Below are 115,343 nucleotides of genomic sequence, written 5' to 3'. Positions count from 1 at the left end.
TCGGCTTCTAAACAAATTGGAATGACATCAAAATTTACTGCTGCATTTTTTGAAAATGTTTGCAATGGATAAAAAACACCTTTTGGGTTTTTATTGTCTAAATCAATCATATCAATACTTCCCGAAGTATGAACAACTAATTTGTTTTCAACTTTTAATTGATGTGAAACTTCTGCAATAGCATTATCGGAAACCGAAATAATATACAAATCAGCATCAATTAAAGCATTCAAATCGGTTGCGATTTTTGAAGAATCAATAAGATTTGTTAGGTTTTCTTTGTTGCGAGAAAAAGCTTGTACTATTTCGATAATACTACTTTTAGCGAAAGCTTTTATTAAATGTTGCGCAACATTTCCCGAACCTATTATTACTACTCGAATCATTTGGCTAAAATAAATAAAAATTACTAATTTTTTGAAATTTATAAATTTGGTAAACCAATCATAATTTATGCTTAAATTATGTCTGTTTCTTTATTTGAAACAAACATTTTTGAGTATTTTTGTTGCACTTAAAAAATACGACTCCAAATTTATTATGGAAAAATTAAAATCGATACTCTTTTCAACAAGATTAATGGCAATATTGTTCGTTGGTTTTGCAATTGTAATGGCTACAGGAACATTCATAGAAAGTAAATACAACACAACAACCTCAAGGATTTTGGTATATAATGCTTGGTGGTTTGAAGGAATTATGGTGTTTTTTATGATCAATTTTATTGGAAACATAAAACGTTATCAGTTATTTAAAAAAGAAAAATGGGCAACACTAATGCTGCATTTGGCATTTGTTTTAATACTTCTGGGAGCATTTGTAACCCGATATATTAGCTACGAAGGCATGATGCCAATTCGTGAGGGTGCTTCAGAAAATCATTTTTATTCGGACAAAACATTTTTAACTGTAAATGTCGATGGACAATACAAAGGCGAAATGAAACGTCGAACTTTCGAGCAAGCTGTTTTGTTTTCGCAAGCTACAAATAATGATTTCTCGTTACATAAATCTTTCGATAAAACACCATTTACAATCGAATTGAAACAATTTATTATGGGAGCCAAAGAAACCATAATAGAAAACAAAAACGGAATCGATTTCCTAAAAATGGTCGAATCTGGCGGAGGAACAAGACATGAACATTTCCTAAAATCGGGCGAAGTAGTCAATATTCATAATGTTTTGTTTTCGTTAAATAAATTTACAAAAGGCGCAATCAATATCAATACAACTTTGGGAGCTTACACGATAAGTACTCCGTTTGAAGGTGAGTTTATGCGAATGGCAGACAAACTGAAAGGAAAAGTAAATAAAGATGCGACCGAACCACTCATGATGCGTTCATTATATAATGTTGCTGGTGCGCAATTTGTGTTCCCAGAACCTGCAAAAAAAGGAGCAATAGGCTATAAATCTAGTAATGATTATAAAGCAAAAGATGAGGAAGATGCACTTGTTTTAACAATAAAATCGGAAGGTCAAGAACGTGAAGTAACGCTTGTGGGTTCTAAAGGTAAAATGGGAGAACCAAAAACGGTAAAAATTGGGAATCTAGATTATACCTTGTCATTTGGAAGTAAATCATACGAATTGCCATTCAAAATAAAATTAAATGATTTTGTCGCTCAGAAATATCCAGGAACCGAAAAAAGTTATTCTTCTTATGAAAGTAAAGTAACCGTTGAAGACAAACCAAATTTTGATTATAAAATTTTTATGAATCACGTTTTAGATTACAAGGGTTATCGCTTTTTCCAGTCTTCATTCGATCCAGATGAGAAAGGAACTGTACTCTCGGTAAGTCATGATTTTTGGGGAACTTGGATAACTTATATTGGGTATTTTATGTTGTTTTTTGCTATGATGGCAATTATGTTTACCAAACATTCTCGTTTTGCCGACATCAAACGAAAATTAGAAGTTGTAAAAATTAAAAAAGCCAATCTTACGATTCTAATCTTATTATTTGCATTTACTGGTTTTGCACAAAATCATCATGAGAAAAAAGCCACACTAAAACAAATAGATTCCGTTCTAGACAAACGAAAAATTAGCGAAAAACATGCAGAGAAATTCGGACGTTTAATCGTTCAAGATTTGGGTGGAAGAATGAAGCCTATAAATACTTTTTCGTCAGAATTGTTACGAAAAGTGAGTCATTCCGATACCTATCAGAACATGAATTCAGACCAAGTATTCGTTTCTATGACGCAATATCCAACGGTTTGGTATGAAGTGCCACTTATTTATATAAAACCAGGAAATGATAGTATTCGTAGTATTATTGGTATTGATAAAAATCAAAAATTAGCAAAATTTATCGACTTTTTTGATGAAATTGGAAATTATAAATTATCAAAATATCTAGACGCTGCTTACAAAGCAGCAAATCCAAATAGTTTTGAAAAAGGTTTTGTAGAAACAGATAAGAAGATAAACTTAATGAATTCGGCATTGTCGGGAAGTATTCTAAAAATATTCCCAATTCCTAATGATGCAAACAACAAATGGGCATCGTTTGCCGAGCTTAATCATGCTGGTTTAAAAGGAATGGATTCTACTTTTACAAAGCAAATTCTTCCTATATATTTAATGTCGTTAGAAAATGCGGCCGCAAACAATAACTACAAAGAACCTGACTTTTATCTTGACGGAATTGTAAAATTTCAGAAAAAACACGGAAGCAAAGTGATGCCAAGTGAAGAGAAAATCACTTCGGAAGTACTATATAACAAATATAATATCCTAAAAAAGTTGTTTAATTACTATGCTTGTGCGAGTATTTTGATGTTAATTTTTACCTTGTTGAGTATCTTCTTTGATAAAAAATGGCTAAGAATTACGGTAAATTCTTTTCACGTATTTATTGGTTTCTTGTTTGGTATGCACACATTAGCACTCGTAGCAAGATGGTATATTTCGGGTCATGCTCCTTGGAGCAACGCTTATGAAGCTATTATTTATGTGGCTTGGGCGACTATGTTTTTTGGTTTGGCTTTCGACAAAAAATCTAAATTAACGGTAGCTTCGGCGGCATTTGTAACTGCCATGATTTTTATGCAAGCTAATGCCAATTGGATAGATCCAGAAATTGCAAACCTCCAACCCGTGCTTAATTCGTATTGGCTTATGATTCACGTGGCGGTTATTGTAGGTAGTTACGGACCATTTGCATTGGGTATGATTTTAGGTTTTGTGGCATTGGTACTTATATTTTTTACGAATGAAAAGAACAAAGCTAAAATGGAGTTAAACATAAAAGAGATAACTTATATCAACGAAATGGCGTTAACCATCGGATTAATTATGCTTACCATAGGAAATTTCCTTGGAGGACAATGGGCAAACGAATCTTGGGGACGCTACTGGGGTTGGGATCCAAAAGAGACATGGGCGCTTATTAGTATTATGGTTTATGCTTTTGTAATTCATGCCCGTTTTGTCCCTTCATTACGAGGGAAATGGTTTTTCAATTTGATGAGTATGTTCGCTTTTATATCTATTTTATTCACTTATTATGGAGTCAATTTTCATTTGGTTGGCTTGCATTCTTACGCTAGTGGCGAAGCAAAATCATTAGATTGGATATATTATTCGTTAGGAACAATCTCATTAATCGGTTTAATCACGTATCCTAAATACAGGAAATATTATAAAAAATAAAACTATGAAACAATTACTTTGGATATTTTCGTTAATGATGTTAATGACTTGTAAGAGTCAAGAAGCAAATATTATAAATCAACTTTCAAAAGAACAAAAAACAAATAATATGGCACAAGAATCTATTTATCAGTTTAAAGTAAAAGACATTGAAGGAAAAGAATTCGATTTTTCTTCATTGAAAGGGAAAAAAGTAATGGTTGTAAACACCGCTTCAGAATGTGGGTTAACACCACAATATGAGCAATTGCAAGAGTTATACACCGAGTTTAAAGACAAGAATTTTGTAATTATAGGATTTCCTGCAAATAATTTTGGAGCTCAAGAACCAGGAACTAATGCTACAATAGCTACTTTTTGTTCTAGAAATTATGGAGTAACTTTTCCTATGATGGAAAAAATATCGGTAAAAGGTGATGATATGCACTTGTTATATCAATTTCTAACTCAAAAATCTAAAAACGGATTAGAAGACAACGAGGTAAAATGGAATTTCCAGAAATATCTAATTGATACTGAAGGTCATTTATCCAAAGTAATTGCACCCACTACTTTGCCAATAGATGATGAAATCGTGAGTTGGATTAAATCCTAAGTTGTGCGAGATTACCAAAATTGCGAACAAACAATACTATGATAAAAAAACTCTTCAATAATAGAATCTTTGGAATAGTATTACTAATAGTTGTTAGTTTTGATTTGATAGCCTCAATAATGAGTCTAACAAAAACTTATTCCGTAATTTCTATTTTAGTTTTACAATACTTTAACCTGTTGTTATGTTTAACTGCCTTAATTTTCTTTTTTCTAGCAAATAAATATTCCATATCTATCTTGAAACTTTATATTGTTTTCAAGTTAATAATGTTTCCTTCTTACGTAATATTAAGAGATTTAAAAGATTTACTGATTTATACAGCAAGTAGAATGACGGTGGAAGATTATATTAGTTATTCTTTCTCACTTCTTTTTGGAATTACTATATACTATTTCTTTAGAAAATATAAAATTGAAAATTAAGCCGAGAAACGTTATACTTGAATAAAAATAAATGCGCTATTGGTATAGTGCATTTATTTTTTGCCATAATACATTATCAAAATCTGATAAAGCAAGATTTGAGGTATCTGCAGCATCTCCCATTCTAATAACTACCATTTTTTTGCTAGGAATAACATATATTTTTTGGTCGTTTTTACCCAAAGCCATAAACATATCATTAGCTCCGTTAGGTATAATACTTCCAGAAAATTGCAATTGACTTTGTGGCAAATGAAAACTAGATTTCCCGTTTAGCCACCACAAATAACCATAACTTTGATTTATAGTTTGTGAGGTATTCGTAGCTTCATTAAAATAATTTTCGTTTACAATTTGATCAGAATTCCACTTTCCTTTATTTAAAGCCAAAAGACCAAAACGCGCCATACTTCTTGTTGTGCTCCAATAAACCGAATTGTTTCCGCTTTGAATCCAAGTACCGTCCATACCAATTTTATCTCTTAATTTGGTATTAAAATAACTACTCCAAGTTTGTCCAGAAGCACTTGCTACAACATCTTGCAGTTTTACATAGACATTATGATAAGCCCATCTTGTGCCAGCATCGGCAGTATAAGTAAGACTTGCGGGATCTACAGCATCGGTACTATCATCTAAACCAGAATTCATAGATAATAAATTTTTGCAAGTAATTAGGTTTTCTTGTGCCAAAGTTTCGCTTGTCCAACCAGTTCCTATATATTGTGAAACTTTGTTATTTATGTTTAATAAACCTTCTTGTTGTGCAATTCCAGTTACTGTAGAAGTTAATGTTTTTCCGGCGCTTGCCCAATACCAATTTGCTGTGGCATTGTGACTGTTAAAATAATTTTCCATGACAATTCTTCCATTTACAAGGATGATAAATGATTTAGAATTTTTTAAAGCTAAATAATCCAATAAAGGTTGCACTGCCGATTGATTCCAACCTAAAGTTTGAATGCTTTTTGTTTCCCAAATGCCACTTCCAATAGTTGGATAATACATAGCTTCTTCAACAGGAATTGGAGTAGGAGTGGGAATTGGTGTTGGCAAAACAGTTTCGGTACTACAACTTGTCAAAAATAAAATGCTGGATAATGCAAGTAAAATAGCTTTCATAATAATTGGGTTTAGTTTCAAATTTAGACATTAATTTTTCAAAAAGGTTTAATGTATTATTACTATTTTTACAGAATGAAAAAGATTTTAATTTTAGTATTTCTACTATCAATTTGTTTTGGATGTTCCCAAAAGGTTGATATTTCGAAAATTGATGACATAAATGGCTATTGGCAAATTACCAAAGCTGTAAATACAGATGGCGATAAGAAAGATTATCCTATAAATGAAGTGTATGATTATTATGAAATAAAAAATGAAACTGGTTTTCATAAAAAAGTGACTTGGCAACCTGACGGGACTTTTTTAGTAAATGATTTGTCGGAAACGGTAAAAATATCGGATAATTCGGAAGGTGTTTTTATCGAGTTTACATCAAAATTCGGAAAACATACCGAAAGAATCGAATCTGTTTCGGAAAAAGAATTGGTTTTAGAAACATCAGATAAAGCAAAATTATATTTTAGTAAAGTCATTTTAAATACCGAAAAATAAAATGGCAAAACGAATTAATAATCAAAGTGTAGTTGGCGATATTTTAAATCAAATTATTAAAACCAACAAACTTGAATCAGGACTAGATCAAGTTTCTGTTATTGATGCTTGGAAGAACTTGATGGGAAATGGCGTAAATAATTATACTCGAAGTGTGGCTTTGCGAAATAATATTTTATATGTCGAACTCACTTCGTCGGTTTTGCGTGAGGAATTAAGTTATGGCAAAGATAAAATTATCAAAATGATAAACGAAGAATTGGGGAAAGACGTTGTAAAAGATGTTGTTCTTAGATAAGTTTGCTCATAAAAAAAATCCCATTTCATAGAAATGGGATTTTTTATTTTATTCTATTTCTAATATTAGAATTGTTCTCTTCCAGCAAAGTGAAAAGCACCTTCAATAGCAGCATTTTCGTCGCTATCTGAACCGTGAACAGCATTTTCTCCAATAGAAGTAGCGTATTTTTTACGGATAGTTCCTTCGGCAGCATCAGCAGGATTTGTAGCACCAATTAATGTTCTAAAATCTTCGATTGCATTTTCTTTTTCTAAAATAGCAGCAACAATTGGACCTCTTGACATAAATTCAACTAATTCACCATAAAATGGTCTAGCAGCGTGTACTGCATAAAATTTTTGAGCATCAGCTATAGTCAATTGAGTCAATTTCATTGATACAATTTTGAAACCAGCTTCAGTTATCATGTTTACTATTCCTCCGATGTGTCCGTTTTCAACACCATCAGGCTTAATCATTGTGAATGTTCTATTCGTTGCCATTTTTATTTTTTTAAATTTGGTGCAAAAGTAGTCTTTTTTTGTAAAATTTGTAGGCTACTTTGTATAATATATTTTAGTTTGCGGTTCTCGCCAATCTAAATCCGTAAAATTCATAAGTTCTGTTCGGTGTTGTACTAATTCTATTACTAGTTCTCAAGTAACTTTCTTTACTATCCCAAGAACCACCACGAACCGATTTTTTTTCACCTCTTATTGGTCCAGTTGGGTTGTTTCCATCTTCACTTTTGTAATAATCTTTGTTGTACCAGTCATAGCACCATTCCCAAACGTTTCCGCTCATGTCATAAATCCCCAATTCATTAGCTAGTTTTGTTCCTACAGCATGTGGTTTTTTATCGCTATTGTTTTGTTGCCATGCAATATCATTAGAAATATTAGAACCAGAAAAGATGTTGTTCTTAGATTTTTTTCCGCCTTTTGCAGCATATTCCCATTCCGCTTCAGTCGGTAGTCTGTATCCGTTTGCGGTAAAATCACATATAATATTAGGACCTACAACAGTATAGGCAGGTTTGTATCCGTCTTGTTTACTCAACCAGTTACAATAAGCAATAGCTTCGTTCCAAGTAATATTTGTAATAGGATAATTGTCATTTATTCCCCAAACTTGTTTGGCTGGCATTTTCTTTTTTGTTTTTTTACAATATTGTTTCCATTCCCAAACAGAAACTTCTAGTTTATTTATTTCAAAATTCCCTACAGTAACTTCGTGCTGTTTTTGCTCATCGTTTTCGGCAATTTTATTTTCGTCTGGAGAACCCATTAGAAATTTTCCACCTTCCACTTTAACCATTTGAATAACTAGGTTTTTAGATTGTCCGTAAGAAGTAAGAAAAATGGTTAAAATTGATATTCCTGTAAGTAAGTATTTTTTGCTCATAAATTATTAAATTATTATTAAATTGTAAATTCGGAGTGCAAAAATAGAGTTATTTTCAGTAAAAACAATCTTTTTCCGTTAATATGACATTAAAATCGACGAAACTCAGATTTTAACCGTTGAAAAGCATTCTGAAAGCGGTTTTAGTTCTTTTATTAGCTCTGCGATGAGAGAATTTCCCGTTTCTAAATAAAACTCTGAGAAATTAGATTTTCGTTCTTGTAAACTTTCATTGGGAAACAATTCGTTTTGTAGTTGAACGATTCTTTCTAATTGTGAAGTGTGTGCTTTTTTTTCCGCTTTTAGCAATCTTTTTTCAAGATTTTCTAAACCTTTTATTTGTTTTTTCTCTTGAGCATTTACAGCACCAGAAAATGATTTGTCGGTTTTTAATGCGATTTTGTGTAAAGCTTCAAATTGTTTTTTGAGATGTGCTTTTTGCTCAGAAAAATTAATGTTAATTTCAGAAAACTGTTTTGTTTTGGTATCAACTAATGTTTGTTGTTTCAAGAATAATTCTTCCCAACTAATATCAAGTTTAGCTCTTTTTGTTTCTTGCTTTTCATTAATTAAAACCACCGAATTTCGAACCAATAATATTGGGAAAGTTACCTTATGAAAATCGAACATCGCTTTTAGCTCTAACCAATAAGCAATCTCGCCACCGCCACCAATATAAGCTAAATTAGGCAAAATAACTTCCTGATATAAAGGACGTAAAATAACGTTTGGGCTAAATTTTTCTGGATTTGTTTCTACTAAATTTAATATTTCGATTTCAGAAAATTCAATAGTTGTATTATTTACTTTAAAGTTTCCATTTTCATGAATAATACGTTCCCTGAGATTATCTTCGATATAAAAAAGATTTATTTCTCTAGGATTTACCTGAATCGAATAATCTTTAAGTTTAGCAATGCTCTCCAGAACTTTTTTGTTCGAATTTTGATATAATAATTCGTCTTTTACATAAGGTGTAAATTGTTTTTTTAATGCTGCCGAATCTCCATCTAAAATCACCAAACCATATTCTCCAAACAATTCGTTGGCTAAAAACCTGGTTGCATCAGCTAAATTTGAATGTTGCAAATAACTATAAGAAAATAGTTTTTTTAGATATTCAGCATTGTTACTAGAACCCAATTCGGTTTTAAAAACATCAAAGAAAGTCGTTAAATCTTCAATAGATAATCTTCCAACAGGACCTTTAGATTCCTTATTCCATCTGAATTTTTTATCTTTAAAATTAAAGTGGTTTATTTCTTCAAAATCATGATCTTCAGTCGCCATCCAATAAATAGGGACAAAATTATATTTTGGGTAGTTAATTTTTAATTCCTTACATAAATTGATGGTGGAAATAATTTTATATAAAAAATACAGCGGACCAGTAAACAAATTGAGCTGATGACCAGTAGTGATTGTAAAGGTTTTAGTGTCTTTTAGAAGAGTAATATTTTGTTTTGTTAATTCTGAAATCTCAATTTTTGAGTATTGATTTTCTAAGATATCAACTAAAACTTCTCTTTTTTCATTGCTATTGAAATTTTTTCCTTTTTCTTCAACTTGATTTTCAAAATTTTCAATAGTAGGAAAATGATTGTACAACTGCTCTAATTCTGGTTTTTTATCTAAATAATCTGTGATTAATTTAGAAAAATATCCCGATTTTTGATAGCTAATACAGTCAGTTGGCATAATTTATTTTTTTGTAAAAATACTCAAATTTCAGTTTCCAATAAATAAAAATTACCTTTACAAAAATATTTCTTTTGAAAGACCTTCTTCTCATCACACCGCCTTTTACACAACTGAATACACCGTATCCAGCAACGGCATATATAAAAGGTTTTTTGAACACCAAAAACATTTCGGCTTTTCAGATGGATTTGGGAATCGAAGTCATTCTCGAATTGTTTTCTAAAAAAGGATTAGAAGATTTGTTTGCTAAAAGTAGCCAGTCAGATTCTCCAAATATTCAACGAATATTTGCCTTGAAAGACGAATATATAAAAACCATCGATTCTGTTATTGCATTTTTGCAAGGAAATAATCCAACCTTAGCAAGGCAAATTTGTTCAGGAGATTTCTTGCCAGAAGCCTTTAGGTTTGAGCAATTAGACGATATGGAATGGGCTTTTGGGTCGATGGGAATGCAAGACAAAGCCAAGCATTTGGCGACATTATATCTTGAGGATTTATCAGATTTTATTGTCGAATGTATCGATGAGAATTTCGGATTCAGTCGTTATGCCGAACGTTTGGGGCGAAGCGCAAATTCTTTCGATGATTTGTACTCGCATTTGCAAAAGGAACCAACTTATATCGATGCGATTACTTTAAAAATATTAAAAGAAAAAATTGAAGTTGTACAACCCAAATTAGTTTGTATTTCAGTTCCATTTCCAGGAAATTTGTACAGTGCTTTTCGTTGTGCACAGTTTATTAAAAGTCATTTTCCAGAGATAAAAATATCGATGGGTGGCGGTTTCCCAAATACTGAATTACGTTCTTTGACAGATGTTCGAGTATTTGAATTCTTCGATTTTATAACACTTGATGACGGAGAATTACCTATTCAATTGATAGTTGATAATTTACACACGAGCAATAGCGAACTGGCGAAGCAATTAACAATTTCAAACGAATTTAAACGAACATTTTTATTAGAAAACAATCAAGTTGCGTACAAAAATAATACGCTTCAAAAAGACTACAAACAAAGCGAAGTTGGTACACCAGATTATTCGGATTTATTGCTAGATAAATACATTTCGGTTATAGAAATTGCCAATCCGATGCATAGTTTGTGGAGCGACGGCCGATGGAATAAACTCACCATGGCGCACGGCTGTTACTGGGGAAAATGTACTTTTTGCGATATTTCTTTAGATTATATAAAAGTTTACGAGCCCATTCTTGCTAAAACATTAGTAGACAGAATGGAAGAACTCATAGCACAAACTGGTGAAAATGGTTTTCATTTTGTAGATGAGGCCGCACCGCCAGCCTTAATGCGTGAATTAGCCTTAGAAATCATTAAAAGAAAACTCGTTGTTACTTGGTGGACAAACATTCGCTTTGAGAAAAGTTTCTCCCAAGATTTATGTGTTTTACTAAAAGCATCAGGTTGTATCGCCGTTTCTGGCGGGCTAGAAGTCGCTTCCGATAGGTTGTTAGAACTCATAAAAAAAGGGGTAACTGTCGAGCAAGTAGCTCAAGTAACTCGCAACTTTACCGAAGCGGGAGTTATGGTGCACGCTTACCTCATGTATGGTTATCCTACGCAAACTATTCAGGAAACGGTAGATAGTCTAGAAATGGTTCGTCAGTTGTTCGAATTGGGTGTTTTGCAATCGGGTTTTTGGCATCAATTTGCTATGACAGCACATTCTCCAGTAGGAATGTTTCCTGACGAATTTGGTGTAATTCCACAAACGAATGAAATCACTTTTGCTAATAACGACATTCAGTTTGCCGACAAAACAGGAATAAATCATGACCAGTTTAGTTTCGGGTTAAAGAAATCTTTGTTCAATTATATGCATGGAATTTGTTTCGATTATACTTTGCAGGATTGGTTCGATTTTAAGATTCCGAAAACAACTGTAAAACCAGATTTTATATACAATTCACTTCAAAAAGAAGAAAGTTTTAATATAAAACCATCGGCAAAAATAGTTTGGATAGGAGGAAAGCCATTTACAGAAGTTTTTACCAAATCTAAAAAAGGAAACTCTTGGGAAATGATAAAAATGATTTTTCATGACAAAAAAGAAACTTTCGAAATTGATATTGAAAAAGAAAAAGGAGATTGGTTGCTTAAAACTTTAGAAACCATTTCGGTACATAATGATAAAACAAATATTTTTTCAGTATTAAAAACCGATTTCGAAAATAATTTTGACGATTTCGAATTATTTTGGTACTCGAAACCCATAAACACATTAAGAAATTTCGGGCTTTTAGTCCTTTCTTAAAATAAAGTGAATTCTGTAAGTGATTGTTTTATTTTTCAATAAATTAATTTAATAAATGTTAATTTATTACTTTTTTTGATTAAATTTATACTGTTTATTTCCCCAAACTGTATTCTTTGTATGACAAAATTCAATAATATTTCTACTTATAAAAAAATTGTATGGTCTAATGTTATATATAGTATAGCTTTTTCACTTTTGTTTTTTTCTTTATATTATTATACTTTACAACAAGAAAAGCAAATTTATAAATCATCGAAAGAGCAGTTTGAGAATGAGGTAAACTCCTTATTGATTCTTAATTCCGAATCTAATATATCTACCATAACCGATATTACTTATTGGGACGAACTGGTAAATTTTATTCAAACGAAAGACGAAAAATGGTTCGAATCATCAATAGCAGCATCGCTTAGCGTTTATAAGGTCGATTATCTTGTGGCGTATGATTTGCAGACCAATCCTGTTATGAAAGCTTCTACAGATAAAGTAAAATTAGATAATTTTATACCTAAAGAAGTTTTTCCAAAATTATATAAAGACAAATTATTAAAATTTTATATTAAGCTACCTCAAGGAATGGTCGAAGTTTATGGGGCTACAATTCACCCATCAAACGATCCGTTAAAAAACAAAACAAAACCTTCGGGATATTTTTTTATGGTTCGGGTTTTAGACGATGTCTATTTTAATAAACTAGAAAAAATAAGCAGTTCAGAAATTAGTTTTTTAGCTGTAAATGATACTGTTATCGATAATAATTCGATAATAAAAACCACTAATTTATTAGATTGGAAGGGGAATGCTATCGGAAAACTAAGTTTCAAACGAAATTTAAAAGTCGATTTCGGGTCTACAAAAAATATACTTTATATCATTTTTGTAGCCTTTTTAATAGGTATGTTTTTGCGCTTTTATTTTACAAAAAAATGGATTCATGAACCACTAAAATTAATTACTCGAGTTCTAGAAACAGGAAACAAAAAAGCAGTTAAATTATTAAAAAGTAGCTCGACCGAATTTGGACATATAGGAAATATGTTTGAAGAAAATATAAAACAAAAACAACAGCTCGAATTTTCTAAGCAAAAAGCAGAGGAAAGTGATAACTTAAAATCGGCATTTTTAACCAACTTGTCGCACGAAATAAGAACACCAATGAATGCCATTGTTGGGTTTTCGGATTTGCTAAATAATAAAAATCTAAGCGATCAAGAACGACTAGAATACTTAGGAGTAATTACACAAAGTGGTAGTAATCTGGTTTCTATAATAGATGATTTGGTCGAAATGTCTAAGATTGATGCCAAACAGATTACGCCAAATTATACCAGTATAAATCTAGAATCTTGTTTGAACGAATTGTATAATCAAATAAAAATTACAATTCCTAAAGGAAAAACAATCGATTTTGAGTTAATTAAAGCTGAAAACCCAATTGCAAATAGAATATTAACAGATGAAATTAAACTAAAACAAATTATAATAAACTTAATTACAAATGCAATCAAATTTACCGAAGAAGGATTTGTTACTTTTGGATATGAAGCAAACATCGAAAATTCGACAATCTCATTTACAATAAATGATACAGGATTAGGAATTGATGATGCACATCAGGAAATAATTTTTGATCGATTTAGAAGAATCGATGGTGATTATGCAATAAAAGTGGGTGGTCTGGGATTAGGGTTGGCAATTTCTAAAGCCTATATCGAAATGTTAGGAGGAACAATTTCACTTCAATCTAAAGTTGGTGTAGGATCTAGATTTTTATTTACAATACCACTTGTTTTCGACAAAAAAGAATCAAATATTCCATTGCCAATAATCCAACAATTTGTCGAAGAAACAAACGGAAACGAAACAATTTTAGTAGCTGAAGATGATAATATTAATTTTTTATTACTCGAAAAAATCATGCAACTAAAAAACTACAAAATAATAAGGGCAAAAAACGGGCAAGAAGCAGTATCTATTTGTAGGGATAATAAAAATATCGATTTAGTTCTGATGGATATAAAAATGCCTATTTTAAGTGGTTACGAAGCTTTAGCCAAAATAAAAGTATTTAGCCCAGAGCTTCCAATCATTGCGCAAACCGCTTATTCTTCTTCTGAAGATCAAGAAAAAATGAAACAAGCTGGTTTTGTAAACTATATTACTAAACCAATAAACAAAGAAAAATTATTTCAAATTATTGCAGAAACATTAGCGTAAATTAATTTAAAAGTCAAAAATGTAAATGACAAAAAAAATATTTTTTATAGCTAATTTACTATTATTTTCATTCGATTGTTTTTCGCAAGAAAGTAATGTTGTATTGGATACTATTTTGCAAGAAAAAGAACAAAAATGGGATGCATCGTTAGAGGTTGTAAGTCGTTACATTTGGCGAGGACAATCTTACGGCGGAAATAATATAACTGTTCAGCCGGCAATAAATTATGAAATAACTAAAAGACTGACTTTTGGTTTTTGGGCAAGTACAAATTTTCAAAAAGAGTATTATTTTCCAGATGGGTCAATTACAAATAGTTATCAGGAAATAGATTTAAGCCTGACTTACGAGATAAATAAATACCTAAAAATTCAGGTTTACGATTATTATTGGCCAACTGTCAGGAAAGTTGATGGCGTAAGCAATAATTACTTTAACTACGGAAATGATGGTGTGCAAAGTGTTGATGCCAATTTACTTTTCGATTTTTCAGACATATGGAAACCAGTCAAAGCGACAATTAGTACTCTTCTTGTAGGAAATGATTTTAAGTATGATAGTTACGGAAACAATCCAAAACAAAATTTCACAACCTATATTGAAGTGGGTTATTCTTTCGAAAATATTTTTGAAAAAGTATCTAAAAAAACATTTCAAAATATCAATATAGAACCAGCAATAGGAGCAGTGCTAAACAATCAGGCGCAATATTATTCTGCAGGCGATTACAACAAACCTTCATTTATAAATTTAGGAATAAAAGCGACTCACGAATTAGAATTAAATGAGCATTTTTTATTTCCCATTTCCCTGAATTATATTTATAATGCTTCAATAGAGAATACAGAGCAATTTGGCAGAAATTTTATTGCTTTAGGAATAAAACTTAATTATCAATAAAATTTATCATTTATCATGTTAAATATCTAACTGAATTTAGTTATATTTATGATTATTAGTTAATTATGATAGTAAAATTTAACAACAAACGACGACTTGTAACAACTTATTCTAAAGTTGTATTCGTTCTATTTATTGTAACCATTGGGTTTTCGATACTTTTTTTCTCACTTTATTATTACACATTAAGACAGGAAAAACAAATTTATAACAATTTTGTTGCACAGTATAGAAACGAAATGAAGTCACTAAATGACCTAAATGCGGAATCATACATATCCGTAATTAGCGATATTACTTATTGGGACGAGTTTGTAAATTTTACAAAAACAAGAGATTTAAGTTGGTTTAATCGTTCGGTAGCAAATATTTTAGACACTCACAAAATAGATTATCTTTCTGTTTATAATGACAAAGGAGTTTTTATTACTAGCGTTTCGGACACTAAAATTAAGTCTAAAGACATAATCCCAAAAGAAGTTCTCACTAAGCTGTATGAGAAAAAAATAGATAAATTTTACATGAAAATTCCTGAAGGAATTGCCGAAGTTTATGGTGCTACGGTACAACCATCTGATGATCCGTTTAAAAATAAGTATCCACCAGCAGGTTATTTTTTTATGATTAGATTGTTAGATGATAACTATTTTGTGAATCTAGAAAAAATAAGCAGTTCTAATATTAATTTTCATGATGATAAAGACAAAATAGAAGACAAACTAGTTTATAGCTTAATCGAACTAAAAGATTATAATGGAAAAACTGTAGCAAAATTATTGTTTAATAGGATTTATAAAGTCGATTTTAGGATTACAAAAAACATCTTATTAATTTTTGTTTTCGCTTTTTTAATATCACTTTTTATATTTCACTATTACGCTGTAAAATGGGCAAAAAAACCTATAAAATTAATAAAAAAAGTACTGGAAAATGGAGATGAAGGCGCTATAAATTCGCTTAAAAATATTAAAGGAGAATTCAGATATATAGGAAAACTTTTTGAAGAGAATCAGAATCAAAAACGACAACTTCAAAAATCTAAACAAAAAGCAGAAGAAAGTGATAAGCTAAAAACAGCTTTTTTAACCAATCTTTCTCACGAAATAAGAACACCAATGAATGCCATTTTGGGCTTTTCGGATTTGTTAGATAGTGAAGATATTTCGAAAGCTGAAGAAATCGAATACAGAAAAATAATTAATAAAAGCGGAAAAAATTTAGTTTCAATCATTGATGATTTGGTAGAAATGTCAAAAATTGATGCCAATCAGATAGAAACGAGATATACCGATTTCGATTTAGACGAGTGCGTGCAAAATGTAGTAAATGAAATTAAAAAAACCATTCCCAAAAACCAACAATTGGAAATTAAAATAGAAAAATCTAAAAACGGATTGTCTAAAAAAATAATAACCGACAAACCAAAATTAGTACAAATACTAACAAATTTGCTGTCTAATGCTGTAAAATTTACCGATAAAGGAAGTATAGTTTTATTTTACGATATAGATTCTCAATCATCAATGATTAGCTTTTATGTTATCGATTCGGGAATAGGAATAGAGAAAGATAGTTACGAAAAAATATTTAAAAGATTTATAAAAATCGAAAATGACCACTCTATAAGAGGTGGAGGATTAGGGTTGGGACTTACATTAACAAAAGCGTATATAGAATCATTGGGCGGACAAATTTCGTTAGAATCGGAGTTTGGAGTAAGCTCGACATTTAAATTCTCGATTCCATTAATATTAGATAAAAATGATGCGCCACAAAACGAAAATGTTTTTGATGAATATTTACCAAAAAATGAATCAGTAACAACCATTTTAGTTGCCGAGGATGATAATTTTAATTTTTTACTAATTGAAAAAATTTTAAAAACAAAAAACTACAAAATAATTCGTGCCGAAGATGGTGAAAAAGCGGTCGAAATCATATCAAACAATAACGATATCGATTTGATATTGATGGATATAAAGATGCCAAAGCTTTCTGGTCATCAAGCTTTTGAAATCATAAAAAAAATGAGACCCAAGTTGCCTGTTATTGCCCAAACTGCTTTTACGTCGAGCGATGAAGTAGAAAAGATTTTCAAAAGTGGATTTTCAGGATATATATCTAAACCTATAAAAAAAGACTTGCTTTATCAGATGATAGAAAAATTATCATTTCCGTTATAACATAATTTCTAATTTAGGTAAGTTATTTCACGAAGATGCGCAAAGGTTTCACAAAGACACACAAAAATAATTTAAAAGAAAATATAATGAAAAAGACTTTGTGAATGAATCTCTGTGGAACAGAAAAATAGAGTCTTCAATATTTTAAAATTCTACTACACTAAATCGAAACCCGATTCCGTGTAAGTTTTCGATAGAAATCCCGTTTTCATTTACCAATATTTTTCGCAAACGAGAAATAAAAACATCAAGACTTCGTCCCATAAAATAATCATCGTCGCCCCAAAGGGATTTTAGGATTTCTTCCCGTTTTAAAACCACATTCTTATTGTCTAAAAATAGTTTTAGAAGTTCAGATTCTCTTTCTGTTAGTTTTATTTTTTCATTTTCATTAAAAATCACATAGTTTTTAGAGTCAAACTGGTATTTGCCAACAGTGTAAAAGCTTTTTTCTTCGAAATTATTTTTTTGAGAACGTTTTAAGAAAATTTCAATTTTTAGTAATAATTCTTCAATACTAAACGGTTTTACCAGATAATCATCGGCTCCTAATTTTAATCCTTTTATACGATCTTCCTTCAGCGTTTTTGCCGAAAGAAATATAATGGGAATATCAGAATTAGATTTTCTAATGGCTGTTGCCAACTCAAATCCATCAATTTTTGGCATCATAATATCTAAGATACAAATGTCGAAAGTATTGTTCTTGAAGGTTTCTAAAGCGATTTGCCCGTCATTACAATGCGTGATTGTATAGTCGTTTTGTTCCAAATTATCTTTGGTCAAAAAAGCTAAAGTTTCGTCGTCTTCGGTATAAAGTATTTTAAAATTAGCCATTATACGGGTTGCATTTGTACTGAAATTGTGATTCCTTTTTCAGTATTGTTTTTTATAAACACCTTCCACTCGTGCAAAGTACAAACTTTTTTTACATAATATAATCCTAGACCAAAACCGTTTATTTCATGACTTTTTTTGCTCGGAATTCGATAAAATTTATCAAAAACAAAAGGTATGTTTTTTTCTGAAATTCCAGTTCCATTATCAATAAATTGTAATAGTAAATGGGTTTTTGTCATAGAAATTTGTACAGTAATTTCAGGTTTGTCATCAGAATATTTTATTGCATTTTCAATAATATTATAAACTAAATTAGAGAAATGAAACTCATCAGCATAAATAAAAACAGATGGTAAAATTGTTTTTATTTTAATATCAGCAGTTTCATATTTTAGTTTTATATTTTCAATAACTTCATTAATAATTGGTATAAGTTCTAGTTTTTGTTTTTCTAACGTCATAGGAATATTGTCCCATTTTGCGATATTCAAAATTTTCCCGATATGATTATTTAGTTTATTACTTTGGTTAATGATAATTTGAGTATATTTTTCTAGTTTTTCATCGGTTTTAATGTTCTCTTGTTGCTTCAAATAATTGGAAGCAATCAGTATAGACGATAATGGCGTTTTAAACTCGTGTGTCATATTATTGATGAAATCACGTTGCAATTCAGAATATTTTTTTTGCTGAATAATTGTGTAAATAGAATAAACATAAACCAACAAAACTACGATTAATGCTATCGATAATATGAACCAAAATCGCAAAGAATTAAATAGATAAGATGTTTCACTTGGAAAACGAATCGAAAAATAGTAAATCAGATTTTTGTGTTTTGGGAAATAAATAGAAACATTTTTTGGGGTTTTATTAGTTGCCGAAACATAATTTCCATACACCATTTCGTCACTTTGGCAATTGTACATCGCATATTCGAAATCGGTGTTGAGGTTTGCTTTTTTAAATTCAGATTTCAGGTAAAACTCTAAAATTTCTGCCTGAAAATCATTATCAACATTTACAACATAATAATCATTTGCTATTTTTTTGATGGGATTTTCAACAGGTAATTCATGATTTGTGCCTTCATACAAGTGCTTTACAACTTCTAGCAAAGCGATATGTACTTTTTGCGAAAATTTCTTTTCTTCGAGCGTAAATGCTTGTTTTGTCCACAACAATTGCGCTATAAGAATTCCAATAGTAGCAATAAGTCCAAGAACTATAACGGTATTTAATTTGTTTGTTTTCAATTGTGGGTTGCATTTTTATCTTTTCAAATTTACTTAAAAAATAGATTCAAAATTACTGTTAACAAGTCATTAACAAACATTTGAAATTGGTTAACAAGAGGTAAGCTTTTCTTGGGCTACTTTTGGATTATCAAATTTGACAAACCAATTTATTAATCAATTAAATTTTAAAATTATGAACACTATTAAAACTTCATTTTTGGCATTAACATTAGGATTAATGTCATTTGCAACCGTTTCTGCAATTACTTGGAAAAGCGAAAGTATTGATGTTGGTGAAATTCCACAAGGCAAACCAAAAGCTATTATTTTCGAATTTAAAAACACAGGAAAAACCGATGTGATTATTACAAATGTACAAGGTTCTTGTGGCTGTACTGCTACCGAATATACAAAAGAAGCTATAAAAGCAGGTAAATCAGGTGTTGTAACAGCAACTTATAATGCAGCAAATGTTGGTCCGTTTACAAAAACGGTAACTGTAACCACAAATGCAGATGCAAGCCCAAAAGTTTTAACGTTGAAAGGAACTGTAAAAACTGCTGCAATTCAGGGTTAAATTCTAAATTTAGGTGATAAAAAAACTCCGAAACATAATGTGTTTTCGGAGTTTTCTATATCTAAAATTTGAATTCTAAAATGTTTACGCTGGTTCGCCATATAAATCGAACTCAGTAGCTTCAATGATTTTTATATTTACAAATTCGCCAGTTTTTACATAATGTTTTGTAGCATCTATAAGTACTTCGTTATCTACATCAGGACTGTCAAACTCGGTTCTTCCTACGAAATGTCCACCTTCTTTTCTGTCAATAATACAACGGAAAGTTTGTCCTAGTTTTTCTTGGTTCAAATCCCAAGAAATTTGCGATTGTAAATCCATAATTTCTAACGAACGCGCTTGTTTTACTTCGTCCGGAACATCATCAACTAATTCGTAAGCACTTGTATTTTCCTCGTGAGAATAAGCAAAACAACCCATTCGGTCAAATTTCATTTCCTGAACAAATTCTTTCAGAATCTCGAAATCTTCTTCTGTTTCGCCAGGATAACCAACTATCAGTGTAGTTCGTATTGCCATTCCGGGAACAGCAGCACGGAAATCTTTTAATAATTTTGTCGTTTTTTCTCTTGTAGTTCCACGTTTCATCGATTTCAAAATAGAATCAGAAATGTGTTGCAACGGAATATCGATATAATTACAAATCTTTGGTTCACGTTTCATAATTTCAAGAACATCCATCGGGAAACCAGTAGGGAAGGCGTAGTGCAAACGAATCCATTCGATGCCTTCTACCTTAACCAACGCTTCTAGCAATTCGCCTAACGCACGTTTTTTGTATAAATCTAAACCATAATAAGTCAAATCTTGAGCAATAAGAATCAATTCTTTTACTCCATTTTTTGCCAAACCTTCGGCTTCTTTTACTAGTTTTTCGATAGTTTGCGACACATTTTTTCCACGCATAAGCGGAATAGCACAAAAGCTACAAGGTCTGTCGCAGCCCTCAGAAATCTTTAAGTAAGCATAGTTTTTAGGAGTAGTAGTCAATCTTTCTCCTAATAATTCATGTCTGTAATCAGCACCCAAAGCCTTCAATAAAGCAGGCAACTCGGTAGTACCAAAATATTGGTCTACATTCGGGATTTCTTTCTCTAAATCAGGTCTGTAACGTTCAGATAAACATCCGGTTACGAATACTTTATCAACTAATCCACGTTCTTTTTTGTCAGCATATTCCAAAATTGTATTCACAGATTCTGCTTTGGCATTATCTATAAATCCACAAGTATTTATCACCACAATATTTCCTTCTTCTTCGTGCACCACGTCTTTTCCGCTCGCTTTGAGTTGCCCCATAAGCACTTCGCTGTCATACACGTTTTTAGAACACCCAAGAGTGATTACATTGATTTTATTTTTCTTTAACGATTTGGTTCTCATATACTTAAATTTTGGAGTGCAAAATTACGCTTTTATTTCTTGTATTGCTACGTTTTTTTATTTTTAGGAGCTATTTCCTGCTATCCGTTGCAATCTTGTCTCGTTTAAAAAAAAAACGAGACAAGGATTTCCACTTCTATCAGGGCTAAAAAAAAATAAACCGTCTCGTTTTTAGGACAAGACGGTTTTATCAAATTTGTTTTTTAAAAATTTACAATTCAAAAGCCAATGTTAATGTTAGATTATTCCTTGCAGTATTTATTCTTGCAGCATCAGTCAAACCTTGAGAGAAAAACTGTTGGTTAGCATCTCTTTTCGAAGTTGAATACGCTAAATCTAGTTTTGTATTTCCAAAATTATAACCAATTCCACCAGAATAACCAGTTAAATCGCCAATGGTAGTTCCGTTTTTGTACGGACTTTCTTCAAAATGATAACCACCGCGAAGGCTAAACTGATTTATTTTGTATTCACCACCAATTCTATATTCAGAAGTTGTTCCTTTAGTACTTGAAGCTATATCATTATTTAATGACTGAAAATATTCGTCTTTTTTAGGACTAAATTCTAAATTGCCATAGTTCCTTAAACTATAATCAAAACTAAGTAATCCTCTTTTTCCAAAAACATAAGCAAAACTACCAGTAAGTTTACTAGGCGTTTGTAATTTATAAGCTGGATAAATAACTGTAACATTAGGATCAGCAACGTCATCTGGTAAATTACCAGTAGTGTTTCCGCTCACTGCAGAAAGACTTTGCTGAAGTTCATCATTTAACTTATACCAAGTAGGGGATTGGTATGCTAAACCAAGTCTAAGTTCTTTTATAGGTTTCAGTATAGCGCCTAATTGTAGAGAAAATCCCGAACCATACGTGTACAAATCATTATTGAAAGCAATTTTGTTTACATAATCATTAACTGCTGAAGTGTTATTGTTATTGCTTTCGGTAAATCGATTAGAACGTTTGTAATCTATAAAATGAGTATTTAGATTTATACCTAACATTAATATATCTTTATATTGTGTTGCGCCATTAAAAGTTACTTTGCCATTATAGCCAGTAGCTTCTGTAGTATTTGTTTGGTGATAATTTCCGCCAGGAGCAACTAACGAAGCATAAGCAGTGTTGTTTGGGTTTAGTGGATCAACAGGGTCAATAATATAAGCTGTATATCCTAAATACGCCTGTTGCTCCTGAAAAGTTAGCTCGCTATAATCATATTCAGACCCGTCAACAATGCTTAGTTTTAATCCATTAGCATTATTTAAAAAATAATTGTCAATAGAGTTATTGCTTGTTCCTGCAGAGAATGATGAGTTGTCAAAATTATTTGCGTTTTCGTAATTTATTGCAATAGAGAATTTTCTCCAATCATTATTTTCGCGATTATTTTCAAAAACAAAAACCGCTCCCGCTTGGTTTAAATCGAGTGAATTGTTGCTCTCGTAAGTTTGTTTTCCAAAATAATTAGACTTGTTTTTTGTATTAAGATTACTTGCTGTAACGCTTATTTGATTGTTAGCAAAAACTACCGAACCAGCAGGGTTTACATTTATCGCAGACAAATCGCCACCCAATGCGCCAAAAGCACCACTCATTGCTCTAAAACGAGCCGTTCCGTTAATGTTATCTTGAGCGTATCTGTAAGCATCGGAAACCTCTTGCGCTTGCATTGTAGAAAAACAAAGTGTGATTGCAAAAAGAGAAATATACTTTTTCATGTATTTTATTTTTAATGTCAATAAAAAACCAATGCATTTATAAATAGATACATTGGTTGTGTAAATCGTTTTTACCTTCTTCCGCCTGAGCGTCCACCACCAGAAGAACTTCCGCTACTTCCTGATGAGGAAGAAGAACGAGGTGAATCGTAGCTTCTTGGGCTTTCACTTCTTGGAGATTGGTAAGTTCTTGGATTTTCGCTTCTTGGACTAACATTGTTATTACTTCTAGGAGACGATTCGTTTCTAGGAGATTCAGTTCTTGGTCTAGGCGTATTATTATTTGTTCTAGGTTCGTTGTAATTTCCAGAATGGTTCCCAGTTCTCGGCTCTCTTCTAGGTTGAGAAATATTTGTTCTAGGATTATCTATTCCTCCGCTATTACGAGGAGAAACTGATGTGCTATTTCTTCTGTTTGAGGTGTAGTTTCGTCCGCCATTGTTTCCATATCTGTCTGTGTATAAACTCCCTCTTCTTCCGTTACTGTAGGTATAATTGTTTCCGTAATAATTATAATTGTTGTAGCCATAGTAGTTATTGTAACCATAATATCCGCCATAATACGGATTATTCCAGCCCCAACTAGAACCATAATAGCCCCAGTAAGGATTGTACCAACCAGAATTCCATGAGTTCCAACCTAGATAAATACCGCTTCTCCATGGGCTATATCCCCAGTAGTTATTCCAATATCCGTAATTGTTATTTCCCCAATAATTATCGTACACATTTATAGTAATATGATCATTACTATTTTCCCAACTAGAATAACTTTCGGAATTAGAACTTTCATTGTTATTATCGCTCGAATAATTTTCTACATCGGTAAGAACTTCAGTTTGCTCGGTACTATAATTATTAGCATTCGAGCCAAAATAATCTTTGTATTTGTTTACTTCAACCGTTTTAGGCGCTTGTTCTGTGCTTTCTGTAGTTGGTTTTTGTTTTTCTCCACCATATATTCCATCATTGTCATAATATGATTTATTTTGGTAGGAACCACAAGATATAGCGGTCAGACTTAATAATCCAACAATGGATTTAAGGAATGAATTTTTTGTTATAAAATAATAAGTTTTCATAATCTATCAGGTTTTTTATTGTTGGACATAACAAAAATAGTTAGTTTTGTCGAACTATTTTATTTTTTAACATAGGTACAACATTTGTGCCAAACTATTCAAAATGAGCAAGAACTTAACTACAAGAGCAGAAGATTATTCAAAATGGTATAACGAACTGGTTGTAAAGGCTGATTTAGCTGAAAATTCAGGAGTTAGAGGTTGTATGGTTATCAAGCCATATGGTTATGCAATTTGGGAAAAAATGCAAGCAGAATTAGACAGAATGTTTAAAGAAACAGGACACAGTAATGCTTATTTTCCGCTTTTTGTGCCAAAGAGTATGTTTGAAGCTGAAGAAAAAAATGCAGAAGGATTTGCAAAAGAATGTGCCATTGTTACACATTACAGATTAAAAAATGATCCTGACAAACCGGGAAAGCTAATGGTCGATCCTAATGCAAAATTAGAAGAAGAATTGATTGTTCGTCCTACTTCTGAAGCGATTATTTGGAGCACTTACAAAGGTTGGATTCAATCCTATAGAGATTTACCGTTATTAATAAACCAATGGGCAAACGTAGTGCGTTGGGAAATGCGTACCAGATTATTTCTTCGTACTGCCGAATTTCTTTGGCAAGAAGGGCATACTGCTCATGCAACCAGAGAAGAAGCTATTGAAGAATCTGAAAAAATGATGCAAGTTTATGCCGATTTTGCTCAAAACTTTATGGCAATACCAGTTATTAAAGGTCTAAAAACCGAAACAGAACGTTTTGCTGGAGCCGAAGAAACGTATTGTATTGAAGCTTTAATGCAAGATGGGAAAGCTTTACAAGCGGGAACTTCCCACTTTTTAGGTCAAAATTTTGCTAAGGCTTTTGATGTAAAATTCGCAAATGCCGAAGGAAAACAAGAATATGTTTGGGGAACTTCTTGGGGAGTTTCTACACGTTTGATGGGTGCATTAGTCATGACACATTCTGACGATAACGGATTGGTTTTGCCTCCAAATTTAGCGCCAATTCAAGTGGTAATTGTGCCAATTTTTAAAACTGATGAAGAGTTCGAAAAGATTTCGGCTGTTGCCAATGATTTAGTTGCACAATTCAAAAAACTAAATATTTCAGTTAAATTTGATAACAGAACCACTCAAAAACCAGGATTCAAATTTGCAGAATGGGAATTGAAAGGAGTTCCTGTTAGAATTGCTATTGGTCCAAAAGATTTAGAGAATGGAACTTTCGAGATTGCTCGTCGTGATACTTTAACAAAAGAAGTAAAATCGGCTGATGGCATAGCAAGATACATAAGTGACTTGTTAGAGCAAATTCAAAGTGATTTATTCAACAAAGCATTAAATTATAGAGATACACATATTACTGAAGTTTCTGATTTTGAAGAATTTAAAGCAATTCTTGAGAATAAAGGTGGATTTATTTCAGCTCATTGGGACGGAACACCAGAAACAGAAGAGAAAATAAAAGAACTAACAAAAGCAACAATTCGTTGTATCGCATTGGATAGAAAAGAGGAATCGGGAAGCTGTATGTTTACTGGAAAACCTTCTACTGGAAGAGTACTTTTTGCAAAAGCTTATTAAAATAAAATAAAATATTGCAAAAAATGTTATTTGACTATTGCGAGAATAAAAAATAGTTGTATTTTTGCACTCGCATTACAAAATAATGCAATGGCCCGTTCGTCTATCGGTTAGGACGCATGGTTTTCATCCATGTAAGAGGGGTTCGATTCCCCTACGGGCTACATAAATTATTGAGGTTACAAAAGTCTAAGGCCCGTTCGTCTATCGGTTAGGACGCATGGTTTTCATCCATGTAAGAGGGGTTCGATTCCCCTACGGGCTACAATTAGTTGTAAATAAGTTTTGTAAAATTCAAACTTGGTGTCTCGAGTTTTTATTTTATTAGTTAAAACCAAAGTGGTCGTTTAAATGATTGTGGGAGGTTTTTCTTTTTTAACTGATAGTTTATAAATAATTATTACAATTAAAAAAATCAAAGAAAATGGCAAATCATAAGTCAGCTTTAAAAAGAATTAGAAGCAACGAAAAGAAAAGAGTGTTAAACAGATACCAACACAAAACAACTCGTAATGCAATCAAAGCATTAAGATTGTCAACTGTGAAGGCTGATGCTTCTGCAAAATTATCAAACGTAATCTCTATGATTGATAAATTAGCTAAGAAAAACATTATACACGATAACAAAGCATCAAACTTAAAATCTAAATTAACTAGATTCGTTTCATCTTTGTAATACTATCTGTGTTCAAATTTTAAAAAAAAGCCCCTTTTTTAGGGGCTTTTTTTATGATTTTAATTTTCGGTTAATGTAAGTAAAACGTTAACTTATCCACTTCAAAATTAAAGAGATAAAAGAATACTATGATTTATGTATTTTTTTATGTACTTTTGCACCCACAAAAAAACACAGATGGAATCTATTAGAAACATTGCAATTATTGCTCACGTCGATCACGGTAAAACTACTTTGGTTGATAAAATCATGTATCACTGTCAACTATTTCGTGATAACGAAAACACAGGTGATTTAATTCTAGACAACAACGACTTAGAGCGTGAAAGAGGAATTACAATTACATCTAAAAACGTTTCTGTTATTTACAAAGGAACAAAAATTAATATTATCGATACTCCTGGTCACGCCGATTTTGGTGGAGAAGTAGAAAGAGTATTGAATATGGCTGACGGAGTTTGTCTGCTTGTAGATGCTTTTGAAGGACCAATGCCACAAACACGTTTTGTATTGCAAAAAGCTTTAGATTTAGGTCTAAAACCTTGCGTAGTTATCAATAAAGTAGATAAAGAAAACTGTACTCCTGAAGAAGTTCACGAAAAAGTTTTCGACTTAATGTTCGAATTAGGTGCTGAAGAATGGCAGTTGGATTTTCCAGCAGTTTATGGTTCGGCTAAAAACAACTGGATGTCTGATCATTGGGAAAACGTAACGGATAATGTAGAAGCATTATTAGATATGGTTATCGAAAATGTACCAGCTCCTAAAGTTTCTGAAGGAACACCGCAAATGTTGATTACCTCTTTAGATTTCTCAGCCTTTACAGGTCGTATCGCGATTGGACGTTTAGAAAGAGGTGTTTTGAAAGAAGGTATGCCAATTTCATTAGTAAAAAGAGATGGTACTGTATCTAAATCTAAAATTAAAGAATTACACACTTTTGAAGGTCTTGGACGTAAAAAAGTAGAACAAGTTATTGCTGGAGACATTTGTGCAATTGTTGGTGTTGAAGGTTTTGAAATTGGTGACACTATTGCTGATTTTGAAAATCCAGAAGGATTAGCTTCTATTGCTATCGATGAGCCAACAATGAGCATGTTGTTTACAATTAATGATTCTCCTTTCTTTGGTAAAGAGGGTAAATTTGTAACTTCTCGTCATATTAGAGATCGTTTGACAAAAGAATTAGAGAAAAACTTAGCAATGAAATTGGGTGAAACTGATTCTGCTGATAAGTTTATGGTTTTTGGTCGTGGTGTACTTCACTTGTCTGTTCTTATTGAAACCATGAGAAGAGAAGGGTATGAGTTACAAATCGGTCAGCCACAAGTTATTATCAAAGAAATTGATGGTAAAAAATGTGAGCCTATTGAAGAGCTAACAATCGATTTACCAGAAACTCTTTCAGGTAGAGCGGTAGAGTTTGTTACTTTACGTAAAGGAGAAATGCTTTCTATGGAAACCAAAGGTGAGCGTATGATTATCAAATTTAATATTCCATCACGTGGAATTATTGGATTGCGTAACCAATTACTTACTGCTACAGCTGGTGAGGCTATTATGGCACACCGTTTTATAGGATATGAGCCTTACAAAGGAGAAATTTCTGGACGTAACAAAGGTTCATTAATTTCTATGGAAAAAGGAAAAGCTATTCCTTATTCTATCGATAAATTACAAGATCGTGGTAAATTCTTCGTTGAGCCAAATGCTGAGATCTATGAAGGTCAGGTAATTGGAGAAAACTCTCGTGGTGATGATATGTGTGTAAACGTAACTAAAGAGAAAAAACAATCTAACGTTCGTTCATCTGGAAATGATGAAAAAGCAAGAATCATTCCACCAATTATTTTCTCTTTGGAAGAAGCTTTAGAATACATTCAAAAAGATGAATATGTTGAGTGTACACCAAAATCTATTCGTTTGAGAAAAATCCATTTGACAGAAACTGATAGAAAAAGATTTAAAATCTAATTGATTTTATTTATATAAATAAAAAAGCCATTCTTTACGAATGGCTTTTTTTATGGAGTTTGGTTTACGTTGTCAGTCTGAGCGAAGACATATTTATAAATCAATTATTTTTTAAATGAATTTTTTATTCGATTTCTAATTTTATGAAATTTTTTATGATTTTGATTTGGATATTGTCGGTTTGAAGTGATATTGTTGAAAATTAAAGCAACAACAAATAAAATTAATACACCACTCAAAACAGGTGAAAGAACATACCAAAAGTCAAGATTTTTAATTTCTGCAGAACCAGTTACTGCTATCAAAGCAGTTGCTCCGCCCGGTGGATGCAATGTTTTAGTCACTTGCATCAAAACGATAGAAAGCGAAACAGCAAGTGGCGCAGTTATCCAAATAATATCAGGTACAAATTGCTGAACCGTAACTCCAATAATCGCCGAAACAAGATGACCACCAATAAGGTTTCTAGGCTGTGCCAAAGGACTTTGAATAACTCCATAAACCAATACGCTCGATGCTCCGAAAGAACCAATCAAATACACTACATCTGAATGTGGTAAGGTTTGAGATTGTAAATAAGCAATAATTCCAATGCCCACAAACGAACCAAAAAATGCCCAAAAATGCTCTTTATAATCTACTAAAGTTTCTTTATATAGAATATATTTTGCTTTTCGGTAGTTGCGTTTTATTTTTTGAACTGGCATTTTTTTAATTATTTAGTAGCCGCAGCATAAGTGTAAACGGTATGTGGATATATCATTTTTGCCGTATATTTTGCGACGATGCAAACGATAAAAATCGGTATAAATAGCGAATAATCATTAATAAGACCACAGGTTAGAAAGATTGCAGTAAAAGGAGCGTGAATACTAGCACTCAGCATAGCCCCCATTCCTAAAATCATAAAGTTTAGAGGAATTACATTGGCACCAAAAAAAGTATTTAAACAGATTGCTAATAAAAGCCCGATAAATCCGCCTATAAATATGCTCGGCGCAAAAACACCTCCGTCGCCGCCAGCAGCCAAAGTTGCTGAGGTTGCGATAGGTTTAAAGATTATAATTGCAATAAAAGAGATAGCTAATGATACGGTTAACGTCAAATCATTTGAAAGCAAAATATTTTCCTTAATCTCATGATATCCTTCGCCATACAATTGCGGAAGTAACAATAACGAACTACTCAGAATAATAGAACCAATTATGATTCGGTTCCTGTGTTTCTTAATTTTAGAAAAATGCCTTTTGAATAAAAGAACACATTTGGTAAGATAAACAGAATTCATTCCAGCAATAATTCCCAACAAAATAAAATAGGGAATTGCATGCAAATGCCAACCAGTAATTTTTACTGCAAAAAGAGGTTTTTCGTCTAAAAGATAAATAAAACCCAATGATATTGCCACGGCGATGGTACAAGAAAAAAGAAATGTTTTGGTGATTTTTTTCGAAATAACTTCCCAAGCAAATAATATTCCTGCAAACGGACTAAAAAAAAGTGCTGTAATTCCAGCAGCAACACCCGCGCAAATGAGATCTGTTTTGTGTCTGTTGAATAAATTATCCTTCTCTTGTGCGACCGATCCTATTGTTGCCGAAGCAATTACAGTAGAAACTTCTATTCCTGTCGAACCTCCAAAAACGACTGTAATTAATCCGTTGATAAAGTGAGATGGAATTTTATAAATAGGCAAACTATTTTTGCGTTGTGCTGTAGTATCAAAAATTTCTTTGATGCCTTTATTCTCTTTTTTCTGAAATAAATAATGTCTTAAAAAATAAATTACCGATAATCCAAAGACAGGAAAAACAATCATTAAAAACCAGTTAATTGAAGCCTTGTGGAAGAAAATTTCTTCATAATGTTCCGTTAGTCGTTTTAAAGAAATAGCAAGAAAAGCACTTAAAAAACCAATTAAGAGAGAAACAACGGCAAGTTTTCGGTACTTTATTAAATGATAATTTTTCTTAATTCGAGCAGTTTTGTTCATCTGAGAAATGTTTACTTTTATCCGTGTATTACAAACTTAAAGAAAGAAACTCAAACTTGAATGGAAACTAGATGTAATAATAAAGTTTTATGATTCCTTTAAGAATAATGCAATTATTAGCGATTGAAAAGCTTTATTTTTCGTAAAATTCAATAGGAGAATGATCTGGATCGGTAATGAAAGTAAATTTTTTATTCGTTATTTCATCAATTCGGATAGATTCGAAAGAGATATTTTTAGAAGATAAAAATTGAATAGTTTGTTCTAAACTATCCACTTCAAAAGCCAAATGACGTAATCCAGTAGCTTCGGGTCTTGATAGACGTTGTGGCGGATTTGGAAAAGAAAAAAGTTCAATGGTATAAAATCCATTCAAAGCCAAATCGAGTTTGTAAGACTGTCTTTCCTTGCGGTAAATTTCCTGAATAATTGTCATTCCTAAAATTTCTGTATAAAAAACTTTCGATTTTTCATAATCAGAACAAATGATAGCAATATGATGTACTTTGTTTAGGCGAAGCATGTTATTCTAAATATTAGGTTCAATTCTAAAAAAAAACAACAACTCTATTTTGTGAGTTGTTGTTTTTTAAATATGGTTTTTAGACCATTATAAAGTCGCTGGCTTCTCAGCAGAAGAACATGCTTTTTTTGCAGCACAACATCCAGCTTTTTTCTCGGTAACAACTGGAGCTGCCATTTCAGCATTAGCTTCTAAATTTGCTTTTTTAGATTTTCTAACTTTTTTAGGTTTCTCTTGAGTTGGATTTTCTTGATACAACATAGCTTTATCTGCAGATGATTTTACGTTCGAAACTTTATACGTTTTACCATCGGCAACAGCCTCTACAGTTTCAACTAATTTTTCTGGAGTTTGTATCGTTGCATCGTATTGTATTGTCGCCGTTTTTTTATCAAAATCGACTGATGCTTTTTGCACACCATCAAGATTTGTCAATTTATTTTCGATTGTTTTTGCACAACCCATAGCGCAAGTCATTCCTTCAACATTAAAACTTGTCGTTTCTGCTTTTGCAATTGCTGGAGAAACCGAAGCTGTTTCAGTTTTGTTTTCGGTAGTTTCTTTTTTACAACTCACAAATATTGAAGCAGTTGCAATTAATATTCCTAATGTTATTTTAATGTTTTTCATAGTGCAAAAATTAGTTGTTAAAATTATGATTAACAAAAATATGCAAAAAACGATTTGATATTCATAAAAATAACAGAATTTTGGGAATTCAAAATCAAACTATGCTGACTAAAGATAATAAATGGGTTTTACTAATAATGCTTTCGCTTATTTGGGGAAGTTCATTTATATTGATAAAAAGAGGTTTGGTTGCTCTGAATCCTTATCAGTTAGGTTCGTTGCGGATTATTTTTGCGGCAACTTTTTTACTTATTATCGGTTTTAAAAGTCTAGCCAAAATCCCGATCGACAAATGGAGGTTTATAATTTTAACCGCTTTTTTAGGTACATTTTTCCCTGTTTTCCTATTTGCTTATGCGCAAACAGGTATAAAAAGTTCTGTTAGCGGAATTTTAAATTCTTTAACACCATTATACACGATGCTTTTAGGTGCGTTGGCTTTTGGTTTTTCTTTTAGAAGAAATCAAATAATAGGTGTTGTTTTGGGACTTAGCGGCTGTTTGTTATTAGTTGTTAATGGAAATTCGGCACATGGTCAGAGCAATTATTTTTGTACAACTTTGGTTGTTATTGCTACGATTTGTTATGCTTTGAACGTAAATTTAATAAAGAAATATTTATCCGATGTTAGTCCGCTAAGCATTACTACTGGGAATTTTGCAGTATTATTAATTCCTGCGATTATTATCTTGTTTGGTTCTGGATTTACAAGTGTAATGACGCAAACAAGTGTGCAACATTCGGTTTTATTTATTATGATACTTGGCGTACTTGGTACTGGAGTTGCTAATATTTTATATTTTCAATTGGTGCAAATCACATCACCGCTAACGGCTTCGTCAGTAACTTATTTTATCCCTATTGTGGCTATGAGTTGGGGAATTCTTGACGGAGAAATGCTTAATGCGTTGCAGTTTTTGGGTGCTTTTGTAATTTTAGTAGGCGTTTATATGGCTACTAAAAAGTAGAATAAAAATTATTTTTTACAATAATGGTTAGAATTTTCGACAGGATATTTCTTGTCTAAATCGATATTATTGAAGCTTTGATTGTTTCCCCAAGAAAAATATTTTTCATAAAAAGGCAGAAATTTATTGGTTTTTATTTTCTCTAAAAAGTAAATTTCATGCTCCTTTTCTTTAATTCCCATTTCGTAAAGCATCTCATCATAAGCGTTAATTCCTAGCGAATTAAAAAATTGCTTCATTCTGAAATATTCACAAACATTACCACTTTCTAATCTTCCAGCGAAATAAAATGGCATAAACCAGCCTATAATATGACAACTTGCAGAGATTACTTTGCCAATGATATAAAATTTGAACTCGTAATATTTTGAAACAGGAATATTAAAATCATTCATGATTTGCAAAACTTCCTTACGGTGAATCCATTCGTCGATTTCTATTTGACGAATTTCTTTTTTCTCTGTTTCATCTTTTACTGAAGCGGCATGACCTTGATAGGCAAATGCAGCAGCTTTCTCGGCAGAGTATGCTTTTTTTAATAAATCGACTAATTTAGGATGATTTAATGTCATTACTCGATCGATTTTACAACTTGTTTCTCAGCTTCTTTTCTGGTTCCGTCGAAACCGTCAATTCCTGAAACGGTGGTGTATTTTAGCACATGTTTTTTTCCTGGATTCATACGTTGGTAAACGCTTTGAACCATAAGTGTGGCTTCATGAAAACCACAAAGAATAAGTTTTAATTTTCCGGGATAAGTATTTACGTCGCCAATGGCATAAATTCCGTCAATATTGGTTTGATAATCTAAAGCGTTATTTACTTTGATGGCATTTTTCTCAATCTCTAATCCCCAGTTTGCAATTGCTCCTAATTTTGGTGTAAGTCCAAAAAGCGGAATAAAATAATCGGTTTTTATGTTTCGGTGCGCTCCATTTTCATCAATATCTATCGATTCTAAATGTTCCGATCCATTAAGACCAACAACTTCTGCGGGTGTTATCAGGTGAATTTTCCCAGCATGTTTGAGTTCTTGTACTTTTTCGACAGAATCTAATGCGCCACGAAATTCGTTTCTTCTGTGTATTAATGTTACTTCGGAAGCAACATTAGACAAGAAAACACTCCAATCTAAAGCTGAATCTCCTCCGCCAGCAATGACGATTTTTTTGTCACGAAAAAGTTCAGGATTTTTTACAAAATATTCAACTCCTTTGTCTTCGTAAAATTCGATGTCCTCAATAAGCGGTTTTCTTGGTTCGAAACTTCCTAATCCTCCAGCAATAGCGATTGAATTAGCATGGTGTTGCGTTCCTTTGTCGGTTGTTACGATAAAGGTTCCGTCTTCGAGTTTTTGTATGGTATCGGCTTTTTCGTTTAGGGTAAATCCGGGTTGAAATTGCTTGATTTGTTCCATCAGATTATCGACTAAATCACCTGCCAAAACGGATGGATAACCTGGAATATCAAAAATTGGTTTTTTAGGATATAATTCGGTTAGTTGTCCTCCAGGTTGAGGCAAACCATCGATGATGTGACATTTTAGTTTGAGAAGTCCTGCTTCAAATACTGTAAAAAGTCCTGTTGGACCTGCTCCGATGATGAGTATATCTGTTTTAATCATTTTCTTGAAAGGTTCAAAGTTTCAAAGATTCAAAGATTTTGAAACTTTGAAAAAAAAGCTTATTATATATAATGAATGTTGGTTTGCGTGAGGGATTGCAGTGGAAATCCTTTTTTAAATTGTCATCCTGAGCGGAGTCGAAGGGCAATTTAAAAAAGATTGCAACGGAAAGCCCGACCCAGTTTTTTCGCTGGGTCACGCCCCGATTTTATGCTACATTGACCACAGTTTCTATTTGTGGTGCGTATTTTTTGATTGTGGTTTCTACACCAGCTCGCATGGTCATTTGGCTTACGCTACATGATGTACAAGCGCCTTGCAAACGTACTTTTACGTGTTTAGAGTCTTCGATTGATACCAATGCAATGTCTCCGCCGTCAGAATTCAAAAAAGGTCTGATTTCTTCTAGTGCTTTTTCTACGTTTAATGTTAATTCTTCTGGTGTCATAATCTATTTTTTATTTACTGCTGAACAACCAGCCATTGTAGTAATTTTTATTGCTTCGGTAGCGGGTAAGTTTTCGTTTCTTGCTACGGTTTCTCTGACTACATTTCTTGTTACTTCTTCGAAAATAGTTTCAATTATTGATGCAGTTTGCAATGCTGCTGGACGACCATAATCTCCTGCTTCTCGAATGCTTTGTACTAATGGAATTTCTCCCAAAAATGGTACTTGTAAATCTTCTGCCAAATTTTTTGCTCCACCGTTTCCGAAGATATAATATTTATTATTAGGTAATTCTTCTGGTGTGAAATAAGCCATGTTTTCGATAATTCCTAAAACTGGAACATTGATACTGTCTGACAAAAACATAGAAACTCCTTTTTTAGCATCTGCTAAAGCTACTGCTTGTGGTGTGCTTACAACAACTGCGCCTGTTATTGGTAAGGATTGCATGATAGACAAGTGAATGTCTCCTGTTCCTGGTGGTAAATCGATTAACATAAAATCGAGTTCGCCCCAAGCAGCATCGAAAATCATTTGGTTTAATGCTTTTGCAGCCATTGGTCCACGCCAAATAACGGCTTGACTTGGTGCTGTAAAAAAACCTATAGATAGTATTTTAACTTCAAAACTTTCGACAGGTTTCATTTTAGATTTTCCGTCGACTTCGATAGAAATAGGTTTTTCGTTTTCTACATCGAACATGATTGGCATACTTGGCCCGTAAATATCAGCATCTAAAACTCCAACTTTGAAGCCCATTCTTGCCAATGTAACAGCTAAATTTGCAGTAACAGTCGATTTTCCTACGCCTCCTTTTCCAGAAGCTACGGCAATAATATTTTTGATTCCAGGAATGGCTTTTCCTTTTATTTCATTTGCTTTTTCAGCGGTTTCAACCTTGATATTTACTTTTACTTTGGCTGTAGCCAAAAAAGTATCTTGTATGAGTTTACGAATATCGTCTTCTGCACGTTTCTTAATATGCATGGCTGGTGTAGATAGTACTAAATCGACCACAACTTCGTCTCCAAAAGTGATTACGTTAGTTACTGCGCCACTTTCGACCATATTTTTCCCTTCGCCTGCAATAGAAATGGTTTCTAAAGCTTTGAGTATTTCTTTTCTATCTAATTTCATATAGTATCTCTTGTCTTTATTAAGACTGATTTTAGATTGCAAATATAGTGAAGAAGTTGCAATATGACAAAGTAATAGAGTTGTAAAGTTTTGATAATTATTATTGGAAATATAGAAATAAAAAAACCGCCTCATTGCAATAATGAGACGGTTTTAATTAATCTTTAATTTCTTTTCCTTGGTTGTCATTAAAATGATATTCAAGGTACGTGTAAGAATCACGTGGAATGATTTTTATCCATTTTTTATATTCAAAAAACCATTTTGAACGTATTGATGGAAAACCTTTTACAAGGTAAGCAGCTATAAATGGGTGTACGTTAAGTACTACTTTTTTATGCAACTTTATAATTCTTTCTAAATCGGAAGCAATTCTGTCTATAATTAAAATAGGCGCTTCAATGTCACTATTTTCATTATTATTAGGATTCTCTTCACGAGTTTCAATATTTACCTCTGGTCTAACTCTTTGTCTAGTAATTTGTACTATCCCGAATTTGCTAGGAGGCAATATTTTGTGTTTTGCTTTGTCGTCACTCATTTCTTCTCTTAAGAAATCGAACAGTACTTTACGATTGTCTGGATTAGACATATCTATAAAATCGACGCATATAATACCACCCATATCTCGCAAACGCAATTGTCTTGCTACCTCGGCAGCTGCAATCATGTTTACTTCGAGAGCTGTATCTTCCTGATTGGTCGCTTTGTTCGAGCGGTTTCCGCTGTTTACATCGATAACGTGCATGGCTTCGGTGTGCTCGATAATAAGGTAAGCACCTTTGCTCATGGATACGGATTTACCAAACGAGGTTTTTATTTGTCTTTCGATACTGTATTTCTCAAAAATTGGAGTGTCTTTCGACTGATAAAGCTTAACCATTGATTCTTTACTAGGAGCAATTTGTTGAATGTACTCTTTCGTTTCGTTAAACAGCTCTTCGTCATCTATAATAATTCCGCTAAAAGTATCATTAAAAACATCTCGTAATATTGATGATGCTCTGTTGAGTTCTCCTAACACTTTTGATGGATGCTGTGCTGTTGGAATTTTTTTGCACATTGATGTCCATTTGTCCATCAAGTTTTGCAAATCTTTGTCTATTTCTGCAACTTTTTTGCCTTCTGCTACTGTGCGAACAATAACACCGAATCCTTTTGGTTTGATAGATTGTACAAGACGTTTTAGCCTGTCTTTTTCTTCTTTAGAATCTATTTTTTGAGAAATAGAAACTCGGTCAGAAAATGGTACTAAAACAATAAATCTTCCGGCAAGAGAAAGCTCAGAGCTTATCCTTGGTCCTTTAGTAGATATTGGTTCTTTGACTACTTGTACAAGAATTGATTGATTAACGGCAATTACATCAGTAATTGTACCATCTTTATCAATTTCTTTTTCAAATTGGAAACTTTTTAAGGAGAAATCTTTTATTTTACCTGTTGTTACAAGTTTTATGAATTTCAGTTGTGAAGCTAGATTAGGTCCTAAATCATGATAATGCAAAAAGGCATCTTTTTCGAAGCCTACATTTACAAAAGCAGCATTAAGACCAGCAACTGGTTTTCTTATTTTGGCAATAAAAATATCGCCTACTTGAAAATTGCTTGTTTCTTCTTCTTTGTGTAATTCAATTAGTTTTCCATCTTTTAATAAGGCAAAATCTACAGCGTCAGAACTAGATCTAATAATCAATTCTTTATTCATGTGTAAATTTTTATCTGTATTTAAGGCAAAAGGCAAAAGGCAAAAGGCAATAAGCTAAAAGCTCAAAAACCCAATAACCAAAGCCCAAAACCGGACATTACAGATGGATTAAACATTACAGGTATTTACCCGGTGAAATTTTAGATTCAAAGATTCCGATAGTAAGATTTTATAAAAAATCTGAAATCTGAAGTCTGAAATCTAAATTTCTTTTTCAATGAACGTTTAAAAAGAAAAAAGTAGTTTAAAACTACTTTTTCTTTTTGTGACGGTTAGCTCTTGCACGTTTTTTACGTTTGTGCGTTGCTACCTTATGTCTTTTTCTTTTTTTACCACTTGGCATAATGTGTAGTTTTATTGATTAATAATTTATTTTGTTGTTGTTTCATTATTTGTTTTAACTCCTTCTACGAATACTTTAGCAGGCTTAAATGCTGGAATATTGTGAGCTGGAATTTTAATCGTTGTGTTTTTAGAAATATTTCTTCCTGTTTTTTCAGCTCTAGTTTTTACAATAAAACTTCCGAAACCTCTTAAGTAAACATTATCACCAGTTTCTAATGAATTTTTCACTTCTTCCATAAAAGTTTCTACTGTAGCCTGTACATCTCCTTTTTCTAGTCCCAATTTCTCTGAAATTTTCGCTACGATATCTGCTTTTGTCATATTAATACGTAATTAAGTTTATGTAATTTTTTGAGGTTGCAAATATATAAATTAAATAAACAATATTTCAAGCTAATTGATTAAAATTTAATCACATAAAATTTTATTTTTGCTAACCAAATAATTTCAATGAATTTTAGCAAAACATTAACCACGTGGTATCTAGAAAATAAACGCGATTTACCATGGCGAAAAACGACCAATCCTTACTGTATTTGGCTGTCAGAAATCATGCTGCAACAAACACGAGTAGCGCAAGGATTGCCTTATTATAGGGCTTTTACGACGGAATTCCCAACAGTTTTCGATTTGGCAAATGCCAGCGAAGAACAGGTTTTGAAACTTTGGCAAGGTTTGGGATATTATTCTCGCGCTCGAAATTTGCATGCTACCGCGAAACATATTACTTATGATTTGAACGGAATTTTTCCGTCAGATTATAAAAATTTACTCAAATTGAAGGGTGTTGGAGAATATACCGCCGCCGCAATTGCTTCTTTTTCTTACAATGAAGTCGTTCCTGTTGTAGACGGAAACGTTTTTCGGGTGCTTTCACGTTATTATAATGTAACAACTGACATCGCTTCGGCGAAAGCCAAAAAAGAATTCACACTTTTAGCTCAAGAAGTAATGAGCAAAGACAATCCTGCTTTGTTTAACCAAGCAATTATGGAGTTTGGTGCTTTACAATGTGTTCCTAAAAATCCTAATTGCACTATTTGTCCTCTTAATGCTAGTTGTGCTGCGCTTTCGCTGAAAAAAGTTGACGAATTACCTGTAAAAATAAAGACATTGAAAGTAAAAAATCGATTCTTGAACTACATATACATATTAGACAATAAAAATAAAACGACAATTAATCAACGGACGGCTAAAGGAATTTGGCATAATTTATATGAATTCCCTTTGGTAGAAACCGAAATATTAGAATCTGATGAAGTAGTTTTAGAATTAATTCACAATAAATTTGATGATATTTCCGAAATAATTCTAATGGAAACCGAAACGATAAAGCACAAACTATCGCACCAACATTTACACATTAAATTTTGGAAAATTAGAAGAAAAACCACTTTAGAAAACGGTCTTGATTTTGAAAGTTTAAATAAATTTCCTTTTCCTATTGTGCTTCACAATTTTATCGAGAATAATAAGTTTTAATTAAAATGCCTTATCTTTGGTATTCTCAAATGAAATTACAATGAATGGAACGTTAAATAAAGTTATGCTAATAGGTCATCTCGGAGAAGATGTGAAAATGCATTATTTTGAAGGAGGCAATTGCATCGGGAGATTTCCGTTGGCAACAAATGAGATTTATATTAACAAATCGACTAACGAAAAAATAACTTCGACCGAGTGGCATAATGTTGTGGTACGCAATAAAGCTGCCGAAATTTGTGAAAAATATTTATCTAAAGGTGATAAAATATATGTGGAAGGCAGAATAAAATCCCGCCAATGGCAAGCTGAAGACGGAACAACAAAATACACAACCGAAATACAAGTCACTGAATTTACATTTTTGAATACTAAAAAAGATTCTGAAAATGTAAAAACATCATCTGAAGCGCCAAAAACAACAAGTTTCGATTCGACTATCGAAAATGATTTGCCTTTTTAAAACCCAAACAATGCTTAATAAATATTTTACTTTTCTTTCTTTTATTGCAGTTACTACTTCTATTATTGGTTGTAAAGACGATGTTTTACCAAAACCGAAAGCTTATTTGAGTTTAGATTATCCGAAACCCAATTATTCGAATTTCGATAAAACATGTGGTTATACTTTTCAATACAATACGTTAGGAAAGGTTGTAGATAAAGGAAATTGCAATTTTGATATTGATTATCCTAAACTAAAAGCAACAGTTTATTTAAATTACAAACCAGTAAATAACAATCTAAAAGAACTGTTAAGAGACGCTCAAAAATTAACTTATGAACACGTTATAAAAGCTGACGGAATTAGCGAGCAACCTTATGCCAACAAAGAAAGAAAAGCATACGGAATGTTTTATGAAGTGGGCGGAAATGCAGCTTCTCAATCGCAATTTTATTTAACCGATAGCACCAAACATTTTCTTGTAGGATCCGTTTATTTTTATGCAAAACCCAATTATGATTCCATATTACCAGCAGCGGATTATATAAAAAATGATTTACGAATTTTGATGGAAAGCTTAAAATGGAAATAAAAAAAGGCTCACAATATTGTGAGCCTTTTTTTATTTTTATTCTAGATGTAAATTGAAATTATTATCGTTTCAAAGCAAAATTACCTTTTACATTTTTCCCGTTTTCAAACTCAACAGTATACCAATAATCGGTTGCAGGTAATGCCGTTCCGTTATATGTTCCGTCCCAACCTTTGTCTAAAGGAGAAATTTGTTTGATTAGTTTTCCGAAACGATCGAAAATATAAACTATTGTTTTTGCATTAAATGTTGCAGTTACACCACCTACATTCCAATAATCGTGAATTCCGTCACCGTTTGGTGTAAAATATTTAGGAACTCCTAATACATTTATTTCTTGCGGAACAGTACCACAACCATTTAGGTCTTTAACATAAATTGTATGTATTCCAGCCGAAACATTAGTAAAAACATTACTGTCTTGGAATGGTCCAAATTCTTCATCAATACTATAAACATAATCGCCAGAACCAGTAACATTTACAGTAACAGTATTGTTATCTGCTAAATCGATAATTGTTGGAGATAAAAGTGTAGCACTGTTTGAAGCTACAACTGTTATGGTTCTTGTACTTGGGCAACCTTCTGGTATAGTTCTTACAACAACAGTATAAATTCCTGCTTGGTTTATTCCTCTAGGATCATTATCAGTTAGTGTATAATGAGATTCTCCAATAATTTTTACGTTGTCTTTAAACCATTCGTAAGTATAATTTGCAGGAGAGGTTCCGTCATTGATACCAGCATCTAAAGTAATATATAATGTAGATAAATTGGCACAAATAACTCCAGTGTCAACTAAATTGATATTTGGAATTTTATTGACTTTAAATTCAATATCAATTGTTGCTGCAGGACAAGAGGTTCCTGCAATTGTGCTTGTTACAACTGCTTTAATCGTTCTCGATGTTGTTTTGAATGTACTAGGAAACGGACTTACAATTGGGTTTCCTAAAATATCTAACAAAGGATTTCCCAGACTATTAAAATAGGTAATTACAACATTTGTTTGCGAACCTTTTATCTCGTTTTCTAGATTTGGAGTTATAAAATTGAAAATTCCATCTTGTGGTGTAGGACTAACTTCGTCATCACATACCGTTCTAATATCTGTAGTTGGAAGTGTTGCTGTTGGTAGCTTATCGACTGTAAATACAATAAGTCTTTCGTCGTAACATTTCTGAGTTGTGTTATTTGTTACTACTGCTTTTATTGTTTTTGATGTTGTTGCAAAAGCACTTGGAAACGGACTCGTAATTAAAATGCCATTAGAATCTCTTAATGGTGTATTAGTTGCATTGTCAAAATAAGTTACAGTTACGGGGAATGTTTGATTATTTCCTAATAATGTAGTTTCTAACGAAGCGGTATTGATGAAAGTAAATATTCCATCTAATTTATCAGCATCAGTGTCACATTGTCTAAATTCTGGAACTAGATTGGCAAATGGTAATTTCTCTACAGAAAGTTTTATAAATGGACCAAAACCACTACAAGCTCCGAGAGTATTTATAACTCTTACCCAAATGTCTTGGGTATTTGCAATATCATTTCTGAAGTTACTATATTCTGAGGGTAATATAGCTAGCGAATTGCCATTTGTGTCAATTTGAGCAAGTCCATCAGCTTGGCTTCTATAATATTTTATGTCATAAGTTCCAGCAGGTAATTGCGCTCTAATTCCAATAAGAGGCGCATTTTCTGCAGCACTAAAATCAAAAGCAGTTATACCATCTCTTTTGTTTGTTTCGATATTTCCTGAAACTGTTCCATCTATGGCTAAAGTATCATCGCAAACAGGAGGAACAATATAGGTATAGGTTTGTGGTATGTTTGAAGCAGAGGCAATCAATGTTATCTTGGCTACACTAAAACAACCTTTTGAATTGGTTACTCTTGCCCAAACATTCATAGGAGATGATGTATTATTAAAGGCGGAATAATTTGTTATTAATCCCGCAGTTCCACCTGCACTCGCACTCGCTGGGGAAGTGTAATATGTAAAAATCTCTGAGGTAATTGTAGTAGGACTTAAAATTGAAGGATTTTGTAACTCTAAATTAAAAGTAGTTAGTAAATCTAAATCAGTATCACATTCAATCATGGTTACATCATTTACAACTGGCAAAGGATAAACGGTAAGTGTCGCATCTGCCGAAAGTAATCCACAGGAATTTCCTACTTTGTTTAGTTGCACTCTGTATTTATAATTATTTAGAGTAGTGGGAACTGATGTAATAGTCAGTGTGTTTGTTGTTGCTCCAGAATATGGCACTGCGTTGGCTACATTAGTCCAAGTTACACCATTAGTAGAAACTTGCCACTGGTAAGTGTTTCCGCCATTATCTGCAAGTGTGATTGTCACATTTTGTAGGTTACAAGTAGGAGTAATGCTTGGTTGTGTTGTAATTAGAATGGGGGCATAGGTTATGTAATTTGTTGTAGGTGTTGTGTATCCAACTCCGCTTGTTACTTGACCATTTGAGTTTACGGTTGGTGGCGCAATTGCTCCTAATAATCCGTCGCCATTAGCATCTGGAGTTCCTGAAAAACCAGCTTCTATAACATCGTTACACAAGTCATTGTCTGAATCTAGTTCACGATAATTTTTTATTCCGTCGGCATCAGTATCAGCGATTAGCTCATCGGAATCTCTAATACCGTCATTATCTGAATCTAAATCTAAATAATCTAAAACACCATCTAAATCAGTATCTATAGGAGTAAATCCAGTTTCGAAAGCATTATCAAGTCCGTTACCATTTGTATCGGTATTTGATATCGCTACTGAAGCATTTACTTGAGCTTCTAAGTTGTCTAAAATACCATCATTATCACTATCAGTATCTAATTGATCTGGAGTTCCATCACTATCAGTATCTTTATATACACAAGTTGCAACTAGTTTGAATGTCGATTTGTTTCCAGCAGAATCCGTAAGGTTTTTGTGAGTAATTTTGAAGTTACTTGTCTGAAAAGATTGGAGACTAAAAGTTCCCGTTCCCGCCGCTAGAGGTATTGTTCCGTTTAATCTAAATCTAATTTCGAAAGAAGAATATTGTGTTACGCCACTTTCGTAAATTCCGTCATAATTGGTGTCAATTAATAACTGATTTGTTGGATTTAAAACCGTCACCGTTTTATTTGTATCAGAATTTACAACATATTCAGCATTTGCATTTAATAAATCTGATGCATTTGCTGTGGTTGGATATTCTAATTTAATATTTGTAGGTTGCGAAAAAGCTAGATTGTATATTACATTATTTGTTTTCCCAGCTAAAACCTCTGTAATAAAACTACCATCGACATTTCCTAAAAATGGAGTGGGAGCTGCGGGAATTGTATTGGTTACTGTTCCAGCATAAGTAATTGTACTTTGCGGAATTGTACCACTTGGAACTAATGTATTTATAATTTGATTTCCAAATGATTCGGTACAATTCGTGATTCCATCATTATCTAAATCAATATCAATATTGTCATTAGCTAAATCATTATCGCCATTTGTAGGACAAGAACTAACAGGAGTTTTGTCGGAAATTAATGGAGGAGACGGACATGTAGATATTGATGCTTGTACATTATAATAACCAGGTTGTGTTGGTAAATATTGATTTGTAGTTGCACTAGGAATAGCAACATCATTAAAATACCATTGAAAAACATCGAATGCTGTAATACTACTTACGGTTAAATTTGCATTTGGAATACAGTTTAACTGACCAGCTACCAGAATTTGTTGTGTTACTTCTGGTTTGAAAGTAAATCCTGAATAAAAACCGCCGTAGGTTGCTGCTCCACTAGTTCCGAAGTAAGAAAGATATATTGATTTTGATGAAAAAACAGAAACATTTCCTGAAAAACCTTCAAAAGTATACGTTTCGTAAGCAGTATTTCCAGTCACAGCAAACGGGCCATTTACAGTTATTCCTGCACCAGGTAATGTCGCTAATGAATAAGAAGTTCCGTTTATTATAAAGGTTAATGTTGCGGCAGTTTCAGTAACAATACACACTGTTCCCGAAAAATTATTGTTATTACCTACTTGGTCTATAAATGGAATATTGTTGATAACTTTTGGTGTTTCACAAGTTAAAGGTGGTAAAAAGTGCATGTTTTGATTTGCTTGACTTCCAGTTCCGCCAATTCCTTGATAAGCAAAGGCAGGTTTTGAAGTGTGTACAAATAAATTTCCTGCAGCATTAAAATCGGTTCCAGATAAGGCAACATACTCGCCTGCATTTTTTGTATAAGCAGGCGTTGCACTGCCGTTTAAAAATATCTGTGTATTGTTTTCATGACAAACAATTAGAGGTTTTTCAACTAAATCTCCTCCGTTTCCTCGAATAAAAATATAGTCAGAATATTCTGCACCGGGCAACCCGCCAGATTTTAATCTTTCAGCCGATACAATTTGATCAAAACCAATATCAGAACTATTACCTGCATCTCCATTTGTACCTCCAAAAGAACCACAGTTTACAGCTACAGGTTTTGTAGATGAGATAAGAGCACCAATAAGTCCATCTGCATTTTCTGGATCTGGACCTTCAACTGCCATAATAAAACTTTCTCCACTATTTAGTGTGATACTTGCAGGAGTATTTCCGGCTCCAGCATTGTTTATTAAAGATACTCCGGGTTTTAAGTCGCTGAAAGAAACAACGGTATTGTTTTCGGTTGCTAATATAGAGGCAAAAGTATAATGTCTGGCATCGGTAGCTACTCCTGTATTTGTAAAAGCTCCAATTCTGAATTGTGTTCCCAATGCAGCCAGCCCTTTAGAAACTAAACCTCCGGCATGGTTACCTCCAGCAGCAGTAAGTCTTACAGTTACATAAACTAAATCTTGGGCTTCAACAATATAACCCTTGTTGTTTAGTACAGTGTTTACTTTTACATCGTTAGCAAGAATTTGAGTATCATCTCCATTTCCTATAAGAATCGTTTGTGGATTATCTCTACGAACAGTTCCTGTAGTTGTTGCACCACCAATAGCAGTGATTCTATAAGTTATATCGGTTATACTCGGACAAGAAATATATAAATATTGGTCTAATGTTTCGTATGCTTGAGTATTTGATAATGGCGGAATATAATGTGTTTTACTAAATTGAGAAAAACCATTAAAACTTAAAAATAATGCTAATAATAAAAATTTTGCTTTCATAGGGATTTTACAGAAATTCCCCAAAAGTAGTTAATTATCTCTTAAGTGCGAAGTGACTTTTTATGGTTTTGTTATTAAAAAGTGTTAAAACGAACCAATAATCGGCGGCGGGTAATTTTTCTCCGTTATAAGTTCCGTTCCAACCAGCAGAATTTGAGTCTATTTGTTTTAGTAATTTTCCAAATCTATCATATATGTTTATGGTAGAATTTGGCTTGGTTTTAATGTTTTTTATCACCCAAGTGTCATTTATTCCGTCGCCATTTGGAGTAAAAAATTTAGGATAATCTAACACAAAAAATATTTTAGACGGTGTTGGCAAACAGCCATTTTTATCTCTAACCGAAATAATGTATTCGCCAGCCAATACATTATGAAACTGCGGGCTGTCTTGATACACTTGACCATCTATCGAAAACTCATAATCGCCACCATTATCAGTATAAGTAATTAATATAGAATTATTATCTGAAAATTCATCTACTACAGCATCAATATTTGTGGCTGGTGCCGAAGGGTTTACAATAAATTTTTTAGTGGCTTTACATCCATTTGCATCTGTAACTTCTACTGAATAATTTCCAGCAGTAAATAGTTCAGTTTCAAAATCAGCATCACCATTATTCCATGCGTAATTTAAAAAAATTGGATCAACACTTAAAAAAACAGATGATCCTGGACACAAACCAATAGTTTTGTCTTCAAAATTATCTGGTTTTAAAAAATTAACTTTTAAATTAACTTCAATAATTCCGTTACAATCAGGACCATTAACAATTCGGGCAAAAATGGTTTCATTGTTAGGAATTATATTCGGATAATTATTTAGTAACGGACTGTTTTGGGTTATAGCATTGGTTCTGGTAGCATAATATTCTACTACTAATCCTGGAGCAATATTAGGAGTGATTTCAGTATTTAGATTAAAAATAGTTATTCCGTCTTTGTCTCCTACTTCATCACATTTTTCAAGTGAATAAGGCAAATATACTGTATTGTTAATTTGTAATGTCACTTGCGCAACGCTTTTACAATTATTAGAATTAGAAACTTCGGCAAAAATGATTTTGGGAATACTAGTGTGGCTTGAGGGATTCGCAATAGCTGTACCTCCAATAGTTTCGTAATAAGTTACGGCGCTTAATGTAGTGTCATTTGGATTTTTGATCAAATTATCCAACTTGGTAAGGTTAAAAATGGTGCTTCCATCATTATTGTCGTCACATTGTACTAATGTTTGATTGCTAAGTGCAGGTAACGGACTATACTCGATAGTTACTTCTCCTTTTGCAAGGCATGATGTTCCGCCAAGGCTAACTTCTACACTGTAAATACCAGCGGTTGAAACTTGGTATGTTGGGTTTGTTTCTCCAAAAATTTCAGTTCCGTTTTTAAACCATTTGTAGGTATTTGTACCAGATTCGGTAGCATCTAACACGTATATTTGGCCTTGACAAAGAGGGTTTTTAGTAGCAATAAGTTTGTTTTCGCCAAGATCTGTTCCTACCTGAAAAGTTCCTCCGCCAAGAAAAATAGCAGAATCATATTGTGGATTTGTTTCGTCGGCAATAACTAATTTTATATGATATTTTGTGCCAGGAATAACGGTTGCTTTTGCTGTCATAACAACAGTTTGTCCGTTAAAATTTATTGGAGCATTTATACCATTATAACTATCAAAATAGGTTTCATTTATAGCTGAACAAGCGCCAGGAATATCAGGGTGAACTGAAGTTACTTTTACAGGTGTATTTGTGTTGGGGACTAAAGCTAAATTTTGGTAAGGAGCTGAGCTTCCGACAACTTTAAGCAAAAAGCCAAATCCGTCGGAATATCTGCAAGGTGCAGTATCATGATATTCTTCGGAAGCAAACAAATAATCGAAACTAATTTTGCTTGCAAGTGGGATGAAATCAAATTCTAATATGGTTGCGTTTGATGTGTTTGAAATGCTTAAAGCTTGTTCTAAATCAGTATCGCCAAACCAATCATTAGCATTTTCGCTTAACAAATTATCGTTTGGTCCTTCAGTTGAAACTGCTCTACTTGTACTAAGAACTACTCCTTTAGCAAAAGGGAAACCACTCGTTCCAGCCACAAAAGAGCCATAACTTTGTTGTCCAGTAAAACTTCCGCCTGTCGCCGAAAAATTTGACACAAGGGCACAAGAACTATTTATTAGTGTATTTTGTACTAAATCTTGCGCAGTAACATTATCTGTAACCTGAATATACTGTGCAAACATGCTTCCTGAAAAGAATAAGGTAGCACTAAAAACAAGGATTTGGAGTCTTAATTTCATAGACCGCAAAGATACTACAAATCTCGTTTTTTAAGAATTTTATAAGACATTAACATAAATATAACAGTCCAAACTAAAACAATGGTAATTGTAGAAAAATGAACACTATAATCCTTAATATCATTTACTCCAATTTGTGTACCAATGGTTTTTACAACAGATAATCGCGTTATTGGTTCTACTATTAAATTGGACATGGCTTCTAATGGAAGTAATTTTGCTAGTGTTTCAGGAATTCCTATCAAATAGATTAATATAATTTCAAATATCCACCAAACCAATAAAAAACCAAGTGCAAATGCGGAACGTTTTACTAAAATACCAACAAACAAGCAGAAAGAAAAGAATCCAATTAACTTTATGAAATAAGCTAATAGATATTCTAAATCAGAAAAAACAATTGAAAATTCATTATATGATGAGAAACTATATCCTAGAATTAAGCTTAATATAAAAATAAAAACTGTTGATATTGTAGCAAATAGCATAACAGTAAGAAATTTAGATAAAATAAATTCTTTTTTATTCATTCCGTCAATAAGATTTTGTTTTAAAGTCCCGTAACTGTATTCATTTGCCATCATGGAGACAATAATAATAGCAAGAAATAATTTAAGCCAACTTGCTATCCAAGTATTAAAATGCCAGATGTACGGAAAATTAAAAATCCCTTCATCGGCTATTCTAAAATGTATTGGTCCAATATCAAATTTGATAGATGCTATTAATGCAATAAAAGAAAGCAAAACAAAATATGTAATTGTCAAGGTGCGGCTTGCTTTGTTTTTCCAGATTTTTTGTAATTCTATAGATAATAATCTTCTCATTTTTGCTATTGATTTTTGAAATTGTTATTGGTTAGCTGTTAATTCTAAAAACTGCTCTTCTAAACTAACTTTTCGTTTCACAAGATGTTCTAAACTAATATTATTGTCAAACAAATATTTGTTTAAATCTGCAGGTTCTAGATTTTCTTTCAAGTAAACCAAGACTTTTCCTTCTTCTTCAACTATTTTTTCGACAGCTAGATGATTTGCTAAAACGGATTTTAAAGTTTGATGATTTTCAGATTTCAATTCAAAAAAACCTTCGTTGCTGGTCATACCGTCTACCGTTCCGGAATATAGCATTTCGCCTTTTCGTAAAACCAAAACGTGAGTACATACTTTTTCGACTTCATCAAGCAAATGCGAAGCCAATAAAATGGTCGTTCCTTGCGAAGCAATTTGTCTAATAATATCACGAATTTGATGTATTCCTTGCGGATCTAAACCATTAGTAGGTTCGTCTAGAATTAGAATTTCCGGATCGTTAAGTAGGGCAGAAGCAATGGCCAAACGTTGTTTCATTCCCAACGAAAAAGTGCTAAACTTGCTATCTTTTCTCTCCATTAATCCTACTAATTCGAGCTTTTCTTGAACTTTAGTATAATTAATATTCTTAATTTTGCAAACCAATTCTAGATTTTCTTTCGCAGTCATATAAGGGTAAAAGTTAGGTCGCTCGATAATGGCTCCTACTTTTTTTAGCGCTTCGTGTGTTTCTGTTTTTCCGCCAAACCAGCTATAAGTTCCCGAAGTTTTGTTTACCACATTTAAAACGATCCCTAAAGTGGTCGATTTTCCCGAACCGTTTGGTCCTAGAATTCCGTAAACATTGCCTTTGTGAATTTCTAACGAAAGGTTTTTTACGGCATGAACATATTTATTATAAACTTTGTTGAGGTTGGTAATTGTAAGAATAGTTCCCAAAACTGTTTGTTTTTTGATTGATTATAGTAAGACGAAAAAGTTAGTATTTTGTTACAAAGAAAAATCCTCAATAAAAATTGAGGATGGTATTTATACTAAACTTGAAGTTTTCTCTGTAATTAGTATCGTTATTATAATTCGGAGTATGCCTGTATTCAAAATTAGATTTGTGATTACTGATGTTATTCTTTTATTATCATTGTATTTACTATTTTAGATTTTGTATGTAATTTTAAAATATAGTTACCTGTTTTAAATTCACTCAAGTCTACTTTATTATCATTGATATAAATTGACTTTAAAATTCTACCATAGATGTCAATGACTTCTATTTTAACAACATCTTCGTTACCCTTGCAAAACATATAATCTTTAACAGGATTTGGTGATAAGATAAAATCGTTTGTATGAGTATTATCGTTTATTGATAATGAATTATTTGAATTTATTTGAATTATTGTTGGTCCATTGTTGTTTATACAAGCTGTTGAATTTGTAGCAATGGTAAACATACCATTCTGTTCAATTGTTTTATATGGAAGGTTATCGGTTGTAAAGAGGTAATTTATTATTTTACCATTTAAACCGAAATCTTGTTTTAAAGTGCCGTCATCATTCAGTTTTAGTAAAAATATTTTATTGAAACTATAATTATCCCATTGATATGTAGATCCAGTTAATGTTACTTCATTTAACGATTTTTTTATTGAATAAATTCTTGGAATGCTATTACCACTTTCAATTTTTGTTAGAAACATTCCCTGATTACCAAATGTAGCATCTAGTTGTTGGGTATTATTGTATTTACTTGTAAACATGTAATAATCTAAAGTTGATACATTATAATTATACGAACCTGAAACATAAATATTCTCATTGTCATCTAGGCAAAATACATCGGGACTGATGTAATAGCTACTGTTGTTTATATTGTCAATAAATAGTTTTCCATTATCACCAAAGTTAGTATCAATACTATTGTTGTTCAGATTAAATTTAGTTATATAATGCTGATTTCTACTGCTTTTTTTCTTAAAAAGGGAGTAAACAGCATTGTGATTTGAATCAAATACTGAAAAATAGGTATCGTATTCTAAATAATCGTAATTAAATTTTAATATTCCATTATTTCCAAAAGTGGTGATTAAATTTCCATTTAAATCCAATTTTATAATAATGATATACTTATTTGGATTATTTGAAGGATAAGATTCATTGCTTCCAATTAGTACGATTTCATCATTTATTATTTCTACAGAATGGAAATCAATTTTATCTGATAAAAATGAATTATTTACATAACCATTTACACCAAAACTATTTATTAAATTACCATTTATATCAGTTTTTGCCATGAAATTGCTTGGAGAAACTGAACCATAATTGTCAACAACCATTAGGAATTCATTATTCGGAGTTTTTCTTATAAAAGAATTGGTATTGTCATGCAATTCCCCACCACCAGAATATAAATTTAGTGTACGAATACCATTTGTGCCAAATGAAGATACGATGTCACCATTAGTATCAAATTTAACTATGCTATAACCCGAAAAACTGGTAAAAGCATAAAAATCATCATTTACAGTTATTAAATCTCCAAAAACATACGAACCAATAGGTTGACTTACGCAGGTGTATCCGTTCGTACCAAAATTAGTATTAATAAATTGGGACTGACTATTGATGGTTTGTGCAAAAAAAGTAGAAAGTATTACTGCTAAATGTTTAAATTTCATTTTTATTATCTAAAAAAATTGTAGGTAAATATCGACAAATATAAAAAAATCCCCAACTAATTTACTAATTGAGGATTTATATTTTGTATTCTAAATTCTAGCTTTTGTTTTCTTTATTAAAGTAAACCAAATAATAATACATTTGTTTTTCTTCGTCCCAGCCTTTTTCTACAAATTTTTCGGCACTTTCAGGATTTATAAAATCTAGTTTTATTTGAATATTTGTATCCAAATTAATTACGTTTTTCATCGTTCTTCTTGCGTCCGAAACAGCAGCATTTGCAATAGGAAAGCTCGTTAAATCTTCAATACTATATTTTTCGCCTTTGTCTACTTTATAACTTTTAAACTCCGAAATTAAATCTGGATTATCGATAACTTCGTTTAGAAATAATGATTCTTCGAACTGGTCATTTTTCGCAAAATGGTTTACTGCTCGATTCATAAACATAACTTCTTCTTTCTTGTCTTCGGCAGGAAAAACAACTTCTTTCGCAAAATCTTGACAGAATTTTAAATATTTTTTAGTTTTAAAATTTTCGTCCTGAAAAGCATCTACCGAAAGGAAATGCTCTAACCAATAACGTGCATCATAACGGTTGCTGTCTACAGTAAGAATCTTGTAACCTTCTTCTTTTTTGTAATTAAAAATCAAACAACCTTTGTCAAGCTTATTCAAATTAATTCCTTGTTGCAAAATCATTTCTAGCGTTGTCCCTTTTTCTTCAAACTGAAGAAAATCGGCTTTAAGCTCACTTTTAAAAATTCCAATAGCATCAACCACATTATTATCGATAGAAATATTGGTTAGGTGCGTTACATAAACTTCCCCGTTTTTTATATGTGGATGATTTGATTGCTCGAAAAGATGTTTGGTGATTTTTTTTGAAATGTCATGAGTTTTGTTTGGATTTTCAAAAATTTCGGTAGCAAATTTAAACATTTCATTATATTCTAAATCTACTTCGTGAGCAAACTGAAAATAGTTTTCTTCCTTATCACGAAACGCTTTCAAGAAATATTCTTTTAGTAACGGCATGATTTCGTCGTTTAAGCCATAAGGATTTTCAGATAAAAACATTTCTTCGTTACGACTTACGTTTCCTACACGATGTATAGACAAACTTTCGATGTGAGTATTAAATAAATTGATCATTTTTTTATTTTTTAGAATAAAGAACCAAGATTAAAGACGGAACGAATGTCTCAAATCTTGGTTTTATATTATTAATCTTGCTTTAATTTGTAATTTTTGTATTAATTCCAATTCTCCTCGAATCCGTAATCTTCAAAACTATCATCACCGCTAAACATGTCTAAATCATCTTCATCTAAATCATCTTCAAACTCGTTATAGTTTTCTTCATCTTCATCAGCAAGAAAGTTTTTTTCTCCAGAATCATCGGGCATTTCTCCGTGAGAAAAAATTGTTTCAGGATAAGTTGCGCCAGCGGTTATTTCTTCGATAGCAGCTAGTTCTACTAAGAATGTCCACATGTTTATAAAATCGTAAACGTAAATTATTTTTCTATTTTCTTTGTCTAAAATATCAGAAAGTAAGTAATCGCTCATGATTTTCATCTCGCCAAGAACATCGCCAGAGTCAAAAAGAGAAATTTCATCTTCCTGATTCCAAGTGTCATCGCAAGTATAAAAAGAACCAACTTCCATTCCGTCGAAACCAAATGAATTGAAAATTGCGTTGTGTAAATCTTCTAAAGTATCTTCTGCAAGTATTGCAATATCTCTAAAAACATCATCTTCATTGTCAAGAATTACTCTAAATTTGTAAACCATAATCGTATTTTTATTAAAGCATCAAAGGTAAAATATAAATTACGAATTACGAATTACAAATCGCTATTTGTTGATAAGATTTTTTTGTATGAATAGGAGCTGTAAATAATCCAAAATAAAATACTTCCTTCAATAATTCTTTGAATTAATCCTTTGTAAGGAGAATCTAAATTAGCATTAAGAATCATCACAAATAGAAAACTTAATATGAAAACCAGATAACTTATGGTTGATAATTGACCACCATTTTTCCATTTTCGAGAAGCAATGCCAATGAGTAGAATTGAAAACGGAACAATCAGATAAGTTACGAATCCCATCGAATTATGAATAAACTGGGACAAACTTGGATTTATAAATTTAGGATTACAACCAGCATCACAGTTAAAAATGCTACATATAATGGTGCCAAAACCGTAACCAAAACCTACTCCTATAAAACCTATTGTACTAATGACAGATTTTGGCAATACTCTTATTGAAAATAATGAAAAAAGAATATATAAAATGCCACTTGGAATGTACCCAAAAAACCGAAGCAAATCTGCTTTTGGCGCATCTATAGCATAAGACTCGCTTATAAATTGAGAAATATGACTGTAATTTGGATACAAAAATCCGCCAATAACGGTTGTTAAAACAAAAATGACAACGCTGAGAATTCCTGACCAAAATAGTAATGATGTTTTCATGTTTTTTTCTAAAATAATTTTAAAAATACAAATTTATTATAACGGTTCAGCTCTAAATTTCTACAATTCAGTCAATATAAATTTTAAATTTGGAAGGTATGATGCAATTTTGCTTCATCAAAACAAACATTATGAAACCAATTCTAACTTTTGTCATCATATTATTATCAATTTCAGTTTTTTCTCAAACTACTATTTCTGGTAAAATTGTCGATAAAAAAAACCTTCCTATTTCAGGAGTTAACATTTTTATTGAAGGCACTTACGACGGAGCAACATCGACAGAAAAAGGAGATTTTAGTTTCGAAACTTCAGCAACAGGAAATCAAGTTTTGGTGGTTAGTTTTATGGCTTTTGAAACTTCAAAAATTGATATTGATGTGGCTAATTATCAAAATCAAACGATTGTTCTTAAACAAAGTATCAATACACTCGATGCGGTTGTGATATCGGCAGGGACTTTTAGAGCTGGCGATAATTCTAAAATTACAGCACTCAAAGCGATGGATATTTATACCACGGCTGGTTCTAATGCTAATATAGTTGCTGCAATGCAAACTCTGCCAGGAACGCAAAAAGTAGGAGAGGACGGCCGTCTTTTTGTTCGTGGTGGAGAAGCCGATGAAACCCAAACTTATGTAGATGGAATTCGAGTATCGCAACCTTACGACGCTTCGGTGAGTAATTTGCCAACTCGAAATAGGTTTTCGCCTAATTTGTTTAGCGGTATGTCGTTTTCTACAGGAGGTTATTCAGCGGAATATGGCTCAGCTTTATCCAGCGTTTTGCTTATGAATTCTATAAACGAACCAGCAGAAGAGATTACTAATATTTCGATTATGACCTTGGGTTTAGGCTTAGGAAAAACATCAAAATTCAAGAAAAGTTCGTTGAGTTTCGATGCTAATTATATTAATCTGGCGCCATATCAATTAATTGTTCCTCAAAAAATAGATTGGAACAAACCTGTGCAATCTATTTCTGGGCAAAGTGTTTATCGCTATAAATTTAATAAAGGATTGTTTAAATTATATGCGACTTACGACCATACTTCGTTAGATTTGAATCAGAAAGATATTAATTATACGGATAAAATTAGGTTCGATTTAAATAATGATAATCTTTACATTAATTCGTCTTATAAAGGTGAAGTAGGTGATAAATTGCAAATTCAAACTGGTTTTAGTTTTGGTTATAACAAAAATAAAATAGGGATTGTTTCGGATAAATTAAATAATACTGAAACCGCTTTTCATTATAAATTAAAATTTAGAGAATCTTTTTCTAATTATTTTAAATTGAATTTTGGAGCTGAAATTTTTAATACCAATTTCGATGAAAGTTATACACCAACGTCTTATTCAACTATTAATTATGGATATAAAAATACACAAACAGCACTTTTTAGCGAAGGCGAAATTATGTTTAGCGAAAAAGTAGCTTTAAATCTCGGAATTCGAGGTTCGAATGCTTCAGTAGTTGATAAATTTGTGGTAGAACCAAGGATTTCTTTTGGATATAAGATTGCTAAAAATAGTCAATTTTCTGTAGCTTACGGTACATTTAATCAAACGGCAAAACAAGATTATTTAAAATTTGATTCTCATTTAAACTACGAAAAAGCATCTCATTATATTTTGAATTATATGTACAACGTTAATGGAAAAATGCTTCGTGTAGAAACCTATTTTAAAGACTATTCTGATTTGATAAAATACGATACCAATACTGCAACTTACAATAGCAATTACAATAATAACGGTTTTGGTTATGCTAAAGGATTAGATGTTTTTTGGAAAGATAACAAAACCGTTAAAAATTTGGAATATGCCATATCGTATTCTTATATAGATTCGAAAAGAGATTACAAAAATCACACACAACAAGTTACACCTAGTTTTGTAGCTAGCAATAGTGTTTCGGTAGTGACTAAATATTGGATTGATAGTTTAAAATCGCAATTAGGATTAACTTATTCTTATAGTTCAGGACGACCTTACAACGACCCAAATACTGCAAGTTTTATGGCAGAAAAAACGAAATCATTTACTGACTTGTCATTGGGTTGGGCTTATATTTTGCGACCACAAAAAATTATTTACATTAGTGTTTCGAACTTATTGGGCGCCAATAATATTTATGGTTATCAATATGCAAACAACAAAAATGCGAACAATATTTATGCAAATCAAGCCATTGTGCCACCAGCAAAACGATTCTTTTTTGTAGGTTTCTTTTGGACAATAAGTGACAATAAAAAAACCAATCAGTTGAATAATTTGTAAAAGAATAAGAATTTTACAATTCAGCATCAAAAAATGACAGTTCAGTCAGAATCAATTTTAAAACAAGAACAATCAACATAAATTTACATCAGAATTAAAATCAACATCAAATAAAAACAATCTAAAAATTAGAAATTATGACAAAAGTTATCATCGCAATCGCATTTTTCGTAACCAGTTTAGTAAGTGCGCAAACACAATTTGAACAAGGAATGGGCAAAGCATTCGGATTATGGAAAGAAGGAAAAAATACCGAATCATCTGATATGTTTGATCGAATTGCATCGGCAGAAAAAAACAATTGGTTGCCTAATTATTATGTTGCATTGGTAAATACCACATCAGCATTTGGAACACAGGACAAAGAAAAAATAAATAATTTGTTAACCAAAGCACAAACAGCATTGAGTGTGGAAATGATTAAAAATCCAAATAATGCTGAACTTTTAGTAATGCAAGCTATGATTCACACCGCTTGGATAGTGGCTGACCCCATGACAAACGGAATGAAATTATCTGGTCCCGTAATGGAATTATATGCAAAAGCACAAGCGATTGCACCCGAAAATCCTAGAGTTGTTTTTTGCAAAGCAGAATTCGAAATAAATGGAGCAAAATATTTTGGTGGTGATACAAAACCAATGTGTGCACAAATTGAAAAATCTATCGGACTTTTTGCTACTTTTAAACCAGAAAGTCAATTTCATCCAAAATGGGGATTAGATAGAGCAACAGAAGCATTGAAAGGTTGTAAATAGACAAGAAAAGGCTAAAATAGAATATAAAAAATGGAAAATCAAAGAATAAAAACATTTACAGAAGTTAGAAAAGGAGCTATTGCTTGTCTCAAAATTGCTGTGATATTTACCTTAATTTTTACAGTTATAATCAATCAGGATTTTAATCTAAAAAATATTGGATTCTCTTTCCTAATAAGTTCATTGTATTCTTTTGGTCTCGGCTTTGGTAATGGTCTGATAAATAATTTGTTAGACAGAAAATGGGATTGGTTGGAACAAACAAATCTTAGGGTTTATTTTGGGATTATAACCACAGTTTTGTACACTATTCCAGTAGTTTTAGGTATAAATTATGTCACTTTTGTGATTTTAAATAAATTGCCGTCAAGTGATTTTTTTAATCCAAATATGGTTTTAATGCATCTTTTCTATATCATTTTGTCGCTTGGTGTTTCTGTTTTTATGCATGCAAGAAGTTTTATGATCAATTGGAAAAATGTAAGCAAAAAAGAAGTTACCGAACAGAAAATTATTGCAGGAACAGCAAGTGCTAAGTTCGAAAGTCTGAAAAATCAAATTGACCCACATTTTTTGTTTAATAGTCTAAATGTTTTAAGCTCTTTGATAGAAGAAAATCCCGAAAATGCACAACGATTTACGACTTCATTATCAAAAATTTATCGTTATGTTCTCGAACAAAAAGACAAAGAATTGGTTTCGGTCGAAGAAGAATTATCGTTTGCAAAAACTTATATGAATTTGTTAAAAATGCGTTTCGAGAATAGTTTAACATACGAATTGCCAACTGAAAATAGCATTACAGAAGCAAAAGTTGTTCCGCTATCCTTACAGCTTTTATTAGAAAACACGGTAAAACACAATGTGGTTTCAGAGCAAAAACCATTGCATATTAAGATTTTTATCGATGGTGATTATTTAGTCATTCAAAATAATTTTCAGAAGAAAGAAGTTTTGCAAGATAGACAGGGAGTTGGTTTGCAAAACATCATCAATCGTTACGGAATTATTTCTAACAGAAAAGTATTAATCGAACAAAATGAAAATACATTTAGTGTCAAAATTCCAATACTAACAAAACAAATCGCCTTTATGGAAACTAAAAATATAATAAACGAGAATATGGCTTATGTTAGAGCTAAAGAAAGAGTTGGGAAAATTAAAGGATTTTACGGAAACCTGATTTCCTATTGCACGGTAATTCCAATTTTAGTTATTATAAACCTAAATACCAGTTCTGGTTTTCAGTGGTTTTGGTTTCCAATGTTGGGCTGGGGAATGGGAATTGCATTTCACGCAATAGAAACTTTTGGATATGGGAAAAATTGGGAAGAACGTAAAATACAAGAATTTTTGAATAAGGATAAAACCAAAAAATGGAACTAATGGAAACAAATCAAAATAACATCGAAAAATACCTTGCGGCAAAAAAGAAAGTGGAAGATATAAAAGGTTTTTACGGAAATCTCATGTCTTATATTCTAGTAAATTTATTTTTAATATTTATAAACTTAAAATATTCACCAGAACATATTTGGTTCTTTTGGCCCATGATAGGCTGGGGAATTGGAGTTGTTTTTCACGGAATGAAAGCTTTTAATTATATGCCATTTCTTGGGAAAGACTGGGAAGAACGAAAAATTGCTCAATATATGAAAGAAGAAGAATATAACAATAATTTAAAAAAATAGTTGAAATGGAAACGAATTCAAACGACGAAATAAAGTATCAGGAAGTTGTGAAGCGAGTTAAAAAACTAAAAGGATTTTATTCCCATTTAGCTGTTTATATCGTAGTAAATATCATGATTGTCATTCTAAATATTCAAGATTTAGAACCTGGTGAAAGTTATTTTAGGAAAGAAAACTTTTTTACAGCATTTTTCTGGGGATTAGGATTACTTGCCCATGCGCTTTCTACTTTTGTACCAACATGGTTTTTAGGGAATAACTGGGAAGAAAGAAAAATTCAGGAATTGATGGAAAAAGATAAGAACGAGAAATGGGAGTAGGTTCAAAGGTTCAGAGGTTTAAAGTTGCAAAGGCAAAACCTCAGAAGCTTTGTTCCTTTGTAACTTTGTACCTCAAAACCTAAAATATGCTAACAATAATTATTGAAGACGAAAAACCAGCAGCAAGATTGTTGCAGCGCAAACTCGAAAAACTGAATATAAGAGTCGATGTGATGTTGCATTCTGTAGAAGAATCGATAGCTTGGTTTTCTAATAATGCGCACCCAGATTTGATATTTTTAGACATTCAATTATCTGATGGATTGTCGTTTGAGATTTTTGAAAAAATAGACATAAAATCGGCAATAATTTTTACAACGGCTTACGACGAATATGCGTTAAAAGCTTTCAAATTAAATTCGATAGATTATCTTCTCAAACCAATTGATGAAGACGAATTGGAAGTGGCCGTTACAAAATTTAAATCCAATTTTCCTAAACCAGAAACAAACTTGCAGTTGGATTTTGAACAGATAAAAAAGATGTTCCAAAACCCGTTTGATAAAAATCATAAAACCAGATTTACGGTCAAAATTGGACAACAACTAAAAGTAATTTTGATAGAAGAAATCGAATGCTTTTTTAGTGAAAATAAAGGAACTTATATTCATACTCTCGATAACAGAAATTACCTTATCGACTCGACTCTCGAAGTTTTAGAACAAGATTTAGATCCTAAAAACTTCTTTCGCATAAGCCGAAAATTTATTGTTCCTTTAAAATCTATCAAAGAAATTTTGTTGTATTCTAACTCACGATTGAAGATTATTTTACCAACTTATAAAGAAGAAGAAGTAGTGGTTTCTCGAGAAAAAGTGCAAGAATTTAAAACTTGGATAGGATAATTTCAATATAAACTTTTAAATTAATTGAATTAATTTAAAAAACTGATTTACAATAAATTAAATATTTAATATAGATTTTATCGATAGTGGTTTTTAGCCTTAAAAATGATTAAACATTCTCTTTTCTACTTTCTAAAACCAAATAAAACTGAACCCCAAAAAGTAAAGAAGCAATGACTAAATGTATAGGTTGCGACGTGTAAGGAAAATCAAAATAATACATCGCCATTCCAGATAAAATTTCGATCGAAATTAAAATCATAACCCAATTTATTTTATCATAACCCAATTGTAGTTTTCTATTTCTTAAGAATAAAAACACATTCAGTCCCAATATTAAAACTGAAAAAGTACGATGAATATAGAACGTAATAGTTGGATTTTCTAACACCAATTGCATCTGATTGTAACCTAAAATTTTCACTTGTTCATCTACATATTGCCTTACTTGAGTGCCAAGAATTATTTGAATTAATGTTAAAAGCAGCGTAGCAAATAGTATTATTTTAAATTTTTTATCGACTTTAAAATCAGATGTTTTTCCACTTGCGTTTCTAATGATGTAAACCAAAACGGCTACGATTAGTAAAGCTACAATCATATGAATTGTAATTTTCACAGGATTTAAAACCGAATAAACAACTCTTGCGCCAAGCCAACCCTGAAAACCCATTAAGAAAACTGAAAGCCATGAGAGAAGCGTAATTTTTTTGTTTTGTTTCCAAAATCCAAAGGAGAAAACGGCCATAGCAAAAACGGCAATTCCTGCCAAAGCACCTGCTAATCTATTCAAATATTCAATCCATGTTTCAACAGCATTAAAGATGGCATAATCATGTTTTGTGTACAAACGCCATTGCTTCGGGTCGAAAGTGGTTCCTGTTGTAAAATGGGAGGTTGCAACCAATAGTTTTTCATCTTTAATAACAACTTGACCTTCGTCGAAAACACGATTGGGTGCCCAAGTAAGTTCCTTAATATCGGTTGGTGGAATGTAATATCCGAAACATTTTGGCCAATCAGGGCAACCCATTCCAGAGCCAGTCATTCTGACTAATGCTCCTGCAATGATTACTAAATAAACGAGTATTAATGCTGTTTTTGCCGATTTTAGAAAATACTTATTCATAAAGAATTTGTGTTTAATTTTTTTTCAAACCTAATTTTTCAGCTCTTTTCAAAACAAATTCGAAAGCAGCTTGATATTCATTCGGAATTTCACCTTCTAAAATAGCTTCTTTAACCGCTTCTTTCAAAATTCCAATTTCACGTCCAGGTTTTATATTAAAGATTTCCATAATTTGTTCACCCGTAATTGGTGGTTGAAAGTTTCGGACAGAATCACGTTCTTCGACTTCAATGATTTTCTGACGTACAATTTCGAAATTTTTATGGTATTTTTTGAACTTGTTTGGGTTTTTGGTTGTAATATCTGCCTCGCACAAAGTCATTAGATTTTCTACATCTTCGCCAGCATCAAAAACCAAACGACGCACTGCCGAATCGGTTACCATATCTTCCGACAAAACAATAGGACGAGAACTCATCATGACCATTTTTTGTACAAATTTCATTTTGTGATTTAATGGCATGTGTAAACGTTCGAATATCTTTTTAGCCATTTTTCCACCCAAAAACTCATGTCCATGAAATGTCCAACCTTGTTTTTTGTTGAAACGTTTGGTTGGTGCTTTGCCAATATCGTGTAATAATGCTGACCAACGCAACCAAACATCATCAGTATTTGGACAAATATTGTCTACAACTTCTAAGGTGTGGTAAAAGTTGTTTTTATGCGTATGACCTTCTATTTCTTCGACTTGATTTAAAGCAGTCAATTCGGGAAGAATGATGTCTAATAATCCAGTTTTGAAAAGTAATAAAAATCCTATTGAAGGTTTGTCTGATGAAAGAATTTTGTTTAATTCATCGACAATTCTTTCGCCCGAAATAATATTAATCCGGTCAGCATTTTTAGTAATTGAGTTTAAAGAGTTTTCTTCAATCGTAAAACCCAATTGTGCTGCAAATCGAATACCACGAAGCATTCGCAAAGGATCATCGGAATATGTAATGTCAGGATCTAAAGGTGTTTTTATGATTTTATTTTCTAAATCGGTCAAACCATCAAAAGGGTCTAATAATTCCCCGTAATTGTTTTTATTTAAGGAAATTGCCAAAGCATTTATCGTAAAGTCACGACGATTTTGGTCATCTTCAAGCGTTCCGTTTTCGACAACTGGATTGCGACTTTCGAGATTATAAGATTCTTTTCTTGCACCAACAAACTCAATTTCGGTATCTTCAAAACGAAGCATTGCTGTTCCGTAGGTTTTAAAAACTTGTACTTTTGGTTTGTTTGGTAACAATTCTGAAACTTTCAATGCCAATTCAATTCCTGAACCAACTGCAACAATATCGATGTCTTTTTTGAATTCTCGTTTTAAAATTAAATCACGTACAAAACCGCCAATTACATAACTATCTACGTTAAGTTCTTGGGAGGCTTTTGAAATAATTTCAAAAATTTTATTTGTTAATGATGTTTTGTAGTTCATTTGTTGTTTCTGTATTTTGTCATTTCGACGAAGGAGAAATCTCATAGTTTTAATAAATGAGATTTCTCCTTCGTCGAAATGACAAACTGTAATGTAAACTTTACTTGCGAATAACCTTCACTTGAGAATCACTTGTCAATTTTATAATTGTCGATGGTTTTCCTGCAATTTTTTCGCGATGCAAATTTACAACATAGTCGACACCTTTTAAAATTTCTGGACTAATATCTTTAAAGGCAATTGGTGTGGGTTGTCCTGAAATATTTGCCGAGGTTGAAACTAAAGGTTTTTTCATTCGCTCTAATAATTTAAAGCAAAACGGTTCTTTTACGATTCTGATTCCTAGGGTTTTATCTGGGGCGATAAGATTTGGTGCTACATTTCTTGGATTGTCAAGAATTATTGTAGTTGGTTTTTCGGATATATCCATGATTTGCCAAGCTACTTCTGGAATATCTTTAAAAACGTTGTACATCATTTTTTCGCCATTCATCAGGCAAATCATGCTTTTGGTTTCTTCTCGTTGTTTAAGCTTGTATATTTTGGCAACAGCATCAGGATTTGTAGCATCGCAACCTATTCCCCAAACGGTATCGGTTGGATAAAGAATGATTCCTCCATTTTTGATGACTTCGAAAGCATTGTGTATTTCAGTGTTGATGTCTTGACTCATAGTTAAAATTTAAGTGGAGCTAATTCTTTTTTTATAATTGCTGGAACTCCAGCGACCATACAATTATCAGGAATATCTTTCGTTACTACTGCGCCAGCAGCAACAATAACGTTGGAACCTATAGTGATTTTAGGAAGAATAGTAGCATTTGTCCCAATATTTGTATAAGAGCCTACAACACAATTTCCTGAAACATGAACCCCAGGAGATAATTCGACAAATTCACTTATTTTTGAATCGTGTCCAATAGTACAATTTAAATTTATAAGAACTCCCTTTTCTATATGGACATCATTTGTTATAACAGTTCCTGTCATAATATTGCATCCTTCTTCTATGATGTTTCCAAAATTTCCAATAGATGATTTAGGACTTATAGTAGAAGTAAAATTTCCGCCAAGTGCGATAAATTTAGCACTAAGTTTTTTTCTTAAAATTGGATTTCCAATGCCAATAGTGAAGTCTTTTGAAATGGTGTTAAAATAATTTTCTACTTCCTCTATTGATTTTAATATTGGGAATTGATTGTATAATTTACCAAAGACATCATCATTTACATCATCAAAAAAAGCAATATTTTGAATGTTATTATTTTGAAATAATATTTCCAAAACTTCTTTTGCAAAACCTTTGGCACCAATTATTAACATATTACTTTGTTTATTATTGAAACTATTTTTTCTAAATCAGGAGTTGAAAGACCAACATAAAGGGGTAAGCAAAGTATTCTTGAAGCTATAGATTCTGAAATTGGCATGCTCTCACCATTTACATAATTTATGGTATTTAAAGAAGGGTAGAAATAACGTCTTGGAATGATCTCTTCTTTGAGTAATTCGCTTTGAACTTTAAGTAGAATTTCTTCGGAATTAAAAATCACGGGATAATAACTGTAATTCCATTCTGTATTTTTTCGAATTTTTAGTGATTTTAAGTTTGAAAAATTTAGCTTTTCATTATAAAAATCAACTACTTTTTTGCGTTCAGCAAAGATAGAAGAAATGTTGTCAAAAACCGCTAATCCCATAGCAGATTGCAGCTCAGATATTTTGGCATTAATGCCCAATCCATGAAAATCTAATGGGCCATTATGTCCAAAATTATGACTGTAAAATAATTTATGATGTACCTCTTTGTCGTTGCAAAACATAGCACCTCCTTCTCCAGTATGGAAAATTTTAGTGGCATGAAAACTACAAGTACTTACGTCACCATAATTAAAAACAGACTGATTGTTGTAATTTACACCAAAGCAATGTGCTGCATCGTAAATAACTTTTAAATTGTGTTTTTTGGCAATCGATTCAATTTTAGTTACATGGCAGGGATTTCCAAAAACGTGTGTCGCTAATATTGCTGTTGTTTTTGGTGTGATTGCTGCTTCAATTTTAGTTTCATCAATTGTTAAATATTCGGGATGAATATCAACAAAAATCGGTTTACAATTTTCCCATATGATGGCTGCCGAAGTAGCAACATAAGAAAAAGGAGTGGTAATAATTTCTCCGTTATTACCAAATAATTTTAAAGCGATTTGCAATGGAATCGTCCCATTATTTGTTATAATAATATGAGGAAGATTGAGATGTTTTTTTAATTTTTCTTCTAATTCTAGAGTAAGTTCACCACGATTGGTAAGCCAAGATTTATCCCAAGCGCGTTTCAGATATATATTATATTCTTCAATTTTTGGTAAAAAAGTTTTGGTTACCGGAATCATTATGAGATTACTTTTGAATCAATAAATCCATTTTTCTTAACAAATACTAATTCAACTAACCATAATACTTTTGGTTGAAATGGTCTGTTTAAATCAGTTATTTCAAATAATCGATATCCGTTTTCGTCCATAAAATTGATCAGTTTAAGAAAACTATTATTGAAAAGTTTATTTACAACTCCAGCTTCGACCATAAATATTTCAGTTTTTCCTAAGAAATTTGAAGCTCCTTTTAAAACTTCAATATCCAACCCTTCTGCATCAATTTTAATAATATCTGGAGCAGGCAATTCACTTTCAGATAATAACTCATTTAATGTAACAACTGGAATTTCTATTTGTTCGAATCCATTTTCTTTAGCCTCTTCTTCAGTATATCTGAATGAGCAGCTATCGTCTCTGTCAACAATGGTAAATTTGAATGAGCCTTTTTTCTCGCCAGCCCCAAAAGGGTGAAATTTTACTTTATCGTTTTGTTCTAAAATATCTGACATAGAGTTTTTTAGCCAGTGTTGAGGTTCTAATAGGGTGTAATGAGCATTTGGAAAATGTTTTAATGCTTCTCTGGTCCATGTGCCATGATTAGCACCAATATCGACTATGTGTTTTGGATTAAAATCGAATTCTTTTAAAGTATCGTAAAAATTAAGCAATAAATAATCTTTGTCGCTTTCCCTTACGCTTGATAATTTGTTTTTTGAAATTCTTTTGCTTCGGGTGTATCCTAACTTTAAAAAAAGGGATTCAATTATTTTCATATCTGTGTGGTAAATATCTTTGATTGATTTTAAATTATCTAATCAAGTTTTTCGTTTATGTTTCCTGCAAAAATAGTATTAATATATTTTATAATTTTAAAATATCTTTGATAAAAATTAAGCTATTAATTTTTATTTTTTTAATAAGCGTCTTTTTTTTATAAGTGCCATTTGTTTTTTGGATCTGATCCTGAAGGTAAATATTAACTTTATAATTAAAATTTGGTTTTATTTTTTCTAAAAATTCAATCCAAATTCTAGTTCTTTCTTCTTGCTTTTTAGATGACCAATATGAAGTGTCATGAACCCTATAATTTGCCATTACTTCTTCTATACAATATATTTTTCCATAACGAGCATTTAACATGTGTAAAAAATAATCGCCAACTGGAGCATTTGCAAAATATTCTGGAAATTTATCGAATAGATTATTTCTGAATACAACTGAACAAGTATGCATATAATTTCCCTTAGCTAAATCCTTTATTGTTGTAACTTGTTTTGTTCTCTTAGTAATGTCATCATCAAGAATAACGTCATTATTGTCAATTTTTACTTTATGAAAACAGATTGAAAAGTCTTTGTTTTTTTCTAAAAAATCAATTTGTTTTTGTAATTTATATTCATCGGTCCAATAATCATCTCCTTCACAAAGTGCAATATATTTGCCCGAACAATTTTTAAAAGCATTAATAAAATTTGGCATCATGCCTAAATTAATTTTATTATTTAAATACTTAATTTTATGACCATTTGGATGTGATTTTATATATGTTTGAATAATTTCATCAGTATTGTCTGGGGAATTATCATTAGCTATAACTAATTCATAATCAAAATCAGTTTTTTGCATCAGCACACCATCAATAGCTTGTTTTAGATAGTCTTTGTGATTATAGGTAATCATGCAAATGCTTAGTGTCATTTTTTTTTGTTTAGAAATTAGTCATTATAAGTTTTGTGAAAATTATAAGAATACTAAAGTGATTTTTATTTAACCGTTTTTTAGTTGTCTTTTGTTTAAAAATTTATCACTTATTCTTAGTACTGCAAAATGTTTTGGATAGTTTTTTTTCATTTGCTTTCTACCATTGTCAAAAAGCTTTTCAATTTCTAATAAATTTTCTTCAAACACCTTTTTTTGTATGGATGCTTTTTCTTTCAAATTATTATTTTTTTTATAAGCTTCGCATAATTTTCGTAATTGTCTCTTGATGCCTAATAGTGATAAATCATTATCGTAAAGATTAAAGATATCGGTTAACATCTTTCTTTGCTTATCGGTTTTATCATAAAATACACCACCAACTTGTTGTTTGTCGTGTATTCTATAGTAAAAATATTTTTTGTTAAGCAACTCAAAATTATTTTTACTAGAGGATATTATAGCAATCCATTCATCGTGATGAAAACCTTTGATGATTGGAAATGGAATTATATCATTAATAATATCTTTTTTAAACGCCATCGATGCACCCGTCGCTAAGTTAGCAACTCGAGTAATTAAATGATAATAATTTATTGACTGGTTTTTCTCTCTCAAAAACTGTGGGACATCCCAAATAGCATGTTTATCTATAACGGTACTATTATCATCTATGCAAAACCCGTTAGAAGCAATTGTGTTTATATTTGGGTGATTGTTAAAATAGTCAATGTAATCTGCCACTTTATTATTTACCCATATATCATCCTGATCAGAAAGGAATATTATGTCACCAGTACAAAGGGATATTGCTTTTTCGAAATTTTTTACACTTCTTAAATTTTTTTCATTTACATAAATTTTGAATAGACCAGGATTTAAAGAGGAATATTCTTCTAGAATTTCGATGGTTCTATCTTTAGATCGATCATCACAAACTATTATTTCGTCAACTGGTAAAGATTGATTCAAAATAGAATCAATTTGCTCTTTAATAAATTGTTCACCGTTATATGTGCATACTGCTACGGATATTTTCATTTGTTTAAATTAAAAATTTTATTCACCCAATTATCTAAGGTGTAAATGTAATAAATTTCATCAGATAGTGGTTCGTAATTAGTATCAAAAAAAGCTTTGTCGAAAACATAATTTTCGTTTTCTAAAACTAAAATATTATTGGGATTATAAAAATTATAATGTACAATATTTTTGTTATTTGTAATTAGTTTTTTCTGAAAAGCCATCGCTTCAAAAACTCTAAAACTAAGTCCAGATTGGTTGTCTCTAACTAAATCGAGTATGGCTTGCGTTTTAGAATAAAGCAATTTTAAATCATTTTGTTCGATACGATTTCTTCTTAATTCAATTTCTGATATAGTTGTAGAGAAAATATTTTTCAGTTTAAATAAACTAGTTTTTTTTCCTACTATTATAAATTTATAACTGACTTTTATTTTCTCGAAAGCTTGTTTTAGCAACATGACTTTTTCTAATCGATTATCAAAAGAGGCAATATATAAAACCTGATTTTTAATCGAAATTGCATCGGTCATTGGTTGTTTTTCGAGATAATTATAATTGGTAGTTTCTTTAAAACCATATTTTGCTACATCACCTTTATCGAACGAATATATTTCATCAAAAACACCATGCAACAAGTGCTCGACAGGGCATCTCTCTACGCTGTCATACAAATATGCAATGTATTTTTGAGTAAATTTTTTTATTTTCAGATGGTATTCTAAACTTATAACTTCAGGATTTATCACGAGAATCTGGTCTTGGGAACCTTTTTTCTCTAGCATTTCGATAATATGTTCCTGACGTTTCTGTATTTTAGGATTCTTACCAAGAAATATTTTACTAAATGTGTTTAAAATTCTTGTTCCAATATTTTTGTGTTTAAAACCACCAATTTTTATGTGAAAAGCATCAATTCCTTTCTCATTTAGTTTATCAACAATGTGTTTATCATAGTTCCAATGATCAAAACTAATAATGCAAATTTTTTGAGACATTTTCAAATTTTATAACTTAACAAAGATATTAATATTTTTATTCAATTATTTTTTTGAAATCAGAATATTAAAAATTTAAATTTAACCTATTTTTGTTATTCAAAATATATTTATGGATAAAGCATTGCTCGATATTATTAACAACTTCGATTCTTTAGGGAGCGATTTTGTAGTTGGTAAACGAAACAAAATAAAAATTATACCATATAATAATATACTTTTAAATATAAAACGGTTTAAAACTCCAATTTTTTTAAACGGAATCATCTATAAATTCTTCAGAAAATCGAAGGCGGAACGTTCATATGATTTTGCCAAAATATTAAAAGAAAAAGGTATAGGAACACCTAATCCTATTGATTTTTATGAAAATAAATCTCCCCTTAGATTATTAGATAGTTATTACATTTGCGAACATTTGCAACCTGATTTTGTTTTCAAAGAATTGTTTAATGTTCACATCGAAGATTTGGATAATATATTGAAACAATTTGCTCATTTTTGTTTTAAAATGCACGAAAACGGTATCGAATTTCTAGATCATTCACCAGGAAATACACTCATAAAAAAGATTGATAATGATAAATACGAGTTTTATTTAGTAGATTTAAATAGAATGAAATTTCACAAAAAAATGGATTTTAACACTCGAATGAAAAATTTGGATCGCATAACGCCAAGCGAAGCAATGATAAAAACGATAAGTTTCGAGTACGCAAAATTATACGGTAAGTCGGAAGAAGAAACCTTTGCATTAATGTGGAAATATACTTCTGAGTTTCAAGAAAAATCAAACAAAAAGAGCGAATTAAAGAAGAAATTCGGACTTAAATAAATCAATTTCTGTGAACAAATTTTTTAAACATCCTTTTTTTACCAATAAAAAATATGTTTTAACAATATGGCTTGTTATTACAATTATTTCTGCTGTAAAACAGTTTCTTATTGGAAATTATAATAATTATAAAATTTTTAAAGGTGTATATTTTCACACCATAAATAAACTGTCTTTATATGCAGAATATCCTTCAGAATATTTTGATCATAATCATTACGGACCAGTTTTTAGTCTTATAATTGCTCCGTTTGCGATACTTCCAGATTATATAGGAATGGTTTTGTGGGGAGTTTTTAATGCTGTAATTTTAGTATGGGCAATCACACAATTACCACTAAAACAGATTCAAATTACAGCAATTTTATGGATTTGTCTTCATGAGTTTCTAACTGCATTATTAGGTTTACAGTTCAATCCGTTAATGACTGCAATTATCATATTATCATTTGTTTATATTGACAAAGAGAAAGTATTTTGGGCAGCTATGTTTATAGTTTTAGGCATTTTTGTTAAATTATATGGCATTGTTGGACTAGCATTTTTCTTTTTTACCAAAGATAAAATTAAGTTTATAGCATCATTAGTTTTCTGGAGCGTTGTACTTTTTGCGCTTCCAATGCTTATTTCTTCGCCGGAATATATAATTCAAACTTATATCGAATGGTTTGATCGTTTGGTTGTTAAAAACACCGAAAACACAGGACTAAATTCATATCAAGATATTTGTTTAATGGGAATGGTAAGAAGAATTATGCAAGATAGTACTATCTCAAACTTACCATTTTTACTTAGCGGAATTGTATTATTTGGTCTGCAATATTTGAGAATAAAGCAATATAAAGAAAAAGGATTTAGATTAATGATGCTAGCTTCGGTATTAATATTTACCGTTATTTTTAGTACGGGATCAGAATCGCCAACTTATATTATTGCATTTGTTGGTGTTGCCATTTGGTTTGTTATTCAACCAAAACCAATATCAAAATTTTATATTTTCTTATTTATTTTTGCAATAATTCTGACTAGTTTATCTCCATCGGATTTAATGCCTAAATTTCTAAGAGAAAATTATATTCGTCCATTTGCATTAAAGGCATTACCTTGTGTGCTTATTTGGATAGCAATTATCTATGAAATGCTTACAAAAAAGTTTAATAATTACAATACTTTATCTGATTGATGGTAAATAATTTAAAGAAAATATCCATTGTAATTCCTTCTTTTAATGAGGAAACAAATATCGAAGTAATGGTAAATGCTTTGCATGAAGTAATGCAAAAATTACCTTATGATTACCGTCTTGTCTTTGTTGATGATGGAAGTAACGATAATAGTTTGCAAAAATTAGAAGCATTATCCAAAAATGATAATAGATTGTTTTTTGCAGCTTTGTCTAGAAATTTCGGGCATCAAAACGCACTAAAAGCTGGAGTAGATTTAGTAAAAGATTATTCAGATGCAGTCATAACAATGGACGGTGATATGCAACATCCGCCAGCATTAATTCCTGAACTCATTAAGAAATGGGAGGAAGGTTACGATGTAGTTTATACTATTCGTGATGAAGAGAAAGCACTTTCTTATTTTAAAAAGAAGACTTCAAAATGGTTTTATACTATTATGAATAAATTATCTGAGGTAGAATTTGAACCAGGAACTGCTGATTTCAGATTGATGGACAAAAAAGTGGTTGCTGTTTTTTCTGATTTTTCTGAAAATGAATTGTTTATACGAGGCATTATTAGTTGGATAGGTTTTAATCAATATGCTATAAACTACAAGCCACACGAAAGATTTTCGGGTAAAAGTAAATACACAATAACAAAAATGGTGCGATTTGCGCTACAAGGAATTACATCATTTAGTACAAGACCATTACATATCGCAATTTTTTTAGGAATAGGATTAACAATGTTAGCTTTTCTTTTTTTTACGATTTATGTAGTTTATAGTTTGTATTTTGGACATGTTATTTCTGGTTGGGCATCACTTTTGTGTGCAGTTGTATTTTTTGGGGGATTAAACCTAGTTGTTCTTGGAATAATTGGAGTTTATATCGGAAAATTATTCATGCAATCTAAAGGTCGTCCTAATTATTTAATCAAAGAAACAAATTTTAATTAATGGTTTTATTAAGTTTTGATATCGAAGAATTTGATATGCCTTTTGAATATGGTAAAACAATATCTTTTGAAGAACAAATAGCGATTTCTATTCAAGGAACAACTGCAATTTTAGATTTATTACAAAAACACAATGCCAAAGCTACTTTTTTTAGCACAGTAACTTTTGCAATAAATGCGCCCGATATCATAAAAAGAATTATTGCCGAAGGTCACGAAATGGCTTCGCATAGCTATTATCACAGTGATTTTAAAGTTGAACATTTGTTAGAATCGAGATTGAAATTGGAAGAAATAACCAATACGAAAGTTATAGGTTACCGCATGCCAAGAATGTATCCTGTCGATGAAAAAGAGATTTACAAAGCGGGATATTTGTATAATTCATCAATAAATCCGACCTATTTACCAGGAAGATACAATCATTTAGATAAACCAAGAACTTATTTTAAGCAAGAAGGAGTATGGCAAATTCCAGCATCGGTCAGTCCAATAATTCGATTTCCTTTGTTCTGGTTGTCTTTTCATAATTTGCCTTTGGGATTGTATCAATTTTTAGTAAAATGGACCATTAAGAAAGATAATTATCTGAATATTTATTTTCATCCTTGGGAATTTACCAATTTAAAACAACCCGAAAAGTTTGGTTTTCCTGGTTATGTTTCAAAAAATAGCGGGAAACAAATGATAGCAAGATTTGATAAAATGTTATTTTGGATGAATGAAAAGAATTATAAATTTGGAACTTTCAAAGATTTTTTAGCTACAATATAATTATGGAAAACATTTCAGTATTTATTATTGCTTACAACGAAGAAAAAATAATTGCACAATGTCTTGAAAAACTTTCTTGGGCAAACGAAATCATTGTTATCGATTCTGGAAGTTCTGATAAAACGGTTGAAATTTGCGAAAAATATAAAGCCAAAGTGATTTACAATAAGTTCGAAAATTTTGGAAAACAAAAGCAATTCGCACTAAACCAAACGACTAATAATTGGGTTTTATCACTTGATGCTGACGAAGTTTTGTCGGACGAATTAATTTCTGAAATTAAAAATATCGATTTTTCTAAAGATTATAATGGTTACTTAATTCCAAGAACACACGTTTTTTTGCATAAAGTTTTCAAGTTTGGAAGCGAAAACAAGAAACCAATTCTTCGATTTTTTAATAAACAACACGGAAAATTTATCGAAAATAAAGTACACGAAGTGATAGACGTTTCAGGAAAAATTGGCATTCTGAAAAATGAAATGTTACATTATACGGTTTTTGATATTTCGACAGCGATTCAAAAACAAGTTAAATATTCACTGTTAAGCGGAGAGTTTTTGTTCGAAAAAGGGAAAAAAGCTTCGTTGATTAAAGTAATTATCAAATTTCCTTTCGATTTTATTCGGTTTTATTTCCTTCAACGTAATTTCTTAAACGGTTATCAAGGTTTTATTTGGAGTATGTTATCGGCCTTTGGAAGCTTTGTAAAGTATGCGAAATTATATGATTTGCATCAAAATAAAGACTTGTAACATTGCATGATTTCTGATGCAATTACTTCATCATTAAATTTCTGAACAAACTCGAAACCTTTACTTGCAATCTCGTTTCTTAAGGATTCGTTACCTAAAAGCTTTTCGATTTGAACTTTCAAATCCTCAACATTATCAGGATTTACATAAACAGAATTTGGTCCGCCAGCTTCTGGAAAAACGCCAGAATTTGTAGTAATAACAGGCGTTTTAGAAAATAAAGCTTCAATAATGGGAATCCCAAAACCTTCAAAAATAGATGGATAAACAAAAACTGTCGCTAATTGATAAGTAATTGCCAATTCTTTGCTCGACAAACCCTGTAAGAAAATCACTTTTTCTTCCAGATTATTTTCTTTGATATATGTTTTTATTTTATCAGAATAGTCAGTTTGTTTTCCTATTAAAACTAATTTGGTATCAATATTTTTTATAGCTTTTACAATGGTTAACGCATTTTTTCGTTCTTCAATTGTGCCAACATTTAATATGAATTCTTGGGGTAAATTGTATTTTAAAGCGACTTCCTTCTTTTCTTCAAGCGAATAATTTTGCTTAAAAACGTCTTGACAACCTTGATAAACAACTTTTATTTTATCGGCGGAAATTTTAAGATAAGTAATAATATCAGCTTTGGTTTGTTCGCTAATTGCAATAACTAAATCCGTTTGTTTTGCCGATTTCTTGAACTTGTAAAAGTGTATTTTTCTGTCAAAAAAAGAATATAAGTGTGGATAACGCATGAATATTAAATCATGAATGGTAACCACACTTTTTATGTTTTTATTTTTTAATCCAGTGGGAATTTCACCTGATAATCCATGAAAAACATCAATTTTATCAGTTTTTAAATCATTGATAATTCCTTTTTGTCTCCACAAATTATAGAATTTTTTATGAAATGGGGTAGAAGGTAGTTTTTCGAAAACATTATCTAAATTAGTATTAAAAAGAGTTTCCTTATTTTTTTTAGGATTGTAAAGGAAATAGTGATTTTCTGGATAATAAGTAGCCAAAATTCTCACCAAATCTCGGCTATAATTGCCCAAACCAGTTTTGTTATGAAAAACCCTTTTTGCTTCGTATCCTATGTTCATTTATTCAATATCAATGTCAATGACAATTTCAAAAATCAATTTTAAAAATGTATCAATTATAATGTCAATTTTATTTTTTTAAATCTAAAATCTGCAATCTAAAATCTGCAATCCATAATTATACCGCTACATCATATTCACGAAGTGCATCATTCAATGATGTTTTTAAATCCGTAGAAGGTTTTCTAGTTCCGATGATTAAAGCGCAAGGAACTTGAAACTCTCCAGCAGCAAATTTCTTAGTATAACTTCCAGGAATTACTACTGATCTTGCAGGAACATATCCTTTTCTTTCGATAGGAGTTTCGCCCGTAACATCGATAATTTTTGTTGAAGCAGTTAGACAAACATTAGCACCAAGAACTGCTTCCTTCCCTACATGCACACCTTCAACCACGATGCAACGAGAACCAATGAAAGCGCCATCTTCAATAATAACTGGAGCGGCTTGCAATGGTTCTAAAACACCACCAATTCCTACGCCACCAGATAAATGCACATTTTTACCAATTTGAGCACAACTTCCTACGGTTGCCCAAGTATCGACCATCGTGCTTTCATCTACGTAAGCGCCAATGTTTACATAACTTGGCATCAAAATCACACCTCTAGAAATATAAGCGCCATGACGAGCAACAGCATGAGGAACCACACGAATTCCTTTTTCGGCATAACCACGTTTCAACGGAATTTTATCATGATATTCGAAAATACCAACTTCAAAAGTTTCCATTTTTTGGATTGGAAAATACATTACTACGGCTTTCTTAACCCATTCGTTTACTTGCCAAGCATCACCTTTTGGTTCTGCCACACGCAAAGTTCCAGCATCAAGTAAATCGATAACTTCTCTAATCGCGTTTGTAGTGGTTTCTTCTTGTAATAAAGCACGGTTTTCCCAAGCTTGTTCTATTAAGGTTTGTAAGTTTGTCATTTTTTATAAATTTTTTAAAGGATTCCCTTTTAGTTTAAGATATTTTTCGCCCATTAATTTAGCGCCACTTATATTTAAATGGCTAATATCTTTATAGACGATATTGTTATTTATAGTAATTTCGCATTTTCCATCTTTGCACATCACATCATTTAAATCGATTATCAGTACTGAAGGAAATTTTCTTTTTATCTCATAAACTATATAATCGTATGGTCTAGGAGTGCATTGAATTGAAAAATCTGTTTCAGAAAAAAAAACTGATTTTCCTGTTTTTAATAATTTTGCTTTGTGCAAATTCATCTCAGACATAGGCCTCAAGCAATCAAGTAGTACAATTTTTTTATCTAATTTAACTAAATTTCCTATAGTATTTACTATTGATTGATGGTTTTTACTTTTTGGATTTGTTACCAATTCCCAATTGGCTGCAATATAAATAGTTTTAAATTTTTTAGCATATTCAAGTCTTCTTTGCGCATATTCTGGCGGAAAAAATGGTGAGCCGTCGTCATTTAAAGTGTTTAGAAGGGGATTTGCAGGCGCAGTACTATCATGAATATATAATCCAGCATCTTTTGCCAGTACATCGAGAAAAGCAACCGAATGATTTGCGAATGAATCCCCAATAAATAATCCGTCTAGTGTATCTTTTTCTATTCCTAAAAAACACTCTTTACAATTTCCTACTTTATAGGTATAGTAACATTCTGATCTAACTTTATTTGCAAAATTTGTTTTAGGATTAAATTCTGATAATTCAGGAAAACGTTCAGGAAAACCATCTTTAGTATCAATAATACCATAAATTCCTGTTATTAATAATAAAGAAGGTAAAAATCCATACAACATTGTTTTCTTAAAATCATATTTGAAATTTATTCTAAAAGGTTGTTCAATACATCGCCAAGAAAAATAAGACAATCCAAATATTATGATTAATGAAACAATTCTTACAACTCCCTCTAAATTGATACCCAAATATTTAATAAATATAAATAAAGGCCAGTGCCACAAATACAAGGAATATGAAAGTAAACCAATTAATACTAAAAACTTGTTTTGCAAAAATGTGTTTATAATACCTTTAGTATCTACATTTTTCCCTGTAAAAATAAGCATTGCTGTTCCCAAACAAGGCCAAAAAGCATTCATTCCGGGAAATATACTCGATTTGTCTAACAAATATGCGGGAACTAAAATCAAGAACAAACCTACAATCGAAATCAAATGATTTTTTCCTTTAGAAAATTCGGGTAATTTATCCCAAAACATAGCCAAACAACCACCAATAGCCAATTCGAAAATACGAGCAGGTAATAAGAAATAAGCCATATTTGGATTAGTATCAGTTAGATAAACCGACAGGATAATTCCGAAAATTAAAAACAGAAAGACAAAAATTAGCCTATTTTGTAAGGTTAGTTTTTTATGTAAAAAAAGTAAGGAGATAGGCCACAAAAAATAAAATTGTTCTTCGACCGAAAGTGACCAAGTGTGCAAAAACGGAATCAAATCAGCATTTTCAGCAAAGTATTCTCCTTGGTTTATCCATAAATAAAAATTATTTGTAGATAACATGGTCTGAATTAATGTTCTGCCGTAGGATTCGAAATTGTCTGCAAATAAAAATAAATAGGCAGGAATAGTCGTAACGAGCATTATAAAAACTAAAACAGGAATAATTCGACGAATACGTCGCAAGTAAAATTGCTTAAAAGAAAATGTATTTTCGCTCATTTCCTTATCGATAGTCAACGTAATCAAGAAACCAGAAAGCACAAAAAATACGTCAACGCCTATATAACCGCCAGTAACAAAAGGAAAACCAGCATGAAAAAAGATGACTAGCAAAACCGCAATGGCTCGCAAACCGTCTATATCAGGGCGATAAGAAAAATTAAACTTCATTTTTTATAATTTTTTCAAAGGGTTTCCTTTTAGTTGAATGTATTTTTTTGCTATCAATTCGGCTCCACTTGTATTCAAATGATTGAAGTTTCGGTAAACGATGGTATTGTCTATTTCTAAACTACATTTTCCGTCTTTGCACATGGCATCATTCAAATCGATGACTAAAATCGATGGAAACTGACGTTTCATTTCGTACACAATATAGCTATTTGGTCTTGGTTTGAGTGGAATTGAAAAATCTCGCTGCGAGAAATATACTTTTCTACCAGTTTTAAGCAATTTGAGTTTATGCAAATTCGTTTCGGTTGTGGCTCGAAGACAATCAAAAATAACTACTTTTTTTCCTAATTTTCCTAATTCGCCTACCGTTTTTACTATAGATTGATAGTTTTTACTGTCTGGCGTAGATTGTTCGTCCCAGTTTGCGGCAATAAAAATAGTTTTAAATTTTTTAGCATATTCGAGCCTTTCTGTGGCGTATTCGGTCGAATTTGTTGGAGAACCATCTTCATTCAAATTATTCAAGACAGGATAACCACCAGCGGCACTATCGTGTAAATACAAACCAGCATCTTTAGCCAAAACATCAAGAAAAGCTGCAGTGTGATTCCCAAAAGAATCACCAATTAGAACGCCATCTAACGTGTCTTTTTTAATTCCCAAATGACATTCCTCACAATTCCCGACTTTAAATTTATCGAAACATTCCTTTCTAACTTTATTGGGATAATTTGTTTTTGGATTAAATTCTGAAAGCTCAGGAAAACGTTCAGGAAAACCATCTTTAGCATCAATAATACCGTAAATTCCTGCTATTAATAATAAAGAAGGCAAAAATCCGTACAACATTGTTTTCTTAAAGTCATATTTGAAATTTATTCTAAAAGGTTGTTCGATAAATCGCCAAGAAAAATAAGACAATCCAAATATTGCAACTAACGAAATGATTCTTACAACTCCTTCTAAATTGACACCCAAATATTTAATAAATATAAACAAAGGCCAGTGCCACAAATACATAGAATAAGAAAGTAAACCAGTTAGAACTAAAAACTTGTTTTGTAAAAAAGTGTTTACAATACCTTTAGTATCTCTATTTTTTCCTGTAAAAATAAGCATCGCAGTTCCCAAACAAGGCCAAAAAGCATTCATTCCGGGAAAGACACTCGATTTGTCTAACAAATAAGCAGGAACTAAAATTAATACCAAACCCACAATCGAAATTAAATGATTTTTTCCTTTGGAAAATTCTGGTAATTTATCCCAAAACATAGCCAAAGCGGCACCAATCGCCAATTCGAAAAGACGAGCAGGCAACAAAAAATAAGCCATTCCTGGATTGTTATGAGCCAAATAAACGGATAGAATAATTCCAAAAACTAAAGACAAAAAGACAAAAACCAACCTTTTTTGTAAGTTAAAATATTTATGTAAAAAAACTAATGATATTGGCCACAAAAAATAAAATTGTTCTTCGACGGATAACGACCAAGTGTGCAAAAACGGAATCAAATCAGAGTTTTCTGCAAAATAATCTCTTTGAGTAATCCACAAATGAAAATTATTTGTCGATAACATCGTATGTAGCAAAGTTCTCGAGTAAGATTCGAAATTATCTGCAAACAAAAATAAATAAGCAGGAATAGTTGTAACGAGCATTACAAAAACCAAAACAGGAATAATTCGACGAATTCGACGCAGATAAAACTGCTTAAAAGAAAATTTATTTGCACTCATTTCCTTATCAATCGTCAAAGTAATTAGGAAACCAGAAAGTACAAAAAATACGTCAACACCTATATAACCACCCGCAACAAAAGAAAAATTAGCGTGAAAAAAGATAACCAGCAAAACCGCAATCGATCGCAAACCGTCTATATCAGGGCGATAAGAAAAATTCAACTTCATTAATAGGATATTTCCAACAAAGATAACTTTTTTTGGCAATTTCAAAAGTCAAAAAATAAGGATAGAAAGCTAAGTGATTTTGTTTTTTTTAATAAGATATCGAAATTTTATAAAAAAAAATAAGATTTCAATTAAACCTTTTTTTATAACTTTTGTCTAACTTTAAGTCTCTCCTTAAATTCATAAATATGAAAAATTTTAAACTGGCTTTTATTATTACATTTCTTTTTGCTTTAAACTCAAATAAAGCTGTTGCTCAGGACAATAATAAAAAAGAGGAAATGATTGAACAAATGAAAATTGCAAAAGAACGTTTGTCACTTTCTGAACAACAAGAATTTACTTTTCGAGAAATAACTAAGAGGCATGCAACAAAACTAAAAGAAATAAAAAATAGTGATGATAGTAAGAGAGATAAGTTTAAAAAACTGAAAGAAATTAAGGAAACAAAAGATACTGAAATGAAATCATTTCTTTCGGTAGAACAATATAATATATATCTTCAGATGCAAGAGGAGCGCAAAGCCCAAATAAAAGATAAAAAAAGAGATTAGTTTTTTGTTAAATAAAATGTAGTTTTATAGAAAATTAATCCTTTATTAATGAAACCTGATGTCAATAAAATAAACGCTTCCGAATTCGATTATTTATATACAAATCCTTCCCAAATTCCAGATTCAGGAACTGGATTGTTTACTGCTATAACTATTTATAAAGACGAAATAATAGCTATTTATAAAGGGAAAATTTTAACTGAAAGTGAAGCCAAAATCAAAGCCGAAAAAGGAAAAGATAAATATTTTATAAATCTTCTTAACGGATCTATTTTAGATTCGATGCCTATAAAATGCTTTGCAAAATATGCAAATGATGCAACTGGTTTTTCTAAATCCGATTTCAAAAATAATGCTAAAATTGGTTTAGATGAAAACGAAAATGTTTCCCTAATTGCCACTAAGAAAATAAAAGAAGGAGAGGAAGTATTTTGCAGCTATGGTAAACGCTATTGGAACAAGCACAAATGAGTATTAAAAATTTAAAATTTAGAACTCAATCTTTGTAACTTTGTGACTTTGCAACTCATAACAAATGAATTTCCAAGTACAATCCGATTATAAGCCCAAAGGTGACCAACCACAAGCAATTGAAAAATTGACTCAAGGAATCATTGATGCCGAAAAATACCAAACGTTACTAGGTGTTACAGGTTCTGGAAAAACATTTACGGTTGCCAATGTGATTCAAGAAGTGCAAAGACCAACCTTAGTTTTGGCTCATAACAAAACGCTTGCAGCACAATTATATTCGGAATTCAAACAGTTTTTTCCCAATAATGCGGTCGAATATTTCGTATCTTATTACGATTATTACCAGCCTGAAGCATTTATGCCAGTCACGGGCGTTTTTATCGAAAAAGATTTGTCTATCAATGAAGAATTAGAGAAAATGCGAATGTCAACCGTTTCGTCTTTACTTTCTGGTCGACGCGATATTATTGTAATTTCTTCTGTTTCATGTCTTTACGGAATTGGAAATCCCGTAGAATTTCAAAAAAATGTTATTCCAATAGAAAAAGGACAAATTATTTCTAGAACCAAATTGTTGCATCAACTCGTGCAAAGTTTGTATTCCCGAACCGAAATGGATTTTACGCCCGGAAATTTTCGTATAAAAGGCGATACTGTCGATGTTTATCCGAGTTATGCTGATGATGCTTTTAGAATTCATTTTTTTGGTGATGAAATCGAAGAAATTGAAAGTTTTGATGTAAAAACAGCTCAAGTCATCGAAAAATTCGAGAAATTGACCATTTATCCTGCCAATATGTTTGTGACTTCGCCCGATGTTTTGCAAAATGCCATTTGGGAAATTCAGCAAGATTTGGTTAAACAAGTTGATTATTTTAAAGAAATAGGCAAACATCTCGAAGCAAAAAGATTAGAAGAACGTACTAATTTTGATTTAGAAATGATTCGAGAATTGGGATATTGCTCAGGAATTGAAAATTATTCAAGATATTTAGATGGAAGAAGTACGGGAACGCGTCCGTTTTGCTTGTTAGATTATTTTCCAAAAGATTATCTGATGGTTGTCGACGAAAGTCATGTCACGCTTTCCCAAGTGCATGCCATGTATGGTGGCGATCGTTCTCGCAAAGAAAATTTGGTCGAATATGGTTTCCGTTTGCCAGCTGCTATGGACAATCGTCCGTTGAAATTTGACGAATTTGAAAGTATGCAAAATCAAGTAATTTATGTATCGGCAACCCCAGCTGATTACGAATTGCAAAAAACTGATGGTGTTGTCATTGAACAAGTTATTCGTCCCACAGGATTATTGGATCCAATTATCGAAATTCGTCCGAGTTTAAACCAAATTGATGATTTAATTGAAGAAATTCAGGTTCGAGCTGAGATTGACGAACGTGTTTTGGTCACTACTTTAACCAAAAGAATGGCCGAAGAATTGGCGAAATATTTAGCAAAAGTAAATATTCGTTGTCGCTATATTCATTCAGAAGTAGATACTTTAGAAAGAATAGAAATTATGCAAGATTTGCGAAAAGGAATTTTCGATGTATTAATTGGTGTCAACTTGCTTCGTGAAGGATTAGATTTACCCGAGGTTTCATTAGTTGCTATTCTCGATGCTGACAAAGAAGGTTTCCTAAGAAGTCATCGTTCATTAACGCAAACCATTGGTCGTGCTGCAAGAAATCTGAACGGAAAAGCGATAATGTATGCCGATAAAATTACGGCAAGCATGCAAAAAACCATCGATGAAACGAATTACCGTCGAGAGAAACAAATCAATTTTAATACCGCAAATAATATTGTTCCTCAAGCTTTAAATAAAAAAATAGAATCTGCTTTTACTAAAAATCCTTTGGTCGATTTCGAATTGGGTTATACTTCAGTGAATATGGCTGCCGAGCCAGAAACCGAATACCTAAGTAAACCCGAAATAGAAAAACGCATTCGTGACAAGCGAAAAGCGATGGAAAAAGCAGCCAAAGATTTAGACTTCATGCAAGCGGCAAAGTTACGAGATGAGATTAAAGCTTTGCAAGAGAAGATTTAACAATCAATATAAAAACTATTATAACCTAAAAATGGTACAATAGTTTTATATTAAATTATTGCTCCAAACATAATTAATGAGTTCTACAGAAGTTTTAGAGTTTGTTTTTTGTCTCAAATTGCGTTTGTGATTCTCTATGGTGTGATATGATAAAAACAGTTTCTCAGCTATTTGAGGGCTATTTAACCCTTTTGCCATTAATTTTAATATTTCTTGTTCTCTTTTTGTGATGTTTGGCAAATCAACATTTACTAATTTCATTTCATCGGGAGCAATATTGAAATAAACGTTTTGATTTGCAATTTTGTCAGTAAGTGTCATCAAAACAGGTTTTTCCTTGAAACTTAAATGAGATAAATCAGTAATCATGATTATTCCACAGGTTGTTCTGTCAATACCTATATATAAACCTGGCATCTGAATAAGAACCCAACGATATTCGTTTAGCGCATTTAGCATTCTAGCATAAATATTTACTCGGACATTTGCTTGTCGTTCAACTGGTAGTTCTTCTATTTTTTGAACGGCAAGATTAAGTGCCGACAGCACATAAAAACTATCATCGGGGTGAAGATTTTCGACTAAAAAAAGTGCGGTACCATTTGTCCATCGCTCATGGCTAAAAGGTGTAAGTTCATTAATATTTTGACTTGCTGCTACAATTTTCATTTCGTGGTTGTTTCCTATAAACCAAAAATAAGGACCAACAGCATAATTAGAGGCTTCATCTATTTGTTTCTGAAAAAACACTTCATAATTACCAATATTTAAAGGATTGTCATTTTTAGCAATTTCATTAAAATCTTCAACGGATAAAGGATTCAATATATTCATTTTGTGTCTTTTTGGTAAATAGTAACTTCTATTCTGTTAAATAAAAGCTTAAATATACTAAAAATGACAGATATCTGCTATTTTTTGAAATTTTAATAATACACACCTTTACCTATAATTTTTAACAAACAAACAAACTTTAAAACTCAAAAAAATGAAAACAAATTTTAAAAAAATAAGTACACTTTTAGTTGTGTTATTTTCAATAGGAACACAGCAAGTCAATGCTCAAAATAAAAAAGGCGGGTATGTAAGTGTAAACACAGGTTACAGTATGGGAACAGGTCAGCCAAATACAATTGCTGCTTATCTTTTGCAAATTATTAATGCAACTGAACCAAGTGCAACAACATCAACACAAGAAATTGCTAAAATTAATCTTGGACAAGGATTTAATGCAGGTGCGACTTTTGGTTATATGTTTAACAAAAATATTGGTTTAGAACTTGGTGCGAACTATTTGATGAGTAGCAAAACTAATACTACTAACACTAGTTATTCAGGAGATTATAAAAACAACGAAATTTCTGCAAAAATGATACAAATAAAACCAACTATTGTTTTTAGAGGTGGTTACGACAAAATAAATCCGTATGCAAAATTAGGAATGGTTATTGGCTCAGGAAAAATGATTATTGATGCTGACTACAAAGATGGTGCAGATACATTTAGCACAACTCTAGAGCTTAACGAAGGAATGCCAGTAGGTTTTCAAGGAAGTTTAGGAACACTTTATAAAATAAACGAGAAGTTTTCGCTGTTTGCTGAATTAGATTTGATAAGTCTTTCGTATGCACCAAAAAAAGGAGAATACACTAAATTTGTCGCAAACGGTGCCGATGTTTTATCATCAATGTCTGTGGAAAACAAAGAAATAGAATTTGTAGATTCGTTTACTAATACAGGTGTTTCGTCTCCTTCAACACAACCAAGTAAATCACCAGTTATTCCTTTTTCATTTAGCAGTATTGGTTTAAATATTGGCTTGCAATATCATTTTTAATTAAAATTAATTATGAAAAATTTACAAAAAACATCAAAAAGGCTATTTCTAGGAATTATAATTTTATCACTTGCAATAACAAGTTCATGTTCTCCAGAAGATGGAAAAGATGGAAAAGATGGAATAAACGGAACAAATGCATCAATTGCAAATACAGGATTTCATGTTATACCACCTGAAACATTTGACCAAAGTATACCAAATATAACTTATACCAAAGTACAATTTGGAGTCGAAACAACCGATGATATGAATGCCTTCAATACAGCAACAAGTGAATTAACAATTCCTCAGAACGGGTTTTATCATCTTTCAGTAACTTTAAAATTCTTTACCGCATTGCCAGACAACTCTCCAGTTGTAGTTCAATTACGAAAAAATGGATGGCAGTTTAAATCTTTTAGCCAACGATTAGGCGCAGTACCCAGTATAAATATTAATGGCGATTTTAGTCTAAATGCAGGTGACGTGATAACTGTGTTTATTTTTCAAAATACAGGAGCTGCACAAAGTTTAGATAGAGTAGCAAACAATACTTATTTTACGGGATACAGAGTTTATTAATATGTAAAACGAAAACAATTAAAAAAATAATAATTATGAAAACATTAAAAAACATATTCACAATTTTAATCATAGCACTTTTTACTATTTCTTGTTCTAACGACGATGAATCAACTCCTGAACCAGCTCCAGCTCCAGTTCCCGGAAGCAATCAACATTATTCGATGGTAACTTCTGGATATTATCACTCATTAGCCATAAGAACCGATGGAACATTATGGTCATGGGGAAATAATAGCGCTGGACAATTGGGCTATGCAACAGCGACAACAATGGGTGTAAAATCTCCTAATCAAATAGGAACAAATACATGGACAACCATAGCAACAGGAGGAAGTTTTAATCTAGCTATAAAAAACGATGGTACACTTTGGGGTTGGGGAATTAACGATTTTGGAAATCTAAATGATGTAACAATAGGTTATAAAACACTTCCATTTCAAATGGGAACAGCAACGAACTGGAGAGCTATCGCTGCTGGTTTATCACACACTCTAGCGGTAAAAACCGATGGAACTTTATGGGCTTGTGGATTAAATAATGTGTATCAATTAGGAGACGGAACTACTACAACTAGAAGAACATTAACACAAATAGGAACAGCAAACAACTGGAAAGAAGTGGTCGCAGGAAACAGTTTTAGTATTGCAATAAAAACAGACGGCACTTTATGGAAGTGGGGAACTCTACAAGGCATTACAATGGCTCCCACTCAAATTGGAACAGCAACCAACTGGAAGTATATTTCGGCTGGAGACAATCAAGCTTTAGCTATAAAAACAGACAATACATTATGGGTTTGGGGAAACAACACTGGCGGACAATTAGGCGATGGAACTACAAATCCCAGAATAGATCCAATTCAGTTAGGGACAGCTACTTGGAAAACAGCTTCAAGCGGAAGAGGAACGACTCTTGCTGTAAAATCTGATGGTACTTTATGGTCATGGGGAAATGGAACTTACGGACAATTAGGAGATGGCACAAATGCAAATAATATGACGCCACACCAAGTAGGAACAGAAACCAACTGGAATACAGTGTACACAACTCTGCAACATTCGTTGGGAACAAAAACGGACAACACACTATATGGTTGGGGAAATAACACAAATAGTCAATTAGGAGATGGGTCAACAGGTCCTTCTTATAGTCCAAAAAGAATTTAAATCTAAAATATGGGAACATTAAAATCAAAAATAGTATTTCTTCTTACTTTATCATTTTTATTTTCAGGTTATGCGCAAGAGGCACAATTTGTTAGTGGAAAAAAGATACTTTTTGAAGAAAAATTCAGTAAAGATATTATGGGAGATTTTCCAGTAAACTGGTTTACAAATAGTAGTGGTGAAATTGCAAATATCAGTTCAAGCAAATGGTTGCAATTATCAGATAAAGGAAGTTTTTATCCGATGAGTATTTTGAAATTACCCGAAAATTTTACTTTTGAATTTGATGTAACAACGACCGATAATTTTAATTTTTATTCAACTCCTTTAAATGTTGTTTTTACAGAAAAAACAACTAAAGCGGACAATGTTTGGAATACCACTCTAAAACGAAAAGAAGCCGTTATTTTTAATGTGCATCCAGCAAACTCTTTATCTGGAACTGGTAGAAGTGAAATTTTCGTGATTTCTGAAAAAAAAGAAATTATGAAAAATAAAGTTGACATTCCCGTTTTTAACAAAAATAAAAATACCGTAAGAGTTCAAATTTGGAGACAAAAAAACAGATTTCGAATGTTTATTGACGGCAAAAAGTTTTGGGATTTGCCAACCGCTTTTCAAGAAGCAAATTACAACCAAATTATCTTTTTTATTGGAACTTATAAAAACACAACCGATAAATTTTTTATATCTAATATAAAACTAGCCGAAGCTGGTTCAGATACGCGTCATAAACTTATAGAAACAGGAACTTTTACCACCAACGAAATTTTATTTGACACCAATAAATTTTCTATAAAACCATCAAGTAAAACGATTTTAGACGACTTAGGAAAAGTACTTTCAGAAAATCAAAATATCAAAATTAGTATTGCTGGTCACACCGATTCTGACGGAAATGATAATGAAAACCTAAAATTATCTGAAAAAAGAGCACAAAGTATCTCCAGTTATTTTATTGCAAATTTTGGTATTCAGAAATCGAGAATGACAACTTTAGGAAAAGGAGAATTAGAACCTATAGCTGATAACAAACTAGAAGAAGGAAAAAAACAAAACCGAAGAGTCGAATTTAATATCATTAAATAATCCCAATTTATTTAAAAAACACTTAAAAAAAACCTACTATATATGGCACAAGTTTAGAAAAAATTTCCTTCTAAAAACTTTATATTAATGCGAATAATTTAGAAAAATGAGATTATGAACTCAATATTGTTTATAAAAATAAACTGATTACAAAAATAAATTTCAATAAAATAAACTTTAACACAAATCATTATGAAAACAACAATTTTAAAATCAATATTAGCCTTATTTCTAGTAACAACAAGTTTAGTGTCGTGTAACGATAATGATGATGTAAGTCCACCGCCACCACCTCCAGGGTTACCCGAGTTTTTATATGCCGAAGGCGGTGCTCCTAGTATGTCGACCGTGACAACACCATATGCAAATGCTTCGTCGGGTAGTATTTTTGGAGTAAATACGGGAACAACAGTTATTGAAATAGATTTACCATCTTTAGTAATTGGCGTATATCCAATAAATGCGACTAATACATTTACCTATTTTAAACCTGGAACTGCTATTACTTGGACTGGATTTACAGGAAATGTAACCATAACCAGAAATGATGATAACAAATTATCTGGAACTTTTGATATTAATTCTGGTAATGGAAGTCCTATGATTAATGAGGTTCATGGTTCTTTTACAAATCTTGTAATTAATCCTTAAAATAAGTTAGTTATTTTTAATTGAGTTGCTCCTGAAAAGCACATATTAATTTTTCGGGAGCAATCATTTGACTTGGAGAATTTTCCATTAGTTTTAGAATTCGTTTCATAGCAAAAGGGTTTAATCCCATAGTAATTCCCATTTCGTGAATAGCCCTTTTTTCTCTTTTGTGCAAAACTCCGTCGCAATGCATAAGCAATGCCAATCTATAAAAATGAATAATTCTGCTAAACTCATCTTTAATAATTAGATACTCATTTCGCTTATTAAATAACTCTAAAAAGGTTTCTTTTCCAATTTCCAATTCTTCAGAAATCATTAGCAAAAAATCGTATTCTCTATCATGTAATTCGCCATCAATAACAGCAAAGGCAATCATTTCGGATAATAAACTTATTTTTTCTTGATGAGAATTCATAATTAAATACGAGCTAAAAATTCTTGAAAATATGATACTGGTTTCAAATCTATTAATTCGTTTCTATGTTTATCAAAAAAAGCGTAATCTAAATCATCAATTGTAGTAATAGAGTTGAAAACTTCTGGTAATTTTTCTTGTTGTTTTTTATACACAAATCCCAATCCGTGGTCTGTGTTTAAAACAAAAGCTGATAATTCAGGATGATTTTTTCTAATGTAAACGATGGTTTTCCAAACATCACCATTCCAAATGTTTTTCCAATCTTTATGATTTTGTAAATCTTTACGAGCATCATCGATAGAATTTGCTGGATAAGCCGCCAATTCGTCAAGTGGATTACAGTCATGTAAAACAATAATTCCTTTTTCGTCAAGATATTTTAAAGTATTTAAAGTGTCTTGCAACGATTGTTTGTAAGTATGAAGACCGTCGATAAAAGTTAAATCGAGTTTGTTTTCTGATAAAAGACTTTGATTGTTAGCAAAAAAATCATCGCTGGTAACTTCAAAATATTGATTTTTGAAATTAGCCGAATTTTTAATTCCTGCTTTTACTTTTTTCCATAAATTAAAATTAAAAAAAGGATCTACAGCAAATCTATTTTTAGGACCAACAATATTAAAAAGGCATTTACCTCTGTTTACACCTATTTCTAAGTAATTTGCAACATTTTTCTTTTTAATTATAGCATTCAAAACTTCAATTCGTGTCATCTTTTGGTCTTATTTTAATTTTTTTATAAAAGTAATGCAAATATAAACAAATCCAAATATTCCTTTTCTTGTCTTTACATTTGAATTTAGTCCAATATAATAATTACCTTTGAAAAATAAATAGATGAACATGACAAATAACGATATTTTCAAAAAATTACGTGTCGCGCTAATGTTGCGTGATGACCAAATAGTAGAAATCCTAGAATTAGTAGATTTTAGAATTTCAAAATCAGAAATTGGTGCTTTTTTTCGTGACGAAAAGCACGAAAACTATGTAGAATGTGGCGATCAGATTTTGCGTAATTTCCTAAACGGATTGGTTATACACTTGCGTGGAACCAAAGAAAACCCTAAAAACCCTAATGATGTTTTAGCAAAACATAGAGCCGAAATTCCTAAAAAAACTTCAGAAAAACCTAAAACGGAATTTAAACCTAAAACCGATTTTAAGAAAAAACCTGCTTCAAATAATAAAAAAGCAGAACCAAAAGTTCAAGTTGTCGAAAAAGTAAGGTTTAATAATGGTAAGGCTAAAAAATAATTTTTTTTGATATAAAAGCAAAAAAATCCCGTCTCATTCTTAAAACGAGACGGGATTTTTATTTATAATCAATTACTCAGGTTTAAATTTTACAATAAAAGTATATTCTTTACCTGGTGTCATAGTTTCTCTTGCAATTTTTTTGTAGTTCAACTGCTCGGTAATGTGTTTTTTGAAAGCTGCATTGTCTGTTCCAACTTGCAAAACAATCAACTCATTATCTGAATTTACCATTGCAGTAAATTTAATTCTCACAGCTCTTTCGAATTCTTCGTTGATATTCAAAGGACCTAATAACTTAGAAATTTCTTTTAATGCTTTCGGATAATCATCGACCGGATTTACCTCTTTTGCCGAAACAAATGTTACATTCATAATTACAACAACAAATAACAAGACTAACTTTTTCATGATTTTTTCTTTTTAGATTACATGTCAAAATTAAGAAATGAATGCTGTTAAAAAAGTGTTTGTCAATTACTTAACCTATATTTAAAGTGAGGAAAAAACTATATTTTTTCATTGTTAAGAGAAGTTCGATTAAAGGTAAAGCCTAAATGATAAACAACTGAAAATCACTAAAATTCGTAAATTACTTTTATTAAGGTGGGTTTTAATTTTAGAAACATTAATTTAAAACATCTTAATAAAAGCTTAAAAATTTACATTGCAGTAACAAAAAAACCTCAGCATTTGCTGAGGTTTTTGATATAATAAAGATAAAAAATCTACTTTTATTAGCTTAATGCAGCTTTAACTTGATCTGCAGCTTCTTGAAATTGTACTGCTGATAAAATTGGCATACCAGAATTGTCTATTAATTCTTTAGCAATTTCAGCATTTGTACCTTGCAAACGAACAATAATTGGCACTTTTATAGCATCACCCATATTTTTGTAAGCATCTACAACACCTTGAGCAACACGATCGCAACGAACGATTCCTCCAAAAATGTTAATCAAAATTGCTTTTACATTTTCATCTTTCAAGATAATACGGAAAGCAGTTTCAACACGTTTAGCATCGGCAGTTCCTCCTACGTCAAGGAAGTTCGCTGGTTCGAAACCTGCATATTTAATCAAATCCATAGTTGCCATAGCAAGACCTGCGCCATTTACCATACAACCTACAGTTCCATCAAGATCTACATAGTTTAAACCTACTTCTTTAGCTTCTACTTCGATAGGATTTTCTTCGCGAATATCACGCATATCAGCATATTTCGGCTGACGGTATAATGCGTTGTCATCTATATTTACTTTGGCATCAACTGCCATAATTTTGTTATCTGAAGTTTTCAAAACTGGATTAATTTCGAACATCGAAGCATCAGAACCAATGTAAGCATTGTATAAAGAATCGATAAATTTCACCATTTCTTTGAATGCATTTCCAGAAAGTCCTAAGTTAAAAGCAATTCTTCTTGCTTGAAAAGCTTGTAAACCAACTGCTGGATCTATTTCTTCATTATGGATTAAATGTGGTGTGTGTTCTGCAACTTCTTCAATATCCATCCCACCTTCGGTAGAATAAACAATCATATTACGACCAGTTGATCTGTTTAACAAAACTGATACATAAAACTCTGAAGTTTCACTTTCTCCAGGATAATATACATCTTCAGCAACTAAAATTTTGTGTACTTTTTTACCTTCAGCAGAAGTTTGAGGTGTAATTAATTGCATTCCGATAATTTCGCTTGCAATTCCTTCTACTTTGTCAATTCCTTTGGCAAGTTTAACTCCACCACCTTTACCACGACCACCTGCGTGAACTTGGGCTTTTATAACATACCAACTTGTTCCAGTTTCGGCAGTTAATTGTTTTGCAGCAGCAACAGCTTCTACAGGACTATTAGCAACAATTCCGCGTTGTATGCGTACACCGTAACTTGCTAAAATTTCTTTTCCTTGATATTCGTGTATATTCATAATGAAGTTTTTGACTTTTTGAGTGGCACAAAAATAATAAATTTCAAACTAATATTCTAACTGATTTTGTTTTTATTTGAGTTGTTTTTTATTAGTTTCTGTTTATATTTTACTATTAGAATAAAAATAACGGCTTAAATAGTTTTCTATTTCTGCTTCTAAAAAGAAATCGGACAAATAAGCTATGTAATTATCTGGTCTAACTAATACAAAAAGTTCCTTATTTACACCTAATTTCTTCCAACTTTCGGTTAGAGGATATTCGATGATTTTTATAGGAAATGGGAATGTTTCTTTTATATTTTCATTCATTTCAGGTTTTAATAACTCATTTGAAAGATGCAAAAGATGGAAAGTTGGTTCGGTAAATAATTCGTAAAAAGGAGCTGTTAGGTGAGCATCAGAAATATAAGGCAACCGATCTCCTGCATAAAAAAGTAGTTTTTGTTTACTTGATGAAAAAGACAATGATTTTCCATTATAATGATACCAAATCTGAGAAACTCTTCTAAAAAGAATAGGTCGAATTTTTTCGAAAGTAAAAACTTTTCCAACCAAATTAACGACTACATATTTTCTAAATTTCGCAGCAAACCAATTATCGTTGGTCATTATATTAAACATTCTATCGGTAAATCTCATGAGCCATTGTGCAAATGGCAATCGTTCTTCGTTATAGGTATTTAGTAAATCGGTTTTAGCTTGTTTATTTAATACAAATGCTAGTTTCCATGCAATATTATAAGCATCTTGTAAACCTGTATTCATGCCTTGTCCTCCAGCTGGACTGTGAATATGAGCGCTGTCTCCAGCTAAATGAACTCTTCCCGAACTAAAATTATCTACACAACGATGGTGTAAATTGTAAATGGAAAACCAATTCATTTTCTCAAAATCAATCGGAATTCCAATGGTTTTAATGACTTCTTTTTCGATGTCTTTAAAATTGATGTTTTTTTTATTAAAATAAGCTCTTGGCAAAGTTCCCAAAACCCGAAAATAACGATCTCCTTTTAACGGAAAAAATCCAACAAAATTTGTGTCTGATGGAGCAATTACCAAATTGTTGTGAGGCAATTTCCAGTTCATAATTACATCGGCCACAAAAAACTTGTTTTCGTAGGTTCCGCCATGAAAATTAAAATTCAATTGATGTCGAATAAGACTTTTTGCACCATCACAACCTATTAGATATTCGGCTTTTATTTCAAAAATTTCGTTGTTCTTTTTTGCTAAAACTATTATTCCAGTTTCATCTTCTTTTAGTGAAACAAATTCTGTTTTCCATTGAACGTTTTTTCTATCCTTTTTTAAATTTTCGTAAAGTAGCGATTCATTATCACTTTGCTCATAAGCTAATAAATAAGGAAAATCGGTCATTCCTTTTCCAATTTCACCAATTTTAATTTCAGCTTTTGGATGTCCTTCGGAAAACAGATTGAAGGAATTCATTTTGATTCCGTTTTCAACTACCGTTTTCGAAAGACCTAATTGTTGGTATATTTCTAAACTTCTGGCTGTAACCGCAATGGCTCTCGACTCGACTGTTGGACCTGATTTTGAATCTATAATGATAAAATCAATTCCAAAACGATTCAATTGATTTGCCGCCATCAATCCTGTTGGTCCAGCACCAACTATTAGTACTTGAGTTGTCATAATACAGTTTTGATATTAAGTCGTTGAATTATAAATATAAACCAACTAATTTACTAAATTTTAGATGTATCTAAAAGGAAATATTATAAAATTCAAGATATTCATCTTGATTATATAATTGATGTTTTGCTTTTAAATTTTTCATAACAAAAACAATAAAAACCGAATAAATTTTATTAAATTACTAGTTAATCTTTGGTTAAATCATTTTTCTGCAATATTTTTGTGTAAAATTTTTAATAATGGAATCTAATCAATTACTTTCAGTAGCGCAAGAATTTGGCAGTCCGCTTTATGTGTATGACGCCGAAAAAATTCTATCACAGTACCAACGTTTAACAAATGCATTTTCTAAGGTAGAAAAATTACGCATTAATTATGCTGTCAAGGCATTGTCGAACATATCTGTTTTAAAGCTACTGAAACAGGTAGATTCCGGACTTGACACCGTTTCGATTCAAGAAGTAAAACTTGGATTACACGCTGGTTTTTCTCCAGATAAAATTATTTATACGCCCAATGGTGTTTCTATAGATGAAATTGAAGCTGTTGCAGCATTAGGTGTTCAAATTAATATCGATAATTTATCTATTTTAGAACAATTTGGAACAAAACACCCGCAAATACCTGTTTGTATTCGTATAAATCCGCACGTAATGGCTGGAGGGAATTCAAACATTTCGGTAGGACATATTGATAGTAAATTTGGAATCTCGATACATCAATTACCACATATTCTACGAATTGTAGAAAATACAAAAATGCATATTAACGGTATTCACATGCATACTGGTTCGGATATTTTAGATATTGAAGTGTTTTTGTATGCTTCAGAAATATTATTTGATACAGCAAAACATTTTAAAACATTAGATTTTATCGATTTTGGAAGTGGATTTAAAGTGCCTTACAAAAAAGGAGATATCGAAACTGATGTAGAAGAATTAGGCAGAAAATTATCGAAAAAATTCAATGCTTTCGAAAAAGAATACGGTAGATCGTTGACTTTAACTTTCGAACCTGGAAAATTTTTGGTAAGTGAGGCTGGTTATTTTTTAGCCAAAGTAAATGTTGTAAAACAAACAACATCAACGGTTTTTGCGGGAATAGATTCGGGTTTTAATCACCTGATTCGTCCTATGTTATATGGTTCGGAACATTATATCGAGAATATTTCGCATCCAAAAGGAAAAGAGCGTTTTTACTCGGTTGTGGGATATATTTGCGAAACGGATACTTTTGCTACAAACAGAAGAATTTCGGAAATAAAAGAAGGCGATATTTTAAGCTTTAGAAACGCTGGAGCCTATTGTTTTTCGATGGCTTCCAACTATAATTCGCGTTACAAACCCGCTGAAGTATTATATAAAGATGGTAAAGCACATCTTATTCGCGAGCGAGAAACTTTTGATGATTTGTTGAAAAATCAGATTATGATTGAGATGTAAAAAGCAAAAATCGGTCTTGTAAAATTTACGAGACCGATTTTTTTATTTTTTATTTCAAAATTTCTAACAGTACATTACTTTCGGTTCCGTTAGGAAATGGGATTTTAATTTTTTGTGCAATTGTTGGAGCAATTTGAGTAATTTCTTTTTTCTCGTATGACTCTCCCTTTTTTATATTCCAACCATAAAAAATACAAGGCACGTGCGTATCGTAACTGTAAGGTGTTCCGTGGGTTGTTCCTGTAATTCCAAAATCAATATTTCCAGTTCCGTACAATACGACTATATCTCCATTTTGCTTGGAATCATATCCTTTGAAAATAAAATTTAAATAATAGTCATTTCCTGTCGAATTTAAGATTTCTTCTTCAGTATAAACTCTTTTTACCTCTTTATATGTCATTAAATAGTCTTTGAAACTTTGCTTTATTTTACTTAATTCTAGAGCTTTTTCTTTTATTATTGCTTTATCAAAAAACAAATTAGCGTTAGAGAAATCTAAAATTACATTCACACCAAAAGTTTCTTCGGAGAATTTTTTTAAATCGGTTGTAAAAGTATTTTCATTAATATTTTTCACATCATATTTATGATCTCTCAAATAACTAGCATTTTCGGCTCCAGCATGGTCTGCTGTTAGGAATAATAGATAATTTCCTTTTCCAACGGTTGCATCTAAACTTGCAATAAAATCGGCAATGGTTTTGTCTAATCGCAAATAAGTGTCTTGCAACTCGATAGAATGTGCTCCAAAAGTATGACCAACATAATCTGTAGATGAGAAACTTACCGTTAGAAAGTCGGTAATATTATCTTTTCCTAAGGCTTCTTTTTCGATAGTTTTAATCGCAAAATCGGCTAAAATATCGTTACCGTAAGGTGTGCTTTTTAGTATTTCGGCTCCTTTTGTGTCGTATATTTTTTTTAAATCATAAGGAAAAACTGGATCTTTTGTTTTGTCAATTTTTCCTTCGTAAGGGTTATTGTCAGATAGACTTTCGTTGTAAGTAGCAATCGGATTTAATAAATCCCAACCTTTATTTATATAAGTCATGTATTTTTTTTCTTGGTTGAATTGCGTTACCCAATCTGGTAATTTTTCGCCATAAAAAGTACTTGATATAAATGAACCTGTTTTACTAAACCAAAATGCCCAATTAGCAAAATGTCCAGCTGGCAAAATAGCGCCACGATCTTTGATGCTTAAACCAATTACTTTTCCTTTGAAGTTAGTTGTCATTCGTAACTCATCAGTAATAGTAGTGCTTTGCATATTTTTTGGTGACATTTCTCCTTCTTTAGCAACGCCATCACCAAGCATTATAACCGATGCGTCATCCGTGCAATACATATTCTTGCCGGTTGTTCTATTAAACCATTCGTTACCTACAATTCCGTGTACAGCAGGAGTTGTTCCTGTATATATCGAGGCGTGACCTGGAGCAGTGTAAGTTGGCATATAATTGTAATGCATGTTATGAAAAGTATAACCATCACCTAATAGTTTTTTGAAACCATTTTGCGAAAAATCATCGGAAAAACGGTATAAATATTCCATTTTCATTTGGTCTACAACAATTCCGACAACTAATTTGGGTCTTTGTTGTTGTATTTTTTGTTGTGCTTGGGTTATTGATGTTGTGATAATTATCAAAAGCAATAGTAACTTTTTCATATACTTTAATTTATTAATACAAAAATAGAGTTTAGATTTTATATTGTTATTAAAAATGTGATAAGAAAAAAACGCTGATTTTATAAATGAGCAACTTCTTGTTTTGCTATTTCAAACTCAGTCATCATATCTTCAATAATGTTTGCGGCAGGTTTTATATCATGAATAAGTCCTGCGATTTGTCCTATTTCTAGTTCACCATCTATTAAATCGCCTTCAAACATACCACGTTTGGCACGAGCACGGCCTAAAAGTGTTTTTAAATCTTCTGGAGTTGGGCATTTTGCATACAATTCCTGAACATCGTTATAGAATTTGTTTTTAATCAATCGAACAGGCGCTAATTCTTTCAACGTAAGTTGTGTGCCGCCTTCTTCCACTTCAATAATTGTTTTTTTGAAATTATCGTGAGAAGAACTTTCGGTAGAAGCCGCAAAACGTGAACCTACTTGTACACCATCGGCGCCAAGAACCATCACTGCCAGCATTCCTCGACCTGTTGCTATGCCGCCCGCAGCAATAAGTGGAATCGAAATTTGTTCTTTAACCATTGGTATTAATGTTAAAGTTGTAGTTTCTTCTCGTCCGTTATGACCTCCAGCTTCAAAACCTTCGGCAACGACCGCATCGACACCAGCTTCTTGAGCTTTTAATGCAAATTTTGAGCTACTCACTACATGAATTACTGTAATTCCTTTTTCTTTTAGAAAACTCGTCCAAGTTTTAGGATTTCCTGCCGATGTGAATACAATTTTCACACCTTCATCTATAATAATATTGATGATTTCTTCAATATTTGGATACAACATCGGGACATTGACACCGAAAGGTTTGTCGGTTGCTTTTTTGCATTTCTGAATGTGTTCTCGCAAAACTTCTGGATACATAGATCCTGCGCCAATTAGTCCTAAACCACCGGCATTACTTACGGCACTCGCTAATTTGTAACCAGAATTCCAAATCATTCCACCTTGAATAATTGGGTATTTTATATTGAAAAGTGATGTTATTTTGTTCATTGAAATTATTTAATCGAAATCAGAATTTATTTTTTAATTAATTTTCCATACAAAGTTTTTTCAGCGGAAGTGATATTGTAATAATAAATACCACTATTTAGCGATTGTAAAGAAATTTTTTGAGTTTGTGTATTAATATTTTTTTCTAAAACCAATTGTCCTAAATTATTATAAAATTTGATAGTCGAACCCATCATATTATCTGGACTTGTAATTTCTACCTCATTATTCGCAGGATTTGGATATATTTTAAAACTATTCGTCGAAAATTCTGGTGTAGAAAGTGCTGCGTTTAAAGCAGCTTGAAAATCTGGAATTCCATAACCGTAATTGTTGTTTTGTGTCACAATTGAAGTTGCATATCTGTCGGCAGAAGCTTTTACTAATTGTACAATTTCTGCATTGGTTTTATTTGGAAATGCCGACCAAAACGAAGTAATTGCACCAGCCAAAATTGGACTAGAAAAAGAAGTTCCGTTTGCTGTAGTAATGGTTCCTCCTGTGTTTGAAATAACTGAAGCGGTACCCATTGCCATTAAATCTGGTTTCATTCTTCCGTCTCCTGTTGGGCCAATTGAACTAAATCCAGATTTAACTTCGGCAGAAGTTACTGAACCTACTGTTACTGCAAAAGTTGCATCCGCTGGAGTTCCTACATGTGGTTCAGCATTTGCGCCTTCGTTTCCTGCCGAAATCACACATATCATTCCTTTAGCAAAAGCTATATCTACAGCTCTTGATGCTACTGATGTTTGTCCGTTCATTTTAGCATAAGTATAACTATGAGCTGGATTATCAAAACCAAAATAACCTAAAGACGAATTAATAACATCTACACCTAGTCTATCAGCTTCTTCGGCACCTTCAACCCAATTAGACAATTCTAATACCGTTTCTGGAACCGCATCCTCTGTTATGAAAAGATAATAACCCGCATCTGGAGCTGTACCAACTAAATTAGTAGCATTTGCTCCCATTGTTGATAAAACATTTGTTCCGTGATTGTTTCCTGTGTAAAAATTAGTCGAATTATTTACAAAATCGTAACCACCTAATATTAGTCCTCTATTACGTAAACTTAAAAAAGGAGCTGCTGTATTTACACCTGGAAAACCAGCATCTAAAATGGCTACTATTTTACCAGTTCCAGTATAATTTTGTTGATGCAAAATATGACAATTTAGCATTTGTACTTGATTGGCTGAATTACCATAATTGTAGGTAATCTGAGTTTCGTTAGTTTCTTGCCATTTATTTACTTTAACTATTTTATCTGAAGACTGAGCAATTCTTCCTCCTGGATTTAAAGAATGATTAGCATATTGGATATGATCTACAAACGACAAACCTAATAACGCAGCAATATCTGTTTGTAATCCTCTAACATGAACCATATTTAACCATTTTGATTTGGCTAAAACGGTAATTCCAGTAGCAACTGTAATTTGATCAACGTAAGGCTGGTGTATTGGTGCATCTTTGATGTCTAATGCAATTCCTTGTGTAGTTCTTCTATCAAGAGAACGCTGAGTTAGTTCAGATAAAGGATTGCTGTAAAAAACGGATGCGTTAGGTTTGTCATTAAAATAAACCCAAGCATCTTCTTGCGAAAAAGCGTTTGTTGATACTGTAAGAATTAAAAAAAGTAGTAGTTTTTTCATGGTTATGTAAATTTTGGAAGTTCAAATATACACAAAGAAATTATACTTTTAAAGCATTAGGAAATAACGCCCGAACCAACTAATTCATCATCAATATGCCAAGAAACAAATTGTCCTTGTGTAATGGCCGATTGTGGACTTTCAAATTCAACATACATTCCATTTTCAAATTGATGCAAAGTCGCTTTTTGCAATTCCTGACGGTAGCGAATACGCGCCATAACTTGCATCGTTTGTCCGTTGGTTAAAGCCAAATCTGGACGAATCCAATGTATTTCATCTTTAGCAACAAACAATGCTTTTTTGAATAATCCAGGATGATTGTGTCCTTGTCCTGTATAAATTGTATTGGTTTCTACATTTGTCGAAATGATAAATAAAGCTTCTTTAGTTCCGCCTACATTCAATCCTTTTCGTTGCCCAATGGTAAAATAATGAGCGCCTTGGTGTTTGCCAACAACTTTAGCAACTTCTGGAGTATATTCGATATTTTTTGCCTCAAAAGCTAATTTTTCTTCTATTGAATCAAAATTAATTTCCTTTTGATTATATATTTCGTTGGTTGCATCAACTTCAAAAATCAAACCATCTTTAGGTTTTAATTGTTGTTGCAAAAATTCTGGTAAACGTACTTTTCCTATGAAACACAAACCTTGAGAATCTTTCTTTTCAGCAGTGATTAATTCCATTTTAGTAGCAATTTCACGTACTTGAGGTTTTGTGAGTTCGCCAATTGGAAATAATGATTTTGCTAATTGCTCTTGCGATAATTGACATAAAAAATACGATTGATCCTTATTATCATCGACACCAGCTAATAATTGATAAACAGGTTTACCATCGACTTCAATTTCTCCTTTTCGGCAATAATGACCCGTGGCAACATAATCGGCACCAAGTGACAGCGCGATTTTCATAAAAACATCGAATTTTATTTCGCGATTGCAAAGTACATCAGGATTTGGTGTGCGTCCTTTTTTGTATTCACTAAACATATAATCGACAATTTTTTCTTGATATTGTTCGCTTAAATCGACGGTTTGAAAAGGAATTCCGAGTTTTTCGGCAACTAATAATGCATCGTTGCTGTCTTCTAACCAAGGGCATTCGTTAGAAATGGTAACAGAATCATCGTGCCAGTTTTTCATAAACAAGCCTATTACTTCATAGCCTTGCTCTTGCAATAAATAGGCAGCAACACTCGAATCGACACCTCCAGAAAGACCTATAACAACACGTTTCATCTAATAAAATTAAGAATACAAAGATATTATTAATTTGAAAATTAAAATTGGTTTATCAATTCTTATTTTTCGATAATAGGAACTTTTAACACTAATTTTAGACTAAAATATCCGATAATTCCAGCAATTCCTGATGAAAGTAAAATAACAAATTTTGCATTGTTTATAATTGTTTCGTCACTAAAAGCCAATAAAGTGATGAAAATAGACATCGTAAAACCGATGCCACCCAGAAATCCTACGGCAAGAATAGATTTCCAGTTAATATCATCTGGAAGTTTACAAATTCCTAAGGAAACCGCTAACAGACTCACTAGAAAAATACCTAATGGTTTACCAATTATTAATCCCAACGCAATTCCTATACTATAATTTTGAGTTAACGTTTCTCCGATATTTGAACTTAATACTATGGCTGTATTGGCTAATGCAAACAATGGAAGTATAAAAAATGCCACTGGTTTGTGCAAAAAATGTTGTAAAATATAAGATGTCGATTTTGTATCTCCATTTCCAAAAGGAATGGCAAAAGCGAGTAAAACTCCCGTAATTGTAGCATGAACACCTGAATGTAACATAAAATACCACATAAAAATCCCGCCAATTAAGTATATAATTAAGTTTCTTACTTTAAGACGGTTCAGGACTAACAAAAATCCAAAAATGCTTAAGGCAATGAATAAATTACTCCACAATAATGTTTTTGTATAAAAAATTGCGATTATCAGAATAGCGCCTAAATCATCGATTACAGCTAATGCGGTTAAAAATATTTTTAGCGATAACGGAATTCGATTCCCTAAAAGAGATAATATAGCTAAAGCAAAAGCAATGTCGGTAGCCATAGGAATTCCTGCTCCAGATTGGGTTTTGGTTTCAAAATTCATCAATAAAAACAAACCTGCAGGAACAATCATACCACCAATAGCACCAAAAATGGGTAACATCGCATCTTTAATATTAGATAGTTCACCATCGTAAACTTCTCTTTCTAGTTCTAAACCAATTAACAAAAAGAAAATGGTCATTAACCCATCATTTATCCAATATTCTAAACTATTTCCAGCTAAATTTGTGTGCCAAAAATGCAAATAATTATTACCTATTGCCGAGTTTGCAATAATCAATGAGAAAAGTGTGCAACTTATTAGAAACAATCCACTAGATTTTTCGCTTTCAAAAAATTCTTTAAATAATCTGGTAATTTTCATTGGTTTTTAATCTTTAAGGTAAAAGTACTTCGTTTTTAAATTTAAAATTATCATTTAGTGGTTTTTCATTCAAAACGAACAAAAATAAAAACTTATATTTGTATTTCTACAATTCAAAAAACAAAAATGCCCAGCAGAGTTTCAGCAATTTTTCAATTATTTGTAAGAAAAATAATTCGTCGTTTCGAGCGTATCTTTTTTTTAGCAAAAGAGTTATTATCGGAAAGGAACTTTATTTATTTATCTTGTGTTGCTGTTGCTGTTTCGTGTGCATTTGCAGTAATTATTTTAAAAAGTTTTGCTCATAACGTGTTTTTGTTTGCCAATTATTTAAACACTTTTTTAAAATTACCATATTCAAACAGTATTTTACCCGTTATAGGAATTTTACTTACCGTTTTCGTGGTAAGACGATTTCTTGATGGAAAATTAGAAAAAGGAAGCTCACATATTTTACATGCTGTAGCAAAAAAAGGCGGAATTGTTCCTAAAAAACAAATGTATGCTCAAATTATTACAAGCTCGCTTACTGTTGGTTTGGGTGGTTCGGCAGGATTGGAAAGTCCAATTGTAATTACTGGAGCAGCTTTTGGTTCTAATTTTGCACAGAAATATAAATTATCACAAAAAGATAGGATTTTACTCTTGGCTTGTGGTGTCGCTGCTGGAATTGGAGCGGCTTTCAACGCGCCTATTGCGGGCGTTTTATTTGCTATTGAAGTAGTACTAACCGATGTAAGTATTTCGGCATTTATTCCCATTATGATATCGGCAGCAACTGGAGCTTTGGTCTCGCAAATGATTTTAAGTAGAGATATATTATTAAGTTTTGAACAAGAACAAACTTTCAATTTTCACAATACACCTTATTATATTTTATTAGGAATATTAGCTGGTTTTGTTTCCGTATATCATGCGAGAAATTTTAGAAGAGTCGAACATTTTTTTAGTCGATTCAAAAAAAGTCCGTACAAAAAAGCATTGTTTGGTGCGACACTTTTAGCGATTTTAATTTTCTTTTTTCCAACACTTTTTGGCGAAGGTTACGAAAGTATTAGAACTTTATCTACAAATCATCCCGAGGTTTTATTAGAGAATACAATTCTTAAAAATCATAAAAATAGTGAATGGATTTTACTTGCTTTTGTAGGTATTACAGTTTTCGTAAAATCGTTTGCAACAGGGCTAACACTGGGAAGTGGGGGTAATGGAGGTAATTTTGCGCCATCTTTATTTGTGGGTTCTTATTTGGGTTTTTTCGTAGCAAAATCCGTGCATCTTTTAGGAATTTCTAGTGCATTACCCATAGGGAATTTTACGATTGTAGGAATGGCTGGAATTTTGAGTGGATTGTTTCATGCGCCACTTACTGCCATTTTTCTAATTGGCGAAATTACTGGCGGTTATGATCTGATGGTTCCGCTTATGATTGTTTCTTCGATAAGTTTCGCAGTTTCTAAAAGGTTCGAAAAGCATTCTATGGATGTAAAAAATTTAGCAGACAAAGGCGATGTTTTTACTAGTAATAAAGACAAAAATATATTGCAAAGCATCGACTTTCTAGGTTTGATAAAAACCGATGTTAAAACAATTGCAACAGAGAACTCGTTAGAAAATTTAGTCGAACATTTATCAACTTTAAATCAAGAACTTTTTCCAGTTGTTAATGAAAAACAAGAGTTAATTGGAATTGTAGATTTCAATGATATTCGAACAACCATTTTTAATTCTTTTAAAGTAAAATATACTTCAGTAAATGAAATTCTGAAACAACCTATCGATGTGGTGCAATATGACGACGGAATAGAAATCGTTATGGAAAAATTTGAAGCCACAAATCAAACCATACTTCCTGTTATTAAATATGGAAAATTCTTTGGATTTATTTCAAAAATTGACATTCTGGAAGAATATCGTGAAAAACTAAAAGAGATGATTATCGAGTAATTATAAATAATTCTTAATAAAAACGATATTTTTCATATTTTCCTTAATTTTGACAAAAAATAAATTCCATTGAATAAAATATATTTCCGTTTCGTTTTTATATTAATGCTCTTCAGTCAAGTAACACTTTGGTCGCAAGACGCCAAACAAATCGTTATTCAGCATTCTGATTTTTTGGATATTTCTGAAAAAGAAGTCCCTGGAGCAATTGTACTTACGGGAAATGTAATTATTATACACGAAGGAGTTCGTATGACTTGTAACAAAGCCTATCATTTTACAAAATCTAACTTTGTAAAAATCTTTGGAAATGTTAATATGGTACAAGGCGACACCTTATTTATGAATAGTAAATATGCCGAATATAACGGAAACACAAAGTTTGCCTATGCTACTGGTGATGTTGTATTACGTGACCCAAAAATGACTTTAGCTACAGATACGATTAACTTTGACAGAAATTCGCAACAAGCATATTACAACTCAAAAGGAACTATTCAGGATCCAGAAAACACTTTGGTAAGTAATTCTGGAAGGTATTATTTAAATCAGAAAAAATTTCAGTTTTTAGACGCCGTTACGGTTACAAATCCTAGACAGACTATCAAAACTAATCATTTAGATTATTATACAAATTCAGGTCATGCTTATGTTTTTGGACCATCAACTATCACATCGGCTACCAATACAATTCATACAACCAAAGGTTTTTATGATACTAAAAAAGACGAAGGAAAACTGCAAAAAGGCTCTAAAATAACCTATAAAGACCGACTTATTGAAGGCGATGATATTTATTACGACCGAAAACTAGACTTTGCCCGAGCAAAAAATAATGTAAAAATAACCGATACAATCAATAATTTTGTATTAAAAGGCAACTATGCTGAGGTTTACAAGCAAAAAGATTCAATGTTTATTACCAAAAAAGCCGTTGCAATTACTTTGTTCGAAAAAGATTCCGTTTATTTTCATGCTAAAAAATTATTAGTAACAGGAAAACCGGAAAACCGAATTATCCGAGGTTCAAATAATGCTCGTTTTTTCAAGAAAGATATGAGTGGCAAGTGTGATTCTATTCATTATGACCAAAAAAAGGGATTAACACAAATGATAGGAAAACCAATTTTTTGGAACGGAAAAAATCAAATGACTGGCGATTTAATGCATTTAATTTCCGATGCTAAAACCGAAAAAATAGATTCTCTAAAAGTACTAAATAATGCTTTTATAATTTCAAAAGATACTATTGGCGAAGGCTTTAATCAAGTAAAAGGGCAACATTTATTCGGAAAGTTTAAAGACAATAAACTGCACGAAGTCGATGTTGTAAAAAATACCGAAGTCATATTTTATATGCGAAATGAAAAAAACGAACTCATAGGAATAAACAAAAATGTGAGCAGTAAAATTAATATGATTTTGGAAGGAAATAATATTGAAACCATTACTTTTTTCACCAATGTAGATGGTATTATTTATCCCGAAGATGAGCTTCCGGAAAATGCTAGAAAGCTAAAAGGATTCATTTGGCGTGGCGACGAACAAATTCTAACCAAAGAAGATATTTTCCCAAAAGAAGAACTCGAACTCGATGCCAAAGCACAAAAAGAATCGGCAGCAAAATCTAAAGACATCGATATTCCTATGGAACCATCTAAAGAAACTTTAGAATACGATAAGCCAAAAGTGGAAAAGAAAGTGGATAAAAAGAAGAAAAAGTAATTTACTTATCAAATAACCAAATCCACGAATAACCGAATAACAAAAAAAAATTGATTAACGATTTTCTCAAATACCAAGCACAAACCTCACCATATCCACTCGGTATGGAAGTTTCGCATGCGATAGGCTCATATATATACGACACAAACAATAAAAAATATTTAGATTTTGTAGCAGGAGTTTCCGCTTGCACCTTAGGACACCAACATCCTAGGGTAAAAGAAGCTATCGTAAATCAGCTAGACAAATATATGCACGTCATGGTTTATGGCGAATACGCACAAGATCCAGCAGTCAAATTATGCAAACTTTTGGCTCAAAACATGCCCGAAAAACTAAACAAAACCTATTTAGTAAATTCAGGAACAGAAGCGATTGAAGGATCTCTAAAACTTGCTCGAAGAATCACAGGGAGAAGTCAATTTATTTCTTGTCACAACGCCTATCATGGTAACACAATGGGATCTATGAGCGTGATGGGATTCGAAGAGCGCAAACAAATATTTCGCCCGCTAATTCCCGATGTCGATTTTATTACCTTCAATAACGAAGCCGATATTCAAAAAATAACTACCCGAACAGCAGGAATAATCCTAGAAACCATACAAGGAGGCGCAGGATTTATTCGTCCCGAAAACGATTTTCTAAAAAAAGTGCGACAACGTTGTGATGAAGTAGGAGCCATAATGATTCTCGACGAAATTCAACCTGGTTTTGGTCGTACAGGAAAACTATTTGGTTTCCAAAATTACGATGTTGTACCCGATGTCGTTGTAATGGGAAAAGGAATGGGCGGTGGCATGCCAGTAGGCGCATTTACAGCAAACGAAGCTCACATGGATTTGCTAAGTCACGATCCAAAACTCGGACACATCACCACTTTTGGTGGGCATCCAGTAATCGCAGCAGCCTGTTTAGCAACTTTGCAAGAATTGGTCGAAACCAACATAATGCAAGAAACCTTGCAAAAAGAACAATTATTTCGTAACTTGTTACAACATAACCTCATAAAAGAGGTTCGTGGCGAAGGATTGATGCTTGCCATAATGACAGAAAGTCCCGAAATTACAAACCAGATCATCTTCAAATGTCAAGATAAAGGACTTATTTTATTTTGGTTACTCTTCGAAGGGTGCGCCATCCGCATCACGCCACCGCTAACCATTTCAAATCAAGAGATTACCGACGGTTGTGGCATAATTATTGAAGCATTTAATGAAGTAATGAACGGTTTATAAATAATTTTTATTAGAAGCTTTTCCTGCTATCCGTTACAATCTTTTTAAATAGCAACCCTTTCAGGGTTCAAAACCCTGAAAGGGTTAAAAGCTATTTTAAAAAGGATTTTCACTGCTATCAGGGCTAGAGCTTCGGTCTTAAATTGAAAATTGTTTTTTGCCATTGCCAGTGATTTTTGAAACTGTTTTTTGCCGTTGAAAAATGTTAATTAAATTGTTCACAACAAAAAAGAAAAAAGCACACCATTCACGATATAAGTTCTATTTTTATTTTGGATAATTTTAAAACGAAACGCCATGTACTTGAGCCAAGAAGAAGACGATCATAACTTATCCTTATCAAAATTTGAATCGATGCTAAAAACAAATAAAATTTTGTTTTTCGATTCAGAAGAATTCGAGGATATCATTCTCCATTATTTAGATATAGGGAAGCCTGCTTTGGCTAAAAAAGCCCTAAAACTAGCACTCGAACAACACCCGAAATCGACAGGATTAAAGCTCGTTCAGGTAGAAATGCTTGTCTATGATGACAAATTAGACATTGCCGAAAAAATGCTGAACGAACTATATGCTATCGAACCTACAAACGAAGAAATATACATTCAAAGAGCCAATATTTGTTCTAAAAGAGACCAACACGAAAAAGCAGTCGAATACCTAAAAATAGCTTTAAAATATACTGATGATTTGGCTGATGTTTATAACCTAATTGGTATGGAATATCTGTTTTTAGACAATCTCGAACTCGCAAAAGAAAACTTTATTCTATGTCTAGAAGAAGACCCAGAAGAACAATCTAGCTTGTATAATGTTGTTTATTGCTTCGAATTTTTGGATCAAAACCAAGAAGCCATCGATTATGTTACAAAATATATCGATACCAATCCGTACAGCGAAATCGCTTGGCATCAGTTAGGAAGATTAAATTACGGACTAAAACAATACGAAGCCGCTTTAGTCGCTTTTGATTATGCGACAGTTATAGACGATGAGTTTCTAGGCGCTTATATGGAAAAAGCAAAAGCGCTCGAACGCCTAAAACGTTACGAAGAAGCCATCGAAAATTATAACGAAACCATTAAGCTAGATGATCCAACTTCTTATGCATTATTAAGAATTGGAAAATGCTACGAGAAATTAGGAAATGAAATAGAAGCCATTAAGTTTTACAACCAAACCGTACACGAGGATCCCTTATTAGACAAAGGTTGGATAGCTATAACCGATTTTTATTTCCGCAAAAAAAATTATCCAAAAGCATTGTATTATGTAAACAAAGCCATACAAATAGATGGTGAAAATAAATTATATTGGAAGCGTTTTGCAAGCATAAACATAGCTATAAATCTTTTTGAAGAAGCTGAATATGGTTACAGAAAAGCAGTAGAATTTGGTGATTATCAATTAGACACTTGGTTGCTTTGGACAGATACTTTACAATTTCTAGGGGAATTTGAAGCTTGTATTCAAACCTTGTTGTTAGCTTGTGAGCATTTTCCAGAGGAATTTGAAATTGAATACCGTTTGGCTGGTTTGTACTTTATGCTAAACGAAAACGAAAAAGGGATTTTTCATTTAAGTAATGGCTTGCGTCAAAATTTCAAAAAAAGAAATATTATCGAAAAATTATTTCCAGTAATTTGGGAACGAAAAGAAGTTCAGGAAATTATCGATAAACATAAAAAGTAATTTTTTAGTATGAAAAAACTAGGATTACTCGGCAAAAACATCAGCTATTCTTTTTCGCAAAATTATTTTACAACTAAATTCAAGAAAGAAGGAATAGCTGATGCCTTTAGTTACCAGAATTTCGATATTCAAAATATTGATGAATTTACAGAAATTCTACAGAACAATCCAAACTTAATTGGTTTAAACGTTACCATTCCATACAAAGAAACAATTATTTCTTTTCTAGACGAATTGTCAGAAAACGCTAAAGAAATTGGCGCAGTAAATACGATTAGAATTTCTCCAAACGGCAAATTATTTGGCGATAATACAGATTTTTTTGGTTTTAATAAGTCCCTTGAATCGTTACTAAAAACACATCACAAAAAAGCTTTAATTTTAGGAACTGGTGGTGCTGCAAAAGCGGTTGCTTTCGGTTTGAAAAAATTAAATATTGAAAGTGTTTTTGTATCACGTCACGAAAAAGAAAACACGATTACTTACGATCAGATAAATGCAAAAACTTTTGATGATTATCAAATCATCATCAATTGTACTCCGTTGGGAACCTCTCCAAAAACGGAATTATTTCCTGATATTCCGTATCAATATTTTACTTCAAAACACATTGCTTTCGACTTGATTTACAATCCTGAAAAAACAGAATTTCTTAAAAAAGCAGAAAGTCATGGAGCAATTATAAAAAATGGTTATGATATGCTAGTTTTTCAGGCAGAAAAAGCTTGGGAAATTTGGAATGAATAGTTTAAAATTTCCAAGCATCTTGTTGCACTTCACTCAAAAATGTCCAAGCTACGATTCGGCTAGTTTTCTGACCTTGTGCCATATCGATTGTTTTTATTTCGACAGCCGAAACTTTATTTAAAGTCTTGTAAATACTAGGTAAATTTTCTTTTTTGGATACTAATGTCGTAAACCACAAAACTTGCATTGGATATTTTGCACTTTCGTAAATCATTTGAGTAATAAATCCTATTTCGCCACCATCACACCATAATTCGGCATTTTGTCCACCAAAATTCAATACTGGGTTTTTGGTTCGGATTTCTTGCAAGTTATTTACTTTTCTGATAGATGATTTTGTAGCTTCTGCTGCCGAATTATGAAACGGCGGATTACAAATTGTAAAAGCAAACTTATCTTCTGGCAGGATAATATTTTTGAATATAAATCTAGATTCTACTTGTTGTTGCAAACTTATAGCATCAATTAATTTTGGATTTTTTTCGATGATTTTTTTGCAATTTTGAATGGCATTTTCATCAATATCAGTACCAACAAAACTCCAATCATAAACTGAATTTCCAATTATTGGATAAATGCAATTGGCACCAATTCCTATATCTAAACCTACTACATTTTCGCCTTCAGGAATTATTTCGTTGTTTGTAGATGCTAATAAATCGGCTATATAATGAATATAATCGGCTCTTCCAGGAATGGGCGGACAAAGATAATCTTGCGGAATATCCCAATTCTGAATGTTATAATCGGATATTAATAAGGCATTATTTAACGCTTTTACAGCATCTGGATTGCTAAAATCGATGGTTTGAGTATCGTACTCATTTGTAAAAACATGCTTTTTTAATTCAGGAAAAGATGTTATTAATATTTCAAAATCATATCCAAATTTATGCAGATTTCTGGGATGCAGATTTATTTTTTCAGGAACTATTTTCGCTTTCATACTCTTAATTTCGGTTGCAAAGATAGTTGTAAAAAATGAAATTCGAATAAGACTATTTTACAAAGATTTTTTAGCGTTTAATCTAAACATTCCATCATAAGTAAATCGCCTTTTTGGTGTTCGATAGTTACAATTCCGTCTTCAGCAACATGATTGCTACTTCCAGTTCTATACCCAATTGTTAAGGTGTCGTTTTCTAACGGGTAAAATAAATTTTTAGAATTAATTCCAGAAACTATACCTATTGGGATTAGTGAAATTGGGGTGCTTGCCGTGTACCATTTTTCGAATTTAGCAGGCAATAAAAATATTTTTGAATGGTCGTCTATAATAACAATTTTCAATGCATTTCGGTAACGAACAATATTTGTTAGGTTCGTAATGGTGTGGTCAGCTCTTTTTCCTGTCGCCCAAACAACATTTACCATTGGGATTTTTCTTTCTATAAGATAATCAAATGCTTTTTCGAGATCGGTTTTATTTTGATCTGGAGCATAGATTATTTCGAGCGGAAATTGTTGGTCTTTATAATATTCTGGGTCAAAACCACGATCGAAATCTCCCAGTAAAACATCAACTTTAATTCCTAATTCTAAAACGCGTTCTATTGCCGAATCTAAAACGATGACAAGTGGTGACCATTCTAATAATTGTCCTAATAATTCGGAACTGCAAGCTGCGCCGTTTGCAATGATTAATGCAGGTTCTTGGTCGTCTCGAACGATGTGATGTGATGACATTTACTTTGTAATTTGCTGTAAATGTATGAAAAAGCTAAAAAAATCCTAGCCGAAATTCCCTTACTATTTTTTTATTTTTAAATAAAATTCTTTCTGTTTTCATACGTTTTTAGTACCTTCGGCGTTATAATAACTGTAAATATTCTGCACCATGCAAGAAGAGCAACACGATAACCTACCTGTGGTAGATGGAAATGAAGTATTAGAATCACAAACAGAAGTTCAAGATTCTAAAAATGAAGCGATTGAAACAATCGAAAACTTGAACGCTGAAGTTAGTGAAGACGCAACTGTTGGCGAAAGTCACGATATTCCGATGCTAAATTATGAAGCAATGGACATGGAAAATCTAGTTCTTGAGCTAGAAAATCTTGTGGTTTCAGACAAAATTATGGCTGTAAAAAACCATATCGAAGAAATAAAATCAGTTTTCCTATCAAAATACAACCATTTTATCGAAGAAAAAAAGGAAGAATTCATTCATGAAAATCCAGATTCGACAGAAGAATTTGAATATCATTTTCCTTTAAAATCAAAATTCGATTCGTTATACAGCAATTTCAGAAGTAAGAAAAACACACATTTTAAGAGTTTAGAATCTGATTTAAAATCGAATTTACAAACACGTTTGGCATTAATCGAAGAGCTAAAATCATTGATTAATCCTGGCGAAAACATAAAAGACAATCTCAAACAATTTAATGATTTAAGAGAACGTTGGAAAACTGCTGGAGCAATTCCTAAAGACAAATACAACCATGTTTGGAATAATTTTCATTTTCATGTTGAAAATTTTTACGATTATTTGCATTTAGACCGAGAAGCTCGTGATATAGATTTCAAACACAATCTTGAAGCAAAACTTAAAATCATTACTCGTGCGCAAGAACTTGTAAATGAAGCTGATGTAATGAAGGCTTTTAGAGAATTACAATCGTTACACAAAATCTGGAAAGAAGATATTGGACCTGTTTCTAGAGAGAATCGTGAGGAAATTTGGGCAGCTTTTAGTGAATTAACCAAGCAAATGCACGACAAACGAGAACTTATTTTTGCACAACAAAGAGGTTCTGAAGTTGAAAATTTAGCAAAGAAAAAAGAAATAATTGCTGCTATTGAAGCGATTGCTACCGAAAAAATTGCTGTTCATTCAGGTTGGCAAGGTCAAGTTGAAAAAATAGAAGCTTTGCGTGCTAGTTTTTTTAGCGCAGGAAAAGTCCCTACTGAAGTAAATGAACAGATTTGGAGCGATTTTAAAACTGCAGTTCGTAATTTTAATGTGCACAAAAACTCATTTTATAAAGACATAAAAAAAGACCAAAATACAAATCTTGACAAGAAAAATGCTTTGGTGGCTCGTGCTAAAGAATTGCAAGAAAGTGCCGATTTTAACGTTTCGACTCCTATTATGAAAAAAATTCAAGAGGAATGGAAACAAATAGGGCATGTACCAAAAAAGTATTCAGATTCGGTTTGGAAGGAGTTTAAAGAAGCTTGTAATCATTATTTTGACAGATTACATGCCGAGAAAAATGAACATGAAGAAGTTGAAGTCGCTGCTTTCGAAAAGAAAAAAGAATACTTAGAAACACTAAAATCATTTGAGCTAGTTGGGGAACACAAAACGGATCTTGATGCGATAAAATCTCATATCGAAGCTTGGAAAAACATAGGAAAAGTACCTTTTGCAAGACGTCATATTGAAGGAAAATTTAATAAAATATTAGATGTTCTTTTCGAAAAACTAAGTTTGAGCAAAAAAGATACTGATATGATGCGTTTTAGCAATAGAATGGATAGTTTATCAGAGTCTAACGATACTAGAAAAATTGACAACGAGAAAATTTTCTTGATTAGAAAAGTAGAAGAAGTTCAGAACGAAATTTTTCAATTAGAAAATAACATTCAGTTTTTTGCTAAAGCTAAGAAAGACAACCCGATGGTTCTGGAAGTAATGAAAAACATAGAACATCAAAAAGAAGAATTAGCCACTTGGAAAGAAAAACTGAAACAAATAAGACAGATGTAGTTTTTTTTAACCACAAAGCACACAAATAAAAGCACAAAGTTCATTAAGGATTTTGTGCTTTTTTTATTTTTGATTACCATCAATTAAAACATACATTTCGTCATGTTTTAAGCCATTTTGGCGCTATTAAATACTGATTTTCAGACGTTTTGTCCTGTTTTTTGCATTGGAATAACAATTGACGATTACGTTATAATAAATTAAACTATTTAAGGCAAACAACAAATCTAAATAATATGAACATTAATAAATTTACAATCAAATCGCAAGAAGCCATTCAAGCGGCGCAACAATTGGCGCAAAGCTTCGGACAGCAACAAATAGAAAACGAACACATTTTTAAGGCTATTTTTGAAGTTGATGAAAATGTTGCCCCATTTATTTTGAAAAAACTAAATGTAAATGTTCCGTTGTTCGAACAAATTTTAGACAGTACAATTCAGAGCTTTCCGAAAGTTTCTGGAGGAGAAATTATGCTTTCTAGAACAGCAAATACAACATTAAACGAAGCGGAAATCATTGCAAAAAAAATGAACGACGAATTTGTTTCCATCGAACATTTAATATTAGCCATTTTTGCATCAAAAAGTAAAGTAGCACAAATTTTAAAAGACCAAGGTGTTACCGAAAAAGGATTGAAGGCCGCCATCGAAGAACTTCGAAAAGGAGAAAGAGTAACCTCTGCATCTGCCGAAGAAACCTATAATTCTTTAAATAAATATGCTAAAAACTTAAACGAATTAGCTAAAAACGGAAAACTTGATCCTGTTATTGGTCGTGATGAAGAAATTCGCCGTGTTTTGCAAATTCTAACGAGAAGAACTAAGAATAATCCTATGCTTGTTGGGGAACCTGGTGTTGGTAAAACCGCCATTGCTGAAGGTTTAGCGCATCGAATTGTAGACGGTGATGTTCCTGATAACTTGAAAGATAAAATAGTCTTTTCGCTAGATATGGGTGCATTAATCGCTGGAGCAAAATACAAAGGTGAATTTGAAGAACGTCTAAAATCTGTTGTAAAAGAAGTTACGGCAGCTGAAGGAGATATTGTCCTTTTTATTGATGAAATTCATACTCTTGTTGGAGCTGGCGGAGGCGAAGGTGCTATGGACGCTGCAAATATTCTGAAACCGGCTTTGGCTCGAGGTGAATTGCGTGCTATTGGAGCAACAACGCTCGACGAATATCAAAAATATTTCGAAAAAGACAAAGCACTCGAACGTCGTTTTCAGAAAATTATGGTTGAAGAACCAGATACCGAAAGTGCGATTTCTATTTTACGCGGTATCAAAGAAAAATACGAAACACACCATAAAGTTCAGATAAAAGATGAAGCCATTATTGCTGCAGTCGAATTATCACAACGTTATATTACCAATCGCTTTTTGCCAGACAAAGCTATCGATTTAATGGACGAAGCTGCTTCAAAATTGCGAATGGAAATTAACTCTAAACCAGAAGAACTCGATGTTTTGGATCGTAAAATTATGCAGCTCGAAATTGAAATTGAAGCCATTAAAAGAGAAAAAGACGAGAGTAAACTCAAAATTTTAGGAATGGATTTGGCTAATCTCAAAGAAGAAAGAAATGAAATTTATGCCAAATGGAAATCTGAAAAAGATGTGGTTGATACTATTCAAACCATAAAAACAGAAATTGAAGATTTCAAATACGAAGCCGAACGTGCCGAACGTGATGGAGATTACGGAAAAGTTGCCGAAATTCGTTACGGAAAAATAAAAGAAGCGCAAGAACGATTAGACGTTTTACAAAAACAATTAATTGAAAACCAATCAGGAGTTTCATTAATAAAAGAAGAAGTAACCAGAGAAGATATTGCCGAAGTAGTTGCCAAATGGACAGGAATTCCTGTGATGAAAATGTTACAAGGCGAACGCGAAAAATTATTGCATCTCGAAGAAGAATTGCACAAAAGGGTAGTAGGGCAAGAAGAAGCAATAGAAGCCGTAAGTGATGCAGTTCGCAGAAGTCGTGCTGGTTTGCAGGATATGAAAAAACCTGTTGGAACTTTTCTTTTCCTAGGAACAACTGGTGTGGGAAAAACCGAATTAGCAAAAGCCTTGGCCGAATATTTATTCGACGATGAAAACGCCATGACCAGAATTGATATGAGCGAATACCAAGAACGCCACAGCGTGAGTAGGTTAGTAGGTGCACCTCCAGGATATGTGGGTTACGACGAAGGAGGTCAACTTACGGAAGCCGTTCGTAGAAAACCATATTCAGTAATTCTATTAGATGAAATTGAAAAGGCGCATCCTGATACTTTTAATATTCTATTACAAGTTCTAGATGAAGGACGTTTGACGGACAACAAAGGACGTTTGGCTGATTTTAAAAACACGATTATCATCATGACTTCTAATATGGGAAGCCAAATAATTCAGGATAAATTCGAAAATTTAAAAGGAAGTGTCGAAGCTGCAACTGAAGCCGCAAAAGTAGAAGTTCTAGGTTTATTAAAACAAACAGTTCGTCCAGAATTTATTAATCGTATTGATGAAATTGTAATGTTTACGCCACTTACCAATGCTAATATTGCTCAAATTGTAGGTTTGCAGCTCAAATCGGTTACTAAAATGCTTGCGATACAAGGAATTACTATGGATGCAACTCCAGAAGCTATCAAATATTTATCTGAAAAAGGATACGATCCGCAATTTGGGGCTAGACCAGTAAAAAGAGTGATCCAACGTGATGTTTTGAACCAATTATCGAAAGAAATTTTAGCAGGAACTATAGCTACCGATAGCATTATTTTGTTAGATGCTTTTGATGAAAAATTGGTTTTTAGAAATCAAAGTGAATTGGTGAAATAAATTTTTCATTATATTTGAGTGAATAACTAAAAACACTTATATGAAAAATAGTATCATCAAAAATGGGCTTTTAGGAGGAATAGTTGTAAGTATCGTCATGTTGGGAATGACTTTTTATATGAAAGCTAATCCAGAATGCGAACCAAGTATGGTCATAGGATTTGCAAGTATGTTTTTAGCTTTTATCTTTGTAATACTTGGGATAAAACAGCAACGTGAAGCTAATAATGGTGTAATTTCATTTGGAAAAGCATTTGTAACGGGATTATTAATTTCGTTAACGATTTCTACAATTTACGTAATTGTTTGGTTAATTGTTTACTATAATTTCTTTCCAGATTTTATAGATCAATATAGTGCTATGGTTTTGAAAAATACCAAACCTGAAGAAATTGCTTCAAAAACTGCCGAAATGAATCAGATGAAGGAATGGTACAAAAGTCCGGTAATGATTATTCTATTGACATACATGGAAATTCTTCCAATAGGAATTTTAGTTTCACTAATTGGAGCATTTATTTTGAAGAAAAAATAATTTTATTTGAGTAGCATACTGAAAAGTATGCTACTCTTTTACTACAAGAACTGTGGCTTTGAAACCTGTACCTAAATTCCATTGATTTTCTGAAATTAGTGTCGATTTCTCATCAAATATTTTAAATTCGGCAGTGTTAGGACCAGAATATCCTTGATTTAAAGCTTCAAAATCTATTTTATTAATACCTTTTTCTAGTTTTAAATCTAATTGTTTAAAATCGGCACCTAAATAAATTTCATAAATTACAATTTTATCGTTGACAGAAATTCTGATTAAATCGCCATCAACCAAACCAAAATCTCGATAAAAAATACCAACAACTTCAGCTTTGGTTTTAAAATCTCCCAAAAACATATCTCTTCGATATAATTTTGAATCACCATTTTCTT

General features: G+C 32.0%; 100 protein-coding genes and 2 tRNA genes (2 of these 102 cut by a window edge). 47 read left to right on the top strand and 55 right to left on the bottom strand.

Features of this window, described 5'->3' with window-relative positions; genetic code table 11:
* Positions 1 to 386 carry the 5' portion of a Rossmann-like and DUF2520 domain-containing protein gene (locus BM053_RS00810; RefSeq protein WP_091472916.1) on the bottom strand. Its footprint begins 376 nt before the window's first position, so 386 of the gene's 762 nt are visible here — the first part of the coding sequence; it begins with the start codon at positions 384 to 386; the stop codon falls past the left edge of the window.
* 154 nt (positions 387 to 540) lie between these two features.
* Here BM053_RS00810 and ccsA point away from each other — a divergent pair, with 154 nt between their 5' ends.
* Together ccsA and BM053_RS00800 are read left to right on the top strand one after the other, a co-directional pair.
* The gene (gene ccsA / locus BM053_RS00805) at positions 541 to 3,666 is read left to right on the top strand and encodes a cytochrome c biogenesis protein (protein WP_091473728.1); all 3,126 of its coding nucleotides are present in this window, start codon (positions 541 to 543) and stop codon (positions 3,664 to 3,666) included.
* 4 nt (positions 3,667 to 3,670) lie between these two features.
* A complete protein-coding gene (locus BM053_RS00800; protein ID WP_091472913.1) occupies positions 3,671 to 4,261 on the top strand; it encodes a glutathione peroxidase in 591 nt (196 codons plus the stop codon).
* Positions 4,262 to 4,722: 461 nt separating this feature from the next.
* Here the strand turns inward: BM053_RS00800 and BM053_RS00795 are convergent, their stop codons facing one another.
* Positions 4,723 to 5,808, bottom strand: a complete 1,086-nt coding sequence (locus tag BM053_RS00795) for a serine hydrolase domain-containing protein (protein ID WP_091472910.1) — start codon at positions 5,806 to 5,808, stop codon at positions 4,723 to 4,725.
* A gap of 75 nt (positions 5,809 to 5,883) precedes the next feature.
* Between BM053_RS00795 and BM053_RS00790 the strand changes: the two genes are divergently transcribed.
* A complete protein-coding gene (locus tag BM053_RS00790) occupies positions 5,884 to 6,303 on the top strand; it encodes a lipocalin-like domain-containing protein (RefSeq protein ID WP_091472908.1) in 420 nt (139 codons plus the stop codon).
* Position 6,304: 1 nt separating this feature from the next.
* Positions 6,305 to 6,601 (top strand): DciA family protein, encoded by a 297-nt coding sequence (locus tag BM053_RS00785; protein ID WP_091472905.1) that lies wholly within the window; start codon positions 6,305 to 6,307, stop codon positions 6,599 to 6,601.
* Between the two features lie 65 nt (positions 6,602 to 6,666).
* Here the strand turns inward: BM053_RS00785 and BM053_RS00780 are convergent, their stop codons facing one another.
* From BM053_RS00780 to bshC, 3 genes are all read right to left on the bottom strand, one after another.
* Positions 6,667 to 7,086, bottom strand: coding sequence for a nucleoside-diphosphate kinase (locus tag BM053_RS00780; RefSeq protein ID WP_091472904.1), 420 nt, complete (start codon positions 7,084 to 7,086; stop codon positions 6,667 to 6,669).
* Between the two features lie 73 nt (positions 7,087 to 7,159).
* The gene (locus BM053_RS00775) at positions 7,160 to 7,987 is read right to left on the bottom strand and encodes a formylglycine-generating enzyme family protein (protein WP_091472901.1); all 828 of its coding nucleotides are present in this window, start codon (positions 7,985 to 7,987) and stop codon (positions 7,160 to 7,162) included.
* 105 nt (positions 7,988 to 8,092) lie between these two features.
* Entirely contained in the window at positions 8,093 to 9,685 is a 1,593-nt protein-coding gene (bshC, locus tag BM053_RS00770; protein ID WP_091472898.1) for a bacillithiol biosynthesis cysteine-adding enzyme BshC, read from the bottom strand.
* A gap of 74 nt (positions 9,686 to 9,759) precedes the next feature.
* Here bshC and BM053_RS00765 point away from each other — a divergent pair, with 74 nt between their 5' ends.
* The 4 genes from BM053_RS00765 to BM053_RS00750 all read left to right on the top strand — a co-directional run bounded on the left by BM053_RS00765 (position 9,760) and on the right by BM053_RS00750 (position 17,271).
* Positions 9,760 to 11,967, top strand: a complete 2,208-nt coding sequence (locus tag BM053_RS00765) for a B12-binding domain-containing radical SAM protein (protein ID WP_091472897.1) — start codon at positions 9,760 to 9,762, stop codon at positions 11,965 to 11,967.
* Positions 11,968 to 12,087: 120 nt separating this feature from the next.
* Positions 12,088 to 14,187, top strand: coding sequence for an ATP-binding protein (locus BM053_RS00760; protein ID WP_091472894.1), 2,100 nt, complete (start codon positions 12,088 to 12,090; stop codon positions 14,185 to 14,187).
* Positions 14,188 to 14,212: 25 nt separating this feature from the next.
* Positions 14,213 to 15,088, top strand: a complete 876-nt coding sequence (locus tag BM053_RS00755; RefSeq protein WP_091472891.1) for a hypothetical protein — start codon at positions 14,213 to 14,215, stop codon at positions 15,086 to 15,088.
* A 239-nt stretch (positions 15,089 to 15,327) separates the two neighbouring features.
* Positions 15,328 to 17,271: a response regulator gene (locus BM053_RS00750; RefSeq protein WP_167357261.1), complete on the top strand. Its 1,944-nt coding sequence runs from the start codon at positions 15,328 to 15,330 to the stop codon at positions 17,269 to 17,271.
* A 144-nt stretch (positions 17,272 to 17,415) separates the two neighbouring features.
* On the opposite strand, the gene BM053_RS00745 is transcribed toward BM053_RS00750, so the two are convergent.
* Complete coding sequence (locus BM053_RS00745) at positions 17,416 to 18,108, bottom strand: response regulator transcription factor (RefSeq protein WP_091472883.1); 693 nt, start codon at positions 18,106 to 18,108, stop codon at positions 17,416 to 17,418.
* Entirely contained in the window at positions 18,108 to 19,367 is a 1,260-nt protein-coding gene (locus BM053_RS00740) for a sensor histidine kinase (RefSeq protein WP_167357260.1), read from the bottom strand. Before BM053_RS00740 ends, BM053_RS00745 begins: the two co-directional genes overlap by 1 nt.
* A 175-nt stretch (positions 19,368 to 19,542) precedes the next feature.
* Here BM053_RS00740 and BM053_RS00735 point away from each other — a divergent pair, with 175 nt between their 5' ends.
* Positions 19,543 to 19,926, top strand: coding sequence for a DUF1573 domain-containing protein (locus BM053_RS00735; protein ID WP_091472880.1), 384 nt, complete (start codon positions 19,543 to 19,545; stop codon positions 19,924 to 19,926).
* Positions 19,927 to 20,010: 84 nt separating this feature from the next.
* Here the strand turns inward: BM053_RS00735 and rimO are convergent, their stop codons facing one another.
* The 3 genes from rimO to BM053_RS00720 all read right to left on the bottom strand — a co-directional run bounded on the left by rimO (position 20,011) and on the right by BM053_RS00720 (position 24,120).
* Positions 20,011 to 21,312 carry a 30S ribosomal protein S12 methylthiotransferase RimO gene (rimO, locus tag BM053_RS00730; RefSeq protein ID WP_091472877.1) on the bottom strand — a complete coding sequence of 434 codons (1,302 nt, stop codon included), beginning with the start codon at positions 21,310 to 21,312 and terminating at the stop codon, positions 20,011 to 20,013.
* A 211-nt stretch (positions 21,313 to 21,523) separates the two neighbouring features.
* The gene (locus tag BM053_RS00725; protein ID WP_091472874.1) at positions 21,524 to 23,038 is read right to left on the bottom strand and encodes an OmpP1/FadL family transporter; all 1,515 of its coding nucleotides are present in this window, start codon (positions 23,036 to 23,038) and stop codon (positions 21,524 to 21,526) included.
* A gap of 71 nt (positions 23,039 to 23,109) precedes the next feature.
* Positions 23,110 to 24,120: a hypothetical protein gene (locus BM053_RS00720; RefSeq protein ID WP_091472871.1), complete on the bottom strand. Its 1,011-nt coding sequence runs from the start codon at positions 24,118 to 24,120 to the stop codon at positions 23,110 to 23,112.
* Between the two features lie 103 nt (positions 24,121 to 24,223).
* On the opposite strand from BM053_RS00720, the gene proS reads away from it, so the two are divergent.
* From proS to typA, 5 genes are all read left to right on the top strand, one after another.
* Complete coding sequence (gene proS, locus BM053_RS00715) at positions 24,224 to 25,702, top strand: proline--tRNA ligase (RefSeq protein ID WP_091472869.1); 1,479 nt, start codon at positions 24,224 to 24,226, stop codon at positions 25,700 to 25,702.
* Positions 25,703 to 25,794: 92 nt separating this feature from the next.
* Positions 25,795 to 25,866 (top strand) — tRNA-Glu (locus BM053_RS00710).
* 29 nt (positions 25,867 to 25,895) lie between these two features.
* Positions 25,896 to 25,967: transfer RNA gene (locus tag BM053_RS00705), tRNA-Glu, on the top strand.
* Positions 25,968 to 26,126: 159 nt separating this feature from the next.
* The gene (gene rpsT, locus BM053_RS00700) at positions 26,127 to 26,378 is read left to right on the top strand and encodes a 30S ribosomal protein S20 (protein WP_091472866.1); all 252 of its coding nucleotides are present in this window, start codon (positions 26,127 to 26,129) and stop codon (positions 26,376 to 26,378) included.
* Between the two features lie 177 nt (positions 26,379 to 26,555).
* Positions 26,556 to 28,352, top strand: a complete 1,797-nt coding sequence (typA, locus tag BM053_RS00695; RefSeq protein ID WP_091472863.1) for a translational GTPase TypA — start codon at positions 26,556 to 26,558, stop codon at positions 28,350 to 28,352.
* Positions 28,353 to 28,456: 104 nt separating this feature from the next.
* Here the strand turns inward: typA and BM053_RS00690 are convergent, their stop codons facing one another.
* The 4 genes from BM053_RS00690 to BM053_RS00675 all read right to left on the bottom strand — a co-directional run bounded on the left by BM053_RS00690 (position 28,457) and on the right by BM053_RS00675 (position 31,498).
* Positions 28,457 to 29,059 (bottom strand): HPP family protein, encoded by a 603-nt coding sequence (locus BM053_RS00690; protein WP_091472860.1) that lies wholly within the window; start codon positions 29,057 to 29,059, stop codon positions 28,457 to 28,459.
* 8 nt (positions 29,060 to 29,067) lie between these two features.
* On the bottom strand, positions 29,068 to 30,345 hold the full coding sequence (locus tag BM053_RS00685) for a chloride channel protein (RefSeq protein WP_091472858.1): 1,278 nt from the start codon (positions 30,343 to 30,345) through the stop codon (positions 29,068 to 29,070).
* A gap of 133 nt (positions 30,346 to 30,478) precedes the next feature.
* Positions 30,479 to 30,868 (bottom strand): SMU1112c/YaeR family gloxylase I-like metalloprotein, encoded by a 390-nt coding sequence (gloA2, locus tag BM053_RS00680; RefSeq protein ID WP_091472855.1) that lies wholly within the window; start codon positions 30,866 to 30,868, stop codon positions 30,479 to 30,481.
* Between the two features lie 87 nt (positions 30,869 to 30,955).
* Positions 30,956 to 31,498, bottom strand: coding sequence for a heavy-metal-associated domain-containing protein (locus tag BM053_RS00675; RefSeq protein ID WP_091472853.1), 543 nt, complete (start codon positions 31,496 to 31,498; stop codon positions 30,956 to 30,958).
* Positions 31,499 to 31,599: 101 nt separating this feature from the next.
* Here BM053_RS00675 and BM053_RS00670 point away from each other — a divergent pair, with 101 nt between their 5' ends.
* Entirely contained in the window at positions 31,600 to 32,466 is an 867-nt protein-coding gene (locus BM053_RS00670; protein ID WP_091473723.1) for a DMT family transporter, read from the top strand.
* Between the two features lie 8 nt (positions 32,467 to 32,474).
* On the opposite strand, the gene BM053_RS00665 is transcribed toward BM053_RS00670, so the two are convergent.
* From BM053_RS00665 to BM053_RS00640, 6 genes are all read right to left on the bottom strand, one after another.
* Positions 32,475 to 33,038, bottom strand: coding sequence for a ferritin-like domain-containing protein (locus BM053_RS00665; protein ID WP_091472849.1), 564 nt, complete (start codon positions 33,036 to 33,038; stop codon positions 32,475 to 32,477).
* Positions 33,038 to 34,090 (bottom strand): NAD(P)/FAD-dependent oxidoreductase, encoded by a 1,053-nt coding sequence (locus BM053_RS00660; RefSeq protein WP_091472846.1) that lies wholly within the window; start codon positions 34,088 to 34,090, stop codon positions 33,038 to 33,040. The genes BM053_RS00665 and BM053_RS00660 overlap by 1 nt, the downstream gene beginning before the upstream one ends.
* Positions 34,091 to 34,298: 208 nt before the next feature.
* Positions 34,299 to 34,538 carry a NifU family protein gene (locus BM053_RS00655; RefSeq protein ID WP_091472843.1) on the bottom strand — a complete coding sequence of 80 codons (240 nt, stop codon included), beginning with the start codon at positions 34,536 to 34,538 and terminating at the stop codon, positions 34,299 to 34,301.
* A 3-nt stretch (positions 34,539 to 34,541) separates the two neighbouring features.
* On the bottom strand, positions 34,542 to 35,675 hold the full coding sequence (locus BM053_RS00650) for an Mrp/NBP35 family ATP-binding protein (RefSeq protein WP_091472841.1): 1,134 nt from the start codon (positions 35,673 to 35,675) through the stop codon (positions 34,542 to 34,544).
* Positions 35,676 to 35,832: 157 nt separating this feature from the next.
* Complete coding sequence (locus BM053_RS00645; RefSeq protein ID WP_091472839.1) at positions 35,833 to 37,380, bottom strand: Rne/Rng family ribonuclease; 1,548 nt, start codon at positions 37,378 to 37,380, stop codon at positions 35,833 to 35,835.
* Between the two features lie 369 nt (positions 37,381 to 37,749).
* Positions 37,750 to 38,046: an HU family DNA-binding protein gene (locus BM053_RS00640; protein ID WP_091472837.1), complete on the bottom strand. Its 297-nt coding sequence runs from the start codon at positions 38,044 to 38,046 to the stop codon at positions 37,750 to 37,752.
* Positions 38,047 to 38,175: 129 nt separating this feature from the next.
* On the opposite strand from BM053_RS00640, the gene mutY reads away from it, so the two are divergent.
* The 3 genes from mutY to gldD are packed head-to-tail and all read left to right on the top strand — an operon-like array spanning position 38,176 to position 40,244.
* On the top strand, positions 38,176 to 39,207 hold the full coding sequence (gene mutY, locus BM053_RS00635) for an A/G-specific adenine glycosylase (protein ID WP_091472834.1): 1,032 nt from the start codon (positions 38,176 to 38,178) through the stop codon (positions 39,205 to 39,207).
* A 40-nt stretch (positions 39,208 to 39,247) separates the two neighbouring features.
* Entirely contained in the window at positions 39,248 to 39,670 is a 423-nt protein-coding gene (locus tag BM053_RS00630; RefSeq protein WP_091472833.1) for a single-stranded DNA-binding protein, read from the top strand.
* Between the two features lie 10 nt (positions 39,671 to 39,680).
* Positions 39,681 to 40,244: a gliding motility lipoprotein GldD gene (gene gldD / locus BM053_RS00625; protein ID WP_091472830.1), complete on the top strand. Its 564-nt coding sequence runs from the start codon at positions 39,681 to 39,683 to the stop codon at positions 40,242 to 40,244.
* Positions 40,245 to 40,305: 61 nt separating this feature from the next.
* Here gldD and BM053_RS00620 read toward each other — a convergent pair whose 3' ends face one another.
* The 8 genes from BM053_RS00620 to BM053_RS00580 all read right to left on the bottom strand — a co-directional run bounded on the left by BM053_RS00620 (position 40,306) and on the right by BM053_RS00580 (position 53,698).
* Positions 40,306 to 45,417 carry a T9SS type B sorting domain-containing protein gene (locus BM053_RS00620; protein ID WP_091472828.1) on the bottom strand — a complete coding sequence of 1,704 codons (5,112 nt, stop codon included), beginning with the start codon at positions 45,415 to 45,417 and terminating at the stop codon, positions 40,306 to 40,308.
* Between the two features lie 34 nt (positions 45,418 to 45,451).
* Positions 45,452 to 47,719 carry a T9SS type B sorting domain-containing protein gene (locus BM053_RS00615; RefSeq protein WP_091472824.1) on the bottom strand — a complete coding sequence of 756 codons (2,268 nt, stop codon included), beginning with the start codon at positions 47,717 to 47,719 and terminating at the stop codon, positions 45,452 to 45,454.
* Between the two features lie 14 nt (positions 47,720 to 47,733).
* Complete coding sequence (locus BM053_RS00610; RefSeq protein WP_091472821.1) at positions 47,734 to 48,546, bottom strand: ABC transporter permease; 813 nt, start codon at positions 48,544 to 48,546, stop codon at positions 47,734 to 47,736.
* Positions 48,547 to 48,570: 24 nt separating this feature from the next.
* Positions 48,571 to 49,470 carry an ABC transporter ATP-binding protein gene (locus BM053_RS00605; RefSeq protein ID WP_091472819.1) on the bottom strand — a complete coding sequence of 300 codons (900 nt, stop codon included), beginning with the start codon at positions 49,468 to 49,470 and terminating at the stop codon, positions 48,571 to 48,573.
* A gap of 182 nt (positions 49,471 to 49,652) precedes the next feature.
* The gene (locus BM053_RS00595; RefSeq protein ID WP_091472815.1) at positions 49,653 to 51,209 is read right to left on the bottom strand and encodes a T9SS type A sorting domain-containing protein; all 1,557 of its coding nucleotides are present in this window, start codon (positions 51,207 to 51,209) and stop codon (positions 49,653 to 49,655) included.
* Between the two features lie 97 nt (positions 51,210 to 51,306).
* The gene (locus tag BM053_RS00590) at positions 51,307 to 52,365 is read right to left on the bottom strand and encodes a nucleoid-associated protein (RefSeq protein ID WP_091472812.1); all 1,059 of its coding nucleotides are present in this window, start codon (positions 52,363 to 52,365) and stop codon (positions 51,307 to 51,309) included.
* A gap of 101 nt (positions 52,366 to 52,466) precedes the next feature.
* Positions 52,467 to 53,006 (bottom strand): IS1096 element passenger TnpR family protein, encoded by a 540-nt coding sequence (locus BM053_RS00585; protein ID WP_091472809.1) that lies wholly within the window; start codon positions 53,004 to 53,006, stop codon positions 52,467 to 52,469.
* 53 nt (positions 53,007 to 53,059) lie between these two features.
* Positions 53,060 to 53,698, bottom strand: coding sequence for a DUF998 domain-containing protein (locus BM053_RS00580; protein ID WP_091472808.1), 639 nt, complete (start codon positions 53,696 to 53,698; stop codon positions 53,060 to 53,062).
* A 131-nt stretch (positions 53,699 to 53,829) separates the two neighbouring features.
* On the opposite strand from BM053_RS00580, the gene BM053_RS00575 reads away from it, so the two are divergent.
* The 6 genes from BM053_RS00575 to BM053_RS00550 all read left to right on the top strand — a co-directional run bounded on the left by BM053_RS00575 (position 53,830) and on the right by BM053_RS00550 (position 59,597).
* Positions 53,830 to 55,983 carry a TonB-dependent receptor gene (locus BM053_RS00575; RefSeq protein WP_091472804.1) on the top strand — a complete coding sequence of 718 codons (2,154 nt, stop codon included), beginning with the start codon at positions 53,830 to 53,832 and terminating at the stop codon, positions 55,981 to 55,983.
* Positions 55,984 to 56,120: 137 nt separating this feature from the next.
* On the top strand, positions 56,121 to 56,741 hold the full coding sequence (locus tag BM053_RS00570) for a hypothetical protein (protein ID WP_091472802.1): 621 nt from the start codon (positions 56,121 to 56,123) through the stop codon (positions 56,739 to 56,741).
* Positions 56,742 to 56,771: 30 nt separating this feature from the next.
* Entirely contained in the window at positions 56,772 to 58,127 is a 1,356-nt protein-coding gene (locus tag BM053_RS00565) for a 2TM domain-containing protein (protein WP_091472799.1), read from the top strand.
* Positions 58,127 to 58,432: a 2TM domain-containing protein gene (locus tag BM053_RS00560; RefSeq protein WP_091473721.1), complete on the top strand. Its 306-nt coding sequence runs from the start codon at positions 58,127 to 58,129 to the stop codon at positions 58,430 to 58,432. Before BM053_RS00565 ends, BM053_RS00560 begins: the two co-directional genes overlap by 1 nt.
* A gap of 5 nt (positions 58,433 to 58,437) precedes the next feature.
* A complete protein-coding gene (locus BM053_RS00555) occupies positions 58,438 to 58,752 on the top strand; it encodes a 2TM domain-containing protein (RefSeq protein WP_091472797.1) in 315 nt (104 codons plus the stop codon).
* An 86-nt stretch (positions 58,753 to 58,838) separates the two neighbouring features.
* Positions 58,839 to 59,597: a LytR/AlgR family response regulator transcription factor gene (locus BM053_RS00550; RefSeq protein ID WP_091472795.1), complete on the top strand. Its 759-nt coding sequence runs from the start codon at positions 58,839 to 58,841 to the stop codon at positions 59,595 to 59,597.
* 109 nt (positions 59,598 to 59,706) lie between these two features.
* Here BM053_RS00550 and BM053_RS00545 read toward each other — a convergent pair whose 3' ends face one another.
* The 9 genes from BM053_RS00545 to BM053_RS00505 all read right to left on the bottom strand — a co-directional run bounded on the left by BM053_RS00545 (position 59,707) and on the right by BM053_RS00505 (position 68,252).
* A complete protein-coding gene (locus tag BM053_RS00545; protein ID WP_091472794.1) occupies positions 59,707 to 60,726 on the bottom strand; it encodes a COX15/CtaA family protein in 1,020 nt (339 codons plus the stop codon).
* 13 nt (positions 60,727 to 60,739) lie between these two features.
* Complete coding sequence (locus BM053_RS00540; protein WP_091472791.1) at positions 60,740 to 62,155, bottom strand: CCA tRNA nucleotidyltransferase; 1,416 nt, start codon at positions 62,153 to 62,155, stop codon at positions 60,740 to 60,742.
* 100 nt (positions 62,156 to 62,255) lie between these two features.
* On the bottom strand, positions 62,256 to 62,828 hold the full coding sequence (locus BM053_RS00535; RefSeq protein ID WP_091472789.1) for an L-threonylcarbamoyladenylate synthase: 573 nt from the start codon (positions 62,826 to 62,828) through the stop codon (positions 62,256 to 62,258).
* Between the two features lie 2 nt (positions 62,829 to 62,830).
* Positions 62,831 to 63,478 (bottom strand): acetyltransferase, encoded by a 648-nt coding sequence (locus tag BM053_RS00530; protein ID WP_091472786.1) that lies wholly within the window; start codon positions 63,476 to 63,478, stop codon positions 62,831 to 62,833.
* Positions 63,472 to 64,548, bottom strand: a complete 1,077-nt coding sequence (locus BM053_RS00525; protein WP_091472784.1) for a DegT/DnrJ/EryC1/StrS family aminotransferase — start codon at positions 64,546 to 64,548, stop codon at positions 63,472 to 63,474. Before BM053_RS00525 ends, BM053_RS00530 begins: the two co-directional genes overlap by 7 nt.
* The gene (locus tag BM053_RS00520; RefSeq protein WP_262487527.1) at positions 64,548 to 65,321 is read right to left on the bottom strand and encodes an FkbM family methyltransferase; all 774 of its coding nucleotides are present in this window, start codon (positions 65,319 to 65,321) and stop codon (positions 64,548 to 64,550) included. The genes BM053_RS00525 and BM053_RS00520 overlap by 1 nt, the downstream gene beginning before the upstream one ends.
* A 73-nt stretch (positions 65,322 to 65,394) precedes the next feature.
* Complete coding sequence (locus BM053_RS00515; RefSeq protein ID WP_091472776.1) at positions 65,395 to 66,231, bottom strand: glycosyltransferase family 2 protein; 837 nt, start codon at positions 66,229 to 66,231, stop codon at positions 65,395 to 65,397.
* 69 nt (positions 66,232 to 66,300) lie between these two features.
* On the bottom strand, positions 66,301 to 67,272 hold the full coding sequence (locus tag BM053_RS00510; protein WP_091472773.1) for a glycosyltransferase: 972 nt from the start codon (positions 67,270 to 67,272) through the stop codon (positions 66,301 to 66,303).
* Complete coding sequence (locus BM053_RS00505) at positions 67,269 to 68,252, bottom strand: WaaS/CpsH family glycosyltransferase (RefSeq protein ID WP_091472772.1); 984 nt, start codon at positions 68,250 to 68,252, stop codon at positions 67,269 to 67,271. Before BM053_RS00505 ends, BM053_RS00510 begins: the two co-directional genes overlap by 4 nt.
* Positions 68,253 to 68,364: 112 nt before the next feature.
* Here BM053_RS00505 and BM053_RS00500 point away from each other — a divergent pair, with 112 nt between their 5' ends.
* From BM053_RS00500 to BM053_RS00480, 5 genes are read left to right on the top strand one after another with little or no spacing between them, the layout of a single operon-like run.
* Positions 68,365 to 69,087, top strand: a complete 723-nt coding sequence (locus BM053_RS00500; RefSeq protein ID WP_091472769.1) for a lipopolysaccharide kinase InaA family protein — start codon at positions 68,365 to 68,367, stop codon at positions 69,085 to 69,087.
* A gap of 10 nt (positions 69,088 to 69,097) precedes the next feature.
* Positions 69,098 to 70,270 (top strand): glycosyltransferase family 87 protein, encoded by a 1,173-nt coding sequence (locus tag BM053_RS00495; RefSeq protein ID WP_208600935.1) that lies wholly within the window; start codon positions 69,098 to 69,100, stop codon positions 70,268 to 70,270.
* The gene (locus tag BM053_RS00490) at positions 70,270 to 71,214 is read left to right on the top strand and encodes a glycosyltransferase family 2 protein (RefSeq protein WP_091472766.1); all 945 of its coding nucleotides are present in this window, start codon (positions 70,270 to 70,272) and stop codon (positions 71,212 to 71,214) included. Before BM053_RS00495 ends, BM053_RS00490 begins: the two co-directional genes overlap by 1 nt.
* Entirely contained in the window at positions 71,214 to 71,987 is a 774-nt protein-coding gene (locus tag BM053_RS00485) for a polysaccharide deacetylase family protein (protein WP_091472764.1), read from the top strand. The genes BM053_RS00490 and BM053_RS00485 overlap by 1 nt, the downstream gene beginning before the upstream one ends.
* Positions 71,988 to 71,989: 2 nt before the next feature.
* Entirely contained in the window at positions 71,990 to 72,742 is a 753-nt protein-coding gene (locus tag BM053_RS00480; RefSeq protein WP_091472763.1) for a glycosyltransferase family 2 protein, read from the top strand.
* Here BM053_RS00480 and BM053_RS00475 read toward each other — a convergent pair.
* The 4 genes from BM053_RS00475 to BM053_RS00460 form a co-directional block, all read right to left on the bottom strand.
* Entirely contained in the window at positions 72,724 to 73,839 is a 1,116-nt protein-coding gene (locus BM053_RS00475; RefSeq protein ID WP_091472760.1) for a glycosyltransferase family 4 protein, read from the bottom strand. The two genes, BM053_RS00480 and BM053_RS00475, sit on opposite strands and share 19 nt — an antisense overlap.
* A gap of 118 nt (positions 73,840 to 73,957) precedes the next feature.
* Positions 73,958 to 74,773: a 2,3,4,5-tetrahydropyridine-2,6-dicarboxylate N-succinyltransferase gene (locus BM053_RS00470; RefSeq protein WP_091472757.1), complete on the bottom strand. Its 816-nt coding sequence runs from the start codon at positions 74,771 to 74,773 to the stop codon at positions 73,958 to 73,960.
* Positions 74,774 to 74,776: 3 nt separating this feature from the next.
* A complete protein-coding gene (locus BM053_RS00465; protein ID WP_091472755.1) occupies positions 74,777 to 76,684 on the bottom strand; it encodes an acyltransferase family protein in 1,908 nt (635 codons plus the stop codon).
* A 3-nt stretch (positions 76,685 to 76,687) separates the two neighbouring features.
* On the bottom strand, positions 76,688 to 78,595 hold the full coding sequence (locus BM053_RS00460) for an acyltransferase family protein (RefSeq protein WP_143076447.1): 1,908 nt from the start codon (positions 78,593 to 78,595) through the stop codon (positions 76,688 to 76,690).
* 188 nt (positions 78,596 to 78,783) lie between these two features.
* Here BM053_RS00460 and BM053_RS00455 point away from each other — a divergent pair, with 188 nt between their 5' ends.
* The 3 genes from BM053_RS00455 (at position 78,784) to uvrB (ending at position 81,676) form a co-directional block, all read left to right on the top strand.
* Entirely contained in the window at positions 78,784 to 79,149 is a 366-nt protein-coding gene (locus BM053_RS00455) for a hypothetical protein (protein WP_091472748.1), read from the top strand.
* Between the two features lie 48 nt (positions 79,150 to 79,197).
* Entirely contained in the window at positions 79,198 to 79,620 is a 423-nt protein-coding gene (locus BM053_RS00450; RefSeq protein WP_091472745.1) for an SET domain-containing protein-lysine N-methyltransferase, read from the top strand.
* A 64-nt stretch (positions 79,621 to 79,684) separates the two neighbouring features.
* Complete coding sequence (gene uvrB / locus BM053_RS00445) at positions 79,685 to 81,676, top strand: excinuclease ABC subunit UvrB (RefSeq protein ID WP_091472743.1); 1,992 nt, start codon at positions 79,685 to 79,687, stop codon at positions 81,674 to 81,676.
* 45 nt (positions 81,677 to 81,721) lie between these two features.
* Here the strand turns inward: uvrB and BM053_RS00440 are convergent, their stop codons facing one another.
* Complete coding sequence (locus tag BM053_RS00440) at positions 81,722 to 82,510, bottom strand: helix-turn-helix transcriptional regulator (protein WP_091472740.1); 789 nt, start codon at positions 82,508 to 82,510, stop codon at positions 81,722 to 81,724.
* A 154-nt stretch (positions 82,511 to 82,664) separates the two neighbouring features.
* On the opposite strand from BM053_RS00440, the gene BM053_RS00435 reads away from it, so the two are divergent.
* The 5 genes from BM053_RS00435 to BM053_RS00415 all read left to right on the top strand — a co-directional run bounded on the left by BM053_RS00435 (position 82,665) and on the right by BM053_RS00415 (position 86,986).
* The gene (locus BM053_RS00435) at positions 82,665 to 83,513 is read left to right on the top strand and encodes an outer membrane beta-barrel protein (RefSeq protein WP_091472737.1); all 849 of its coding nucleotides are present in this window, start codon (positions 82,665 to 82,667) and stop codon (positions 83,511 to 83,513) included.
* Between the two features lie 12 nt (positions 83,514 to 83,525).
* Positions 83,526 to 84,077 carry a TNF domain-containing protein gene (locus BM053_RS00430; RefSeq protein WP_091472734.1) on the top strand — a complete coding sequence of 184 codons (552 nt, stop codon included), beginning with the start codon at positions 83,526 to 83,528 and terminating at the stop codon, positions 84,075 to 84,077.
* A 35-nt stretch (positions 84,078 to 84,112) separates the two neighbouring features.
* Positions 84,113 to 85,246, top strand: a complete 1,134-nt coding sequence (locus tag BM053_RS00425) for an RCC1 domain-containing protein (RefSeq protein ID WP_091472731.1) — start codon at positions 84,113 to 84,115, stop codon at positions 85,244 to 85,246.
* A 9-nt stretch (positions 85,247 to 85,255) separates the two neighbouring features.
* Entirely contained in the window at positions 85,256 to 86,335 is a 1,080-nt protein-coding gene (locus BM053_RS00420; protein WP_091472730.1) for an OmpA family protein, read from the top strand.
* A gap of 192 nt (positions 86,336 to 86,527) precedes the next feature.
* Complete coding sequence (locus tag BM053_RS00415) at positions 86,528 to 86,986, top strand: DUF6252 domain-containing protein (RefSeq protein ID WP_091472728.1); 459 nt, start codon at positions 86,528 to 86,530, stop codon at positions 86,984 to 86,986.
* A gap of 16 nt (positions 86,987 to 87,002) precedes the next feature.
* Here BM053_RS00415 and BM053_RS00410 read toward each other — a convergent pair whose 3' ends face one another.
* Positions 87,003 to 87,404 carry an excinuclease ABC subunit B gene (locus BM053_RS00410; protein WP_091472725.1) on the bottom strand — a complete coding sequence of 134 codons (402 nt, stop codon included), beginning with the start codon at positions 87,402 to 87,404 and terminating at the stop codon, positions 87,003 to 87,005.
* Positions 87,405 to 87,406: 2 nt separating this feature from the next.
* Positions 87,407 to 88,120 carry a class I SAM-dependent methyltransferase gene (locus BM053_RS00405; RefSeq protein WP_091472723.1) on the bottom strand — a complete coding sequence of 238 codons (714 nt, stop codon included), beginning with the start codon at positions 88,118 to 88,120 and terminating at the stop codon, positions 87,407 to 87,409.
* 130 nt (positions 88,121 to 88,250) lie between these two features.
* On the opposite strand from BM053_RS00405, the gene BM053_RS00400 reads away from it, so the two are divergent.
* Positions 88,251 to 88,664 carry a DUF1456 family protein gene (locus tag BM053_RS00400; protein ID WP_091472720.1) on the top strand — a complete coding sequence of 138 codons (414 nt, stop codon included), beginning with the start codon at positions 88,251 to 88,253 and terminating at the stop codon, positions 88,662 to 88,664.
* A gap of 72 nt (positions 88,665 to 88,736) precedes the next feature.
* Here the strand turns inward: BM053_RS00400 and BM053_RS00395 are convergent, their stop codons facing one another.
* The 3 genes from BM053_RS00395 to BM053_RS00385 form a co-directional block, all read right to left on the bottom strand.
* Positions 88,737 to 89,075: a hypothetical protein gene (locus tag BM053_RS00395; protein ID WP_091472671.1), complete on the bottom strand. Its 339-nt coding sequence runs from the start codon at positions 89,073 to 89,075 to the stop codon at positions 88,737 to 88,739.
* 326 nt (positions 89,076 to 89,401) lie between these two features.
* Positions 89,402 to 90,595 (bottom strand): ADP-forming succinate--CoA ligase subunit beta, encoded by a 1,194-nt coding sequence (gene sucC / locus BM053_RS00390; RefSeq protein WP_091472669.1) that lies wholly within the window; start codon positions 90,593 to 90,595, stop codon positions 89,402 to 89,404.
* Positions 90,596 to 90,697: 102 nt separating this feature from the next.
* Positions 90,698 to 92,254, bottom strand: coding sequence for an FAD-dependent monooxygenase (locus BM053_RS00385; protein ID WP_091472666.1), 1,557 nt, complete (start codon positions 92,252 to 92,254; stop codon positions 90,698 to 90,700).
* A gap of 242 nt (positions 92,255 to 92,496) precedes the next feature.
* On the opposite strand from BM053_RS00385, the gene lysA reads away from it, so the two are divergent.
* The gene (gene lysA, locus BM053_RS00380; protein ID WP_091472664.1) at positions 92,497 to 93,702 is read left to right on the top strand and encodes a diaminopimelate decarboxylase; all 1,206 of its coding nucleotides are present in this window, start codon (positions 92,497 to 92,499) and stop codon (positions 93,700 to 93,702) included.
* A gap of 49 nt (positions 93,703 to 93,751) precedes the next feature.
* On the opposite strand, the gene pafA is transcribed toward lysA, so the two are convergent.
* From pafA to nhaA, 5 genes are all read right to left on the bottom strand, one after another.
* Positions 93,752 to 95,377: an alkaline phosphatase PafA gene (gene pafA / locus BM053_RS00375; protein ID WP_091472663.1), complete on the bottom strand. Its 1,626-nt coding sequence runs from the start codon at positions 95,375 to 95,377 to the stop codon at positions 93,752 to 93,754.
* 80 nt (positions 95,378 to 95,457) lie between these two features.
* Complete coding sequence (locus BM053_RS00370; protein WP_091472660.1) at positions 95,458 to 96,396, bottom strand: NAD(P)H-dependent flavin oxidoreductase; 939 nt, start codon at positions 96,394 to 96,396, stop codon at positions 95,458 to 95,460.
* Positions 96,397 to 96,422: 26 nt separating this feature from the next.
* Positions 96,423 to 98,057 (bottom strand): S8 family peptidase, encoded by a 1,635-nt coding sequence (locus BM053_RS00365; RefSeq protein ID WP_091472658.1) that lies wholly within the window; start codon positions 98,055 to 98,057, stop codon positions 96,423 to 96,425.
* 56 nt (positions 98,058 to 98,113) lie between these two features.
* Positions 98,114 to 99,301, bottom strand: coding sequence for a tRNA 2-thiouridine(34) synthase MnmA (gene mnmA / locus BM053_RS00360; RefSeq protein ID WP_091472655.1), 1,188 nt, complete (start codon positions 99,299 to 99,301; stop codon positions 98,114 to 98,116).
* A 62-nt stretch (positions 99,302 to 99,363) separates the two neighbouring features.
* The gene (nhaA, locus tag BM053_RS00355; protein WP_091472653.1) at positions 99,364 to 100,512 is read right to left on the bottom strand and encodes a Na+/H+ antiporter NhaA; all 1,149 of its coding nucleotides are present in this window, start codon (positions 100,510 to 100,512) and stop codon (positions 99,364 to 99,366) included.
* A 126-nt stretch (positions 100,513 to 100,638) separates the two neighbouring features.
* On the opposite strand from nhaA, the gene BM053_RS00350 reads away from it, so the two are divergent.
* The 5 genes from BM053_RS00350 (at position 100,639) to BM053_RS00330 (ending at position 107,861) form a co-directional block, all read left to right on the top strand.
* Positions 100,639 to 102,459 (top strand): chloride channel protein, encoded by a 1,821-nt coding sequence (locus BM053_RS00350; RefSeq protein WP_091473719.1) that lies wholly within the window; start codon positions 100,639 to 100,641, stop codon positions 102,457 to 102,459.
* Positions 102,460 to 102,528: 69 nt separating this feature from the next.
* Complete coding sequence (locus BM053_RS00345) at positions 102,529 to 104,184, top strand: OstA-like protein (protein WP_091472649.1); 1,656 nt, start codon at positions 102,529 to 102,531, stop codon at positions 104,182 to 104,184.
* 50 nt (positions 104,185 to 104,234) lie between these two features.
* On the top strand, positions 104,235 to 105,422 hold the full coding sequence (locus BM053_RS00340; RefSeq protein WP_091472647.1) for an aspartate aminotransferase family protein: 1,188 nt from the start codon (positions 104,235 to 104,237) through the stop codon (positions 105,420 to 105,422).
* A 297-nt stretch (positions 105,423 to 105,719) separates the two neighbouring features.
* A complete protein-coding gene (locus BM053_RS00335) occupies positions 105,720 to 107,114 on the top strand; it encodes a tetratricopeptide repeat protein (protein WP_091472644.1) in 1,395 nt (464 codons plus the stop codon).
* A gap of 9 nt (positions 107,115 to 107,123) precedes the next feature.
* Positions 107,124 to 107,861 carry a shikimate dehydrogenase family protein gene (locus tag BM053_RS00330; RefSeq protein WP_091472642.1) on the top strand — a complete coding sequence of 246 codons (738 nt, stop codon included), beginning with the start codon at positions 107,124 to 107,126 and terminating at the stop codon, positions 107,859 to 107,861.
* A 1-nt stretch (position 107,862) separates the two neighbouring features.
* Here BM053_RS00330 and rlmF read toward each other — a convergent pair whose 3' ends face one another.
* On the bottom strand, positions 107,863 to 108,807 hold the full coding sequence (gene rlmF / locus BM053_RS00325) for a 23S rRNA (adenine(1618)-N(6))-methyltransferase RlmF (protein ID WP_091472639.1): 945 nt from the start codon (positions 108,805 to 108,807) through the stop codon (positions 107,863 to 107,865).
* Between the two features lie 77 nt (positions 108,808 to 108,884).
* On the bottom strand, positions 108,885 to 109,547 hold the full coding sequence (locus BM053_RS00320) for a thiamine diphosphokinase (protein ID WP_091472637.1): 663 nt from the start codon (positions 109,545 to 109,547) through the stop codon (positions 108,885 to 108,887).
* A 151-nt stretch (positions 109,548 to 109,698) separates the two neighbouring features.
* Here BM053_RS00320 and BM053_RS00315 point away from each other — a divergent pair, with 151 nt between their 5' ends.
* From BM053_RS00315 to BM053_RS00305, 3 genes are all read left to right on the top strand, one after another.
* Positions 109,699 to 111,576, top strand: coding sequence for a DUF349 domain-containing protein (locus BM053_RS00315; RefSeq protein ID WP_091472633.1), 1,878 nt, complete (start codon positions 109,699 to 109,701; stop codon positions 111,574 to 111,576).
* Positions 111,577 to 111,812: 236 nt separating this feature from the next.
* Positions 111,813 to 114,416 carry an ATP-dependent chaperone ClpB gene (clpB, locus tag BM053_RS00310; protein WP_091472630.1) on the top strand — a complete coding sequence of 868 codons (2,604 nt, stop codon included), beginning with the start codon at positions 111,813 to 111,815 and terminating at the stop codon, positions 114,414 to 114,416.
* A gap of 40 nt (positions 114,417 to 114,456) precedes the next feature.
* A complete protein-coding gene (locus BM053_RS00305) occupies positions 114,457 to 114,951 on the top strand; it encodes a DUF4199 domain-containing protein (RefSeq protein ID WP_091472627.1) in 495 nt (164 codons plus the stop codon).
* A 30-nt stretch (positions 114,952 to 114,981) separates the two neighbouring features.
* On the opposite strand, the gene BM053_RS00300 is transcribed toward BM053_RS00305, so the two are convergent.
* A protein-coding gene (locus tag BM053_RS00300) for a hypothetical protein (protein ID WP_091472626.1) crosses the window boundary here: on the bottom strand, positions 114,982 to 115,343 show its 3' portion. It continues 307 nt past the right edge of the window; the window shows 362 of its 669 coding nt (coding positions 308-669); its start codon lies beyond the right edge, outside the window — the gene reads right to left on this strand; it ends in the stop codon at positions 114,982 to 114,984.

The organism is Flavobacterium swingsii, from assembly GCF_900111965.1.
GTDB lineage: Bacteria > Bacteroidota > Bacteroidia > Flavobacteriales > Flavobacteriaceae > Flavobacterium > Flavobacterium swingsii.
Note: the sequence above shows the minus strand (reverse complement) of the source record. Positions and strands in the feature narration are given on the sequence as shown.

Coding starts and splice junctions, on each gene's coding strand:
- BM053_RS00525 (WP_091472784.1), bottom strand. CDS start 64,548: ATGATTCCGGTAACCAAAACTTTTTTACCAAAAATTGAAGAATATAAT.
- lysA (WP_091472664.1), top strand. CDS start 92,497: ATGGAATCTAATCAATTACTTTCAGTAGCGCAAGAATTTGGCAGTCCG.
- BM053_RS00585 (WP_091472809.1), bottom strand. CDS start 53,006: ATGGTTTACAAATTTAGAGTAATTCTTGACAATGAAGATGATGTTTTT.
- BM053_RS00415 (WP_091472728.1), top strand. CDS start 86,528: ATGAAAACAACAATTTTAAAATCAATATTAGCCTTATTTCTAGTAACA.
- rpsT (WP_091472866.1), top strand. CDS start 26,127: ATGGCAAATCATAAGTCAGCTTTAAAAAGAATTAGAAGCAACGAAAAG.
- BM053_RS00435 (WP_091472737.1), top strand. CDS start 82,665: ATGAAAACAAATTTTAAAAAAATAAGTACACTTTTAGTTGTGTTATTT.
- BM053_RS00755 (WP_091472891.1), top strand. CDS start 14,213: ATGACAAAAAAAATATTTTTTATAGCTAATTTACTATTATTTTCATTC.
- BM053_RS00395 (WP_091472671.1), bottom strand. CDS start 89,075: ATGAAAAAGTTAGTCTTGTTATTTGTTGTTGTAATTATGAATGTAACA.
- BM053_RS00470 (WP_091472757.1), bottom strand. CDS start 74,773: ATGACAAACTTACAAACCTTAATAGAACAAGCTTGGGAAAACCGTGCT.
- BM053_RS00610 (WP_091472821.1), bottom strand. CDS start 48,546: ATGAGAAGATTATTATCTATAGAATTACAAAAAATCTGGAAAAACAAA.
- uvrB (WP_091472743.1), top strand. CDS start 79,685: ATGAATTTCCAAGTACAATCCGATTATAAGCCCAAAGGTGACCAACCA.
- BM053_RS00335 (WP_091472644.1), top strand. CDS start 105,720: ATGTACTTGAGCCAAGAAGAAGACGATCATAACTTATCCTTATCAAAA.
- BM053_RS00795 (WP_091472910.1), bottom strand. CDS start 5,808: ATGAAAGCTATTTTACTTGCATTATCCAGCATTTTATTTTTGACAAGT.
- BM053_RS00800 (WP_091472913.1), top strand. CDS start 3,671: ATGAAACAATTACTTTGGATATTTTCGTTAATGATGTTAATGACTTGT.
- BM053_RS00400 (WP_091472720.1), top strand. CDS start 88,251: ATGACAAATAACGATATTTTCAAAAAATTACGTGTCGCGCTAATGTTG.
- BM053_RS00385 (WP_091472666.1), bottom strand. CDS start 92,254: ATGACAACTCAAGTACTAATAGTTGGTGCTGGACCAACAGGATTGATG.
- BM053_RS00555 (WP_091472797.1), top strand. CDS start 58,438: ATGGAAACGAATTCAAACGACGAAATAAAGTATCAGGAAGTTGTGAAG.
- rimO (WP_091472877.1), bottom strand. CDS start 21,312: ATGAGAACCAAATCGTTAAAGAAAAATAAAATCAATGTAATCACTCTT.
- BM053_RS00575 (WP_091472804.1), top strand. CDS start 53,830: ATGAAACCAATTCTAACTTTTGTCATCATATTATTATCAATTTCAGTT.
- BM053_RS00790 (WP_091472908.1), top strand. CDS start 5,884: ATGAAAAAGATTTTAATTTTAGTATTTCTACTATCAATTTGTTTTGGA.
- BM053_RS00440 (WP_091472740.1), bottom strand. CDS start 82,510: ATGAATATATTGAATCCTTTATCCGTTGAAGATTTTAATGAAATTGCT.
- BM053_RS00320 (WP_091472637.1), bottom strand. CDS start 109,547: ATGTCATCACATCACATCGTTCGAGACGACCAAGAACCTGCATTAATC.
- BM053_RS00540 (WP_091472791.1), bottom strand. CDS start 62,155: ATGAACTACAAAACATCATTAACAAATAAAATTTTTGAAATTATTTCA.
- BM053_RS00535 (WP_091472789.1), bottom strand. CDS start 62,828: ATGAGTCAAGACATCAACACTGAAATACACAATGCTTTCGAAGTCATC.
- pafA (WP_091472663.1), bottom strand. CDS start 95,377: ATGAAAAAGTTACTATTGCTTTTGATAATTATCACAACATCAATAACC.
- BM053_RS00370 (WP_091472660.1), bottom strand. CDS start 96,396: ATGAACAAAATAACATCACTTTTCAATATAAAATACCCAATTATTCAA.
- rlmF (WP_091472639.1), bottom strand. CDS start 108,807: ATGAAAGCGAAAATAGTTCCTGAAAAAATAAATCTGCATCCCAGAAAT.
- BM053_RS00430 (WP_091472734.1), top strand. CDS start 83,526: ATGAAAAATTTACAAAAAACATCAAAAAGGCTATTTCTAGGAATTATA.
- BM053_RS00485 (WP_091472764.1), top strand. CDS start 71,214: ATGGTTTTATTAAGTTTTGATATCGAAGAATTTGATATGCCTTTTGAA.
- BM053_RS00405 (WP_091472723.1), bottom strand. CDS start 88,120: ATGACACGAATTGAAGTTTTGAATGCTATAATTAAAAAGAAAAATGTT.
- BM053_RS00515 (WP_091472776.1), bottom strand. CDS start 66,231: ATGACACTAAGCATTTGCATGATTACCTATAATCACAAAGACTATCTA.
- BM053_RS00475 (WP_091472760.1), bottom strand. CDS start 73,839: ATGAACATAGGATACGAAGCAAAAAGGGTTTTTCATAACAAAACTGGT.
- BM053_RS00490 (WP_091472766.1), top strand. CDS start 70,270: ATGGTAAATAATTTAAAGAAAATATCCATTGTAATTCCTTCTTTTAAT.
- BM053_RS00580 (WP_091472808.1), bottom strand. CDS start 53,698: ATGAAAACATCATTACTATTTTGGTCAGGAATTCTCAGCGTTGTCATT.
- BM053_RS00720 (WP_091472871.1), bottom strand. CDS start 24,120: ATGAAAACTTATTATTTTATAACAAAAAATTCATTCCTTAAATCCATT.
- BM053_RS00735 (WP_091472880.1), top strand. CDS start 19,543: ATGAACACTATTAAAACTTCATTTTTGGCATTAACATTAGGATTAATG.
- BM053_RS00565 (WP_091472799.1), top strand. CDS start 56,772: ATGGAAAATCAAAGAATAAAAACATTTACAGAAGTTAGAAAAGGAGCT.
- typA (WP_091472863.1), top strand. CDS start 26,556: ATGGAATCTATTAGAAACATTGCAATTATTGCTCACGTCGATCACGGT.
- BM053_RS00315 (WP_091472633.1), top strand. CDS start 109,699: ATGCAAGAAGAGCAACACGATAACCTACCTGTGGTAGATGGAAATGAA.
- BM053_RS00455 (WP_091472748.1), top strand. CDS start 78,784: ATGAAAAATTTTAAACTGGCTTTTATTATTACATTTCTTTTTGCTTTA.
- BM053_RS00750 (WP_167357261.1), top strand. CDS start 15,328: ATGAAGTCACTAAATGACCTAAATGCGGAATCATACATATCCGTAATT.
- BM053_RS00545 (WP_091472794.1), bottom strand. CDS start 60,726: ATGAATAAGTATTTTCTAAAATCGGCAAAAACAGCATTAATACTCGTT.
- BM053_RS00425 (WP_091472731.1), top strand. CDS start 84,113: ATGAAAACATTAAAAAACATATTCACAATTTTAATCATAGCACTTTTT.
- BM053_RS00655 (WP_091472843.1), bottom strand. CDS start 34,538: ATGACACCAGAAGAATTAACATTAAACGTAGAAAAAGCACTAGAAGAA.
- BM053_RS00505 (WP_091472772.1), bottom strand. CDS start 68,252: ATGTCTCAAAAAATTTGCATTATTAGTTTTGATCATTGGAACTATGAT.
- BM053_RS00670 (WP_091473723.1), top strand. CDS start 31,600: ATGCTGACTAAAGATAATAAATGGGTTTTACTAATAATGCTTTCGCTT.
- BM053_RS00645 (WP_091472839.1), bottom strand. CDS start 37,380: ATGAATAAAGAATTGATTATTAGATCTAGTTCTGACGCTGTAGATTTT.
- bshC (WP_091472898.1), bottom strand. CDS start 9,685: ATGCCAACTGACTGTATTAGCTATCAAAAATCGGGATATTTTTCTAAA.
- BM053_RS00480 (WP_091472763.1), top strand. CDS start 71,990: ATGGAAAACATTTCAGTATTTATTATTGCTTACAACGAAGAAAAAATA.
- BM053_RS00780 (WP_091472904.1), bottom strand. CDS start 7,086: ATGGCAACGAATAGAACATTCACAATGATTAAGCCTGATGGTGTTGAA.
- mnmA (WP_091472655.1), bottom strand. CDS start 99,301: ATGAAACGTGTTGTTATAGGTCTTTCTGGAGGTGTCGATTCGAGTGTT.
- BM053_RS00685 (WP_091472858.1), bottom strand. CDS start 30,345: ATGAACAAAACTGCTCGAATTAAGAAAAATTATCATTTAATAAAGTAC.
- BM053_RS00450 (WP_091472745.1), top strand. CDS start 79,198: ATGAAACCTGATGTCAATAAAATAAACGCTTCCGAATTCGATTATTTA.
- BM053_RS00530 (WP_091472786.1), bottom strand. CDS start 63,478: ATGTTAATAATTGGTGCCAAAGGTTTTGCAAAAGAAGTTTTGGAAATA.
- BM053_RS00660 (WP_091472846.1), bottom strand. CDS start 34,090: ATGATTAAAACAGATATACTCATCATCGGAGCAGGTCCAACAGGACTT.
- BM053_RS00350 (WP_091473719.1), top strand. CDS start 100,639: ATGCCCAGCAGAGTTTCAGCAATTTTTCAATTATTTGTAAGAAAAATA.
- nhaA (WP_091472653.1), bottom strand. CDS start 100,512: ATGAAAATTACCAGATTATTTAAAGAATTTTTTGAAAGCGAAAAATCT.
- BM053_RS00500 (WP_091472769.1), top strand. CDS start 68,365: ATGGATAAAGCATTGCTCGATATTATTAACAACTTCGATTCTTTAGGG.
- clpB (WP_091472630.1), top strand. CDS start 111,813: ATGAACATTAATAAATTTACAATCAAATCGCAAGAAGCCATTCAAGCG.
- BM053_RS00690 (WP_091472860.1), bottom strand. CDS start 29,059: ATGCCAGTTCAAAAAATAAAACGCAACTACCGAAAAGCAAAATATATT.
- BM053_RS00615 (WP_091472824.1), bottom strand. CDS start 47,719: ATGAAATTAAGACTCCAAATCCTTGTTTTTAGTGCTACCTTATTCTTT.
- BM053_RS00590 (WP_091472812.1), bottom strand. CDS start 52,365: ATGATCAATTTATTTAATACTCACATCGAAAGTTTGTCTATACATCGT.
- BM053_RS00560 (WP_091473721.1), top strand. CDS start 58,127: ATGGAAACAAATCAAAATAACATCGAAAAATACCTTGCGGCAAAAAAG.
- mutY (WP_091472834.1), top strand. CDS start 38,176: ATGAATTTTAGCAAAACATTAACCACGTGGTATCTAGAAAATAAACGC.
- sucC (WP_091472669.1), bottom strand. CDS start 90,595: ATGAATATACACGAATATCAAGGAAAAGAAATTTTAGCAAGTTACGGT.
- BM053_RS00550 (WP_091472795.1), top strand. CDS start 58,839: ATGCTAACAATAATTATTGAAGACGAAAAACCAGCAGCAAGATTGTTG.
- BM053_RS00465 (WP_091472755.1), bottom strand. CDS start 76,684: ATGAAGTTTAATTTTTCTTATCGCCCTGATATAGACGGTTTGCGAGCC.
- BM053_RS00410 (WP_091472725.1), bottom strand. CDS start 87,404: ATGAATTCTCATCAAGAAAAAATAAGTTTATTATCCGAAATGATTGCC.
- BM053_RS00460 (WP_143076447.1), bottom strand. CDS start 78,595: ATGAAGTTGAATTTTTCTTATCGCCCTGATATAGACGGTTTGCGATCG.
- BM053_RS00775 (WP_091472901.1), bottom strand. CDS start 7,987: ATGAGCAAAAAATACTTACTTACAGGAATATCAATTTTAACCATTTTT.
- BM053_RS00305 (WP_091472627.1), top strand. CDS start 114,457: ATGAAAAATAGTATCATCAAAAATGGGCTTTTAGGAGGAATAGTTGTA.
- BM053_RS00570 (WP_091472802.1), top strand. CDS start 56,121: ATGACAAAAGTTATCATCGCAATCGCATTTTTCGTAACCAGTTTAGTA.
- BM053_RS00665 (WP_091472849.1), bottom strand. CDS start 33,038: ATGACATTAAATCATCCTAAATTAGTCGATTTATTAAAAAAAGCATAC.
- BM053_RS00675 (WP_091472853.1), bottom strand. CDS start 31,498: ATGAAAAACATTAAAATAACATTAGGAATATTAATTGCAACTGCTTCA.
- BM053_RS00330 (WP_091472642.1), top strand. CDS start 107,124: ATGAAAAAACTAGGATTACTCGGCAAAAACATCAGCTATTCTTTTTCG.
- BM053_RS00725 (WP_091472874.1), bottom strand. CDS start 23,038: ATGAAAAAGTATATTTCTCTTTTTGCAATCACACTTTGTTTTTCTACA.
- BM053_RS00640 (WP_091472837.1), bottom strand. CDS start 38,046: ATGACAAAAGCAGATATCGTAGCGAAAATTTCAGAGAAATTGGGACTA.
- ccsA (WP_091473728.1), top strand. CDS start 541: ATGGAAAAATTAAAATCGATACTCTTTTCAACAAGATTAATGGCAATA.
- BM053_RS00365 (WP_091472658.1), bottom strand. CDS start 98,057: ATGAAAAAACTACTACTTTTTTTAATTCTTACAGTATCAACAAACGCT.
- BM053_RS00650 (WP_091472841.1), bottom strand. CDS start 35,675: ATGAAATTAGATAGAAAAGAAATACTCAAAGCTTTAGAAACCATTTCT.
- gldD (WP_091472830.1), top strand. CDS start 39,681: ATGCTTAATAAATATTTTACTTTTCTTTCTTTTATTGCAGTTACTACT.
- BM053_RS00760 (WP_091472894.1), top strand. CDS start 12,088: ATGACAAAATTCAATAATATTTCTACTTATAAAAAAATTGTATGGTCT.
- proS (WP_091472869.1), top strand. CDS start 24,224: ATGAGCAAGAACTTAACTACAAGAGCAGAAGATTATTCAAAATGGTAT.
- BM053_RS00630 (WP_091472833.1), top strand. CDS start 39,248: ATGAATGGAACGTTAAATAAAGTTATGCTAATAGGTCATCTCGGAGAA.
- BM053_RS00420 (WP_091472730.1), top strand. CDS start 85,256: ATGGGAACATTAAAATCAAAAATAGTATTTCTTCTTACTTTATCATTT.
- gloA2 (WP_091472855.1), bottom strand. CDS start 30,868: ATGCTTCGCCTAAACAAAGTACATCATATTGCTATCATTTGTTCTGAT.
- BM053_RS00785 (WP_091472905.1), top strand. CDS start 6,305: ATGGCAAAACGAATTAATAATCAAAGTGTAGTTGGCGATATTTTAAAT.
- BM053_RS00595 (WP_091472815.1), bottom strand. CDS start 51,209: ATGAAATTTAAACATTTAGCAGTAATACTTTCTACTTTTTTTGCACAA.
- BM053_RS00620 (WP_091472828.1), bottom strand. CDS start 45,417: ATGAAAGCAAAATTTTTATTATTAGCATTATTTTTAAGTTTTAATGGT.
- BM053_RS00745 (WP_091472883.1), bottom strand. CDS start 18,108: ATGGCTAATTTTAAAATACTTTATACCGAAGACGACGAAACTTTAGCT.
- BM053_RS00510 (WP_091472773.1), bottom strand. CDS start 67,272: ATGAAAATATCCGTAGCAGTATGCACATATAACGGTGAACAATTTATT.